Origin of the sequence: Streptomyces sp. HUAS CB01 (assembly GCF_030406905.1) — a bacterium.
GTDB lineage: Bacteria > Actinomycetota > Actinomycetes > Streptomycetales > Streptomycetaceae > Streptomyces > Streptomyces chengbuensis.
Map to the genome: position 1 here is coordinate 2072224 of NZ_CP129137.1, position 115343 is coordinate 2187566.

Annotated in this window: 91 protein-coding genes and 3 pseudogenes (2 of these 94 only partly in view); 50 read left to right on the top strand and 44 right to left on the bottom strand. The window is 72.3% G+C overall.

The genetic code is table 11. The features are described 5' to 3' along the window. A protein-coding gene (locus QRN89_RS09220) for a DUF4191 domain-containing protein (protein WP_290348863.1) crosses the window boundary here: on the top strand, positions 1–571 show its 3' portion. 128 nt of this gene lie to the left of the window's left edge; only the last 571 of its 699 coding nucleotides appear in the window; the start codon falls outside the window, past its left edge; the stop codon is at positions 569–571. A 571-nt stretch (positions 572–1142) separates the two neighbouring features. On the opposite strand, the gene QRN89_RS09225 is transcribed toward QRN89_RS09220, so the two are convergent. Then, positions 1143–1610, bottom strand: a complete 468-nt coding sequence (locus tag QRN89_RS09225) for an RDD family protein (protein ID WP_290348864.1) — start codon at positions 1608–1610, stop codon at positions 1143–1145. Positions 1611–1911: 301 nt separating this feature from the next. Between QRN89_RS09225 and glnA the strand changes: the two genes are divergently transcribed. After that, positions 1912–3321, top strand: coding sequence for a type I glutamate--ammonia ligase (glnA, locus tag QRN89_RS09230; protein WP_290348865.1), 1410 nt, complete (start codon positions 1912–1914; stop codon positions 3319–3321). Positions 3322–3883: 562 nt separating this feature from the next. Here glnA and QRN89_RS09235 read toward each other — a convergent pair. The 3 genes from QRN89_RS09235 to QRN89_RS09245 all read right to left on the bottom strand — a co-directional run bounded on the left by QRN89_RS09235 (position 3884) and on the right by QRN89_RS09245 (position 4909). Beyond that, on the bottom strand, positions 3884–4156 hold the full coding sequence (locus QRN89_RS09235; protein ID WP_290348866.1) for a hypothetical protein: 273 nt from the start codon (positions 4154–4156) through the stop codon (positions 3884–3886). A gap of 221 nt (positions 4157–4377) precedes the next feature. Further along, entirely contained in the window at positions 4378–4587 is a 210-nt protein-coding gene (locus QRN89_RS09240; protein ID WP_290348867.1) for a hypothetical protein, read from the bottom strand. Between the two features lie 4 nt (positions 4588–4591). Next, on the bottom strand, positions 4592–4909 hold the full coding sequence (locus QRN89_RS09245; protein WP_290348868.1) for a DUF5994 family protein: 318 nt from the start codon (positions 4907–4909) through the stop codon (positions 4592–4594). 290 nt (positions 4910–5199) lie between these two features. Between QRN89_RS09245 and QRN89_RS09250 the strand changes: the two genes are divergently transcribed. Beyond that, a complete protein-coding gene (locus tag QRN89_RS09250; protein ID WP_290348869.1) occupies positions 5200–5694 on the top strand; it encodes a DUF5994 family protein in 495 nt (164 codons plus the stop codon). A gap of 267 nt (positions 5695–5961) precedes the next feature. On the opposite strand, the gene QRN89_RS09255 is transcribed toward QRN89_RS09250, so the two are convergent. From QRN89_RS09255 to QRN89_RS09270, 4 genes are all read right to left on the bottom strand, one after another. Next, positions 5962–7821: a choline/carnitine O-acyltransferase gene (locus QRN89_RS09255; RefSeq protein ID WP_290348870.1), complete on the bottom strand. Its 1860-nt coding sequence runs from the start codon at positions 7819–7821 to the stop codon at positions 5962–5964. Next, positions 7821–8663, bottom strand: a complete 843-nt coding sequence (locus QRN89_RS09260; RefSeq protein WP_290348871.1) for a class I SAM-dependent methyltransferase — start codon at positions 8661–8663, stop codon at positions 7821–7823. Before QRN89_RS09260 ends, QRN89_RS09255 begins: the two co-directional genes overlap by 1 nt. 389 nt (positions 8664–9052) lie before the next feature. After that, on the bottom strand, positions 9053–9922 hold the full coding sequence (locus QRN89_RS09265; protein WP_356948615.1) for a HalD/BesD family halogenase: 870 nt from the start codon (positions 9920–9922) through the stop codon (positions 9053–9055). 347 nt (positions 9923–10269) lie between these two features. After that, positions 10270–10545: a hypothetical protein gene (locus QRN89_RS09270; RefSeq protein WP_290348873.1), complete on the bottom strand. Its 276-nt coding sequence runs from the start codon at positions 10543–10545 to the stop codon at positions 10270–10272. Positions 10546–10746: 201 nt separating this feature from the next. Between QRN89_RS09270 and QRN89_RS09275 the strand changes: the two genes are divergently transcribed. The 4 genes from QRN89_RS09275 to QRN89_RS09290 all read left to right on the top strand — a co-directional run bounded on the left by QRN89_RS09275 (position 10747) and on the right by QRN89_RS09290 (position 14132). Continuing rightward, positions 10747–11106: an arsenate reductase family protein gene (locus tag QRN89_RS09275; protein ID WP_290348874.1), complete on the top strand. Its 360-nt coding sequence runs from the start codon at positions 10747–10749 to the stop codon at positions 11104–11106. 247 nt (positions 11107–11353) lie between these two features. Next, positions 11354–12331, top strand: a complete 978-nt coding sequence (locus QRN89_RS35945) for an SCO2207 family protein (protein WP_356948616.1) — start codon at positions 11354–11356, stop codon at positions 12329–12331. A gap of 483 nt (positions 12332–12814) precedes the next feature. Then, the gene (locus tag QRN89_RS09285; protein ID WP_290348875.1) at positions 12815–13654 is read left to right on the top strand and encodes a hypothetical protein; all 840 of its coding nucleotides are present in this window, start codon (positions 12815–12817) and stop codon (positions 13652–13654) included. After that, positions 13641–14132, top strand: coding sequence for a hypothetical protein (locus tag QRN89_RS09290; RefSeq protein ID WP_290348876.1), 492 nt, complete (start codon positions 13641–13643; stop codon positions 14130–14132). The genes QRN89_RS09285 and QRN89_RS09290 overlap by 14 nt, the downstream gene beginning before the upstream one ends. 234 nt (positions 14133–14366) lie before the next feature. Here QRN89_RS09290 and QRN89_RS09295 read toward each other — a convergent pair whose 3' ends face one another. Beyond that, complete coding sequence (locus QRN89_RS09295) at positions 14367–15278, bottom strand: Gfo/Idh/MocA family protein (protein WP_290348877.1); 912 nt, start codon at positions 15276–15278, stop codon at positions 14367–14369. A gap of 503 nt (positions 15279–15781) precedes the next feature. Between QRN89_RS09295 and glnII the strand changes: the two genes are divergently transcribed. Then, a complete protein-coding gene (glnII, locus tag QRN89_RS09300) occupies positions 15782–16813 on the top strand; it encodes a glutamine synthetase (protein ID WP_290348878.1) in 1032 nt (343 codons plus the stop codon). Positions 16814–17346: 533 nt separating this feature from the next. After that, positions 17347–17970 carry a winged helix-turn-helix domain-containing protein gene (locus tag QRN89_RS09305; RefSeq protein ID WP_290348879.1) on the top strand — a complete coding sequence of 208 codons (624 nt, stop codon included), beginning with the start codon at positions 17347–17349 and terminating at the stop codon, positions 17968–17970. Between the two features lie 69 nt (positions 17971–18039). On the opposite strand, the gene QRN89_RS09310 is transcribed toward QRN89_RS09305, so the two are convergent. Both QRN89_RS09310 and QRN89_RS09315 read right to left on the bottom strand, forming a co-directional pair. Beyond that, positions 18040–19515, bottom strand: coding sequence for a PepSY-associated TM helix domain-containing protein (locus QRN89_RS09310; protein WP_290348880.1), 1476 nt, complete (start codon positions 19513–19515; stop codon positions 18040–18042). A 48-nt stretch (positions 19516–19563) separates the two neighbouring features. Next, the gene (locus QRN89_RS09315; RefSeq protein ID WP_290348881.1) at positions 19564–20208 is read right to left on the bottom strand and encodes a hypothetical protein; all 645 of its coding nucleotides are present in this window, start codon (positions 20206–20208) and stop codon (positions 19564–19566) included. Between the two features lie 189 nt (positions 20209–20397). On the opposite strand from QRN89_RS09315, the gene QRN89_RS09320 reads away from it, so the two are divergent. Both QRN89_RS09320 and QRN89_RS09325 read left to right on the top strand, forming a co-directional pair. Next, the gene (locus QRN89_RS09320; protein WP_290348882.1) at positions 20398–21390 is read left to right on the top strand and encodes an NAD-dependent epimerase/dehydratase family protein; all 993 of its coding nucleotides are present in this window, start codon (positions 20398–20400) and stop codon (positions 21388–21390) included. Positions 21391–21634: 244 nt separating this feature from the next. Then, entirely contained in the window at positions 21635–23167 is a 1533-nt protein-coding gene (locus QRN89_RS09325) for a DUF1996 domain-containing protein (protein ID WP_290348883.1), read from the top strand. A 106-nt stretch (positions 23168–23273) separates the two neighbouring features. Here the strand turns inward: QRN89_RS09325 and QRN89_RS09330 are convergent, their stop codons facing one another. Then, positions 23274–23744 (bottom strand): hypothetical protein, encoded by a 471-nt coding sequence (locus QRN89_RS09330; RefSeq protein WP_390702458.1) that lies wholly within the window; start codon positions 23742–23744, stop codon positions 23274–23276. 100 nt (positions 23745–23844) lie between these two features. Between QRN89_RS09330 and QRN89_RS09335 the strand changes: the two genes are divergently transcribed. The 4 genes from QRN89_RS09335 (at position 23845) to QRN89_RS09350 (ending at position 28752) form a co-directional block, all read left to right on the top strand. After that, positions 23845–24657, top strand: coding sequence for a tyrosine-protein phosphatase (locus QRN89_RS09335; protein ID WP_290348884.1), 813 nt, complete (start codon positions 23845–23847; stop codon positions 24655–24657). Positions 24658–24687: 30 nt separating this feature from the next. Next, positions 24688–26634 (top strand): hypothetical protein, encoded by a 1947-nt coding sequence (locus QRN89_RS09340; protein WP_435833244.1) that lies wholly within the window; start codon positions 24688–24690, stop codon positions 26632–26634. Between the two features lie 143 nt (positions 26635–26777). Continuing rightward, entirely contained in the window at positions 26778–27683 is a 906-nt protein-coding gene (locus QRN89_RS09345) for a metal-dependent hydrolase (RefSeq protein WP_290348885.1), read from the top strand. A gap of 1 nt (position 27684) precedes the next feature. Continuing rightward, positions 27685–28752, top strand: a complete 1068-nt coding sequence (locus QRN89_RS09350) for a PDR/VanB family oxidoreductase (protein ID WP_290348886.1) — start codon at positions 27685–27687, stop codon at positions 28750–28752. 18 nt (positions 28753–28770) lie between these two features. Here the strand turns inward: QRN89_RS09350 and QRN89_RS09355 are convergent, their stop codons facing one another. Next, positions 28771–29271 carry an RBBP9/YdeN family alpha/beta hydrolase gene (locus QRN89_RS09355; protein ID WP_290348887.1) on the bottom strand — a complete coding sequence of 167 codons (501 nt, stop codon included), beginning with the start codon at positions 29269–29271 and terminating at the stop codon, positions 28771–28773. 63 nt (positions 29272–29334) lie between these two features. Between QRN89_RS09355 and QRN89_RS09360 the strand changes: the two genes are divergently transcribed. After that, positions 29335–30072, top strand: a complete 738-nt coding sequence (locus tag QRN89_RS09360; protein WP_290348888.1) for a TetR/AcrR family transcriptional regulator — start codon at positions 29335–29337, stop codon at positions 30070–30072. Positions 30073–30102: 30 nt separating this feature from the next. On the opposite strand, the gene pulA is transcribed toward QRN89_RS09360, so the two are convergent. From pulA to QRN89_RS09395, 7 genes are all read right to left on the bottom strand, one after another. Next, positions 30103–35430 carry a pullulanase-type alpha-1,6-glucosidase gene (gene pulA / locus QRN89_RS09365; RefSeq protein WP_290348889.1) on the bottom strand — a complete coding sequence of 1776 codons (5328 nt, stop codon included), beginning with the start codon at positions 35428–35430 and terminating at the stop codon, positions 30103–30105. Between the two features lie 377 nt (positions 35431–35807). Next, positions 35808–37496, bottom strand: a complete 1689-nt coding sequence (locus tag QRN89_RS09370; protein WP_290348890.1) for a carbohydrate-binding module family 20 domain-containing protein — start codon at positions 37494–37496, stop codon at positions 35808–35810. 227 nt (positions 37497–37723) lie between these two features. Continuing rightward, on the bottom strand, positions 37724–38821 hold the full coding sequence (locus QRN89_RS09375) for a LacI family DNA-binding transcriptional regulator (protein WP_390702455.1): 1098 nt from the start codon (positions 38819–38821) through the stop codon (positions 37724–37726). Continuing rightward, on the bottom strand, positions 38806–40482 hold the full coding sequence (locus tag QRN89_RS09380; RefSeq protein ID WP_290348891.1) for a glycoside hydrolase family 13 protein: 1677 nt from the start codon (positions 40480–40482) through the stop codon (positions 38806–38808). Before QRN89_RS09380 ends, QRN89_RS09375 begins: the two co-directional genes overlap by 16 nt. A 49-nt stretch (positions 40483–40531) precedes the next feature. Continuing rightward, on the bottom strand, positions 40532–41380 hold the full coding sequence (locus QRN89_RS09385; protein WP_384071523.1) for a sugar ABC transporter permease: 849 nt from the start codon (positions 41378–41380) through the stop codon (positions 40532–40534). Further along, positions 41377–42390, bottom strand: coding sequence for a carbohydrate ABC transporter permease (locus QRN89_RS09390; RefSeq protein ID WP_290348892.1), 1014 nt, complete (start codon positions 42388–42390; stop codon positions 41377–41379). Before QRN89_RS09390 ends, QRN89_RS09385 begins: the two co-directional genes overlap by 4 nt. A 20-nt stretch (positions 42391–42410) precedes the next feature. After that, entirely contained in the window at positions 42411–43682 is a 1272-nt protein-coding gene (locus QRN89_RS09395; protein ID WP_290348893.1) for an extracellular solute-binding protein, read from the bottom strand. 320 nt (positions 43683–44002) lie between these two features. On the opposite strand from QRN89_RS09395, the gene QRN89_RS09400 reads away from it, so the two are divergent. The 3 genes from QRN89_RS09400 to QRN89_RS09410 all read left to right on the top strand — a co-directional run bounded on the left by QRN89_RS09400 (position 44003) and on the right by QRN89_RS09410 (position 47756). After that, positions 44003–45670: a glycoside hydrolase family 13 protein gene (locus tag QRN89_RS09400; protein WP_290348894.1), complete on the top strand. Its 1668-nt coding sequence runs from the start codon at positions 44003–44005 to the stop codon at positions 45668–45670. A 25-nt stretch (positions 45671–45695) separates the two neighbouring features. Continuing rightward, positions 45696–46727: a LacI family DNA-binding transcriptional regulator gene (locus QRN89_RS09405; protein ID WP_290348895.1), complete on the top strand. Its 1032-nt coding sequence runs from the start codon at positions 45696–45698 to the stop codon at positions 46725–46727. 165 nt (positions 46728–46892) lie between these two features. Next, entirely contained in the window at positions 46893–47756 is an 864-nt protein-coding gene (locus tag QRN89_RS09410) for a phosphatase PAP2 family protein (RefSeq protein ID WP_290348896.1), read from the top strand. A 183-nt stretch (positions 47757–47939) separates the two neighbouring features. Here QRN89_RS09410 and QRN89_RS09415 read toward each other — a convergent pair whose 3' ends face one another. Then, positions 47940–50933, bottom strand: a complete 2994-nt coding sequence (locus tag QRN89_RS09415; RefSeq protein ID WP_290348897.1) for a bifunctional [glutamine synthetase] adenylyltransferase/[glutamine synthetase]-adenylyl-L-tyrosine phosphorylase — start codon at positions 50931–50933, stop codon at positions 47940–47942. 373 nt (positions 50934–51306) lie between these two features. On the opposite strand from QRN89_RS09415, the gene QRN89_RS09420 reads away from it, so the two are divergent. The 5 genes and pseudogenes from QRN89_RS09420 (at position 51307) to QRN89_RS09440 (ending at position 56257) form a co-directional block, all read left to right on the top strand. After that, the gene (locus QRN89_RS09420) at positions 51307–53718 is read left to right on the top strand and encodes a PIG-L family deacetylase (protein WP_290348898.1); all 2412 of its coding nucleotides are present in this window, start codon (positions 51307–51309) and stop codon (positions 53716–53718) included. 141 nt (positions 53719–53859) lie between these two features. Then, a pseudogene (locus tag QRN89_RS35805) lies at positions 53860–54408 on the top strand (pyridoxamine 5'-phosphate oxidase family protein); the annotation flags it as partial. Positions 54409–54572: 164 nt separating this feature from the next. After that, positions 54573–55007 (top strand): VOC family protein, encoded by a 435-nt coding sequence (locus tag QRN89_RS09430; protein ID WP_290348899.1) that lies wholly within the window; start codon positions 54573–54575, stop codon positions 55005–55007. Positions 55008–55190: 183 nt separating this feature from the next. Then, complete coding sequence (locus QRN89_RS09435) at positions 55191–55652, top strand: VOC family protein (RefSeq protein WP_290348900.1); 462 nt, start codon at positions 55191–55193, stop codon at positions 55650–55652. 164 nt (positions 55653–55816) lie between these two features. Further along, complete coding sequence (locus QRN89_RS09440) at positions 55817–56257, top strand: VOC family protein (RefSeq protein WP_290348901.1); 441 nt, start codon at positions 55817–55819, stop codon at positions 56255–56257. 77 nt (positions 56258–56334) lie between these two features. On the opposite strand, the gene QRN89_RS09445 is transcribed toward QRN89_RS09440, so the two are convergent. Continuing rightward, complete coding sequence (locus QRN89_RS09445) at positions 56335–57696, bottom strand: glutamine synthetase family protein (protein ID WP_290348902.1); 1362 nt, start codon at positions 57694–57696, stop codon at positions 56335–56337. 140 nt (positions 57697–57836) lie between these two features. On the opposite strand from QRN89_RS09445, the gene QRN89_RS09450 reads away from it, so the two are divergent. The 3 genes from QRN89_RS09450 (at position 57837) to QRN89_RS09460 (ending at position 59810) form a co-directional block, all read left to right on the top strand. Further along, complete coding sequence (locus QRN89_RS09450) at positions 57837–58292, top strand: hypothetical protein (RefSeq protein ID WP_290348903.1); 456 nt, start codon at positions 57837–57839, stop codon at positions 58290–58292. A 91-nt stretch (positions 58293–58383) separates the two neighbouring features. Next, complete coding sequence (locus tag QRN89_RS09455; RefSeq protein WP_290348904.1) at positions 58384–59031, top strand: thioredoxin-like domain-containing protein; 648 nt, start codon at positions 58384–58386, stop codon at positions 59029–59031. Next, positions 59028–59810 (top strand): DUF305 domain-containing protein, encoded by a 783-nt coding sequence (locus QRN89_RS09460; protein ID WP_290348905.1) that lies wholly within the window; start codon positions 59028–59030, stop codon positions 59808–59810. The genes QRN89_RS09455 and QRN89_RS09460 overlap by 4 nt, the downstream gene beginning before the upstream one ends. A gap of 480 nt (positions 59811–60290) precedes the next feature. Here QRN89_RS09460 and QRN89_RS09465 read toward each other — a convergent pair. Then, positions 60291–60766, bottom strand: a pseudogene (locus QRN89_RS09465) (DUF5990 family protein); the annotation flags it as partial. Between QRN89_RS09465 and QRN89_RS09470 the strand changes: the two are divergent. Then, positions 60740–61159 carry a CBS domain-containing protein gene (locus QRN89_RS09470; RefSeq protein WP_290348907.1) on the top strand — a complete coding sequence of 140 codons (420 nt, stop codon included), beginning with the start codon at positions 60740–60742 and terminating at the stop codon, positions 61157–61159. The pseudogene QRN89_RS09465 and the gene QRN89_RS09470 sit on opposite strands and share 27 nt — an antisense overlap. Before the next feature lie 496 nt (positions 61160–61655). Here the strand turns inward: QRN89_RS09470 and QRN89_RS09475 are convergent, their stop codons facing one another. Then, positions 61656–62501 carry an alpha/beta fold hydrolase gene (locus QRN89_RS09475; protein WP_290348908.1) on the bottom strand — a complete coding sequence of 282 codons (846 nt, stop codon included), beginning with the start codon at positions 62499–62501 and terminating at the stop codon, positions 61656–61658. Then, positions 62498–63214, bottom strand: a complete 717-nt coding sequence (locus QRN89_RS09480; RefSeq protein ID WP_290348909.1) for a DUF998 domain-containing protein — start codon at positions 63212–63214, stop codon at positions 62498–62500. Before QRN89_RS09480 ends, QRN89_RS09475 begins: the two co-directional genes overlap by 4 nt. 92 nt (positions 63215–63306) lie before the next feature. Here QRN89_RS09480 and QRN89_RS09485 point away from each other — a divergent pair, with 92 nt between their 5' ends. Together QRN89_RS09485 and QRN89_RS09490 are read left to right on the top strand one after the other, a co-directional pair. Continuing rightward, positions 63307–65055, top strand: a complete 1749-nt coding sequence (locus QRN89_RS09485) for a multicopper oxidase family protein (RefSeq protein WP_290348910.1) — start codon at positions 63307–63309, stop codon at positions 65053–65055. 215 nt (positions 65056–65270) lie between these two features. Further along, positions 65271–67031: an NAD+ synthase gene (locus QRN89_RS09490; protein WP_290348911.1), complete on the top strand. Its 1761-nt coding sequence runs from the start codon at positions 65271–65273 to the stop codon at positions 67029–67031. On the opposite strand, the gene QRN89_RS09495 is transcribed toward QRN89_RS09490, so the two are convergent. The 4 genes from QRN89_RS09495 to QRN89_RS09510 all read right to left on the bottom strand — a co-directional run bounded on the left by QRN89_RS09495 (position 66997) and on the right by QRN89_RS09510 (position 72603). Next, a complete protein-coding gene (locus tag QRN89_RS09495) occupies positions 66997–68229 on the bottom strand; it encodes an MFS transporter (protein WP_290348912.1) in 1233 nt (410 codons plus the stop codon). The genes QRN89_RS09490 and QRN89_RS09495 overlap by 35 nt on opposite strands. A 627-nt stretch (positions 68230–68856) precedes the next feature. Continuing rightward, entirely contained in the window at positions 68857–69804 is a 948-nt protein-coding gene (locus tag QRN89_RS09500; RefSeq protein WP_399010234.1) for an endonuclease/exonuclease/phosphatase family protein, read from the bottom strand. Between the two features lie 361 nt (positions 69805–70165). Continuing rightward, positions 70166–70810, bottom strand: a complete 645-nt coding sequence (locus QRN89_RS09505; protein WP_290348914.1) for a TetR/AcrR family transcriptional regulator — start codon at positions 70808–70810, stop codon at positions 70166–70168. Between the two features lie 173 nt (positions 70811–70983). Continuing rightward, positions 70984–72603: an MFS transporter gene (locus QRN89_RS09510; protein WP_290348915.1), complete on the bottom strand. Its 1620-nt coding sequence runs from the start codon at positions 72601–72603 to the stop codon at positions 70984–70986. Positions 72604–72786: 183 nt separating this feature from the next. Between QRN89_RS09510 and panB the strand changes: the two genes are divergently transcribed. Together panB and QRN89_RS09520 are read left to right on the top strand one after the other, a co-directional pair. Further along, positions 72787–73653: a 3-methyl-2-oxobutanoate hydroxymethyltransferase gene (gene panB, locus QRN89_RS09515; protein WP_290348916.1), complete on the top strand. Its 867-nt coding sequence runs from the start codon at positions 72787–72789 to the stop codon at positions 73651–73653. A gap of 494 nt (positions 73654–74147) precedes the next feature. Next, positions 74148–74954, top strand: a complete 807-nt coding sequence (locus QRN89_RS09520; RefSeq protein WP_290348917.1) for a site-2 protease family protein — start codon at positions 74148–74150, stop codon at positions 74952–74954. Positions 74955–75033: 79 nt separating this feature from the next. Here QRN89_RS09520 and QRN89_RS09525 read toward each other — a convergent pair whose 3' ends face one another. Both QRN89_RS09525 and npdG read right to left on the bottom strand, forming a co-directional pair. Then, positions 75034–75213, bottom strand: coding sequence for a hypothetical protein (locus QRN89_RS09525; protein ID WP_290348918.1), 180 nt, complete (start codon positions 75211–75213; stop codon positions 75034–75036). A gap of 245 nt (positions 75214–75458) precedes the next feature. After that, complete coding sequence (gene npdG, locus QRN89_RS09530; RefSeq protein ID WP_290348919.1) at positions 75459–76169, bottom strand: NADPH-dependent F420 reductase; 711 nt, start codon at positions 76167–76169, stop codon at positions 75459–75461. 102 nt (positions 76170–76271) lie between these two features. On the opposite strand from npdG, the gene QRN89_RS09535 reads away from it, so the two are divergent. Together QRN89_RS09535 and QRN89_RS09540 are read left to right on the top strand one after the other, a co-directional pair. Beyond that, complete coding sequence (locus QRN89_RS09535) at positions 76272–76880, top strand: hypothetical protein (RefSeq protein ID WP_290348920.1); 609 nt, start codon at positions 76272–76274, stop codon at positions 76878–76880. A 44-nt stretch (positions 76881–76924) separates the two neighbouring features. Continuing rightward, positions 76925–78220, top strand: coding sequence for an MFS transporter (locus QRN89_RS09540; RefSeq protein ID WP_290348921.1), 1296 nt, complete (start codon positions 76925–76927; stop codon positions 78218–78220). 299 nt (positions 78221–78519) lie between these two features. Here the strand turns inward: QRN89_RS09540 and QRN89_RS09545 are convergent, their stop codons facing one another. Continuing rightward, the gene (locus QRN89_RS09545) at positions 78520–78750 is read right to left on the bottom strand and encodes a hypothetical protein (RefSeq protein ID WP_290348922.1); all 231 of its coding nucleotides are present in this window, start codon (positions 78748–78750) and stop codon (positions 78520–78522) included. A gap of 110 nt (positions 78751–78860) precedes the next feature. Here QRN89_RS09545 and map point away from each other — a divergent pair, with 110 nt between their 5' ends. After that, positions 78861–79718: a type I methionyl aminopeptidase gene (gene map / locus QRN89_RS09550; protein ID WP_290348923.1), complete on the top strand. Its 858-nt coding sequence runs from the start codon at positions 78861–78863 to the stop codon at positions 79716–79718. Positions 79719–79833: 115 nt separating this feature from the next. Then, positions 79834–80496, top strand: a complete 663-nt coding sequence (locus QRN89_RS09555; RefSeq protein WP_290348924.1) for a biliverdin-producing heme oxygenase — start codon at positions 79834–79836, stop codon at positions 80494–80496. Between the two features lie 226 nt (positions 80497–80722). On the opposite strand, the gene QRN89_RS09560 is transcribed toward QRN89_RS09555, so the two are convergent. Next, positions 80723–81385: a PhzF family phenazine biosynthesis protein gene (locus QRN89_RS09560; protein ID WP_290348925.1), complete on the bottom strand. Its 663-nt coding sequence runs from the start codon at positions 81383–81385 to the stop codon at positions 80723–80725. Positions 81386–81477: 92 nt separating this feature from the next. On the opposite strand from QRN89_RS09560, the pseudogene QRN89_RS09565 reads away from it, so the two are divergent. The 5 genes and pseudogenes from QRN89_RS09565 to QRN89_RS09585 form a co-directional block, all read left to right on the top strand. Continuing rightward, a pseudogene (locus QRN89_RS09565) lies at positions 81478–82077 on the top strand (ATP-binding cassette domain-containing protein); the annotation flags it as partial. A 62-nt stretch (positions 82078–82139) separates the two neighbouring features. Continuing rightward, positions 82140–83288, top strand: coding sequence for an iron uptake system protein EfeO (efeO, locus tag QRN89_RS09570; protein ID WP_290348926.1), 1149 nt, complete (start codon positions 82140–82142; stop codon positions 83286–83288). 34 nt (positions 83289–83322) lie between these two features. Continuing rightward, complete coding sequence (gene efeB / locus QRN89_RS09575; protein WP_290348927.1) at positions 83323–84744, top strand: iron uptake transporter deferrochelatase/peroxidase subunit; 1422 nt, start codon at positions 83323–83325, stop codon at positions 84742–84744. Positions 84745–84760: 16 nt separating this feature from the next. Further along, complete coding sequence (gene efeU / locus QRN89_RS09580; RefSeq protein WP_290348928.1) at positions 84761–85729, top strand: iron uptake transporter permease EfeU; 969 nt, start codon at positions 84761–84763, stop codon at positions 85727–85729. Further along, positions 85617–86597, top strand: a complete 981-nt coding sequence (locus tag QRN89_RS09585; protein ID WP_290353641.1) for an SCO2278 family lipoprotein — start codon at positions 85617–85619, stop codon at positions 86595–86597. The genes efeU and QRN89_RS09585 overlap by 113 nt, the downstream gene beginning before the upstream one ends. A 210-nt stretch (positions 86598–86807) precedes the next feature. Here the strand turns inward: QRN89_RS09585 and QRN89_RS09590 are convergent, their stop codons facing one another. Beyond that, positions 86808–87581 carry a bifunctional DNA primase/polymerase gene (locus QRN89_RS09590; protein WP_290348929.1) on the bottom strand — a complete coding sequence of 258 codons (774 nt, stop codon included), beginning with the start codon at positions 87579–87581 and terminating at the stop codon, positions 86808–86810. 243 nt (positions 87582–87824) lie between these two features. Next, a complete protein-coding gene (locus tag QRN89_RS09595) occupies positions 87825–88430 on the bottom strand; it encodes a TetR/AcrR family transcriptional regulator (RefSeq protein WP_290348930.1) in 606 nt (201 codons plus the stop codon). Between the two features lie 112 nt (positions 88431–88542). Here QRN89_RS09595 and ddaH point away from each other — a divergent pair, with 112 nt between their 5' ends. Further along, complete coding sequence (gene ddaH, locus QRN89_RS09600; RefSeq protein WP_356948617.1) at positions 88543–89409, top strand: dimethylargininase; 867 nt, start codon at positions 88543–88545, stop codon at positions 89407–89409. Positions 89410–89630: 221 nt separating this feature from the next. Here the strand turns inward: ddaH and QRN89_RS09605 are convergent, their stop codons facing one another. Continuing rightward, a complete protein-coding gene (locus QRN89_RS09605; RefSeq protein ID WP_290348931.1) occupies positions 89631–90620 on the bottom strand; it encodes a small ribosomal subunit Rsm22 family protein in 990 nt (329 codons plus the stop codon). A 139-nt stretch (positions 90621–90759) separates the two neighbouring features. On the opposite strand from QRN89_RS09605, the gene QRN89_RS09610 reads away from it, so the two are divergent. Continuing rightward, positions 90760–92097, top strand: coding sequence for a hypothetical protein (locus QRN89_RS09610; protein ID WP_290348932.1), 1338 nt, complete (start codon positions 90760–90762; stop codon positions 92095–92097). 137 nt (positions 92098–92234) lie between these two features. Here QRN89_RS09610 and QRN89_RS09615 read toward each other — a convergent pair whose 3' ends face one another. Further along, the gene (locus QRN89_RS09615; RefSeq protein ID WP_290348933.1) at positions 92235–93662 is read right to left on the bottom strand and encodes a multidrug effflux MFS transporter; all 1428 of its coding nucleotides are present in this window, start codon (positions 93660–93662) and stop codon (positions 92235–92237) included. A gap of 373 nt (positions 93663–94035) precedes the next feature. After that, positions 94036–95667 carry an alkaline phosphatase D family protein gene (locus tag QRN89_RS09625; RefSeq protein ID WP_290348934.1) on the bottom strand — a complete coding sequence of 544 codons (1632 nt, stop codon included), beginning with the start codon at positions 95665–95667 and terminating at the stop codon, positions 94036–94038. Positions 95668–95801: 134 nt separating this feature from the next. On the opposite strand from QRN89_RS09625, the gene QRN89_RS09630 reads away from it, so the two are divergent. Beyond that, on the top strand, positions 95802–96557 hold the full coding sequence (locus tag QRN89_RS09630) for an SDR family oxidoreductase (RefSeq protein WP_290348935.1): 756 nt from the start codon (positions 95802–95804) through the stop codon (positions 96555–96557). Between the two features lie 469 nt (positions 96558–97026). Next, complete coding sequence (locus tag QRN89_RS09635) at positions 97027–97881, top strand: PhzF family phenazine biosynthesis protein (protein ID WP_290348936.1); 855 nt, start codon at positions 97027–97029, stop codon at positions 97879–97881. Positions 97882–97993: 112 nt separating this feature from the next. On the opposite strand, the gene QRN89_RS09640 is transcribed toward QRN89_RS09635, so the two are convergent. Continuing rightward, entirely contained in the window at positions 97994–98317 is a 324-nt protein-coding gene (locus tag QRN89_RS09640; protein WP_290348937.1) for a nuclear transport factor 2 family protein, read from the bottom strand. A 390-nt stretch (positions 98318–98707) separates the two neighbouring features. On the opposite strand from QRN89_RS09640, the gene QRN89_RS09645 reads away from it, so the two are divergent. From QRN89_RS09645 to QRN89_RS09665, 5 genes are all read left to right on the top strand, one after another. Continuing rightward, positions 98708–99172, top strand: a complete 465-nt coding sequence (locus QRN89_RS09645) for a hypothetical protein (protein WP_290348938.1) — start codon at positions 98708–98710, stop codon at positions 99170–99172. Between the two features lie 330 nt (positions 99173–99502). Next, positions 99503–101362 (top strand): glycoside hydrolase family 15 protein, encoded by a 1860-nt coding sequence (locus QRN89_RS09650; protein ID WP_290348939.1) that lies wholly within the window; start codon positions 99503–99505, stop codon positions 101360–101362. 272 nt (positions 101363–101634) lie between these two features. Continuing rightward, complete coding sequence (locus tag QRN89_RS09655) at positions 101635–102084, top strand: hypothetical protein (RefSeq protein WP_290348940.1); 450 nt, start codon at positions 101635–101637, stop codon at positions 102082–102084. Then, positions 102081–103469 carry a hypothetical protein gene (locus QRN89_RS09660; RefSeq protein WP_290348941.1) on the top strand — a complete coding sequence of 463 codons (1389 nt, stop codon included), beginning with the start codon at positions 102081–102083 and terminating at the stop codon, positions 103467–103469. Before QRN89_RS09655 ends, QRN89_RS09660 begins: the two co-directional genes overlap by 4 nt. Beyond that, positions 103469–103780 (top strand): hypothetical protein, encoded by a 312-nt coding sequence (locus QRN89_RS09665; RefSeq protein ID WP_290348942.1) that lies wholly within the window; start codon positions 103469–103471, stop codon positions 103778–103780. The genes QRN89_RS09660 and QRN89_RS09665 overlap by 1 nt, the downstream gene beginning before the upstream one ends. Before the next feature lie 505 nt (positions 103781–104285). On the opposite strand, the gene QRN89_RS09670 is transcribed toward QRN89_RS09665, so the two are convergent. The 5 genes from QRN89_RS09670 to QRN89_RS09690 form a co-directional block, all read right to left on the bottom strand. After that, positions 104286–105539 (bottom strand): tyrosine-type recombinase/integrase, encoded by a 1254-nt coding sequence (locus tag QRN89_RS09670; protein WP_290348943.1) that lies wholly within the window; start codon positions 105537–105539, stop codon positions 104286–104288. Between the two features lie 124 nt (positions 105540–105663). Next, positions 105664–105942: a helix-turn-helix domain-containing protein gene (locus tag QRN89_RS09675; protein WP_290348944.1), complete on the bottom strand. Its 279-nt coding sequence runs from the start codon at positions 105940–105942 to the stop codon at positions 105664–105666. Between the two features lie 625 nt (positions 105943–106567). After that, positions 106568–108715: a UvrD-helicase domain-containing protein gene (locus QRN89_RS09680; RefSeq protein WP_290348945.1), complete on the bottom strand. Its 2148-nt coding sequence runs from the start codon at positions 108713–108715 to the stop codon at positions 106568–106570. Then, positions 108715–115320 (bottom strand): DEAD/DEAH box helicase, encoded by a 6606-nt coding sequence (locus QRN89_RS09685; protein WP_290348946.1) that lies wholly within the window; start codon positions 115318–115320, stop codon positions 108715–108717. The genes QRN89_RS09680 and QRN89_RS09685 overlap by 1 nt, the downstream gene beginning before the upstream one ends. Positions 115321–115329: 9 nt before the next feature. Next, positions 115330–115343, bottom strand: partial view of a type II restriction endonuclease subunit M gene (locus QRN89_RS09690; protein ID WP_290348947.1) — the 3' portion only. It continues 4885 nt past the right edge of the window; the window shows 14 of its 4899 coding nt (coding positions 4886–4899); the start codon falls outside the window, past its right edge — the gene reads right to left on this strand; its stop codon occupies positions 115330–115332.

The following is a 115343-nucleotide window of genomic DNA, read 5'->3' on the forward strand; positions in this document are numbered from 1 at the left end:
CACCTTCGGTGTCTTCCTCGCGATCGGTTTCCTGATCGACCACCCGATCTATCTGGGCATCCTGGGCTTCCTGCTGGCCTTCCTCGCGATGGCGATCGTCTTCGGACGCCGCGCCGAGCGTGCCGCCTTCGGGCAGATGGAAGGACAGCCGGGAGCGGCGGCAGCCGTGCTGCAGAACGTGGGCCGAGGCTGGACCACGACCCCTGCGGTCGCGATGAACCGCAACCAGGACGTCGTCCACCGGGCCGTCGGCCGCGCCGGCATCGTGCTGGTGGCCGAGGGGAACCCGAACCGGGTCAAGACCCTGCTGGCGGCCGAGAAGAAGCGGATGGCCCGGGTCGCCGTGGACGCCCCGGTGCACGACATCATCGTCGGCAACGACGAGGGCCAGGTGCCGCTGAAGAAGCTGCGCACCACGATGACGAAACTGCCCCGTGTACTGACCGGCCCGCAGGTGACGCAGACGAACGACCGTCTGCGCGCGATGGGCGACCTGATGAGCAACATGCCGCTGCCGAAGGGCCCGATGCCGAAGGGCATGCGGATGCCGCGAGGCGGAAAGATGCGCTGACGTCGTCCGTCCCGGCTGTCGCCGCGGACGCGTACGACTGCACGGACACGGACGAAGAGGGCGCCCCGGTCGGACCGGGGCGCCCTCTTCGCATGCGCGTGCGGCCTCCACGCGTGCGCGGGCTCGTCATCGGGTCGGCGAGCGGCTGCAGCAGCGGCACCGCGGCCTCCACGCGTGCGCGGGCTCGTCGGGCAGCACGACGTCCTCACCGGCATGTTGGGCGCGGCCTCCACGCGTGCGCGGGCTCGTCGCATGCGCGTGCGGGTCGCGGACGCGAGCGGTGCGCGACTGCGGCAGGGCCGGGGCGGTACGGCGCGAGGTGCGTACTCCGCCGCGGGACGCACAGGACCGGGCGACGGTACGGGGAGCGCCCGGAGGGCGGCGTACGGGGCACCCGCCCGTGGGCACGCCGCGGTACGGAAGAGCCCGGGCGGCGGGCCGCACGGCACCGGGTCCGTCGCCACGGGGACGTCCCCGCGGACCGCCGCACCGGGCGTCCGCCCTCCGTCCTCCGCCTGCCGTCCGCCGGTCGCGGGCTTTCGCGCGGGCGGCGCAACGCGCGGGAGACGCGTCAGATGCGTACCTGGACCGCGCGGGCGAGCCGGTCGTGGAGGCCGCGGCCGTCGCGGTCCCAGACGAGTGCCGGGACGGCCAGGCAGAGCAGCACGCTGCGGACGAGGACCCAGCCCACGCCGAGCCGTCCGCCGTTCTCGCTGACGACCCGCAGCCCGAGGAGCCGCTTGCCGGGAGTGCTGCCGACGGTACCGATCGTCAGCACGCCGAGCACGAAGAACACCAGCAGCGCCGGATTGCCCGTGGCGGACCAGTCGCGTCCGGTGATGAGGCCGTATGCGATGAGCACGCACAGGCCCCAGTCGATGAAGAGCGCGCCGAAGCGCCGCCCGAGCGGGGCGACGGATCCCGGCCCCTGTTCCGGCAGCCCGAGCCGTTCGCCCCGGTAGCCGAAGTCGGCGCCCATGTCCTCGGCCGCCGCGCGGGGCCCGGACAGCCACGATCCGATTGCTTGCCTGTTGTCCACCCGACCACGGTACTGGGCACGCTGTCGATCACCGCCTGCCGGGTGCCCCGAAGGCCGTGGCCGCGCGGGTTTCCCGGCCTCCGGCCACCCCCCGGAAGGGCCCGGAGGAGGGCGGCCGGGAGGCCCGGCGAGGCGTGTCGCCGCACGGCGCTCCGGCCGCCCGGTTAACTTCCGCGAAACAAATGAGTCATGCTGGAGAAATCCCGGCTGCCTAGGGTCGTGTCCTGCGTGTGCCACCGCACTGGCCGCACGACCGAGTCACAACCCCGCCCCTCCCCGGGTCGGGAGTAGGAGGAGTTGGATGTTCCAGAACGCCGACGACGCCAAGAAGTACATCGCGGACAACGACGTGAAGATGATCGACGTCCGGTTCTGCGACCTTCCCGGCGTGATGCAGCACTTCACGATTCCGGCCACGGCGTTCGACCCGTCCGAGGAGCTCGCCTTCGACGGCTCGTCGATCCGCGGCTTCCAGGCCATCCACGAGTCGGACATGGCGCTGCGCGCGGACCTCTCCACGGCGCGTCTGGACCCGTTCCGCCGTGACAAGACCCTCAACATCAACTTCTTCATCCACGACCCGATCACGGGCGAGCAGTACAGCCGCGACCCGCGGAACATCGCCAAGAAGGCCGAGGCCTACCTCGCCTCCACCGGCATCGCGGACACCGCGTACTTCGGCCCCGAGGCCGAGTTCTACGTCTTCGACTCGGTGCGCTTCGCCACCTCGGCGAACGAGGGCTTCTACCACATCGACTCCGAGGCGGGCGCCTGGAACACCGGCGCCATCGAGGACAACCGCGGCTACAAGGTCCGCTACAAGGGCGGCTACTTCCCGGCCCCGCCGGTCGACCACTTCGCCGACCTGCGCGCCGAGATCTCCCTCGAGCTGGAGAACGTCGGCCTGCAGGTCGAGCGCCAGCACCACGAGGTCGGCACCGCAGGTCAGGCCGAGATCAACTACAAGTTCAACACGCTGCTCGCCGCGGCCGACGACCTGATGCTCTTCAAGTACATCGTGAAGAACGTCGCCTGGCGCAACGGCAAGACCGCGACCTTCATGCCCAAGCCGATCTTCGGTGACAACGGCTCCGGCATGCACGTCCACCAGTCCCTGTGGCAGGGCGGCTCCCCGCTCTTCTACGACGAGCAGGGCTACGCGGGCCTCTCGGACACCGCCCGCTACTACATCGGCGGCATCCTGAAGCACGCCCCGTCGCTGCTGGCCTTCACCAACCCGACGGTGAACTCGTACCACCGCCTGGTGCCGGGCTTCGAGGCGCCGGTGAACCTGGTGTACTCGCAGCGCAACCGCTCGGCCGCGATGCGTATCCCGATCACGGGCTCGAACCCGAAGGCCAAGCGCGTCGAGTTCCGCGCCCCGGACCCGTCGTCCAACCCGTACCTGGCGTTCTCGGCGCTGCTGCTCGCGGGCCTCGACGGCGTCAAGAACAAGATCGAGCCGGCCGAGCCGATCGACAAGGACCTCTACGAGCTCGCCCCCGAGGAGCACGCGGGCGTCCCGCAGGTCCCGACCTCGCTCCCGGCGGTCCTCGACGCCCTCGAGGCGGACAACGAGTACCTCCAGGCCGGCGGTGTCTTCACTGCCGACCTGATCGAGACGTGGATCGACTACAAGCGGACGAACGAGATCGCCCCGATCCAGCTGCGCCCGCACCCGCACGAGTTCGAGCTCTACTTCGACATCTAGAGCGCAGGGCGGGCCCAGCTGGGCCTGAGGTCCGAGGACATGCTGTGACCTGCGGGAGCGCGGATCGACGGTTTCCGCCGTCGGGCTGCTTTCCAGGGTCCTGTGCACCGGGTGCGCACCACTCGCACAGGCCCCTGACGTACCGTCAGATGTGCAGCAAGGCCGCCGTCTCCGAAGAGGAGGCGGCGGCCTTCGTCGCGATGGCTCAGCAGGCGCCGCCCCGTGGGGCACCGTCGTTCGCAGGCGCGGGCATTGCGCGATCCGGCTCCGTCAACGACGGGGCGCCATCGGCCGGTGGCGGGCTGCGCGCCCCCGCCGCCTGCCCGATGCGGTGGCGCCCTCAGCAGTGGTGCGGGGTGTCCGCGCCGCGGTCCGTTCGTTGCCCTGCCGTCGCGCCGAAGGTGCGCAACGGCCCCGGTGTGGACACACCGGGGCCGCCCTTCCGGGTCGGTGGCACGTGAGAGTGCACCGGCCCACTGACCATGCTATGCCTGTGCCGCATTTCCGGCACAAGGGATTCCCGGGTGATGGATCCGCGGTCGGAGAGCACTTCAGCGCCCTGTCAGCCGCGTTCCTCCTCTTCTGTTTCCATGAGCCGGATTCCCTGATGCGTCAGGGTGACCATGGCAGGTGTGTTTCCCCGTGCCCAGTCGACCGTGACGAGTCCCTCGCCCGCCAGGTACGCACACGCCGCGGCCAGGTCCTGCTCAGGCATTCGGAGGTCGTCGCGCAGCTTCACCCCGGTGACGCCGAGAAGGCGATTGCCTTCCACGGCCTCGTACAGGGTCTTCATGATCGCTTCGCGGTAGTTCTTCCGCTCGTGGAGTGTTGCCATGGTGTGCCGCCCGCTCGTGCCGGGCCCGGACGAGGGTTGTCGCCCCAGGTCCCGTGTGCGGTCCTGCCCGGAGGACCGACTGGTTGCCGGCCAGGGCCGTGGCCGCCCTGCCGTGTGCGCGTGGTGTCCACGGTGACCTCGTTCATCGGGATGACGTGCAGGTGGGCGAGGCGGGCCTTGTCCCGCCACACCCACCACCCCCGTCAGGAGGAGGTCATGCGTCACCCACGGCCCGTCGCTCGCGGTGGCGGGCGCTCCCGCGTGCCCTGCCGGCGGTCGGCCTTCCGGCTGCGTCGGCCGAATCCCGGCAGGGTGTCGCTGTAGTGGAATGCCGCGATCCGCTCGTCGTGCCGGCCATTGAGCCGATGGATCAGCAGCGCTCCCACGATGATCATGGCGATGATCACGGACACCGTGATGGCGATCTCCATGACCTCACATCCCTCCGACGCAGCTCATGCAGCCGGGCGGCTCCGGGTCCCCGGCCGCCGCTGTGGCGTGCCCGCCCTCGGTCTCCCGCTCCCCTTCCCGGCCGAGCGGCTCCTGCGCTTCACGGGAGGTGTCCTCGTTCGCCATCCACCGTTCGTCCAGCACGTGGACGAGGGCGGGGAGTTCACGGAGAAGATCGCGGGAGCGGGGCCACCATGCGCCGTCCGGGAAACCCGGGGCGGATCCCGCCGGGGTCGTGGACAGGCGGGCCGGTGGCGAGGTCAAGCGCTCACTGGTCGGAATACGGTCGATGGTCGCGGTCATGGCGCGGACCTGTCCCCGGGGCTCGTCCACGACGTCCCGGTGTGGTGACTCGCCGAGAACGAAACCGGCATGGGAGCCGGTATGCGAAGTACTCCCGGTGCCTTCACTGTACTCCGGGCACGGTCGGTGAGGCCGAACGCGACCAGCCACTTCATCGGGCCTCCGGGTCCTGGCACGCGGCGCGCGGGTGAGCCTGGGCGAGCGCTCACGGAGTACCGTGAAATCGGACCCGACGCCTTCCGGTCGATCAGCGGAACGCTTGCCGAACCCTGCAGACGGGTGAGCACACCATGTCCGACGCCGACACCCCGCGTGAAGCGAAGCTTCTGCCGGACGCGATCCACAAGGTCGTGAAGCCTGGAACCGCCCTGCTGCGGCTGGAGACGACCCATGCCCGTCAGGGGATTCTCGACGGTGCGTGGTGGCCGCGTTCCCGCGACATCGGCGCCGAGCTGCCGAGCCTCGTCGTCGCGCTGACCGAGCACCTCGGACCCGTCGACCGCGTCGGCCTGGACTCCAGTGCCTGGGAAGACCTGCCGACACGGCTGGTCATCGACGACCGCGTCGTGCACATCGACTCCTTCCCGGTCGGTGACGACACCGTCCTGATCACCCGAGGTGATCGAGACCACTTTTCCCTGCTGGTGATCCCGCCGGACACGGCTCCCGACGCCGCGCGCGCAGCGATGGCTCGGGCCGTCAGCGCCGACAGCGCCACGGCCGAGCAGATCCTGATCGACACCGGCACCGGCCGGACACGCCCGATCGCCACGGAAGACCCGTAGACGGGCCGGGAGCCCCGCATGCACCTCGGCCGCTGCGCGGGGGAAACGCGGTGCGGTGACCGGAAACCGGCGTTCCACGACAGTGGCGCGACTTCACGCAAGGACCGTCCCCGGTGCCTCACGGTCCCGTATGCAGCACCCCGAGCGCTGCTCCGGGCCGGGAGGGGATCCGCGCCGGGCGCGCGCGCACGCCGGGCGTCGGTACGAGCCCGGGACGCGGAGGGGCCGTCCCGCACACGGCGGGCCGGCCCCTCCCCGGCGCGGGACTCAGCCGGATGCCTGCGACCCTCCGGACCGCAGCACAGCGCGGAGTTCCGCGACCGCCTCGCGCAGGCGGTCCGCGAAGGCGTGCATCCGGTCCGCGACCGGCAGGGGCGTGCTGAGGTAGAGGTTGAAGCGCTCGGGGAGCAGCACGTAGGCCACGCCGATGCAGCGGCTGCTGGTGGAGCCGAAGCCGAAGAACTGGATGTTCCGGGAGGGCGCGGAACTGGTGCTGAGGTAGTCGTCGCGCATCTTCAGCCAGCCGGGGGTCCGGTACAGCGCGGGCTGTTCGGTGACACCGAGTTCCGGGCCGCGGCGGCGCTGGATGAGTTCCAGTTCCCACAGGTGCTGTTCGGGCACCTGTCCGGCCTGCGAGGCCTTCGCTCGGGCCACATGGGCCTCGGCGGCGGCCCGGAAGGCGGCGAGGCGGGCGGCCGGGGACGCGGCGGGGTCCTCCATCGCCCTGACGAACTCCCCCATCTCCGGGGTGACGACGCGCATGGCCTCGGTGCGGCCGTTGCGGTACTGCCGGGTGGCGATCGACTCGTACGTGGCCCCCAGGAGCCCCTTGGCTCGCTGGTGGGCGAGCTGGTACGCGCACTGGACGAACGCGTCCGGCGACATGCCGAGGGACTTGGCCGTGGTGCTGCCGAAGTCCGGGAACGTCACGGTGGTGGTCGCGGTGGCGTCGCCGTACGCGGCGAAGGACTCGGCGGCGGCGCGCACCTTCTCCCTGAGCGGCGCGTCCAGCGCGAAGACGACCGGCTCCAGCGCGGGCAGGCCCTGTGAGCGGGCCCCCGAACGGCGGGAGTGCTCCTCGGCGGTGGCGCTCAGGAGGAAGTCGGTGAAGCCGAGGATGGTGGTCCCGTCGAGTTCGCAGTGCTCGACGTTGATGCCCGCGCGCCCGTCCGCGAAGACGACGAAGGACACGGCCTTGTCGAACCAGCGGTTCCCGCGGTCGCCGTGGAGCAGTTCGTCGCAGGCCTCCTGGACCCCGGCGGGCGCGAAGTCCTCCAGGCAGACGCAGAACAGCGCGGTCTCGACGACGTCCAGCGACTCTGCGTTGCGGGGGTCGGCGAGCAGCAGGTCCTCGCGGGCGGCCGCCCACTCCGCACGGGCCATGGTGGTGAGGTGGCCCACCGAGGTGTCCGGTGCGGCGGGTTCGGCACCGGCCTTCATGACCTCGCGCAGTCCGGCCTCCAGGTCCTCCAGGCCGTACGGGACGCCGTCCGCGCCGAGCACGTCCAGCCGGAACATGCCGCCGCGGAAGAACACCACGATGTGCCGCGCGCCGGACGGGCCGGGCCAGTCGTCGCTGTACGGGGCACGGACGGTGTCCTGCCGCGCGCCGGGGATCCGGGTGGTGGAGTAGAGGAACCTGTTCTGCACCATCGACTGGGGCACTCCGCGCTGCACGACGGGCGGGAGCTGCTCCCGGTCGAGCAGGCCCTTGTGGTGCAGCGCCCCCGCGATCAGCCCGGCGGCGCGCTCGCACTGCCCCTCGTCGCCGTCCCGGAACAGGAAGAAGAAGTTGGCGTTGAGCGCGATGCGGTCCCGCCGCCCCAGGTAGCGGTACGGCCAGAACGTGTCCAGCCAGCTGTGCACGCCCTCGGTGGCGTCGTACTCCTCCAGTGCCGCGTGCAGGGTGCGGCCGGGGCCGCCGGGCCGGAGGAAGGCGGCGGCCTCCGCCTCGGTCGCCGCGAGTTCGTCCGCGGTCAGCAGCGGTGCGCACCAGGCGAGGAACCTCTCGCAGCTCGCCTCGATCGTGGGCAGCGGTACGCGCGGCAGGCTCTCCTCGTGGGCGAAGGTGGAGGGTGCCGTGCCGGGCGCCGGGGCCTCCGGCGCGGACGTCTGACGGTTGTTCACTACTGGTCTCGTTTCGGGTCGTCGGTACCTGGGGTGTCGTACGGCCGGGAAATGTAGAGCTGTGCGTGGAGCCAGCCTTCCGCCTCGAAGCCCCGCGCATCCACGCCGGCGGCCGCCATGCCGTCGAGGACGAGCGCCTGCTCCTCGGGGGAGGCGAACCGCCGCTGCCGGAAGACCTCGTCGACGCGGACGGTGCGGTATCCCAGCCCGGCCAGGGCCTGTTCGACCGGGTCGAAGGGGAACATCCGCAGCACGAAGTGCGCCATCCAGGGCAGGCGCCCGCCCTGGGCCCGGACGACGCGCGTGAGGGTCCGCTCGGTGACGTAGCCGAGGCAGCCCGTCGAGATCACCAGGTCCGTGCCGGCGAGCTGGGCGCGCTGGCGGGGCGTGGGGTCGTGGTTCTCCAGGTCGGCGTGGACCGCGTCGTCGAGGAAGCCCGATTCGAGGGCGTAGGCGAGCGCGCTGCCCGCGGCGTCCAGGCCCACGAAGCGGAGGGGCTGCGTCGGGCGGCGGGAGCGGGCCAGTTCCCGGTCGCGGGCCAGCAGGGCCGCGCGGCTCGCGTCGCCGGCCCGGGCGACGCCGTAGCGCTCGTACAACTCGTCCATGGTGGCGTCGTACTTCACCAGGGCGGCGTTGATGCCGTAGGAGCAGCCGATGTCCAGCACCTGCGGCACGGTGACCTGGCGGGACTCGCGGTACTCCTGGATCAGCTTGGCGAACCAGGGTTTGGCCTGCTGGGGAACGCAGTAGCCGAGGGGCCGGAGCACGGTGAAGTACGTGCGCGGGTCCGGCTGGGTGTAGATGTGGTCCAGGGAGACTTTTCCGGTGGCGTCGAATCGCACGGGGTTCTGCTCCTCCGTGGGTCGCTGTGTGGGAAACGCCTGCGGGGCGGCGGCGGACACGCGGCCGGGCGCGGTGGCCCGGCGGTGGTGGGAGAGGGACGGGTGTGCCGGCGGGCCGTGGACGCGCGGGAGCGGTGCGCCGGTGGCCGGCGCGGTGGCCCCGGGGGCTCCGGGCCGTGGCCCGGTTCCGGCCGGTCGCTGGGGCGGTGGCCCAGGGACGTGTGGCGAAAGCAGCTCCGTCCGCCCGCAGGGCGGGGCCTGCGGCGTCCGGTGCGTGCGATCGCGCGGCGGAGCATCATCCTCGTACCGGACGTACCTGGATGACTCCGACGACGCAGCGAGCGGGCGTGCCGCGCGTCGCGGGCCGGGAGGGACTCTCGCCACCCGCCCTAGTCCAGCAGCCGGTCGCCGCGCACGGCCCTGCCCTCGGCCTCCAGGTGCTCGGGAAGTACCCGCCCGAACAGCTGCCGGGTGCGGGCGACGCTCCCGATGACGCCGGGGCGCTCGCTGTAGGCGAAGATGGCGGAGTGACGGGCGGTCGCACCCCGCACGGGGCTCACCCGGTGCAGTGAGTAGCGGCCCTTGAAGAGCTGCAGATCGCCGGGCCGCAGGGGCAGATGCCGGACCAGCCGGTCACCGCGGCCGTCGAGGACGTCCCGTACGGCGGTGAAGTTCTCGTCCTGTGCGGACCTGATGTTGGGGCAGTACTCGAAGACGCCGCCGTCCTCCGCCTCCCGGGTGAGCATGCTGACGGTGAACTCGTTGGTGTCGAAGTGCCAGGGGTGCTCCATGCCGGGCGAGACCACGTTGAGGACCAGTCCGGAGAGCGGGTCGGCCAGTTCGTACAGCCGGGGCAGTCCGAAGCAGCGGGCGACGAGGTCCCGGAACGCGGCGTCGGAGTAGAGCCTGCCGATCAGGGAGTCGTCGGGAATGCGGTCCCGGGCGACGAACGCGTTGCCGCGCTGGAAGGTCCTCCGCCCGGGGTGGTCCTCCGGCAGGTCCGCGTCGACGGCGATGTTGTAGACGTTCACCGTCTCGAGGTCGTGGTGGGCGCGGGGGGCGAGGGACGAGCCCTCCTCGCGCAGGACGTCCTGGAGGGTGGGGCGGATGAAGTCGGGCAGTACGGTGCAGCCGAGGTCGGCCAGCTCGCGCCGGGCCCGGGCGATCACCGCCTGCCCCTCGGCGCCGTCGAGTTCCGACAGCGGGTACCGGTTCGTGTCGACCACCTGGTCAAGCGGCATGGCTTCCAGCGTGCTCATTCGATCCTCTCGGCATGCGGGCCGACGGGCGGCCCCAACTCAACTGAGGAACAGCAGAGTTGAACTTCCCACAGCCCCGGCCGCTTGTCTGTGACACGCCACACGAGCGTGGCGGACGTGCGCCGTACCGGGCCGTGCGGCGGACGGGCCGAGCACCGCGCGGCCCCCGGGCAGGTGTGCCCGGGGGCCGCCGAAGGTGCGTCCGGCCGTCAGGCGTCGCCCTCCGCTTTCGCGGGTGTCGGTTACGAGCCACTGACGACGGGCGGCCTGTGCCGGTCACGCCCGTGCCGGTTTCGCCGGTCCGGTTTCGCCGGTGCCGGTTACGTCGGTGCCGGTGACGCGGGCCCTCAGTCCGCGTCGTGGATCAGTGAACGCACCATGCGGCACGTCGTGTCGGACGGCGGATGGATGCCGATCCGCTCGGCCGTGGTGCGTATCCGCCGGTTGCTCGCGTTCGCCGGGTGGTAGACGCCCGTGTCGAGCAGGGCGATGGCCAGGCGCATGGCCTTGAGCCTGCGGTTGTGCGACTCGTACCACTCACGCGGGAGTCCCGCGGGCAGTGGCCGCTTCGCCGGACCGGACAGCGCCGGCCGGCCCGCCGGACGCCTCACCCTCTTCGCCACCCCTGTACTCGCCCCCGTCCTCGTGCCCTGCTCCGTCCTCGTCCCCGTCGTCGTGATTGCGGCAACGCCCATCGGCGACCTCCTGGCGCGGTGGTTGGTCCCTCACGAACTAGTTCGATTTTATCGCCCCCCACTGACAATCGCCCCTGGCCAAAGGGTGTTCAGGGTGTTCGAGTGGCGCACGGGGAGTACGGTGTCGGAATGGAGATCTGGATCAACCCGGCGTGCTCGAAGTGCCGCAGCGCGCTGCATCTGCTCGACGAGGAGGGCGCGTCGTACACGGTGCGCCGCTACCTCGAGGACGTCCCGTCGGAGAAGGAGATCCGCGAGGTCCTGGAACGGCTCGGGCTGGAGCCGTGGGACATCACCCGGACCCAGGAGGCCGCCGCCAGGGAGCTCGGCCTGAAGGACTGGCCGCGGGACGCGGATTCCCGGACCCGGTGGATCGCGGCGCTGTCGGAGCACCCGAAGCTGATCCAGCGTCCGATCATCACGGCGGACGACGGCACGGCGGTGGTGGCGCGCACCGACGAGGCGGTACGGGACGCGCTCGGCCGCTGAGGACGCCGGAGCCCGGAACCCGACAGCGGGGAGGCGCGGAGGCACGGCGGGCGACCGCGCCCCCGAAGGCCAAGTAGGCGCGCACCGACCGACCTTGAAGGTGCAGGTCCCCGCCCACCTGCGAAAACTTAAGCCTCAGTTAAGGAAGTCACCGCTGGGACATTGAGCACGCCCCTCGGGCTACTCGTACGTAACGGCACACGGAACCCATCCGGCCGCCGTTCGGAGCCGGGGACAGGAGCCTTACGTGTCGCGCAAGAAGACCCTCAGCGGCAAGAAGAAGATCGCGCTCATGATCGGTGCCGCAGCACTGGTCGGCGGTACCGCGATTGTCATGACCGGGACAAGCAATGCCTCGGCAGCCTGTGACGGATTCGCCCAGGCGGTACGCAACAACGAGAACTTCATCGCCGGTCAACGGGCCAATCCCGATGCCCAGTCGGAAGCACGGATCGCCAACCGCGAGGCGGTGATCAGGCAGATCAACCTCCAGCAGGAAGCCGCGGGCTGTGCGCAGGGCTCCGGCGGAGGAGACCAGGCGGCGGCCCAGCCCCCGGCCGGTGAGGGCCAGGCGGCCGGCGGTGCGGGTGCGGGCGGGGACGCGGGCGCGACCGGCGAGGTCGTCTGCGCCGGACAGAACCTCACCTTCTCCAACGACGGCGGCGCACCGGCGGCCTCCAGCGGCCAGTTCCCGATCGGCACCCAGCTGAAGGTCACCAACCTGGCCAACGACAAGACCACCACCGTCGAGGTCACCTCGACCTCCGGCAGCTGCGCCCTGCTGAACGCCGCGGCCTTCGAGCAGGTACGCGAGGCGGGCAAGAACGTGATCCGCCAGGTCCGCATCGAGCGCCTCGGCGGGGGTGCGGGCGGCGGCGAGGCCGCCGAGCCCCCGGCCGCCGAGCAGCCGCCGGCGGACGACGCCGGAGACCAGGCCGGTGACGGTGGCGGCGGCGCGGATCAGGGCGGCGCCACCGGTGAGGTCGTCTGCGCCGGATCGACGGTGACACTCTCCGGCGAGGGCGGCGCCCCGGCGGCCTCCAGCGGCCAGTTCCCGGTCGGAACCCAGCTGAAGGTGACGAACCTCGACAACAACAAGTCGACGACCGTCGAGGTGACGTCGACGTCCGGCAGTTGCGCACTGCTCAACAACGCCGCGTTCGAGCAGGTCCGGGAGCCCGGCAAGTTCCTGATCCGCAACGCGCGCATCGAGCGCGTCGGCTGACGCGTCCCCCTGCTCCCCGGGCGCCTGCGAACACCCTGCGGGCACCCGGGGAGCGTCCCTGTGTCCTTGCCTGGGCCGGGCGAGACCCGGTACCGGTGCAACGACCGGAACGCGCACGGCACGTGGGCCGCACCGCTCCCCGGCCGGAGGGTGCGGCCCAACGCGGCACCGATCGCTGATCCGCCTTCCCCGGAAGGGGATCCGCATGTGATGACCGGCGCCCTCTCCAGCAGACCACCGTGCATGCAATTGGCATGCCCGCGTCGGTATCCGCGCACGTCTTTCGCCGTTTCCTCCTGGGCTGATCCCTTTTCTCGATCAGACAGGCATGAGACGTGCGAAGAGTACTGCCCGGACGGCGGCGCGCCGGACGCGCCGGTCCGGCGAAGACCATGGCGTCGGGCGTCGTCCTGGCGACCACGGTCGCGGTCCGCCGCGTGGGCGATCGCCGACGGGGCGAAGCTGCCGCGCGGCCGGGGCCCGATGTACGCGCAGCAGTCCGTCCAGGTGGCGAAAGCGTCGTACGCGGCCACTCAGGCCGCCGCCAGGGCGGCGCTGACGGCGTCCAACGCGGCCAAGGCGACCGTCGCCGACAGCAGCGCGCTCTACGCCCTGAGCAAGACCCAGGCGCACGCCCCCAACACCGAGTTCCGCAAGGCCGCCGCGCTGGAGGCCGCCGCTCAGGCGAAGGCCGCCGCCACGGCCGCCGACGCCCAGGCGAGGGAAGCCGCCGCCAACGCCACCAAGGCGAAGGGCGCCCAGACGACCGCCGAGGCGGCGGAACGGGCCGCCAAGGCCGGCGCCGCCGAGGCGAAGCGGCAGCGTGGCATCGCCGAGGCGGAGAAGGCCAACACCGCCCGTGAGCACGCTCGTGCCACCGCTCAGCTGCAGAAGGCCGCCACGGCGGCGCAGCGCGCCCGGACGGAGCGCGACGCGGCCGGGTGCGCCCGCGGTTCCGCCGAGGTGGCGGGCGCCACCGCCGCCGAGAAGCGCGAGGCCGCCGAGGCAGCCGAGGCCCGGGCCGCGCTCGCTCGATCCAACGCCGAGACCGCCGAGCGGAACAAGGACGCGAAGGCCTCCCGCGCCGCGGCCCTGGAAGCCGCCGCCGCAGCGGCCGAGGGCACCAGCAGCGCCGGGGAGGCACGGCGGGCGGCGACCGCCGCCCGCGCCGCCGCCAACGAGGCCACGGGCGCCGCGAGCCGAGCCCGGACGGCCGCCAACGAGGCATCCACCGCCACGGTGAACGCCCGTGGCAACCTCCGTACCATCAGGGAGAACATTCGAGTCGCCATGGAAAGGTTCAAGGCCAATGGCGGATGCTGAGCCGTCCCCCGAGCTGCGGGACGCCCTGCGGCGACTGGAGGAGCACCTCGGGAGGTCCCTGCCCAACGCCTCCGAAGGGCACGCCCGTTGGGCGCTGTACCGGGCCGCGCTCACCTCCGACGGGGCCCGGCCGGCCCTGCTGGCCGCCGTCACCGCCGAATCGGACGACGCGCTCGCCTCGGGCGTCGTGGGCGAGGTCCTGGAACGGCTGCCCCGCGCCGAGCGGGACACATGGGTCCGGGTGCTCGCACCCGCGGTCCGCGCGTTCAGCGAGCGCCGGGCGCAGGAACTGGGGACGCTGGAGGACCTCCGGACCGGGGTGATCGCCCCGGACCGCGTCCCCCGGCTGGTCGACGACTGGAGCGACTGGCTTCAGCTCCGGGCCGCGACCGAGGCCGACGCCACGGTCCGGCGCGCCCTGGCCGCCTCGGGCCGCACCAAGCGCATCCGCCGCACGGCCGCCCAGTCCCTCGGCTGACCCCGGCCGCCGGTGGGCCGCGCCTCCCCCGTGGGGGTGCGGCCCACCGGCATACGTGACCGTAAGAAGACCTGTTCCAGCGGGAACCCCCGTGGTGATCGCCGGTCGGGGAGTGCCCCGTCCTTCGTCAGGCGAGGCGTGGGGGTCCCTGCTCGTGGATCCGCGCCGCTGGAGGCGTCCCCTCCGGCGGTCCGCGCGTGCGGTGGGCGCGATGGCCGGGCGGACGGCCCGATGTCAGCCGCCGTCCCCCTCGGGCCGCGCCTCCCCCAGCCGTTGCTCCGCCTGCGCCAGGATCTCCGTGATCCGCAGGCCCAGACGTACGTCGCAGGCGTGCGGATCCCCCGTACGGGCCGACTCCAGCAGGGCGTCGACCGCCGCGCGGAACGAGCCGACCGCGTCGCTCCACGCGGGCATGGTGACGCGTCCCCGCGCCCCGTACAGGTCGATGCTCGCTCCCGCCGCCTCGGGAGGTGCGCTCAGGCCCACGGTGGCGGTGCTCGACGCCCCGGACGCGTGCCGGAACGCGAGATGGACCGTGTCGGCCGGACCGCGCAGCGCCGTCAGCTCCGTCACATCGCCGAGCACCGGCAGCAGCACGGACAGCACATGGGGGCCGACGTCCCACAGCCCGCCCTTGTCACGCCGCCAGGGCGAGACGGCGTACGCGCTCGCCGAGCCGTGGCCGAAGAGCGAGCCGAGCCAGTGCGCGCGGCCCGTCAACCAGCCGTCCGCTGTGGTCTGTTCGGCGATCCACGGGGCCGTGTCCGCCGCGAACCGCAGGGTGCAGAACACGACGGACGCGACACCCGACGCCTCCGCGGCCGCCACGACCTCACGGGCCCCGGGCACCGTCGTCGCCACCGGCTTGTCCAGGAGCAGATGCCGTCCGGCGGCCGCCGCGCGGGCCGCCAGCGGGGCCTGGACGTCGGGCGGCAGGGCGAACGCGACGGCGTCGCTCGCCTCGATGAGGGCGTCCACGTCGTCGTACGCCCTGACGCCGTGCGCCGACGCGATCGCGGCGGCGGCCTCGGGGCGCCGCCCCCACACGCCGCTGAGCACGGCCCCCGGGTGCGTGGCGAGAGCCGGTGCCTGGGTGCGCTCCGCCCAGGGGCCCGTTCCGATCAGTCCGATGCGCGGCTTCGTCATGCGGCCAGTCTGCACCGCGGGTGGCACCACCGGCGGTGCGGCCGCGGGGCAGCCGGGCTCGGACGACCCCGCCGCCGCGCCGCGCGGACGACCCGGGCGGCCCGGCTCGGACGAGCCCGGGGACGGACCTGCTCGGACGACGGATACGGTCCCGCTCCGCTGCGGACGACGCGCCCCCTTCCGCCCCGGCCGCCCGGCGCGTCGGACGTCCCGTGGGCCCACTGGGCGTATACGACGCGTGCGGCACCGCGGCGGGGTGGGCCGCGCAGCTCTTCTCGTGCGTCCCGCGCCGTGCCGTACCCACCCGGCGCCCCGCTCCCGTGCTCGCGGCTGCCCCCGCGTCGGGCCGTGCGGCAGCGGAGCGGCGGAATCGGGACACGCGGCGGCCCCGGGACCGCCTCGGTTCGCCGAGTAACACGGGGTTCACAATCGAGCAATGGACGGGAAATCCGGGGTTGCGAAGCTGCGCCCATACCCGCTGCACCCGCAAAGGATGAGGGCCCGTGACCATCAAGGCTGAGTACATCTGGATCGACGGCACCGAGCCGACCGCGAAGCTCCGCTCGAAGACGAAGATTCTGACGGGTTCCGCCGCAGACGTCTCCGAGCTCCCCATCTGGGGCTTCGACGGGTCCAGCACCAACCAGGCCGAGGGTCACGCGTCCGACTGCGTGCTGAAGCCGGTCTTCGTGTGTCCCGACCCGATCCGGGGCGGCGACAACGTGCTGGTGCTGTGCGAGGTCCTCAACACCGACATGACCCCGCACCCGTCCAACACGCGGGCCCAGCTGGTCGAGGTGGCGGAGAAGTTCGCCGCCCAGGAGCCGATCTTCGGCATCGAGCAGGAGTACACCTTCTTCGACGGCGAGCGGCCGCTCGGCTTCCCCGTCGGCGGCTTCCCGGCCCCGCAGGGCGGCTACTACTGCGGTGTCGGCTCCGACGAGATCCACGGCCGTGACGTCGTCGAGGCGCACCTGGAGAACTGTCTGCAGGCGGGGCTCGGCATCTCCGGCATCAACGCCGAGGTCATGCCCGGCCAGTGGGAGTTCCAGGTCGGCCCGCTCGCGCCGCTGGAGGTCGCGGACCAGCTGTGGATCGCCCGCTGGCTGCTGTACCGCACCGCCGAGGACTTCGACGTCTCCGCGACGCTCGACCCGAAGCCGGTGAAGGGCGACTGGAACGGCGCGGGCGCGCACACCAACTTCTCCACGAAGGCGATGCGCGAGGGCTACGACGCCATCATCACCGCGTGCGAGTCGCTGGGCGAGGGTTCCAAGCCGCTGGACCACGTCAAGAACTACGGCGCCGGCATCGACGACCGCCTGACCGGTCTGCACGAGACGGCCCCCTGGAACGAGTACAGCTACGGCGTCTCCGACCGCGGTGCCTCGGTGCGCATCCCGTGGCAGGTCGAGAAGGACGGCAAGGGCTACATCGAGGACCGCCGTCCGAACGCGAACGTCGACCCGTACGTGGTGACCCGCCTGCTGGTGGACACGTGCTGCTCCGCACTGGAGAAGGCCGGCCAGGTCTGATCCCGCAGCCGCTTCGGAAGGGGTGCCCGCCGGTCAACCGGCGGGCGCCCCTTCCGCGTTGCCGCGTCCCTTCCCCGTGCCGGTGGTCGCCCTTCCGCGACGCCGGCCGGACGGCCCTCCGCGGCACCGGCAGCACTCGGCGGCGTGGCGGCGGCACCGGCCGAAAGGCGGCGGGGGTGGTGTCCGTCTCGTGAGAGGGGTCTGCTGCCGTGCCCTGTCGTCTGCTTGAATAGGGGAATGGCCAGCCTTCGGAGCAATGTGACGGGTCGCAGCGACCTCGAGCCGTTCTGGCCTTCCCGCCAGCACCACGACTTCGACCGTGTGTGTTGCCGCGCGAGGAACGCGTCGGCCCTCTAAAGCCCTTCCGGAAGTCCGGGTCCCTGTCCGGAGCCCGGCCGGTCCCCGGTGATCCGCCGGGTGGACCGGACTCTTCCGGGGCCTTCGGCCGACGCGCACGACGTACGCACGTCCGTCCGTTCCGCCGCCGGGCCGTACCGGCTCGGCGACTCCTCGCGTGAAAGAGCTGACCTCTCATGGCGAACTCCCGTTCCCACTCCGCCGCGACCGTCCCCGGTCCCGCCGCCACCGTGCAGAACCGTCACCGGCTCCGGGCCGTCGACCCGGACGAGGTGGTGCACGTGGCGGACTTCCTCCCGCCGGGTGCCACCTGGCTGCCGGCACCCCAGCACACCGTCCCCGCGCTCCCGGGCCGGCCCCCGATGGTCGGCTACCTCGTGCTCGTGCCCGCCGACCAGCAGCCGCCGCTCCTGGCGTCCGCCGCGCCGGTCGCGGCCCCCGCGCCGGGGCCGGTTCCCGCCTCCTCCGTCACGGAGCAGTGGGCGGACCGGAACCGACCGGACGCGGACGACGGTCCGGCGGGCCCCGTCCGTGTCGACACCGCACGGCGCTCGGCGGCCGTCGGCGGACGGGAGCTGGACCTCACGTACCTGGAGTTCGAGTTGCTGGCGCATCTGGTCGCGCACCCGCACCGGGTGCACACCCGCGACCAGTTGGTGACCACGGTGTGGGGCTACGGCCACGTGGGCGACGGCCGCACCGTCGACGTCCATGTGGCGCGGCTGCGCCGCAAGCTGGGCGCCGAGCACCGCCACACGATCCGGACCGTGCGGCGGGTCGGCTACACGTACGCGCCCTGACGGGGGCGCGGGGCCCGGACCGGCCCGGGGACGCGGAAGCGCCGCGCTCCCCGGACCGGCGTCGCCTCGTCAGGCGGCCGTGGACCGGCTCCGGGCCCGGGCCACCAGGCCCAGGGCGATGTCGACGGCGAGGAAGACCAGCAGGCTGACGCCGAGCATCGGCACGAACCAGCCCACCAGGACGGTCACCGCCGCGAGCGGCGTCATCGCGGTCACCGGGACCCTGCGCCAGGCCCCCCGCGGCACGGGGCGCCCGAAACGGAGGGACCGGCCGGAGGACGCTCCGGCGTCGTCCCCGGCGGAGGACTGCCGGTCCCTGGTCGGGCGGCGCTGCCACCACATGCGGTAGCCCCAGACGATCAGCATGATCAGCGCGACCATGAGGGCCGCCAGGACGAGCTGGTTGGCCAGGCCGAACAGCACGCCCATGTGGGCGTCGATGCCGAACCGGGTCAGCTTGGCGAGCAACGGGTAGTCGGCGAACCGGAGCTCGTCCACGATCCGCGCGTCGGCGGGGTCGATCGCCACGGAGTCCAGATGGACCGGGAAGAGCGTGTCGGTCTCCTTGACGACGTAACCGCTGCCCTCGGCGGGGAGGATCACCGAGATCCGGCCCTCGACACCGACGCCCGCGGCGGCGGCGACCGCGTTGTCGATGCCGATGTCCGCGCCCTGGTGGGCACCGCCGTGGCCGCCGTCGCCGTGGCCCTCGTGCCCGCCGCCGCCCGCGGCCGCGCCGTCGAGGGTCGCGGAGACCACCGGGGTCGCGCCACCGAGCTGGTCCTGCACCGCGCCGATGTTCTCACCCGCGTACTTGGACCAGGTCAGACCCGTGGCGGAGAGCAGCACCAGACCGGCCACCGCCCACAGACCGACGGAGCCGTGCCAGGAAAGGGTGCGGCGGCGCCCCTTGGCTCCGCGTTCGGGCACGAGCAGGGCACGCTTCGACGCCCGCTTGCGGCCGATCCACAGCAGCAGCCCGCCGAGGGCGACCACCCACAGCCAGCTGGCCGCGAGTTCGCTGTAGTTGCGGCCGAGGTCGCCGAGGTGCAGATCACGGTGCAGCTCGTCGATCCAGGTGCGCAGCGGGAGGGCGCCCGAGCTGCCGTAGCTGGGCAGTTCACCGCGTATCTCGGCGGTGTACGGGTCGACGAAGACGGCGAGCGACGTGCCCTCCTCGACCTCGGGGCTGGTCATCAGTACGCGGGTGGTCGCCCCGTCCTCGGCGGAGGGCCAGACCGCGGTGACGGTGCCTTCCGGGTGTGCCTTGCGGGCGGCGGCGACCTGGGAGTCGAGGGGGACCTTCCGTTCGCCGACGTCGGTCGTCAGCTCGTGGCTGTAGACGAGCTTCTCGGCCGGGAAGGAGAGGGCGTAGAGCAGTCCGCTGCCGGCGGCGACCAGCAGCAGCGGGGCGATGAGGATGCCCGCGTAGAAGTGGAGGCGCAGGACGAGGGGACGCAGGGCGCTCCAGGTGGAGCGGGTCTCCGTCGTGGCGGGCGCCTCGGGCGTGTCGGTACTGCCCCGTACGGGGTCGTCAATGGCCATGGTGGTCCTAGGAGTCGGCGTCGACATGGGGATTGCGGCCCCCGGGTGTCAGACGAGTGCTCCAGGGACCGTGGCGCGGGTGGTCGGGCCGCCGGGCGGGCCGCGCCGGGAGAGGCTGTGCGTGAGGACGACGCCGTGGAGACGGCGGGTGCGGTGGCCGGGCCGCGCGGGCCTGGGCGGTTCGGGGACGCGTACGACGGCGAGAAGCAGCCGCAGCGGCGCGAACGGGGCGGCGCAGACCGTGCCGACGGTCCGCGCCAGCCGGAAGAAGGCCGCCTCGCCGCGGGCGAGCCACAGGGCGCACACGGCGGCGGCGAGGACGTGCGCGGCGAGCATGCCGACGGGTCCGGTGGTGAGCTGCGTCAGCTGGGCGGCGACGTCGGCGAGGGGGTCGGCGGGCGTCCCGGCGGGGTGCGCGGACGCCGCGCTGGCCCCGTCGGCGGAGACCGCCGCCGCGGTCGTCCCGCTGCCCGCGCCCATGTGGTGGTGCGTCGGGGGGCCGCCCGTGCGGTGGGGTTCGGAGCGGGCGAAGAGGAGATGGAGGGCGCCCTGCACACCGAGCAGGGCCGCCCCGATGGGGAGGGCGCGTCGGCGCCGGGTGCCCGCGAGCCAGCCGCCGGCCGCGGTGAGCGCGAGCGCGCCCAGCACGGCGGCGGGCGGAAGATCATGCCCGGACGTGAACGAATGCCCCACCGCGGCCAAAGTCACGCACACTGCCGCGAATAGTGCGGCTCGGAGGGCGCGCATCGGCGACCGGGCATCCGTCATGGCTCGCACATGGTGCCATCCCGTGGCGCCTCTCCGGCAGACGGGGGCGCGGCCGGATTCTCCCCGCAGCGGAATTCCGCACGTCGGAGCGGGTGGGCGGGCACGCTGGGCACCATGAGGCTTCTGGTGCTGGGTGGTACGGAGTTCGTGGGGCGGGCCGTGGTGGAGGCGGCGCTCGACCGCGCGTGGGAGGTGACGGTGTTCCACCGCGGCCGGCACCCGGCCCCGACGGGCGTGCGGGTGCTGCACGGCGACCGGCTCGCGCCGGACGGGCTCGGCGCGCTCGCGGAGGGCGAGTGGGACGTCGTCGTCGACACCTGGTCGGCGGCCCCGTCCGCGGTCCTCGCCCCGGCGCGACTGCTCGCGGACCGGGCCGGGCACTTCGTCTACGTGTCCAGCCGCTCGGTCTACGCGTGGCCGCCGGCCGCGGGGCTCGGCGAGGACGGGCCGCTGGTGGCGGGCGCCGCGGCGGACGCGGGGGCGACCGACTACGCCCGCGACAAACGGGGCGGCGAACTGGCCGCCACGGGGGCCTTCGGCGCGGACCGGTCGCTGCTGGTGCGCGCGGGCCTGATCCTCGGGCCGTGGGAGAACGTGGGCCGGCTGCCGTGGTGGCTGAACCGGGTGGCGCGCGGTGGTCCGGTGCCCGCGCCCGGACCGCGCGACCTGCCGGTGCAGTTCATCGACGTACGCGATCTCGCGCGGTGGACCCTCGACGCGGCGGAGAAGCGGCTCACCGGCCCCTTCGACGTGGTGTCGCCGACCGGCCACGCCACGATGGGCGGGCTGCTGGAGGCCTGCGTCCGGACGACCGGTTCCGGTGCGGAGCTGCGCTGGCTCGACGCGGGGACGATCGCCGCGGCCGGGGTTGAGCCCTGGACGGATCTGCCGGTGTGGCTGCCGCGAGGAGAGGCGTACGACGCGATGCACGGCGCCGACGTCTCCAGGGCCCTGGCGGCCGGGCTGCACTGCCGGCCGGCCGAGGAGACGGTCGCCGACACCTGGGCCTGGCTCCGTGAGCGGGGCGGAAGCGCCCCCCAGCGCCCGGACCGCGCACCGGTCGGCCTGTCCCCGGACCAGGAGTCGGCGCTGCTCGGCGGCTCCTGAGCAGCCGGGGCGGCGCGCCGCAGCCCCCGCGCGCCGAGGCGTCGCGCGGGGGCTGCGGGGCCTTCCGCGGACGACGGGCGTGCCCGCGAGGTTTCGGCAACCGCCTTCGTGGGCACGCCCGTTGGCACCCGGTGAGATCCGTTTTGCGAATGGAGTTTTCTACGAAATCCGGTCCCGCCTGAACGTGGCGCCGCGCGACTCCGTATGGAACGGCGCGCTGCTCCCACCCCGGGATTGGAGTTCCATGGCACGCACAACACGCAAACGCTCAACGCTGGCAAACCGGGCGATCGCCGCCTCGGCTGCCCTGATTCTGGGCGGGGGTGGGCTGATCGCGGTCAACGTCTACGCATCTGCGGGTGAGGGCAGCGGTCAGAGCCCCAACGGGACCCAGGCCGCCGGCCAGTCGGTGTCCACGATCGACTGCCCGGACGTCGGAAACGAACTGGGAGAGGTGCCGCAGCAGGAGCGCGGCAACGTCGACCGCGAACTCGCGACGCTGGACACCCAGATCACCACGGCGTACCAGCGGTTCGCCGACCTCAAGCAGCGGATCGAGAGCGACCGCCGGTACGGGCAGCAGCAGATCCTCACGCCGCTGAAGAACGAGCGGACGGTGATCCTCCAGCGGATCGCCGCGCTCATCGAGCGCGGCAACGCCCCCAGGCCGCAGAACCTCGAGTCCATGGCGCCGTGCACCCTGCGGGCCGACGACAACGACGGTCAGGACCAGGGCAACGACCAGGGTCAGAACGGCGGTCAGGAGCAGGACGGCGGCGACCAGGGCGACGGTCAGGACCAGGGCCAGGAGAACGGCGGCCAGGGCCAGGACGGCGGCGACCAGGACGACGGCAACGGCGGTCAGGCCGGCAACGGCCCGGAGCAGTCCGACTTCGTCGACATCCAGTCCGTCCAGCCGAACGTCAGCAAGCCCCGCAACCGGAGCGGCGCCTCCCGGGGCACGTTCACGACCAGCTGCGGTGTGAACGAGAACGGCAAGTTCAACCCGGACAACGTCATCGTCGCGCCCGGTGTCGCCAACGGCGCCCACCACATGCACGACTACGTGGGCAACCAGGCCAACGACGCCTTCGCCAGCGACGACGACCTCGCCAACGGCCAGACGACCTGTGCGAACCAGGGCGACAAGTCGACGTACTACTGGCCGGTGCTGCGGCTGCAGAACGGGCAGCAGGAGAACGACGCCAACGCGGACGGCGGCGGCAAGGACCAGAACGTCGGCGAGATCCAGACGCCGTCGCAGGTCACGCTGAACTTCGTCGGCAACCCGCGGTCCAAGGTGACGGCGATGCCGCGGTTCCTGCGGATCATCACCGGCGACGCCAAGGCGTTCGTCAACGGTGACGCCAACGCGAACGCGTCGTGGAGCTGCACCGGCTTCGAGGACCGTCAGCTGAAGGACAAGTACCCGATCTGCCCCGAGGGCAGCCAGGTCGTGCGGACGTTCAAGTTCCAGAGCTGCTGGGACGGCCAGAACACCGACAGCGCCAACCACCGCACCCACGTCGCCTTCGCGCAGGCCAACGGCGCCTGCCCCAACGGCTTCCGCGCCATCCCGCAGCTCGTGCAGCGCATCGTCTACGACGTGCCGCCGCCGGTCTTCGACGGGGCCAACCCGAGCGTCTTCGCGGTCGACTCCTTCCCGGAGCAGCTGCACAAGCCCGTCACCGACCACGGCGACTTCATCAACGTCTTCGACCAGAGGCTGATGAACAAGGTGGTCAACTGCATCAACACCGGACGCAAGTGCCGCTGACGCTCTCCGAGCCGGCGCCGATCCCCGGGCTCCCCGCCTGAGTCCCGGGGTTCGGCGCCACCTTCCGCCGAACCCCTCCCTCCCCCCCCGATCCTGCGCGGCCTGCTCAGTGATGGCCGGAGTGCTCGTCCTCGTTCCCCCCACTGCCGGCACTGCTCCCCGAGTGCCCGCCATGCGAGGCACCGCTCTCCACGGTCCCACCGAGCCGGCCGCGCAGTGCTGTCACGACCTTCTCGTCGCCCACGGCGACCCACTTCCTGCCGACGAGGTACGAGCCGCCGTAGTCGTTGGCCTCGTTGATCCACTCGCGCTGGCCGCGGTCGGTGGCGAAGGTGGCGAGGACGTACTTGCCGTCCTTCGTCGCGCAGTTCGCCTGCCGCAGCTCCTTCGCGTCCGTCTGGATGTTCGGCTTGCACTCGGCCTGCTTCGCCAGCTGCTCGAGGCTCCCCGTCGCCGTCTTCGGCACGTCGGCGGCCTCGTCCGCGTCCCCGCCGCAGGCGGTGAGGGCCATGGCGGCCGTCAGTGCCAGCGCGGCCAGGGCCTTCGGGGTGGTGCTTCGAGCTCGTTGCGTACTCATCGGGCCATCGTGCCCGGTCGGCGCCCCGGTGTGCAGAGGAACGGGGAGTAACGTGCCGCACGTCGCACCAGCCCCACGTGCACCATGGAGAGCCGCCGCCATGCCCGCGATCCCCGCCACCACCGTCGCCAATCTGCGCGACCTCGGCCCGACCCCGCTCGCGGACGGACGCGTCGTACGCCCCGGGCTGCTGCTGCGGTCCGGGCAGCTCGACCGGATGGACGCCACGGCGGACCCGGCGGTCGCGGCCCTGGGCATCACGACCGTGTTCGACTTCCGGACGGAAGGGGAGCGCCGCGCGCGGCCCGACCGTCTTCCGCCGGGCACCCGGGTGCTGGCGGCCGATGTGCTGGCGGACTTCCTGGCGTCCGGAACGGTGCCCGGGGCCGCACGGCTGAGGGAGGTGCTCGGCGATCCGGCGGCGGCCGAACGGGAGCTGGGTGGGGGCCGGGCGCACGCGCTGTTCGCCGACACCTACCGCGCGTTCGTCTCCACGGAGTCCGCCCGGCGCGGCTACGGGGCGTTCCTGCAGGCCCTGGCCGAGCCGGACGCCGGGACCGTGCTGTTCCACTGCACGGCGGGCAAGGACCGCACCGGCTGGGCCGCGGCCGTCGTGCTGGGCCTGCTCGGGGCGGACGAGGACACCGTCGAGGCGGAGTACCTGTCCGTGAACCCGGCGGTGCGCCAGGCTTTCGCACCGCTCGTGGAGGGTTTCACCGCCCAGGGCGGCGACCCGGAGATCGCGCTCACCCTCGTCGGGGTGACACCGGACTACCTGGCCGCGGCCCGGTCCGAGATGACCAGGCACTACGGCTCGCTGGAGCGGTACGTGAGGGACGGGCTCGGAGTGGGCGACGCGACGGTGGCACGCATCCGCGCCCGTCTCACCGGTCCGGCCGACAAAGACTGGTGACTATCGCAGTATTCGCTCGTTCTGCTGAAGGTGAGCACCCAGGAACTCGCCCCCGCCGCCGTCGACGTGGAGCAGGCCGAGGCCGCGCTCGTGGAGCACTATCCGCGTCTGGTGCGGATCGCCTACCTCGTCCTGCCGCCCTCCCTCGGCCGCAACCGCCGTGTGCTGACGGCCCACTGGATCGTGCAGCGCTCCCTGCCGCGCGGCCGCGCCGCCCGGCTTCCCGAGGCCGGTGAGGCACGGGTCCCGGCCCCGCGCGGAACGGCCGCGCCGGGGTACGCGTACGTTCGCGGTCGGGTGCTGCGGCAGGCGCTGGACGCGGGTCTTCCGCTGCGGCGGCGGGCCTGGCCGAAGCGTGTGCAGTTCCCTCCGCTGCTGCCCCAGGTGTGGGGGCTGCGGCTGTTCCCCCGCTCCGGCGGCGCGGACGAACTCGCCCTGGACCAGCGGCTGTCCGCGCTGTCCGGGGCAGCCCGTGCCGCGTACGTGCTGCGCGCCCTGGAGGGGATGCCGGACGCCGCGGTACGGCAGGTCCTGACCGGCGCCGGGGTCGCGGACCCGCACGCGGCGCTCGCGGCGGCGGACGGGCTCCGCACCCCGATGGGCAGGAGCGCGGTCGCGCTGCTCGGCTCCCCGGAGTTCGACCCCTGCTCCCTGCAGGCCCGGCCGACGGATCTGATGCGCCGCCGCCGGCACGCCAAGGCGGCGCTCGCGGCGGCCGCCGCCGTACTGGTGTCCGGCACTCTGCTGGGCCTGCCCGGGCAGGGCTGGGCGCCGGCGGAGGCGGCCGCCCCGCTCTACGCGCGCCACCCGGCGTCCGAGGCGGCTCTGGACCCGGCGCGGCTGCAGCGGATCGCCCCGCTGGCCTGGCGGAGTTCCAGCCGCACCGACTTCTCCGTGTGGCCCGCCCGCGGTGCGCTGACCGGGGACCACGCGCTGCTGCGCCGGGCGCTGGCCGTCTGGGCGCGGCCCGGTGCGACGGTGCAGGTGTCCGCCACGCCCGGCACCCCGCCGGGGCCGCCGATGGGCGCTCCGCAGCTGCTGTTCGCCGGCGAGGTGGGCCGGGCCCGTGTGGTGCTGTTCCACGACGGGCTGCGCGTCGTGCGGTACGCGGAGCCGGACGAGGGCACGACCGGCGGCCCGGCGCTGGACCTCGCGCGGACCGACTCGGCCGACGCGGCCACCGCGGGGGCGCTGCTCGTCGGCCGCGGTCGCGGGGAGGTCCGCTATCTGACGGCCCCCTGGGTGCACGCGGCCTCGGCGCGGGACCTGCTCGGCCCGGACGCGGGGGCGCGGGCGCTGCGGCGGGACGCGCACGGGGTGACGGAGGCGCTGCCGAGCCCGGCCGAGGCCTCCGAGTGCCGGTCGTGGCATGCGCTGGAGCTGGCCGGGGGTGGCGCACGACGACTGGTCACGGATCTCGGCGAGATCGTCCCGGCCCGGCTGACCTGGGGCCCGCCGCTGTCCGCCGGGGACGTCCCGGACGCACCGGAGGAGGCCCGTACCGCCTGGGCGCGCACCGCCTGTCTGCTGCCGACGATGCGCTCGAACGGGGTGCGGGAGGTCAACGCGTGGCGGTACACGCGCCAGTTGCTGCCCGAGGGCAACGGCAGGGCCGCGTGGCTGTGCACCCGCGCCGAGACCTGGCGCGGCACGGGCGGCCGGGTGCTCGCCCAGTTCCAGCCGCCGTCGTCGGGCCCGGCGGCCGGGTCGCCGGGCGTGGTGGTGGCCCGTTCCGAGGTGTCGCCCGCGTGCGGACCGCGGGATCCGCGGGTACTGGCGGGCGTGTTGTGGAAGTCCCGCACGGGGCAGTGGTACGTGCTGGCGGCGGGCAGTGAGGACGTCACCTCCGTGCGCGCCTCCGGCGGGGTCACGGGCGGCGCGGAAGGCAACCACCTCGTCGTGCCGGCGCGCCAGGGGGTGCGGGTGGAGCTCGACGGACGTCTCACGGACGGCACCCGGGTCCCCGCCCTGCGCTGAGCGGTGCCGGGGACGCACCCTGTCGCTCGCGCTTCCGCGGCCTCCGGGGTCTGTCCCGACCCGGCCCGGCGGGGGGTCCTTCCGGGCCGATTCCTTGCCGCACAACCCTGTTGCGGCGGCGTACCCGTCAGTACATTGACAACATGTCTAATACGCAGCCGGTCACGGTGGCGTCGGAACACACGGCGCTCAAAGCCCGCAAGGTCGCCTTCGCCTGGGAGGACACGCCCCTCCACTGGGTCCCTGGCGACCCCTTCACCACCCACACCATCAATGTGCTGCACCTGCTGCTCCCCGCCGGCGAACGCTGGTTCGTGCACGTCTACAAGCAGGTGCTGCCGCACATCCGCGACGACAGGCTGCGCGAGGACGTCATCGGCTTCATCGGCCAGGAGGCGGTGCACTCCCAGGCCCATGACGACGTACTGCCGCACCTCAGGGCGCTCGGACTCGACCCGACCCCGTACACCGCCCAGGTCGACTGGTTCTTCGAGAAGCTGCTCGGCGACCGGACGCTGCCGCCGGGGAAGGCGCGCAGCTGGTGGCTGAAGGAACGGGTCGCACTGATCGCCGCGATCGAGCACTACACGGCGTTCCTCGGCGACTGGGTGCTCGGGGCCGAGGAGCTCGACCGGCGCGGCGCCGACCCGGTGATGCTCGATCTGCTGCGCTGGCACGGCGCGGAGGAGGTCGAGCACCGCTCGGTGGCCTTCGACCTCTTCATGCACGTCGACGGCAGCTACCGCCGCCGGGTGCGGACCTGGGCCGCGGCCTTCTCCGCCCTCGTCTTCCTCTGGCAACGCGGCATCCGCTTCTTCATGGAGAACGACCCCGCACTGCTCGACCGCAGGGCGAGCTTCCGCGACTTCTACGACGGCGGCAGGCGGGGCGTCCTGCCCTCCACCCCCGCGATGCTGCGCTCGATCCCGCGCTACCTCAGCCGTACGTACCACCCGAGCCAGGAGGGCAGCACCGCGCAGGCGCTCGCCTACCTCGCCTCCTCCCCCGGCGCCAACGGCCTGCCCCACGGCCCGGACGGGGGCCGCTGACGTGCCCCGTCCGCTGACCGTGGCCCTCGTCGCCGGCGGCGCCCTGCTCGCCCGGCGGGCCCTGCGGCGCCGCATCGGGGCCTCCCCGCTGTGGCCGATGCCCGCGCTGGAGGAGCCGATCTCGGGCCGGCGCCGCGAGGCCCGCCGGTCCGCCTCGTACCGCGTGCTGGTCACCGAACGCACCGAGCCCGCCGAGGGCGTGGTCCGGCTCCGTCTGGAGGGAGCGGATCTGCCGCCCTGGGAGCCGGGGGCGCACATCGACGTCGTCCTGCCCTCCGGCGCCGTACGGCAGTACTCGCTGTGCGGGGACCCGGGCGACGGCGGCGCGTACACCATCGCCACCAGGGTGCTGGAGGACGGCCGCGGTGGTTCACGCGAGGTGCGTGAACAGCTGCACGAGGGAACGGAGATCGAGATCCGGGGCCCGCGCAACCGCTTCCCGCTGGTCGACGCGCCCTCGTACGTCTTCGTCGCAGGAGGCATCGGCATCACGCCCGTCCTGCCGATGGTGCGGGCCGCGGAGCGTGCGGGCGCCCACTGGCGGCTGCTGTACTGCGGGCGCAGCCGGGCCTCGATGCCGTTCCTCGACGAGCTGGAGAGGACGGCGGGCGGGGCCGGCGGACGGGTGACGGTCGTCGCCGAGGACGAGTCGGGGCGGCCCGGACTGGCGTTCCTCGACGGACTGCCGGCGGAGACGGCCGTGTACTGCTGTGGACCCGAGAGTCTGATGGACGCGGTCGCCGGTGCGCTGGGCGAGGGCCGCGAGCCGCATCTGGAGCGGTTCACCGCCCCGGCGGCGGTGCCCGGCGGGGCGTTCGCGCTGGAACTGCGCCGCTCCGGCCGGGTGCTGACCGTCCCGGCCGACCGCTCGGTGCTCGCCGTCGTACGGGACGAACTGCCGAACGTCTCCTACTCCTGTACGCAGGGGTTCTGCGGCACCTGCCGACAACGGGTCGTCGAGGGCGAGGTCGACCACCGCGACGAGCTGCTCACGGACGCCGAGCGCGAGGACTCGATGCTGATCTGCGTCTCGCGCTGCCGCGGCGACCGGCTCGTCCTTGACCTGTAGCGGGCCTCGCCGAACCGCTCAGGGCAGCAGCAGCCAGTCCGCCGCCAGGGCCGCCGCCAGGCCCGCGCCCAGCAGATACGTCCCCAGCCGGGTGCGGCCGTGGCGGCTCAGCTCGATGACGATCCCGCACAGGATCATGGCCAGTCCGTACACCCCGACCACGAGGACCGACGTGCGGCTGGCCAGCCGTACCGCCAGGACCGCGCCCAGCGCCACGAGCACGACGGACGCCGCGGCGATCCGGAGCGTCCGGGCCTGGCGAGGGGTCATGCCCTCCGGCTCCGGTGCGTCCGGGTCCGCGTCCGCGTCCCCGGGCGCACCCGCAGGTGCCGACGCGTCCACGGGCGCACCCGCGGGTGCCGACGCGTCCACGGGCGCAACCGCAGGTGCCGACACGTCCACGGGCGCAACCGCGGGCGCCGACACGTCCACGGGCGCAACCGCGGGCGCCGACGCGTCCACGGGCGCAACCGCAGGTGCCGGCGCGTCGGCAGGTGTCTCCTGGTCAGAAGCGGTCATGTTCCCGGAGCGTACCCGCCGAGCGGCGGCCGGCGTCCGACGCCCGGCCGTTAGGCTGTTCGCATGACGACCGGGGTTCGCCGCAGGATGGGCGTCGAAGAGCGCAGGCAGCAGCTGATCGGGGTGGCGCTGGAACTGTTCAGCCACCGCTCCCCCGACGAGGTGTCGATCGACGAGATCGCCGCCGCCGCGGGTATCTCGCGCCCGCTCGTCTACCACTACTTCCCCGGCAAGCAGAGTCTGTACGAGGCGGCGTTGCGGCGGGCGGCGGAAGACCTCGCGAACCGCTTCACGGAGCGGCACGAGGGCCCGCTCGGCGGACGGCTGCTGAGGGTGATGCGCCGGTTCTTCGACTTCGTCGACGAGCACGGGCCGGGCTTCTCGGCGCTGATGCGGGGCGGTCCCGCGGCCGGCATCGGCACCACCAGCGCGGTGATCGACGGGGTCCGTCAGGCGGCCTACGAGCAGATCATGGCCCACCTCGGCGTCACGGACCCGGCGCCGCGGCTGCGGCTGGTGGTCCGGTCCTGGGTGTCCCTGGCCGAGTCCACGGCGCTGATCTGGCTGGACGGGCGGGACGTGCCGCGCGCGGAGCTGGAGCTCCAACTGGTCCACGACTTCGCGGCGCTGGTGGCGGTGCCCGCGGCGTACGACCCGGACATGGCGGCCGTGCTGATGCGCATCATGCGGGACGAGCCGGCCGACGGCCCCTTCGGGGAGCTCGTCGGCCGGCTCGTGGACCTCGTGCCGCGGGCGCCGTCGCCGGCGCCCGCGACCCGGGTTCCGCAGCAGCGCGCCTGAGCCCGGAGGGCCCCGGCGCGCCGCCGTGCGTCAGCCGCGGGCGAAGACGGCGACCGTGCGTCCCGGTACCGCGAAGGTGCCGGTGGCGCCGTCGTACGACGCCGACTTGACCACCGCGTCGGCGCCTCCGGCCTGGACCGGGTGCAGCCCGTAGGACGTGCCCGCGAGGGCGCCGATCCGCTGGGTCTGCCGGTCCGGCGTGGCGTTGAAGACCACGACCAGGTCGCCGAGGCGCATGGTGATCACGCCCGGGGTCTCGTCCTTCCCCGACAGCGGGAAGGACAGGGCCGACTGCACCTCCTCGGCCGAGCCGAGTCCGAACGCGTCCTCCGTCGTGCGGATCCTCAGCAGATCGCGGTAGGCGGCGGAGGTGCCGGTGATCTCCGCGCAGCCGGGCTTCAGCGTGGGCGCGGTCAGCAGCGGCTTGGCGTACGGCCACTTGGCCTTGTTGTCGGCCGCCGGCGGCAGGCCGCGGCCGAAGCCGTTGCCGTCGCGGCAGTCCCAGTGGACGGGGTTGAACCAGTCGCCGCTGTCGTAGGAGTTGCGGTCCAGCGACTTCGACCGGAGGAGGTCGGTGCCGGCCTGGGACAGCGCGGGCCCCTGCGAGAGCGCGGCCGTCGCCATGGCGAGGACCTGCATCCGGGCGCGGCCGGACGCGGAGACGGACGGCGGCAGCTTGAAGGCCAGTGCGTCGTAGAGCGTCTCGTTGTCGTGTGCGTCCGCGTAGGCCAGGGCGTCACCGGGCACGGCCGAGTAGCCCGCCGGTGAGCCGTTGTAGTCGACCTCGGAGCCCTTGACCGTACGGCCCCGGGTGTCGGTGAAGGTGTACGACGCCAGGTTCCCGGACAGCCCGACCTTGATCAGGTCCTGGTAGTGCAGCAGCCGCGCCCTCTGCTCGGCCGGGGTGCCGTTGGCCCCGGAGGCGTTGGGCTCCGTGAACAGACCGGAGGCGAAGCCCTGGACGCCCGGGTCCTCGTCGAACGGGCCGCCGCCGCGGACGGCGTCCCGTGCCCGGTCGGAGAAGGTGGCGATCCCCGTGCCGGCCATGTTCTTCTGGGTGGCCTGGACGAAGCGGACGTCGTCCGCGATCTCGCCGAAGTTCCAGCCCTCCCCGTAAAGGATGATCTTCTTCCCGTCAACGCCGTCCTTCTCGACGGTGAGCGAGTCGAGGGCCTTGCGGACGGCGAGCATGTTCGCCTTCGGGTGGTGGCCCATCAGGTCGAACCGGAAGCCGTCGACCTTGTAGTCCTTCGCCCAGGTGACGACCGAGTCCACGACGAGCTTGCCCATCATGGTGTTCTCGGGCGCGGTGTTGGCGCAGCAGGTGGACGTGGCCACGGATCCGTCGTCGAGGAGCCGCTGGTAGTAGCCGGGGACGATCCGGTCCAGCACGGACTTCTCCGACTGGCCGCTCGCGACGGTGTGGTTGTAGACGACGTCCATGACGGTGCGCAGTCCGGCGCCGTTGAGCCCCTGCACCATCCGCCGGAACTCGACCGTGCGGCGCGTGCCCTCGGGGTCGGAGGCGTAGGAGCCCTCGGGGACGGTGTAGTGCAGCGGGTCGTAGCCCCAGTTGTAGGCGTCCTTCGCGGCCGCCTTCGCGACGCAGGCCTGCTGCTCCTCGGAGTCCGGCGCGTACACCTTCAGATCGCAGTCCGGCACCGCCTGGTCCGACTTCCTCTCCGGGATGGTCCCGATGTCGAAGGCGGGCAGCAGATGGACGTAGGAGGTGCCGCTCCTCGCGAGCGACGCCAGGTGCTTCATCCCGGCCGAGTCGCGCTCGGTGAAGGCCAGATAGCCGCCCTTGTGCTTGGCGGTGCGGTCGGCGACCGAGAAGTCGCGGACGTGCAGCTCCTGGATCTGGGCGTCCTTCAGCGGCGCGGCGGCGGGCTTGCGCAGTGTGGACCAGCCCTCGGGCGCGAGCTTCGGGTCGGCGAGGTCGACGACGAGGCTGCGGGCGGAGTCGGTGGTGAGGGCGGTGGAGTACGGGTCGGTGACCTTGTTGGTGACCAGCTTCCGCACGCTGGGCGCCCAGACGGTCACGGCGTACCGGTAGGGCTTGCCCCGCCAGCTCGCCGGGCCGGTGACCGACCAGACGCCGGAGGCGTCGTCGCGGCGCATCGGGACGGTCTTCCCGTCGAGTTCGAGGGCGACCTTGCGCGCGGTGGGCGCCCACACGGACAGCGTCGGGCTGCCCTTGCGGAACACCGGGCCGAGCGCGGCCTTCTGCGCCCTGCCCGCGTAGAGGTCGTCGAGCACGCCCGGGATCTGCACGCCGGTGGCGGCGAGCAGGGCGCCCGCCGCGTTGCGCTGGGTGGCGATCAGCTGGCCGCGCAGGGCCTCCTCGACGCGGTCGCGGTCGCGCGGGTCGACGGTGAAGGCGGGGAAGTCCTTCAGGTGCGGGAACTTCGCCTTCTGGGCGTCGGTCAGCGTCGACGGGGCGAGGCGCAGCCACTGCCCCTCGTCGGAGAGCGCACCGTCGACCACGTCGATGCCGCCGCCGGGTGCGTACACGAGCTGCTGGCTGGTGGCGTCGGTCGCCTTCACCTTCCAGACGACGGTGTCGCGGTCGATGAACTGCGCCTCGGCCTTCGACAGGTCCGGGGCGGGCACGCCGCCGCTCATGGGGAGCAGGTACTCCGGCTGCCCGGCGAGCATCCACACCTCGCGGCCGTGGCCGCCGAAGGACAGCGACTGGTCGGTCGGCAGGTCCTTCTGGTCGCCCTTGTGGACGATGTAGCTGAGCGAGTCGGCGCCGTCGGCGAGCGGGACCTCGAAGGTGACGCCGTACGCGTCCTTCCGCACCGGCATCAGCGGCTTCGACCAGTCGGTGGGCTCGGCGGCGCCGGTCCAGGTGTGCAGGCCCCAGCCGTCGTAGTCACCGTCGGGCCGGTGGTAGTGGAGCACGGCCTTCTTCGTGTCCTGCGGCGGGCGGGCGCCGTCGGGAGCGGTGTCGGACTGGCCGTCCTGGCCCTGCGTGATCCAGACCTCGCCGGTGCGGCCGAGGTCGATGCTGCGCTGCGGCCCGTCGGCCGTGCCGCCCTTCTCGACGGTGTACGAGAGGGTGGAGGCGCCCTCGGGGACCTTGACCCAGGCGAAGGCGCCCCAGGCGTCGCGGCCGGTGAACGCGGCCGTGGTCCCGGCGGCCTTCAGCTGCGCTCCGTCGTAGTCCCCGTCGGCGCGCCTGTAGTGGACGACCGCGTGGGTGCGTTCCACGGCCGTGGGCCTCTCCGGCGGCGGGACCTGGCCGGCCGTGGTGGCGGCGAGGGCGCTCGCGGTGCGGCCGAGGCTGTCGACGACGACCGCCTTGTAGCGCAGGGGCGTTCCGGCGGGTGCCGTGATGTGCTGGGTGACCTTGTACGGGGCGTGGTCGGCGGTGCCGAGGGTGCGCCAGGCGCCGTTGCCCACCTGCGCCGCGAACACGACCCGGTTGAGCCGGCCGCCCTCGGGGTCGGCGGAGATCTCCACGGTGCCGGTGGCCCCGGCGGCCGGCGCCTTCAGGGTGAGGGACGGCTTCGCTGCGGGAGGCGCGAGGGGCCCGGTCGCGCGCAGCACTAGGGACGACAGCGCGGGCACGGTGACGGTGACCCGGCCGCCCGTGGCGCGGACGGCGCCGGAACCGCCGTACAGGACACGGAAGTCCGCCGAGTCCACGGGCAGGGTCACGGTCTTCGCGGTCGTGGCGTTGTTGACGGCCACCAGGTACTCGACGGCTCCCGTGCGCTTCGTCGCGTCGGTGCGGGAGAAGGCGTACACGGAGTCCCTCGCGTACCGCTCCTGCTGGACACCGTCGCGCAGCGCCGGGTGCTCACGGGTGAGCTTCGACAGCGCGGCGATCGAGCGGTAGACGGGGTGGGTGGTGTCGTACGCGTCGTCGGCGTGGGTGCGGTCCGTGCCGAGCTGGTCGTCGTCGAGGTAGTCGGCGGTCTTCGAGGCGAAGAGGGTCTGGCGGGCGTCCTTGTCGCCGCCGGCGCCGGTGAAGCCCTGCTCGTCGCCGTAGTAGACGACGGGGTTGCCGCGGCTGAGGAACATCAGCTCGTTGGCGAGGCGGGCCCGCTTCAGCAGTTCGGCGTCCCCGGCTCCGGGGTTGTCCTGCTTCAGGAAGGTGCCGATGCGGCCCATGTCGTGGTTGCCGAGGAAGGTCACCTGCTCGTAGGCGTTGGCCTTGTCGGTGGTGTACCGGTGGTCGTCGGCGAAGACCTTGGCGAGCCGCCCGGCGTCGGCGCCCTGCGAGGCGTAGGCGCGGGCCGCGTCCTGGAGGGGGAAGTCGAGGGTGGAGTCCAGCCGGCCCCGGGTGACGTACGGCGAGGTCACGGCGGTGTCGGCGGAGAACACCTCGCCGAACATGAAGAAGTCCTCACGGCCCTGCCTCGCCGCGTACGCGTCCAGCGCGGTCGCCCACTGGGTCCAGAAGTCCAGGTCGACGTGCTTGACCGTGTCGATGCGGAAACCGTCGATGTCGAAGTCGCGGACCCACTTCTCGTAGATCCGCTTCATGCCGTCGACGACCTCGGGCCGTTCGGTCCACAGGTCGTCCAGCCCGACGAAGTCGCCGTACTCGGCGCTCTCCCCGGCCCAGGTGGAGTCGCCCCGGTTGTGGTACATCGTCGGGTCGTTGAGCCACGCCGGGACCTTGGTGACGGCGCCCTCCCCCTTGACCGGGGTGTACGGGAAGGAGTCGGCGTCGACCGCGCCGCGCGGGATCCCCTCGCGGTCGTCGAAGGGGCGGCCGTCCTTGTCGAGGTACGGGTGGGAGCCCTTGGGGCGGTAGCCGTACGCCTTCTCGGCGTAGTCGACGGTGTCGGCGGTGTGGTTCGTGATGACGTCGAAGAAGACCTTCATGCCCTTGGCATGGGCCTTGTCGATCAGCCTCTCCAGGTCCCGGTTGGTGCCGAAGTGCGGGTCGACCTGGGTGAAGTCGGTGATCCAGTAGCCGTGGTAACCGGCCGAGGCGTCCTTGCCGCTGCCCTGGACGGGGCGGTTCTTGAAGATCGGCGCGAGCCAGATGGCGGTCGTGCCGAGGCCCTTGATGTAGTCCAGCCGCTGGGTGAGGCCCTTGAGGTCGCCGCCCTGGTAGAAGCCCTTGTCGGTGGGGTCGTAACCGGTCCGCAGACGCGAACCGGTCAGCCCGCCGCGGTCGTTGGACCGGTCGCCGTTCGCGAACCGGTCCGGCAGCACGAAGTAGAACTGCTCGCGGGTCAGATCGTGGCGGGCGGGCTGTGCGGCGAGCCGCGCGTCGGAGGGTGGCGCGGGCGGCTTCGCCGCCGCGGCGGGCACGGCGGGCGCGAGCGCGGCGCAGACGGCGACGGCCAGGCCGGCCGCCACCGTTCTGCGCCGACCGCGCGAGGGGGGTATCACGAGGGTTCTCCTCACTGGTCTGGACTCGTCGGAACTCGTGTCGGATCGGAACGCGTCTGAGCCCGTGGACCCGGGCTCGGGCCCGTGGCTCGCGGGGGCTCGTCGCTATGGGCCCGTTGCTCGGGGCCTGTTGCTCGGGGCCTGTTGCTCGGGGGCTCTTCGGGGCTGGTCGGGACTCTTCGGACCGCTCGGGGACCGGTCGGGATCGGAGAGGCTGTGCGGCAGGCCGTGGAGCTCACCCGCGCCGCCCGGCGGGCCTGCCCGGCCGCCGGATCCGGGCGGCACGGCCGTGGTGGATGCTCACCCGGCCGCGCCGCCCGGGGCGGGACGGGCGGCGGTGCGGCGGCCGTCCACCGGCGCCGCGCCGCCCCCCTGGTTCAGGACCTCCAGGTGTCGTTGAGGCTCACCCTGCCGGTGGGCGGGACCGTCGCCGTGCGGTTCGCCCCGGTCTCCCAGGTGACGTTGCCCGCGCCGTCCTTGCGCAGGTACTTGTACTGGAAGGAGGTCCCGGCGGGGAGGCCGGCGTCGAGCTTCCACACGGGGTAGGCCGCCGGGTCGAGCTTGAGGGCGCCGCCGGGGTTCCAGTTGCCGAGGGCCGCCTGGTCGCCGGTGACGTAGATGTCCTGGCCGGGCACGGTCGTGGCGTTGACCGCGAACGAGGCGCCGGAGGCGGACGCCGAGCCGCCGCAGTTCCTGGCCCCGGAGTGCAGGGCGACCGCCGTGTTGGCGCCCAGCGTCCGGGTGAACTGGCCCGCGCTGTTCACCGTGACGCCCGTGCCCGACTGGACGTCGCAGTAGTCGCCGGCCGGGAGGGAGGTCTGGAAGGTCCGGGTCAGCGCCGAGGTCTCGTGGTTGATGGCGACGTACGCCTTGTCGCCCCGGCCGAACGCGATCGCGTCGGCGCCGTTGTCCCACCAGTTCGTGACGCCCTGACCGCGGGCCACGTTCCGGAAGGCGACCATGGAGGAGATCTCGCGCCAGGCGTGCTGGCACTTCCAGCCGTCGCTGTAGCAGGCGTTCACCGTGCCGCCGTTGGGCGGGCCGGCGTCCTTGTCGGACCACTCGTAGCCGGAGTGGACGTCCGGCGCGCCGTACGGCCAGGCCAGCATGAAGACGTTCGCCAGGGTGTAGTCGGCGCCGTCCTTGTAGTTGAGCGTGTCGCCGCCGCGCTCGGTGTCGTGGTTGTCGACGAAGACGGCGGACTTGCCGCTCGTCATGTAGCCCCAGCCCTCGCCGAAGTTCTTGAGGTACGCCAGGTTCTCGTTCTTGAGGACGCGCTTGAGGTCGCGGGCGTAGCGGAACTCCTGCACATCGCCGTTGCCGAGGTACTCGTCGGGCTGGACGGCCTCGCCGGCGCCGTGGATGGCCTCCTGCTTCCAGTACACGCCCGGGTTGCTGAGCCTGGCCTTGATCGCGGCCAGGTCGGCGGCCGGCATGTGCTTGGCGGCGTCGACGCGGAAGCCGTCGACTCCGAGCGACAGCAGGTCGTTCATATAGCCCGCGATCTTGTTGCGGACGTACTCCTCGCCGGTGTCGAGGTCGGCGAGCCCGACGAGCTCGCAGTTCTGGACGTTGGCGCGGTCCTGGTAGTTGGTGATCTGCGCGGTGCAGTCGTCCATGTCCGGCGCCGAGTACAGGCCGGGATAGCCGTACTTGGTGTACGACGAGCCGCCCGTGCCCGTGCCGTTCCCGGCCGCCATGTGGTTGATGACGGTGTCGACGACGACCTTGACGCCCGCCGAGTGGCAGGCGTTGACCATGTTCGTGAAGGCGGCGCGGTCGCCCAGCCGCCCCGCGATCCGGTAGCTGACGGGCTGGTACGACGTCCACCACTGCCCGCCCTGTATGTGCTCCTGGGGCGGGGAGACCTGGACGTATCCGTACCCGGCCGGTCCCAGGGTGCCGGTGCACGCCTGGGCGACCGAGTCGAAGCGCCATTCGAAGAGGACGGCGGTGACGTCCTTGGTTCCGGGCGGGGCCGCCTGTGCTGCCCCGGGTGGCGCGATCACCGCGGCGGCCGTGCCCGCCACGACGGCGAGCGCGGCAGCCAGAGATCTGCTGGCCATGTGCTTCCTCCTGCGGCTCAGGAAGGGAGGTGGGAGGTTGGTGACGAGGACTCCGGGTGGGGGTTGAATGTTCTTGCTGCAAAACTGAAAGAGCCCTCTGCGCAGGTGACCGTAGGCCCGAACGGTTGCCCGGTCAACCGTCAGGACACATCCGGGAAACACGAACGCCATCTGCCTGCAAGGTTTTTCACCCTGCGGACAGATGGCGTGACGGCCGTCCCGGCCGGTCAGCTCCGCGCGCGCGCCGTCGAGCCGCGCACCACCAGCTCCGGCTGGAAGACGTACTCGGTGCTGGGCACGGGGTTTCCGCGGATCTCCTCCAGCAGCGCGCCGACCGCCGCCGACGCCATGGCCTGGACCGGTTGCCGCACGGTCGTCAGCGGTGGGTCGGTGAAGGGGATCAGCGGCGAGTCGTCGTACCCGACCACCGACACGTCGCCCGGTACGCCCAGGCCTCGCTCGCGGGCCGCCCGGATCACCCCGAGCGCCATCATGTCGCTGCCGCAGACGATTCCGGTGCAGCCCGCGTCGATGAGTTCGGCGGCGGCCGCGTGACCGCCCTCCACACTGAACAGGGTGTGCCGGACGTACCGTTCGGCGTCCGGGCCGGCCGCCGCCAGGAACCCCTCGGTCTTCCGGCGCGACGGCACATAGCGCACCGGCCCGACCGCCAGCCCGATGCGCTCGTGGCCGAGCTCGGCGAGATGGCGCACGGCCATGCCCGCGGCCATGTGGTCGTCGGGCGAGACGAACGGCGCGGAGACCTGCTCGTTCCAGCCGTTGATGAGCACGAACGGGACGCGACGCGCGGCCAGTTCGGCGTAGCGGCCCTGGTCGGCGGCCGTGTCGGCGTGGAGTCCCGAGAGGAAGACGATTCCGTCGACGCCGCTCTCCTCCAGCTGTTCGACGAGTTCGTCCTCGCTGGCCCCGCCGGGCTGCTGGCAGCACAGCACGGGGGTGTAGCCGTGCCCGGCCAACACCTGCTCGATGACCTGGGCGAACGCCGGGAAGATCGGGTTGGTGAGTTCGGGAACCACCAGCCCGATCAGTCCCGCGCTGCGCCGCCGCAGCCGCACCGGACGCTCGTAGCCGAGGATGTCGAGCGCCGCGAGCACCCGGGTGCGGGTCGCCGCCGACACGCCGGGCTTGCCGTTGAGGACACGGCTGACCGTGGCCTCGCTGACGTCCGCCTGCACGGCGATGTCGGCGAGCCGGGGAGCGGCCGCCCCCGCGCTGCCCCGAGGGCCTCGCGTCCGGATCGTGCCGGGCTCGGCCTGATCCGGACGCGGGGCCCTCGGCCCGGGGAGCGTCACACCGTCCACCACGCCGTGGCGTCCGCGGGCAGGACGGCGAAGCCGTCGTTCACCGCGACCGGCGCACTGGCCAGCAGGAGCGCGCCGGGTGCGGGGAGGCGGACCGGCGCGCCCGTGGTGTTGGTGGTGCAGACGAACCCCTCGCGGGACAGGGCCAGGACGCCGTCAGGTGCGTCCAGCCATGTCACCGCCTCACCCGCGCCGAGGCCCGGGTGCTCCCGCCGGGCGGCGAGTGCCGCCCGGTAGAGCTCGAGGGTGGAGCCGGGCACCCCGGTCTGCGCCTCCACGCTCAGCTCGGCCCACTCGGCCGGCTGCGGGAGCCAGCTGCCGCCGCTGCCGAAGCCGTACGAGGAGCCCTCGCGGGTCCACGGGATCGGCACCCGGCAGCCGTCGCGGAACCCGTCCTGCCCCTCCGCCCGGAAGAACGACGGGTCCTGGCGCACCTCGTCCGGCAGGTCGGTGACGTCCGGCAGGCCCAGCTCCTCGCCCTGGTAGACGTACGCCGAGCCGGGCAGCGCCAGCATCAGCAGCGTGGCCGCGCGGGCGCGGCGCAGACCGAGCTCGCGGTCGCCCTGCTCGCGCAGCTGGGTGCCGAGGCCCGGCGGGTTGCCGAAGCGGGTGGCGTGCCGGGTGACGTCGTGGTTGGACAGCACCCAGGTGGTGGGCGCCCCGACCGGGCGCATCGCGGCGAGCGAGCCGTCGATGACCTCGCGCAGCTCCTTCTCGTCCCAGTTGGTCGTCAGGTACTGGAAGTTGAAGGCCTGGTGCATCTCGTCGGGGCGGACGTACAGCGCGGTGCGCTCCACGGTCGGGGTCCACGCCTCGGCGACGAGGACGCGCTCGCCCTCGTACTCGTCGAGGATCCGCCGCCAGGAGCGGTAGATCTCGTGGACGCCGTCCTGGTCGAAGAACGGCATGACATCGTTTCCGAGCAGCTTCAGCTGGTCCCCGGAGCCGATGTCGGGCAGACCGGGCGCCTTGACCAGGCCGTGGGCGACGTCGACGCGGAAGCCGTCGGCGCCCAGGTCCAGCCAGAAGCGGAGGATCGAGCGGAACTCGTCCTGGACGGCCGGGTGCTCCCAGTTGAAGTCCGGCTGCTCCGGGGCGAACAGGTGCAGGTACCACTCGCCGGGGGTGCCGTCCGGGTTCGCCGTCCGGGTCCAGGCCGGGCCGCCGAAGATCGACTCCCAGTCGTTGGGCGGCAGTTCGCCGTCCGCGCCCTTGCCGGGCCGGAAGTGGAACCGCTCGCGCAGGCGGGAGCCGGGGCCCTCGCGCAGCGCCTGCCGGAACCAGTCGTGCTGGTCCGAGCAGTGGTTGGGCACGAGGTCGACGATGATGCGCAGGTCCAGGGCGTGGGCACTGCGGATCAGGGCGTCGGCGTCGTGGAGCGTGCCGAACATCGGGTCGATGGCACGGTAGTCGGCGACGTCGTAGCCCGCGTCGGCCTGTGGGGAGGCGTAGAACGGGCTGAGCCAGACCGCGTCGACGCCGAGCTCCTTGAGGTACGGGAGCCGGCTGCGTATCCCGGCGAGATCGCCCATGCCGTCGCCGTTGCCGTCGGCGAAGCTGCGCGGATAGACCTGGTAGATCACCGCGTCCCGCCACCATGGCGCAGGCTCGGCACGGTGGCCGGACGTCGTCGCGGTGGCGGGGGCAGCGAGGTGCTGGGTCATTTCATCCCTGGGATGGTGGTGGTTGGGGGGAACGTACGGCACGTGCGGGTCAGCCCTTGACTGCGCCCGCCGACACGCCCGTGACCAGATGGCGCTGCGCGAAGAGGAAGACGATCGCGGCCGGGATGGCGATCAGCACGGAGGCCGCGGTCATCGGCCCCCACTGGGCGCCGTACTGGTTGACGAACTTCTGCAGTCCGCCGGCGAGGGTCAGGTTCTCGTCGCCGACCATGAAGGCCGAGGCGTACGCGACCTCGCCCCACGCGGTGATGAACGAGTAGAAGGCCGTGACCGCGATGCCGGGCTTGGCGAGGGGCAGGATGAGCCGCCAGAAGGTGCCGAACGGGGTGAGCCCGTCGACCTGCCCCGACTCGTCGATCTCGCGCGGGATGGTGTCGAAGAACCCCTTCATCATCCAGGCGCAGAAGGGCACCGCGATGGTGAGGTACGTGATGACGAGGCCGGCCGGCTCGTTGAGCAGGCCCAGGTTCGACATGATGTTGTAGATCGGCACGATGAGGACCGCGACCGGGAACATCTGGGTGATCAGCAGCGTCCACATCAGTCCCCGCTTGCCGGGGAAGCGGAAGCGGCTGACGGCGTAGCCGGTGGTGGCGGCCACGAAGACGCCGAGGACCGTGGTGAGGCCGGCGACGAGCAGCGAGTTGCCGAACCAGGTCAGGAACTCGGTGTCCTCCAGCAGCTTCGTGTAGTTCTCGAGCGTCGTCTCCTTCACGAAGTCCGTGGTGGTCGCGTAGCTCGCCGGCTTCAGCGAGGTCAGCAGCACCCACAGCACCGGGAAGACGGCGATCACGGAGGCGACGAGCAGCGTGAGGTGGAGCCCCGCCGAGGCGAGCGGCGAGCGGCGGCCGCGCGCCGGGACGTTGGTCGTGGTCACCAGGTTTCTCCCTGCTTGCGGAGGACGCGCTGGTAGACAGCGGCGAAGACCATCAGGAGGACGAGGATCAGCACGCCCCAGGTGGAGGACTGGGCGAAGTCGCGCGGACTGATCTCGAACGAGAACTTGTACGCCTGGGTGACCAGGATCTGGGTGGCCTCACCGGGACCGCCCCGGGTGAGCAGGAAGATCACCGGGAACATGTTGAAGGTCCAGATGGTGCTCAGCAGGACGACGGTGGTGGACACCGACCGCAGCCCGGGCATGGTGATGTTGCGGAACCGCTGCCAGGCGTTGGCGCCGTCCATCTCGGCGGCCTCGTAGAGCTCGCCGGGGATGGACTGCAGTCCGCCGAGCAGGGCGACCATCATGAACGGGACGCCGAGCCAGACGTTGACGGCGATCACCGAGAACTTGGCCCAGGTCGGGTCGTTGAGCCACGGCACCGCGTCGATGCCGCCGCCCGCGAGGAGCTTGTTGAGCAGGCCGTTGTCCTCGTTGTAGAGGAAGCGCCAGGCGAAGACGGAGACGAAGCCGGGCACGGCCCACGGCAGGATCAGCATCATCCGGTAGAACGACCGGCCGGCGATCCTGCGGTTGAGGATGTTGGCGAGGGCGAGGCCCAGACCGAACGTGACGGCCACGCAGGAGACCGTCCACACCAGCGTCCACCCGAGGGTGTCCAGGAACTGGCTGCCGGTGAGCGCGTCGGCGTAGTTGTCGAGCCCGACGAATTCGTACGTCGCGGGGAGGTGGTTCACCCCGATCGACCGCTCGACGTTCCGCTCGTTGGCGTTCGTCAGCGACAGGTAGACGCCGCGGACGAGCGGATAGCCGATGATCACGCCGATCACGATCACCACCGGGGCGACCATGGTCCAGGCGTACCAGTGCGTGGAGAGGGAGCGGCGGAGCTTGCCGGGCGCTCCTGCGGAGTCGCGGCGACGGCCGCGGGCCCTCCCGGGCTCCGCGGCCTTCGCCACCGACTGGCCGCTGGTGTGGACAGCCATCGGTCGGTCTTCCTCTTCCCTTACTTCCAGTCCTTGAGGAGCTTGCGGTAGGCGTCGCCCGCCGTCTTGGCTCCCTTCTCCGGGGTGGTCTGGCCGGTGAGGACCTTGGTGTACTCGGTCACGAGCGGGGCGAAGAGGCTGCCGCCCTCGGGGATCCAGGGGCGCTCGACGGCCTTGTCGACGACCGGCTTGAAGAAGGCGACCATCTCGTTGCCGGAGACGGTGGGCTTGTCGTAGACCGAGGTGCGGGTCGGCAGGAGGCTGAGCTCCTTGGCGACGGTGGTCTGGGACTCGACCGAGGTCATGTACTCGACGAAGGCGTAGGAGGCCTCGAGGTTCTTGGAGCCGGCGTAGACGGCGAGGTTGTGGCCGCCCTGCGGGGCGCCCTGGCCGTCGGAGCCCGCCGGGACCGGGACGATGCCCAGGTTGGACTTGTCCTTGAACTCCTTGCCGGCGTAGGTGTCGGTGACCGCCCACGGGCCGTTGATCATCATGGCGACCTTGCCTTCCTTGAAGGCGGTCTGCATGTTGTTCCAGCCGTCGGTGGCGTCCGTCTTGGCGGCGCCGGAGTCGACGAGGTCCTTGACGACCTTCATGGCCTTGACGCCGGCCGGGTTGTCGACGGTGATCTGCTTCTTCTCGGCGTCGACCAGGTTGCCGCCCTCGCCGTAGAGGAAGGACAGGAACCAGTAGGCGTCGTCGCCGCGCAGGTAGAGGCCGGTCTTGCCGGTCTTTTCCTTGATCTTCTTGGAGACGGTCTTCAGCTGGGCGATCGAGGCCGGCGGCTGGACACCGGCCGCCTCGAAGATCTTCTTGTTGTAGAAGATGCCCATGGAGTCGATGACCTGCGGGACGGCGTAGGTCTTGTCGTTGTACTTCGTCGAAGCAGCGGCCTGCGGGAGGAAGTCCTTGTCCTCCTTGAGGGCCGAGGTGCCGTCCAGCGGGGCGAGGTAGCCCAGGTCCGCGAACTCGGGGGTCCAGGCCACCTCGGAGCGGATCACGTCGGGGGCGCCGGAGCCGGACTGGGCGGCGTTCTTGAACTTGTTCTGCGCCTCACCGAAGGGCACGTTCACATAGTTGATCTTGACGTCGGGGTGCAGCTTGGTGAAGCCCTCGGCGAGCTTCTTGAAGACCTTGTCCTCGCTGCCGACGGTCGACGTGTCCCACCACGTGACCGTGCCCGACAGCTTGCCCGAGCTGCTCTTGCCGCCCTCGGCGTCGTCCCCGCCGCACGCGGTCGCCGTGAGCGCCAGGCTCGCGACCAGAGCGGTGGCCGCTATGCCACGTCGCATGTGAACTCCTTCAACCTGGGCCGCTCCATCACGGCGCCGATTCGGTCAGGAACGTAACAAGGTTGAAAGAAGACCGAAAGACCTTGCGAGAGATTTCCGCAAGCGGCCGCGATCGTTACATCCGCGTGTCCTCACGGTTGCCGTTGTGCGCCTTGTCAACTGCGACAGGCGCCGCACCAGCGCTTCCGTGCGCCCGCGCAACTGCTTCCGCAAGAGATTGCAGCGCTGTTACCTTCGACATAGGTCGGCGTTGAACCGGAAGGTCCGGAAGATCCACGGAACGTCCGGAAGATCCAGAAACAACATCCGAAGGGGCGCCCATGACGCAGGAGCTCGGCACGACCACCACGCCGCAGGTCAGCACGGTCGCCCCGGCGAGGCGTCCGGACCCGGCCGGGGACTGGTGGCGGGACGCCGTGATCTACCAGGTGTACGTCCGCTCCTTCGCCGACAGCGACGGCGACGGCATCGGCGACCTGCGCGGCATCCGGGCACGGCTCCCCCACCTCGCGGAGCTCGGCGCGGACGCGGTCTGGCTGACCCCCTTCTACGCGTCACCGCAGGCCGACGGCGGCTACGACGTCTCCGACTACCGCGCCGTCGATCCGCTCTTCGGCGCCCTCGACGACGCCGACGACCTGGTCCGGGAGGCCCACCGGCTGGGCCTGCGGGTGATCGTCGACATCGTCCCGAACCACACCTCCGACCAGCACGCCTGGTTCCGCTCCGCGCTCGCGGGCGGCCCGGAGCGGGCGTACTACCACTTCCGGCCCGGCAGGGGGGAGCACGGCGAACTGCCGCCCAACGACTGGGAGTCGGTCTTCGGCGGCCCGGCCTGGACCCGGACCGCCGGCCCGGAGGGCCGTGGCGGCAGCTCCCGGCCGGAGGCCGGGGGGGAGTGGTACCTGCACCTCTTCGCCCCCGAGCAGCCCGATCTGAACTGGGAGCACCCCGCGGTGCGCGAGGAGTTCGACGCGGTCCTGCGCTTCTGGCTGGACCTGGGCGTCGACGGCTTCCGGATCGACGTCGCCCACGGGATGGTCAAGGCCGCCGGGCTGCCCGACATCGGCGCCCGGGAACAGGCCAAGATGATCGGCGCGCAGGTGCTGCCGTTCTTCGACCAGGACGGCGTCCACGAGATCCACCGCTCCTGGCGCCGGCTGCTCGACGGCTACGGCGGCGAGCGCATCGGCGTCGCCGAGGCCTGGGCGCCCAGCCCGGAGCGGCTCGCCCTGTACGTGCGCCCCGACGAGCTGCACCAGGCGTTCAACTTCCAGTTCCTGCGCTGCCCCTGGGACCCGGAGCGGATGCGGGAGGTCGTCGAGGCCTCGCTGGCGGCGACCGCGTCCGTCGGCGCGCCCACGACCTGGGTGCTGTCCAACCACGACGTGCCCCGGCACACCACCCGCTACGGCGGCGGGGCGGTGGGCCTGCGCCGGGCCCGGGCCGCCGCACTGCTGATGCTGGCGCTGCCCGGGTCCGTGTACCTCTACCAGGGCGAGGAGCTGGGCCTTCCCGAGGTCCTCGACCTGCCGGACGAGGTGCGCCAGGACCCGTCGTTCTTCCGGGCGGAGGGGCAGGACGGGTTCCGCGACGGCTGCCGGGTGCCGATCCCGTGGACCCGCGACGGCTCCTCGTACGGCTTCGGCAGCGGCGGCAGCTGGCTCCCGCAGCCGGCCGAGTGGGCCGAGCTGAGCGTGGAGGCGCAGACCGGGGTGCCCGGCTCCACCCTCGAGCTCTACCGGGCCGCACTCGCGGTGCGGCGCGAACACCCGGGCCTCGGCGCCGGCGCGGGCGTGACCTGGCTCGAGGCCCCCGAGGGGGTGCTGGCCTTCGCCCGTGACGGGTTCGTCTGCACGACGAACACACGCGCCACGGACGTGGCGCTCCCCGCTCCCGGGAGTGCTCTGCTGTCCTCCACGCCGTCCGCGTTCGACGGCGGGACGGTCACGCTCCCCGCCGACTCGACCGTCTGGTGGGCAATCTGACATGCGACCGGTACAGTCCAATCCCATGACCGCACGGCTTGCCGACATCGCAGCCCAGGCGGGGGTCAGCGAGGCGACGGTCAGCCGGGTGCTGAACGGCAAGCCAGGCGTTGCCTCGACCACCCGCGAATCAGTGCTCGCCGCACTCGACGTCCTCGGCTACGAGCGCCCCGTGAAGCTGCGCCGCCGCAGCGCCGGACTCGTCGGGCTGATCACGCCCGAGCTGGAGAACCCCATATTCCCGGCCCTGGCCCAGGTCATCGGACAGGCACTGACCCGCCAGGGCTACACGCCGGTGCTGGCCACCCAGACCCCCGGTGGCTCCACCGAGGACGAACTCACCGAAATGCTGGTGGACCGGGGCGTATCGGGCATCATCTTCGTCTCCGGGCTGCACGCCGACACCACGGCCGACATGCAGCGCTACGAGAAGCTCCGCGCCCAGGGCGTCCCCTTCGTGCTCGTCGACGGGTTCTCCCCGCAGGTGCAGGCTCCCTTCATCTCGCCCGACGACCGGGCGGCGATGCAGCTGGCCGTGACCCACCTCGTCTCCCTCGGCCACACCCGTGTCGGACTGGCCCTCGGGCCGCGCCGCTTCGTGCCGGTGCTGCGGAAGATAGAGGGCTTCGTCAAGGCCGTGCGGGACCAGCTCGGCCTGGACGAACGGCAGATCGAGTCCGAGCTGATCCAGCACTCCCTCTACACCCTGGAGGGCGGCCAGGCCGCGGCGTCCGCGCTGATGGACCGGGGCTGCACGGCCGTGGTCTGCGCGAGCGACATGATGGCGCTCGGCGCGATCCGGGCCGCACGGCAGCGGGGGCTGGAGGTGCCCGACGACATCTCGGTGGTCGGGTTCGACGACTCCCCCCTCATCGCCTTCACCGACCCGCCGCTGACGACGGTCCGCAAGCCCGTCCCCGCCATGGGCCAGGCGGCGGTCCGCACGCTGCTGGAGGAGATCGGCGGAACGCCCGCGCCCCACAGCGAGTTCGTCTTCATGCCGGAGCTGGTGGTCCGCGGCTCGACCGCCGCGGGCCCTTTGCACGGTTCGCCCTGATCCGTCCCACCCGCTCGGCGGACCCCTCGACCGGACTCCCGAATTCCGGGAAACCCCAGGGAAATGCGGGGGCTCCGACTAGTCCTCAGGAGGGACCGGAGCCCCTCCCGAACCCGACCGAGGGATGATCGGAGCGGACGCACCCATCTGGCAGACTCTGCTCCTATGGGTGAAGCGACCGTGAAGACTTTGGAAGGCCGGACCGCGTCCCCGTCACCCATGGTGACCGAGGACGGCCCGGCCCCGGAGCGGACCAGACTGGGGAAGTTGCGGTCGGTCCGGCGGCCGCGCATCTGGTTCGAGATCCTGCTCATCGCGGTCAGCTACTGGACGTACTCCCTCATCCGGAACGCCGTTCCCGAGCAGAAGGCCCAGGCCCTGCGGAACGCCGACTGGATCTGGGAGGCCGAGAAGGCCCTCGGCATCGCCGTCGAGCAGACGGTCAACCACGCCGCCAACTCGGTGACATGGCTGATCGTGACGATGAACTACTACTACGCCACCCTGCACTTCGTCGTGACCATCGGCGTCCTGGTGTGGCTCTACCGCCGGCACCCCGGCCGCTACGCCCCCACCCGGCTCGTCCTCTTCGCCACCACCGGTGTCGCGCTCGTCGGCTACTACCTCTACCCGCTGGCGCCGCCGCGGCTGATGAACGGCCAGAACTTCATCGACACGGTGCTGGTGCACCACACCTGGGGCTCCATGGCCTCGGGCAATCTGAAGAACATGTCCAACCAGTACGCGGCCATGCCGTCGATGCACATCGGCTGGTCCCTGTGGTGCGGACTGACCGTCTTCGCACTGGCGACGGCGCCCTGGGCGAAGATCCTCGGCCTGCTGTACCCGACGCTCACCCTCATAGTGATCGTGGCAACCGCCAACCACTTCTGGCTGGACGCCGTCGGCGGACTGCTCTGCCTCGGCTTCGGCTACGGCCTGTCCTACGTCTGGTACGGGTCCCTGCCGCACCGGCTGCCGCGCCAGGTGCCGGACCCGGTGCGCGGCGGCTCCGTCCTCACGGCGTAGCTGAACACCCGGCGTCACCGGGCCGACGTCCGGGCTGCGGGCGGACCTCTGCCCTCACGGTCCGTGATGACGGCGGCCCGGCCCGCCCGGCCCCCGGCGGCCCGGCCGCACGCCCGTCGTGCACGGCGCCCACCGGGCCGCACGCGCCGGACCGAGCCGCTTCGGCCACGCCCGCGTCCCGTCCTACGCCCCGTAGAACAGCCGATCCACCACCGCGCGCGCCCGCCGCGTCGCCCGGCGGTACTCGTCGACCATCTCGCCCACATGCCCCTGGCCGTGGCCCAGATAGCGCCCCACCGCGGCCAGTTCCTTCGCGTCGGAGGGGAAGGTGTCACCCGCGCGGCCCCTGACCAGCATCACGCCGTTGCGGACCCGGGTCGCCAGCACCCATGCGTCGTCCAGGACCTCGGCGTCCTCCGGGGACAGCAGCCCCGCGTCCCGGGCGGCGGCGAGCGCCGTGCGGGTCCGCGTCGTCCGCAGGCCCGGCTCGGACCAGCCGTGGCGCATCTGCAGCAGCTGCACCGTCCACTCCACGTCGCTCAGACCGCCGCGCCCCAGCTTGGTGTGGAGGGTCGGGTCGGCGCCGCGCGGCAGCCGTTCCGTCTCCATCCGGGCCTTGAGCCGGCGGATCTCCCGGACCTCCTCCTCACCCAGGCCGTCCGCCGGATAGCGGAGCGGGTCGGCCAGTTCGATGAAGCGGGCGCCCAGCTCCTCGTCCCCCGCCATCGGCTCGGCCCGCAGCAGCGCCTGGCTCTCCCACACCAGTGACCAGCGGCGGTAGTAGGCCGCGTACGAGGCGAGGGTCCGCACCAGCGGTCCGTTGCGGCCCTCGGGGCGCAGATCGGCGTCGATCAGCAACGGCGGGTCGGAGCTGGGCAGTTGGAGCAGCCGCCGCATCTCCGCCACGACCGTCGCGGCGGCCTGGGCGGCCTCCTGCTCGTCGACTCCCTCGCGCGGCTCGTGGACGAACAGGACGTCGGCGTCGGAACCGTACGACAGCTCGTGTCCGCCGAAGCGGCCCATGCCGATGACCGCGAACCGGGTGGGGAGCTCGTCCCCCCACCGCTCGCGGACGACGGCGCGCAGCGCACCGGCGATCGTGGCCGCGTTCAGGTCGGTGACGGCGTTGCCCACCCGGTCGACGAGCGTGCCCGGGTCGTGCCCGGCCGGGTTCTCCTCGGTGCCGTACGAGCCGATCAGATCCGCCGCCGCGGTGCGGAACAGCTCCCGCCGCCGCACCGCGCGGGCCGAGGCGACCGCCGCCTCCGCACCGTCCGCACGCCCGACCGCGGCGAGCACCTCCTGCTCCAGGTGGTCGCGGCCCCGCGGCTTCAGCCCCTCCGGGTCCCCGAGCAGGGCGACCGCCTCCGGGGCGCGCAGCAGCAGATCGGGGGCGAGCCGGCCGGCGGACAGCACCCGGGCGAGGTTCTCCGCGGCCGCGCCCTCGTCCCGCAGCAGCCGGAGGTACCAGGGCGTCTTGCCCAGCGCGTCCGACACCTGGCGGAAGCCGAGCAGGCCCGCGTCCGGGTCGGCGGAGTCCGCGAACCAGCCGAGCAGCACCGGCAGCAGCGTCCGCTGGATCGCCGCCTTGCGCGAGACCCCGTACGACAGGGCCTCCAGATGCCGCAGGGCCGCCGCCGGGTCGGCGTAGCCGAGGGCCTCCAGACGCTGCCGCGCGGCCTGGGTGCTGAGCCGCGTCTCACCGGGCGCCAGCTGGGCGACCGCGTCCAGCAGGGGCCGGTAGAACAGCTTCTCGTGCAGCCTGCGCACGACGGAGCCGTGCCGCCGCCACTCCTTGTCGAGCTCGGCCACCGGGTCGGCGCGCAGCCCCAGGGACCGGCCGAGGCGCCGCAGGTCCTCCTCGCCCTCCGGGACGAGGTGCGTGCGGCGCAGCCGGTGCAACTGGATCCGGTGCTCCATGGAGCGCAGGAAGCGGTACGCCTCGTCGAGCTGGGCCGCGTCCACCCGGCCCACGTACCCGCCCGCCGCGAGCGCCCCCAGCGCCTCCAGGGTGGAGCCGCTGCGCAGCGTGGGGTCGGTGCGGCCGTGCACCAACTGCAGCAGCTGGACGGCGAACTCCACGTCCCGCAGCCCGCCGGGGCCCAGCTTCAGCTCGCGGTCTATGTGCGCCGCGGGGATGTTGTCGACGACGCGGCGCCGCATCTTCTGGACGTCGGGCACGAAGTTCTCGCGCTCGGCGGCCTGCCAGACCAGCGGTGAGACGGCGTCGACGTACTCGGAGCCGAGCTCCGGGTCCCCGGCCACCGGCCGCGCCTTGAGCAGCGCCTGGAACTCCCATGTCTTCGCCCAGCGCTGGTAGTAGGCGAGATGGCTGGAGAGGGTGCGCACCAGCGGGCCGTTGCGGCCCTCCGGCCGCAGATTGGCGTCGACGGGCCAGATCGCGCCCTCGACCGTGGTCTCCGAGCAGATCCGCATCAGGTGCGAGGCGATCCGGGTCGCGGCCTTCACCGCCGCGGACTCGTCCACGGCCTCGGAGGCCGGCTCCCCGACGAAGATCACGTCGACGTCGGAGACGTAGTTGAGCTCGTGGCCGCCGCACTTGCCCATGGCGATCACCGCGAGCCGGCAGGCGGCGGCGTCCTCCGGGGCGGCGGTACGGGCGATGGCGAGGGCCGCGCGCAGCGTCGCCGTCGCGAGGTCGGCGAGCTCGGCGGCGGTCTGCGCCACGTCGGTGGTGCCGCACACGTCGCGGGCGGCGATCGACAGCAGACACCGCCGGTAGGCGACGCGCAGCGACACCGGGTCGGTCGCCTCGGCGAGTCCCCGTTCGAAGTCCTCCACACCGGGGTGCAGATCGAACGCCTCGTACGTCACCAGCGCCTGCCAGTCGTGCGGGTGCCGGGCCAGGTGGTCGCCGAGCGCCTCGGACGCGCCGAGCACCCCGAGCAGCCGGTCGCGCAGCGGCTTCGCGGAGATCAGCGTGTCGAGCAGCACCTGCCGCTCGTCCTGCTGCTGCGCCTCGACGAGACGGACCAGGCCGCGCAGGGCGAGATCGGGGTCGGCGGTGGCGCCGAGGGCGTCGAGGAGGACGGAGTCGGTGCGCACGGGCGCCATCTCGGGCAGGTCCAGGAGCCGCTCGGCCGCGGCGGGGTGGGTGAAGCCGTGTCGCAGCAGTCGGGTGAAGGTGCTGCTTCTGCGCCCCGGCACCGATGTCATCCCGCCGCCTCCGATCAAGGTCCGGATCCGGGTCCGAGCGTAGTCGCAGGGGTACGGGGGTCGCCCCCCGGAGGGCGTCGCCGCCGGCCCGGTGCCGTGATGTTCGCCATGTTCTTCGTGGTTCGGGCGGGACAACCCGTATCCCTGGAATCTCCGTCTTCCGTCGTGTCCGGGCGCCGTGCCCGGACGGCACGGACCCGTCCCCCGAGGACTGCACGCGCCCGCCGGTCGCCGGTGTGCCGTCGGGCCCCGTCTCGCCCGCCGGCCCCGGTGTCCGGCGGGCGCGCGTACGCCTGCCGGACGCCGGTGTCCCGCGGGCGCGTACGCCCGGGCGGTCACCGGCCCCGCCCGACCACGAAAGCACCCGCCCGCCATGCCCAGCCGGCCCCGCCGCAGCCGCCGTTCGTCGGCCCCCCGCGCCTCCGTGCACGGTCGCGTCCCCGCGTTCTTCCGCGCCGCCGCGGCCCGCCGGGGCGGCGCGGCCCACCCCGGCTCCGCTGCCGCCTCCCGTCCGGCGGACGGCCCCGGGTCGGCGGACGGCCCCGGATTGCCGGACCGTCCCGGCCGCCTGACCCGCCCCGCCCGGCGGGGACTGGTGGCCGGGCTGGCCGCCGCCGTGCTGCTGGGCGCCACGGGCACGCTGCTGAACCTGCCGGACGCGGCGGACCGCCGGGAGGCGCGGACCGTTCCGGCCGGGCCGATCGTGCAGCCGGTCCGTACGACCGCCGGCGAGCGGGTGGTGCAGATCGTCGCCCACCCCGACGACGACCTCTTCTTCATGAACCCGGACACCGCCCAGTCCCTGGCCACCGGCCGCAGTCTGACGTCGGTGTACCTGACGGCGGGCGAATCCGACGGCGTCAACGCCCGGCGGGACGACCCGAGTCCCCCGGAGGCCGACAAGGCCGCCTACGCCGAGGCCCGCCAGAACGGCATACGCGCCGCCTACGCCGAGATGGCCACCGGCGACAGGACCAGCCCCTGGTCGCGCTCGGCCGTCCCCACCGCGGGCGGCGGCACGGCCGAGCTCGACACCCTCCGCGCCAAGCCGTGGATCAGCCTCGTCTGGGTCCAGCTCCGCGAGGCCGGCAGCATCCACGGCGACCGGCCCGACAGCCTCCACGGGCTGTGGGACGGCCGGGTGGACTCCCTCTCTTCCCAGCTCTCCTCCGGGACGCCGGTACGGGAGGACTTCGCGTACACGAAGGACCAGGTCGTCGAGACCGTCGCCGGGCTGCTGGAGCGGTTCCGGCCGACGTTCGTCCGCATCCAGGACCCGACACCGGGACGCACCGCGAAGGGCACCTACACCGACCACCAGGACCATCTGTACGGCGCGCGGTTCGCACAGGCCGCGCTCGCCCGGTACGCGGCCGTACCCGGGCACCCCGCCTTCGGCGTCCAGACCTACCTGGGCTACTCCACCGGACGGCTGCCCCGCACCCTCGGCCCGGCGGACGCCGCGGCGAAGCTGCGCACCCTGAAGACGTACGCGTGGACGGACGGCACCGACCACTGCGGCGACGCGGCAGGCTGCGGCGACCGCAAGGTCGCGGCGCGGCCGGCCGGCCACGGCTGGGCGCAGACGGTGCGCCACACGCGCGGCGAGTCGACGTCCTGGGCACAGCCCGGGCCGGGCGGCACCGCGTGGGCGTTCTCCGTGCTCGACCAGCGGCTCGCCGTCTGGCACCGCGCGGGGGCCGCGGCGGGGTGGACCGGTCCCCGGCTCGTGGGCGGGGGCGGCATCGACGCCGGCGTGACCTCGGTACGCCTGCCCGACGGCCGGATCGCCGTGCTCGCCACCCGTACGACGCTCGGCGGCCGCGCGGCGGACTACCACCGGGACGTCGTGCTCAGCGTGCAGCGCGCCCCGGGCGGGGAGTTCGGGCCGTGGGCCTCGCTGGGCACACCCGAACGCGACGACGCGAGTGGTACGTCGGCCATCAGCGCCCCGGCGGCGGTCGTGGACCCGACGGGCCTGCTCCGGGTGTTCGTCCGGGACTCCGCCCACCGGCTGACCGGCCGGAGCGGGCTGCCGGGCGGCGGCTGGGGCCCCTGGACCGCGCTGGGCGGCTCGGGTCTGCGGGGGGATCCGGTGGCGGCGACGGACGTGTCCGGCAGGCACACGGTCCTCGTCCCGACCCCGTCGACGGTGCTGGCCTGGGCGCAGCACGGACCCGGCGGTGCGCTGACCGGTCCGCTGCGGACCGGCCTCCCGGCGACGACGCTGGCGTTGAACGCCCGGGCCGACGCCCGCGGCGGCATCCGGCTCTGGTACCGGACGCCGGTCACGGGCGAGGTGCGCGGCGCCCACTTCGGCGCAGCCGCCGGGGTGCCTGGCACCGGCGACAGGGGAACCGCGGGCGGTAAGGGTGCGGCCGGCGCGCAGCGGCCCGGCGCGGCGACCGGAGCGGGGAAGGGAAAGGGGACGGGTACGGTCCCGGCCGCGGCGGGGATGCTCGTGCCGGCCGTCTCGACCGTGCCCTCGACCGGTGTGGCGGGCTTCGGCCCGGTCGGCGCGGGCGGCGACCTGCTGGCCGTACGGTCCCGCACCGGCGTGCTCGCGACGATGCGCGCGGACGGACGGACCCTCCCGGACAGCGGCACCGGCACCGCGGCCCGCGCCGCCTGGACCGAGGGCGGCTTCCTGCTCGCCGGGGCACCCGCCGGGCTCCCCGGCGGTATCGCCGCGATCGGCCTCGACGGCACGCTCCGCTGGACGCCGTCGGACGGCGGGCATACGGCCGTGCCGGCGTCGGAGGGGGCCGAACCGCTCCGGCGATGAGTTCCACCGGGGCGCGGGGTCAACAAGTCGTAGGGACGACGTCCACGACCGGACGGCGCGTCGAGGGGACGAGGTCCACGGACGGCCGGTCCGGCACCTCGAAGGGCGACGTCCACGGACCCCACGGAAGGGACCCGCACCATGCCGGCGGAAGCAACGGGACAGGAGTCCCGCCGGGAACCCCTCCCGGAGCCGCGGACCGATCCGGACCCGCGTTACAGCTCCCCCGGCGCCGGCCCGGCCCCCTGGACGGAGGCGCCGGCCCGGCTGACGGAGTCCGAGATCTTCCGGCTGCCGACCGTACGCCCCGAGGGCCGGCCCCATGTCACACCGCTGCTCGCGGTCCGGCTGGACGGCGCCCCGCGCTTCACCACGGGCGGCGAGGAGCGCAAGGCGCGCGATCTCGCCACACATCCGCAGGTCGTGCTCACCACCAGCGTCAACCGTGACAGGGAGGGGCGCGACCCGGTCGTCGAGGGTGAGGCCGTCCAGGTGACCGACGGGAGCCGGCTCGTCCGGCTGGCCCGGACCTGGCGGGACAAGTACGGTCCGGAGTGGCACTTCGAGGTCCGGGACAAGGCTTTCCGGCACGTGGGCGGAGGCCGCGCCCTGGTCCTCGAGGTGGCGCCTGGCACGGTGTTCGGCTTCGGCCGGGGCCGTGGGTCGTACAGCCAGACCCGGTGGCGGTTCCCCCCGCTGGTCCCCCGGGGCCCGGCCCGGGCGTACCCCGGCCGGAGGGCGGCGGGCGCACGGACGGATCGGGCCCCACCCGTCGCGCGGCGGGCCCCGTCGCCGCGCCGCACCCGCTCATCCCGCTGCACCGACACCTCACGGACGAGGAGAGAGACCACACCATGGAATGGACCCTCGAAGTGGTCGCCATCCCGGTCACCGACGTCGACCGGGCCAAGGACTTCTACGTGGACCGCTGCGGGTTCACCGCCGATCTCGACATGTCGCCGTTCGAGGGCGCACGGCTCGTCCAGATCACCCCGCCCGGCTCACGCTGCTCGATCGTCCTGGAGTCCGGCATGCCGGAGTCCCCGGGACAGCCCCGGATGGCCCCGGGCACGCTGCAGGGCCTGCAGATCTGCGTCACCGACATCGAGGCGGCCCGCAAGGAGCTCGTGGACCGCGGCGTCGTGGTCGGCCCGGTGCGGCACGTGGGACCGTCGGGCTGGGCGGACGGGAAGGGCGCCGAGCCGTGGAACTCGTTCATGTTCTTCCAGGACCCGGACGGCAACGGCTGGACCGTCCAGGAGGCCCCGGCCCCGCTGGCGGACCGCTGAAAGCCGCCCGCCTCGCGGCTCGCCGCCCTGCCACCGGCCGGACGCCGTCCGCCGACCGGCGACGTACCACCGAACGCACCGCTCAGCGCGTCCGTACCGCTGAGTTGCACCCGTGCCGCCGAGCACATCCGTACAGCGCCGGCCGCCGTCCCGTGGCCGCGCACACGTTCCAGGAGGTTGCCCGTGGAGTTCACGCTGGAAGTGGTCCTGGTACCGGTCACCGACGTGGACCGGGCCAAGGAGTTCTACCGCGACAAGGTGGGATTCCGCGTCGACCACGACACCCGCGTCGACGAGCGTTTCCGCATCGTCCAGCTGACCCCGCCGGGCTCCGGCTGCTCGGTCGTCATCGGCGAGGGCATTCCGCTCCCCGGCGGCAGGACCCTGGAACCCGGCTCCTACCAGGGGCTCCAGCTCGTCGTCGGGGACATCAGGGCGGCCCACGCCGAGCTGGTGGCCCGCGGTCTGGACGTCACCGGGCCCGAGCAGGTCGCCCCGGGCGACGGCGGCACGTTCCTGTACTTCTCCGACCCCGACGGCAACGGCTGGGCCGTCCAGGAGTGGACCCGACGCGCCTCCCAGCCGCTCCACGCCCTCCTGGCGGAGCAGGCCCGGGAGCGGGAGGACGGCAACGGGGCGGAGTAGGGCACCGGGCCCGCCCGGCCGGCGGGGCGCACCGGGAGGCCCGGCACCGCCTGCCGGAGCCGCCGCCGGGGCCCGCCGCGTCGCGGGGGCCCTCCTCCCGGGCGCACACTGATCGGGGGGAACGGCCCCCGCGCGGTCCGCACGAGCCACCCGGGGCGGTGCCCATGGAATGGACCCTGGAAGTGATCGTCGTCCCCGTCTCCGACGTGGAGCGGGCGAGGACCTTCTACGCCGACCAGTGCGGCTTCACCATCGACCACGACACCCACATCGCCGACGGCGTCCGCATCCTCCAGCTCACCCCGCCGGGCTCCACCTGCTCGATCGTCATCGGCGAGGGCATGCCGCCTGCGCCGGGCCAGACGACGATGCCGCCCGGTGCGATCCAGGGACTCCAACTCTGCGTCCCCGACATCGAGTCGGCCCACGACGAACTGCTCGCGCGGGGCGTCGATGTCAGCGCGGTCCAGCACGTCGCCCCCTCGGGCTGGGCCCCGGGCAAGGGCGAGCCGTGGAACTCCTTCATGTTCTTCCAGGACCCCGACGGCAACGGCTGGATCATCCAGGAGGCCCCGGCCCCGCTGTCGAAACGGCACGCCGCCTGACGCGCTGTCAGGAACGCCGAAGGGGCCGCCGGTCCATGACGACCGCCGGCCCCACGCGCGCCCGAGCGACGGCCCCGCTACAGCACCGGCAGGTTCTTCCGCAGCTCGAACGCCGTGACCTCCGAGCGGTACTCCTCCCACTCCTGCTTCTTGTTGCGGAGGAAGAAGTCGAAGACGTGCTCCCCGAGCGTCTCCGCGACCAGTTCGCTGCGCTCCATCAGCATGATCGCCTCGCCGAGGTTCTGCGGGAGGGGCTCGATGCCCATCGCGCGGCGCTCGGCGTCCGAGAGGGCCCAGACGTCGTCGTCGGCGCCGGCCGGGAGCTCGTAGCCCTCCTCGATGCCCTTGAGGCCCGCAGCGAGCAGGACCGCGTAGGCGAGGTACGGGTTGGCGCCGGAGTCGAGGGAGCGGACCTCGATGCGGGAGGAGCCGGTCTTGCCCGGCTTGTACATCGGGACGCGGATCAGGGCCGAGCGGTTGTTGTGACCCCAGCAGATGTACGAGGGGGCCTCGCCGCCGGAACCGGCGGTGCGGGCGGAGCCGCCCCAGATGCGCTTGTAGGAGTTGACCCACTGGTTGGTGACGGCCGAGATCTCCGCGGCGTGCCGGAGCAGGCCGGCGATGAAGGACCGCCCCACCTTGGAGAGCTGGTACTCCGCTCCCGACTCGTAGAACGCGTTCCGGTCGCCCTCGAAGAGGGACAGGTGCGTGTGCATGCCGGAGCCGGGGTGCTCGGAGAAGGGCTTCGGCATGAAGGTCGCCTGGACCCCCTGCTCCAGCGCCACCTGCTTCATGACCAGGCGGAACGTCATGATGTTGTCCGCGGTGGACAGCGCGTCCGCGTACCGCAGGTCGATCTCCTGCTGGCCCGGCGCGCCCTCGTGGTGGCTGAACTCCACCGAGATGCCCATGGACTCGAGCATCGTGATCGCCTGGCGGCGGAAGTCCATGCCGACGTTCTGCGGCGTGTGGTCGAAGTACCCGGAGTTGTCGGCGGGAGTCGGGCGCGAGCCGTCCAGCGGCCGGTCCTTCAGCAGGAAGAACTCGATCTCGGGGTGCGTGTAGAACGTGAAGCCCAGGTCCGAGGTCTTCGCCAGGATGCGCTTGAGGACGAAGCGCGGGTCGGCGAAGGACGGCGAGCCGTCGGGCATCAGGATGTCGCAGAACATCCGTGCCGTGCCGGGGGCCTCCGCGCGCCACGGCAGGATCTGGAACGTACCCGGGTCCGGCTTGGCGATCATGTCCGACTCGTAGACACGGGCGAAGCCCTCGATCGCGGAGCCGTCGAAGCCGATGCCCTCGTCGAAGGCCTGCTCGAGCTCGGCGGGGGCCACCGCGACCGACTTCAGGAAGCCGAGCACATCGGTGAACCACAGGCGTACGAACCGGATGTCGCGCTCCTCGAGCGTGCGGAGCACAAATTCCTGCTGCTTGTCCATAGCCACATCCTTGCAGTTCAGACGGCCTGTGCACCACCGCCAGGGCGTAGAGGGAGCTTCAGTATCACGACCCGGGGTTTCGCCCAGATTACGCACCCCGTATGACGTGGAGCACGCACCCGCCATTACCATCTGCGCCCATGGGGGGCATGCGGAGCACCCGCACCGCGCACACCGCGCGTCCCATGGCGCTGGGGAGTGCCGTGGCGACGCTCTTCGCCGCGCTCTTCCTCTGTCTGGGACAGGCTGACACGGACCCCGGGGCGGCGCGCAAGCACGGCGCCCACGGGGAGGCCGGGGAGTTCTCCGCCGCCGCCTCCGCGTCCCCTGCCGCCGGGCGGACCGGCGGGACCACCCGTGTCGTACCGGGTGCCCGGGCGGCCGACGCGTACACCTGCCCGTACGACCGCGGCGACTGCGGGCTCTTCCCGCACCTCACGCCCGGCGTCCTCACCGCCCCGCCCCAGGACGCGCCTCCGGCCCCGGCCGGGCTTCCGCCCGGCGCCGTGCCGGACCGCGTCGCGGGCGGCCCACGGCGCACCGGTGCGCTCCCCCGCGCCCCGGATCTCCACGTCCTTCAGGTGCTGCGGACCTAGGCCGTGTCGCCGCCATCCGTGCCGCCATGGCCCCGGTCATGTGAACAGGTGCACACCCCACACCCCCGACGCAGAAGAAGGACGAAGCAGAGTGTCGAGCAGGACGAACAAGACGAACGACCGCCGCGCCCGCATAGAGGAGATGCGCCGCGCCGAGCAGGCCCGCGAGCGCCGCAACCGCGTCATCACGATCTCGCTCAGCGCGGTCCTGGTGGCGGGCCTCGTCGGCTTCGGCGCATACGTGCTGAACAAGGAGTCCGAGAAGAAGGAGCAGGCCGAGGCCGCCGCCAAGGCGCCGATCAAGGACGAGAAGTCCTGGGACGCCAAGAAGCTCGGGCGCGACCACGTCACCGCGGCCGTGAAGTACCCGATGAAGCCCCCGGTCGGCGGTGACCACCACCAGGCCTGGATGAACTGCGACCGCAACGTCTACGACAAGCCGATCCCCGAGGTGAACGCCGTGCACTCGCTGGAGCACGGCGCCGTCTGGGTCACGTACAGCGACAAGGCCCCGGCCGCCGAGGTGCAGAAGCTCAAGGACAAGGTCGGCAAGACCTCGTACTCGATGATGAGCCCGGTGAAGGACCAGGCCGGGGCCATCATGCTCAGCGCCTGGGGCAAGCAGGTGACGGTCGACAGCGCGGACGACCCGCGGGTGGACCAGTTCTTCACCAAGTACGTGCAGGGTCCGCAGACGCCCGAGCCGGGTGCCGCGTGCACGGGCGGACTGAGCGCGTGACGCTCACGCTGACGCGGACGCACTGGGTCTCGATCGCGGCGGTGGCGCTGGCGCTGCTGTTCGCGGGCGCGGCCACGGTCGCGTCCGCGGGCGGCGACGACGGGCATCCCGGCGGGCACGGGGGCGGCGCGGCCGCCGCCGCCCCCGCGGCGGACTCGGCCGACGCGGGTTTCGCCCGTGACATGGCCGTCCACCACCAGCAGGCGGTGGAGATGTCCTTCATCGTCCGGGACCGTACGCAGGACGAAGAGGTGCGGCGGCTCGCCTACGACATCGCCAACACCCAGGCCAACCAGCGCGGCATGCTGCTGGGCTGGCTGGATCTGTGGGGGCTGCCGAAGGTGGACTCCGGAGCCGAGCCGATGGCCTGGATGGAACAGGCGCACGGGGAAGGCGGCCACGGGGACGGCGCGCACGGCGACGACGGCGGGCACGGTGGCACGTCCGGGAACGGCGCTCACGGGAGTGACCAGGGCGCCGGCGCCGGGGACGCGAGCCGCGGCGGGCAGCCCGATACCGGGGCGGTGATGCCCGGTATGGCCACCCGGGCCGAGCTGGACCGGCTGGCGAAGGCGAGCGGCAAGCAGGCCGAGGTGCTCTACCTGCAGCTGATGACCGACCACCACAAGGGCGGCGTCGCGATGGCGGAGGGCTGCGCAAGCCTGTGCACCGTGCCGCAGGAGAAGGCCCTGGCGCAGGGCATGGTCGACGCCCAGCAGTCCGAGATGGACCTGATGGCGGACCTCCTGAAGAAGCGGGGTGCGGCGCCCCGCCCCTGAGTACCGGCGCGACCACCGCGTGGGCCGGGCGGACCGCCCGCGCCACGCGGTGGTGCCCGGAGCCGGTACGGCGGTGCTCTCCGCCCGGCCCGAGAGGCCGGGGCAGGCCAGGTGGGCCCGTCCCGCGCGGATGCCCTCGCCGGGCCATGCTGTGCCCGTTTCCCGCGCGGAGTGCCCGCGCCGTGCCGCGCGGCGGGGGTGGCACCCGGGACGGAACCGTCGGCGTCGTCGGGACGGAACCGAGGACCCACCCGCGGCGGCCCCTCCACGACCTACGTGGTGGCGTGCCCGCCGCGGGGCCGCCCCTCGCGTCGCCGCACGTCGCTGCCGGCCGCGCGCCGGGGTGTGCCCCGGCCTCCCGGGCGGCCGCTCGGCCCTCCTCCGTGTGTACCCCGCCCTCCTCCGTGCGTCCCCGCGCCCCGCCCGCCACACCACCCGTGGCGGGCGGACGGCCGCGCACAGCAGGAGGCCGAGGCCGTCGGTCAGCCCGATCGTGGTGTCGGCACTCCCTCCGGCCACCGGTTCGGGCGGGATGTCGCCGAGGAAGAGCTTGGCCCGCCGGAACATCGCGAAGGTGCCGCCCGCGCCGGCGGTTCGCCTGACGTCAGATACACGAAGCGCGCCCCGCGCGGGCCCTGGACCCAGGGGCCCCGGAAGCCGGTCGTCCCGTCGGGCGCCGCCACGACGTCGGCGGTAAGGTCGAAGACGGCTTCCTCGGCGTCCGCCGGGACCAGTTGGTCCGGCTCCGTGCCGCGCTGGGTGCCGACGTGCACGTCGAAGAAGTCCCCGCAGTCCCGGCCGGGAAGATCCCGGCCCGTGATGCGCAGCGTCAGCAGGGCCATCGGCGGGTTCCTCCCACCCGCGCGGGACGAGCGGACGTGACATCGGGTGACAACGGGCGTGGGCCGCGCCCAGGAGGTACGAACCCCATGACCACCGCCAAGGACATCATGCATGCCGGGGCCCAGTGGATCCCGGCGCACGAAACTCTCGACCGTGCCGCGCAGTTGATGCGCGAGCTGAACGTGGGCGCGCTGCCCATCGCCGACGCCGACGAACGGCTGTGCGGCATCCTGACCGACCGCGACATCGTGGTCGGCTGCGTGGCCATGGGCCACGACCCGTCGAAGATCACGGCGGGCGAGATGGCCCGCGGCACCCCGCGCTGGATCGACTCGGGCGCGGACGTCGGCGACGTACTGCACGAGATGCAGGAGCACCAGATCCGCCGGCTCCCCGTCATCGAGAACAAGCGCCTCGTCGGCATGATCAGCGAGGCGGACCTGGCGCAGCATCTGTCGGAGGACCAGCTCGCGCAGTGGGTCGAGCAGGTGTACGCGCGCGCCTGACCCGGCGTCAGTACGCGTGCCGCGTGGCGACGTTCGCTCACCGCGGCGCCACGGCGGCCGCCCGGACGGCTCGGAGGCCGCTGCCCTCGGAAGCCCGGCTGCCCTCAGGGGTTTGACGGCCCTCAGAAGCCCGGTATCCCTCAGAAGCCCGGTTTCCCGGGGACCGGGCTGCCCTCGGAGACCGGTCCCGCGAGCCCCCGGTTTCGCCAGGGGCCGGTTTCCCCAAGGGCCCGAGTTCCCTCAGGGGCCCGGGCTTTCCCCGGGTTCCGGACGCTTCGGGGGCTTCCGAGCCCCGGGCTCCCCGGCACCTCGTGCGCACCTGGCAGGCACGGCGCTTCGGGGGATTCCGGGTCCCCCGGCACGCCGTGCGCGCCCGGCGCTGCCGGAATCCCGCCGCTTCCGGGCCGCCGCGCGCCCTGCGCTTCAGGCGCCTCAGGCACTCCGCGCCCGGCGCTCCCGGACGGTCCAGGTGACCGGTCGCCCGCGCTCCGCTCCGTCATCCGGGCTTCAGGACCGCCCGGGCCACGGCGTCCGGGCGGTCCAGCATGACCATGTGCCCCGACCGCTCGACGGCTTCGAAGTGCGCGCCGCCCAGTTCGCGGGCGAGCGAGCGCTGCCGTTCCAGCCAGCGGGCCGTGGAGCGCCGCCCCCGGCCGTCCGCCGCGGCCAGCACGGTCACGGGCACGCCCTCAGGCAGCGGGAACCGCGCGCGCAGCGCGAGGAGTTCGGCGGCGACGGCGCGGTAGTGGGTGTTCTCCAGCAGCGCCCCCTGGAGCACGCGTGAGGTGCCGTAGCAGCGGCGTACGAGGGCGGCGGGGGCCGGGTCGCCGCCGCCGTCGCGGGACAGCCGGACCAGGGCGCGCCGGAGGGCGGGGCCGACCGCGGCGGGCGCTCCCACGGCCGTCAGCGCCGCGCCGAGGCCGTGCGCCACGGCCGTGCGGACGGCGGGCGCGACGGGCGCCCTGGCGTCCTCCTCGACGCTCGCGTCGACCAGGACGAGGCCGGCCGTACGGGCCGGGTGGAGGCGGGCGAAGGCCTCCGCGTGGAAGCCTGCGATGGAGTGCCCCACGACGGTGACGGGAATTCCGCCGAGTCCGAGGGCGTCGAGGAGCCCGGCGATGCGGTGGGCCTCCCCCTCGGCCGACGGGGGCACCACGGCGGGGCCGCTCAGTCCGTGCCCGGGCCGGTCGAACCGGACGACGGTGCGGTACGGGGTCAGCAGGGGGACGACGGGGTCCCAGTCGAACCAGCTCATGGCGAGGCCCGCGCTGAGCACGCAGACGGGTCCGCCGCCCTCGACCACCACGTGGTGGGGCACTCCGCCGATCCGTACGAACGTCACGCAGTCCCCCTCGTTCCCGGCCGGTCCCCGTCCGGCCGGCCCGTATCCTCCCGCGCCACGGACAGCGCGAGTACCGCCAGCCAGCCTGCCACGATCAGCACCTGGAGTCGCTGCCCGGCGCCGAGCCACCAGATGCCGCGGCCGGCCTCGAAGGCGGCGACGGCGGTCAGCGTCCAGACGGTGGCGGCGAGTTCGAGGACGAGGAGGACCGGTCCCACCCGGCCCAGCAGGGGCAACCGGCGGTAGCGGCGCGCGGCGACGGTCAGCGCGACCATGCCGGTGAGGGCGCCGGCCATGGCGAGGCTGGAACTCACGGCGTGCGCGGTGTGCGTGGCCGGGACGAGGCCCGCCGTCTCCAGCGCCGCGCACTCCGGGTCGTCGGTGGGCGCGCAGCTGAGCGGCAGGCGCGAGTCGAGTGCGGTCGCCAGGCCGAAGACGGCGAGGGCAGCCCAGCCGGCGACGGACCAAGGCCGTCGTGGCCGCGACGGCAGGGCGACGGCCGCCCCGGCGAGGACGAGCAGTCCCGCGGCGAGGTCCGTGGCGCGGAACAGGCCGCCGAAGGGCTGGTCCGCGGCCGAGAGTTCGCTGACGTACGCCCGGACGGGGTCGAGGCCCGTGGCCAGGAGCAGTTCGAGCACCCATGCGGTGTACAGGAGGGCGCCGAGTGCGATAAGCAGCGCGACAGTTCTGGATGTACCGGATGTTTCGGGCATCGTGCTCCATGCTAGGTCGTGCCGCGTTCAGCCCCACCCGGGGCCCGTCCCCCGAGGGGGCGGTGCGCGCATGTTCGACCGACCGGAGGGCCATGTCCAGTCAGGAGCACACCCGTCAGACCTCTCCCACCCGGCGCGCCGTGCTCGGTGCCGGGATCGCCGCCGCCGGATCGGGGCTGCTCGCCGCCTGCTCCGGCGGCGGGGCGGCCGACGGCGGCCGTGGTGCGGCGGGTGCACCCGCCGAGGGGTCCGTCCCGGCCGACGGAAAGAAGGTCGGCGGTCCGGCGGCGGTGCGCAGCGTGGGCCCGCTCCGCACGCGTACGTTCACGGCCACGCCCAGCACGGTCGACATCGGCCGCGGACGCACCTTCAGGACCTGGACGTACAACGACCAGCTACCGGGCAAGGAGGTGCGGATCAACGCCGGCGACACGCTCGAACTCACCCTGTCCAACCATCTGCCGGTGCCCACCACCGTGCACTGGCACGGCATCGCCCTCGAGAACAAGATGGACGGCGTCCCCGGCGTGACCCAGCAGGCGGTCAAGCCGGGCGGGACCTTCGCGTACCGCTTCACCGTGCCGCACGCCGGCACGTACTGGTTCCACCCCCACTACGGCGTGCAGATCGACCGCGGCATGTACGCGCCGCTGATCGTGGAGGACCCGAAGGAACCGCTCTCCTACGACCACGAGTGGATCATCGTCCTGGACGACTGGATCGACGGCGTGGGCGGATCCACGCCCGACGACGTGCTGTCGCAGCTCCGCAAGGGCGAGCCGGCGATGGGCCACGGCAACGCGCACGACGGCGGTCACGGGGACGACGAGGACGACCGGCGCGAGCGGGACCGCGAGGACCGCGAGGGCGGGGACGACGAGGAGCGCGACGGCCGTCCGCGGTCCCGGCCGACCGGCGGCGTCGACGCCGGGTACGGACCGGCCAGGGCCCAGGAACCGGACAAGGGCCACGGGTCGCCCGGGCCGGCCGGCGGCAGGGGTCCGCGCCGGCTGCTGAGCAACGCCACGAGCAAGCTGCTCGGCGGCCACGCGGGCGATGTCGCGTACCCGTACTACCTGATCAACGGGCGCACGGCGGACGACCCGACCGAGTTCAAGGCGAAGCCGGGCGACCGGATCCGGCTGAGGATCATCAACGCCGGCGGCGAGACGGCCTTCCGGGTCGCGCTCGGCGGCCACGAGATGACCGTCGTCCACTCGGACGGCTTCCCCGTCCACCCGCACAAGACCGACGCGCTGCTGCTGGGCATGGCCGAGCGGTACGACGTGTTGGTCACCGCGAAGGACGGGGTGTTCCCGTTCACGGCGCTGGCGGAGGGCAAGAAGGGCTCGGCGATGGCCGTGCTGCGGACCGGCGGCGGGGCGACGCCCAAGCCGTCGACCCGTCCGTCGGAGCTGGACCGCAGGGTGCTGCAGTCGTCCGCGCACCTGCGGCCGGAGGATTCGGTGAAGCTGGACCGGCGCCGCCCGGACCGCCTCATCCGGTTCACGCTGACCGGCGGCATGAAGCGCTACGACTGGGCCTTCGACCGGCAGCCGTACGACCCGGAGGTGCTCCACAGGATCGAGTACGGCGAGCGGGTGCGGCTGGTGGTCATCAACGCCACGGACATGTGGCACCCCATGCACCTGCACGGCCACACCTTCGCCCTGGCCGGAATCGACTCCCTCGGCGCCCGCAAGGACACCGCGATCCTGCTGCCGCACCGCAAACTGGTGGCGGACTTCGACGCGGACAATCCAGGCCTGTGGATGTTCCACTGCCACAACATCTACCACTCGGAGTCCGGGATGATGACGACGCTGGCGTACGAGGACTGATTCCCGGGGGAGGGCCCCGCCCTCCCCGGGAACCCCGGCCCGGGGCGGAGCCCGAACGGGGCGGGGGACCCTGCGCGCCCAGGGCGGATCGGGGCCTGCGCGGGGGCGGGGTCCGACGAGGCGGGCCCGGATCTCCGGCCCCGTCCGCGGGCCCGCGAGGTGGCGCGGACCACAGTGCCGGGACATCGCGTCAGAGAGACGATTACACTGGGCGCGTGCCTCAACTTCGCCTCGCTCTGAATCAGATCGACTCGACGGTCGGCGATCTCGCCGGCAACGCCGGGTCGATCGTGCACTGGACCCGGCACGCCGCCGCGCAGGGCGCGCATCTCATCGCGTTCCCCGAGATGGCGCTGACCGGCTACCCCGTCGAGGACCTGGCCCTGCGGTCGTCCTTCGTCGAGGCGTCACGGGCCGCCCTCCGCGCGCTCGCGGCACGTCTCGCGGACGAGGGCTTCGGGGAGATCCCCGTGATCGTCGGCTATCTCGACCGCTCCGAGAAGGCGCAGCCCCGGTACGGCCAGCCCGCCGGGGCCCCGCAGAACGCCGCGGCCGTGCTGCACGGCGGCCGGGTGGCGCTGACGTTCGCCAAGCACCACCTGCCCAACTACGGCGTCTTCGACGAGTTCCGTTACTTCGTGCCCGGCGACACCATGCCCGTCGTGCGCGTCCACGGCGTCGACGTCGCGCTCGCCATCTGCGAGGACCTCTGGCAGGACGGCGGCCGGGTCCCCGCCGCGCGTTCCGCCGAGGCCGGGCTGCTGGTCTCGATCAACGCCTCGCCTTACGAGCGGAACAAGGACGACACCCGCCTGGAACTGGTCCGAAAGCGAGCCCAGGAGGCCGGCTGCACCACCGCGTACCTCGCGATGATCGGCGGCCAGGACGAACTCGTCTTCGACGGCGACTCGATCGTCGTCGACCGGGACGGCGAGGTGATCGCGCGCGCACCGCAGTTCGCCGAGGGCAGCGTGATCCTGGACCTGGACGTCCCGGCCGCGTCCGCCGACGCCCCGACCGGGCTGGTGGACGACGGGCTGACCATCGACCGGGTCGTCCTCTCCGCCGACCCGCTCCCGTCGTACGAGCGCGAGCTCACGGGCGGTTACGCCCAGCGGCTCGACGACGAGGAGGAGGTGTACTCGGCGCTGGTCGTCGGCCTGCGCGCCTACGTCGCCAAGAACGGTTTCCGCTCGGTCGTCGTCGGTCTGTCGGGAGGTATCGATTCCGCGCTGGTCGCGGCGATCGCCTGCGACGCACTGGGGGCGGAGAACGTGTACGGCATCTCCATGCCGTCCAGGTACTCCTCGGACCACTCCCGCGACGACGCCGCCGAACTCGCCCGCCGGACGGGGCTGAACTTCCGCACCGTGTCGATCGAGCCGATGTTCGACGCCTTCATGGGCTCGCTCTCGCTGACCGGCCTGGCGGAGGAGAACCTCCAGTCGCGGCTGCGCGGCACGACGCTGATGGCCGTGTCCAACCAGGAGGGCCACATCGTGCTCGCGCCGGGCAACAAGTCCGAGCTGGCGGTGGGGTATTCGACGTTGTACGGCGACTCCGTCGGCGCGTACGGCCCGATCAAGGACGTGTACAAGTCCTCGGTCTTCGGGCTGGCGAAGTGGCGCAACCGGGCGGCCGAGGAGCGCGGCCAGATCCCGCCGATCCCCGAGAACTCGATCGTCAAGCCGCCGAGTGCCGAACTGCGGCCGGGGCAGGTCGACACCGACTCGCTCCCCGACTACGACGTGCTCGACCGGATCCTGGAGCTGTACGTCGACCGCGACCGGGGCAAGGACGCGATCGTGGCGGCGGGCTACGACGAGGAACTGGTGGCGAGGGTGCTGCGTCTCGTCGACACCGCCGAGTACAAGCGGCGCCAGTACCCGCCGGGCACGAAGATCTCCGCGAAGGGCTTCGGCAAGGACCGCCGGCTGCCGATCACGAATCGCTGGCGCGAGACGACGACGCGCTGACGCACGGCCCGTCCGCGGTGAGGGGGCTTCCCGCGACGACGCGGGAGGTCCCCGTCTCCGTGCGGTCGAGCAGCCCGGCGGCCACCGCGATCGCCAGCCCGACGACGGCGAGGGCCGCGCCGACGAGCGTCGGGGAGGTCCAGCCCCAGCCGGACGCGATGGCCGCGCCGCCGAGCCACGCACCGCCCGCGTTGGCGAGGTTGAAGGCGGAGTGGTTGGAGGCGGAGGCCAGGGTGGGCGCGTCCTGGGCCTTGTTCATCACCAGCATCTGGAGCGGCGTCGTGGTCATGAAGCCGACCGCGCCGAGGACGACCACGGTGACGAGCGCCATCCACGGAATGTGCGCGGTGAAGCGGAAGGCGACGAGCACGAGCGCCAGCGCCGCGAGCGAGCCGTACAGGGTGGGCCGCAGCGCGCGGTCGGTGAGCGGCCCGGCCGCCAGGGCGCCGAGCGTCATGCCGATGCCGAACAGGGCGAGGACCAGGGTCACGGAGGTCTCGCCGAGGCGCATCACCTCGGTCGTGATGGACGCGAGGTAGGAGTAGACGGCGAAGACACCCGCGAAACCGAAGACGGCGGTGAGCAGTCCGAGGAACACCTGCCGGTCGCCGAGGGCGCGCAGTTCGCGGCCGAGGCCCTGGTGGGCGTCGACGGGCACATGCGGGACGAGCCGGGCGAGGGCGGCCATCGCGACCAGTCCGATCGCGGTGACGACGAGGAAGGTGGCGCGCCAGCCGAGGTGCTGGCCGAGGAGGGTCGCGGCGGGCACGCCGATGACGTTGGCGACCGTCAGCCCGAGGAACATCGTGGCCACGGCCCGCGCCTGCCGTCCCTCGGCGACGAGCCGGGCGGCCACGACCGCCCCGACGCCGAAGAACGCTCCGTGCGGCAGTCCGGCGAGGACGCGGCCGGCGAGGAGGGTGCCGAAGCCGGGGGCGAGCGCGGAGGCGAGATTGCCGACGGTGAACAACGCCATGAGCAGGAGCAGCATCCGCTTGCGCGGAACGCGGGAGCCCAGCGCGGTCAGCAGCGGCGCGCCGATGACGACGCCGATCGCGTACGCCGACACGAGCTGCCCGGCGGTGGGGACGGACGTACCGAGATCCTCGGCGACGTTGGGCAGCAGGCCCATCATGACGAATTCGGTGGTGCCGATGCCGAAGGCGGACACGGCGAGCGCGAGCAGCGCCAGGGGCATGAGAGAGCCTTTCCCAGTTAGTTCTCTAGCGGAACAAAGTCTCTCAGGCGGATTGTTCCCGCGGATGAACGGGTGGTTGCCGCGGCTTTGCGGTCGGGCTCCGGTGCCGGTCCGGTCCCCGGCCGCCGGAGGGCGCAAGAGGCTGGGGCCCGCCCTGCGGGAGGGGCACACGCGCCGGTCCCGTCCGCCACACGAGACCCAGCCCTGCCGAAGGGCACAACGCCCGGGCCCGCCCCAGGGGGCACAAGACCCAGCCGCCCGCGCGGCACCCGGAGCCGCCGGAGGGCACCAGGCCCTGGCGGCCCTGTGGGCGGGCGGGTCGGTCACGGCCCGGCGTCCGGGAGCCTAGGCACCGGATCGCCGGTCGCCGGTCGCCGGTCGCCCAAAGCTTCGCGATCGCCGGTGCTGCCGGAAAGGCTCCGGGCCGGTCGGAAGGGAACCTGGCCGGTCGGGCACGTCTGGGCCGGTGGAAAAGGCCCGGTCCGGCAGACCCGGACCGGTCGGGCGAGGCCGGGCCGGTCGGGCGAGGCCGGGCCGGTCGGGCGAGGCCGGGCCGGTCGGGCGAGGCCGGGCCGGTCGGGCGAGGCCGGGCCGGTCGGAAGGGCCCCGCGGCCGGCCTGTCCGCGGTCAGAACCGGACGCTGGCCGCTATGGGCAGATGGTCGCTGGCCGTGCGCGGCAGCGTCCAGGACGAGACCGGCTCGACGCCCTTCACCATGATCTGGTCGATCCGGGCCATCGGGAACGACGCCGGCCAGCTGAAGCCGAAGCCGTCGCCCGCGGCACCCTGCGTCGAGCGCATCTGGGAGGTGACCGCGTTCAGGGAGCGGTCGTTCATGGTGCCGTTGAGGTCGCCGAGGAGCACGACGCGGCCCACCCGGTCACGGGCGATCGCCTCGCCGAGCGCGTCGGCGCTGGTGTCGCGCTGGCTCGCGGTGAAGCCCGCGTTCATCTTGACCCGTACCGACGGCAGGTGCGCCACGTAGACCGCGACGTCGCCGGACGGGGTGGCGACGGTGGAGCGCATGGCGCGGACCCAGCCGAGCCGGATGTCGACGGGCCGGGTGTCGCTCATCGGGTACTTGCTCCACAGGCCGACCGTCCCCTGCACGGAGTGGTAGCGGTACTGGGGGGCCAGCGCCTTCTCGTACGCCGGGACCGCGTCACCCGTGAGCTCCTCCAGGGCGACGACGTCGGCACCGGAGGCGGCGACCTCGCGGGCCGTGCCCTCCGGGTCGGTGTTCTCGGCGTTGACGTTGTGGGTGGCGACGGTGAGGTTCCCGCCGTCGCCCGACTTGTCGGTGAGGAGTCCGCCGAAGAGGTTCAGCCACACGATCGCCGGGACGAGCAGCGCGATCAGTGCCGTGGCGGAGCGCCGCACGAGCGCGAGGGCCAGCAGTACCGGCACGAGCAGCCCCAGCCAGGGCAGGAACGTCTCGGTGAGGCTGCCGACGTTGCCGACCCTGTTGGGGATCTGCGCGTGCAGGATCATCAGCAGACCGGTGACGATCGCGATCACCGCGAGGACGATGCCGCGCCGCCAGATGCCGGGATCGCTCCGCCAGCGGTCGAGCAGGGCCCGGAGCCGGGAACCGGGGCGGGGGTCCTCCGCGCTGCCGTGTCCCGTTTCCGTCATGTATGCCTGCCGCATGTGCGTAGTCCTCACTGCCTTGCCGTGCACACCTTGCCCGCCACGACCCTAGGCGATGCCGGGTGTCTTTCTGCCGTACGGGTTCGAGGACGACCGGGCGCCGCGACGGGTTCCGATCAAGGTCCGTGACGGCGCGGCTGTGACAGAACGCGCACACTGGCCGACGCGGCGTGCGCCGAGGGCCGGGAGGAGGGCGGGGAGCGCGGCCAGGGGCACGACGACGGCGGAGGGAGCAGGGGCCGGCGGAGCAGGGCGGGGCGCGAGTCGGCGTGAGGACCGCAAGGGATCAGGACGGCCGCGGACCGAGGCCCTCCAGCACGGCCCTGACCATGCGTTCCGCGAGGTCGCCGGGCAACGGGGCGTCGGGCCGCATCACCGCACGCACGAGCATCGGGCCGACGATCAGGTCGTTGAGCAGGTCGATGTCCAGGTCGTCGCGGATCTCGCCCCGGGCGACGCCGCGGCGCAGGATCTCCAGCACGGTCGCCCGGCGCGGGTCGATGACCGTCGCGACGTACGCGTCCCACAGCTTGGGGTGGCTCTTCATCTGGGCGCGGACGTTGTGCAGCAGCGCGGACGAGCGCTGGGCGAGACCGCCGAGACGTACCGACTCCAGCATGACGACGAGGTCGTCACGGGCGGAGGTGCCGGGCAGATCGGGGTCCGGCGGCTCGATGTCGCGCACGACGTCGACGAACAGCTCCTCCTTGTCGGCCCAGCGCCGGTAGATGGTGGCCTTGCCGACCCCCGCGGTGCGGGCGATGCGCTCGATGGAGATGTCGCCCAGCGGCAGCCCCTCCTCCAGCAGGGTGACGACCGCCTCGCGGATGGACCGCTCGGCCGCCTCGCTCCGGGGCCTGCCGCGGCGCGGAGCACCCCCGGGCGCGACCACGGCACCCGGGCGCCCGCCCGTCCCCGTGTCCCCTGCCACTCCGGCCCCTGTCACTCCGGCCCCGCTCGCCACAGCCGCCTCCGCTCCGTCCCGTCCGTCCCGCGTTCCCCGTCGCGTCGTTCCGCGCGGCGCGGCGCGGCTGCCGGTCCGCCCCGCCGGACGCGTGCCCCGGCCCGCCGCTCGACGCGTCCCCGGATTCTCGCGTACTCCGGTCATCCCCGGCCCACCTCCGCCGCCGGGCGCTCGTCCGGCACAGGGGCGGGGTCCGCACCGGGCCTGCGACGGCCGGGCAGGTACACCGCCACGACCACCGCGCCGATGAGCGTCACCGTCGCCGCGCACAGCGCCGCCAGGTGCATGGCGACGAGGAAGGCCTCGTGCGCGGGCGCGACGAGGAGCTGTCCGGCGGGGCCGAGCCGTTCGGCCACGGCCAGTGTCGCCTCCAGGGACTCGCCCGCCGCGTGCTTGGCCGCGTCCGGGACACCGGGTGCCCGTTCCAGGGTGCTCTCGATCCCGCCCCGGTACGCGGCGGACAGCAGCGAGCCGAGCACGGCCACGCCCAGCGCGCCGCCGATCTGCCGGAAGGTGTTGTTGATCGCGGAGGCCACGCCCGCCTTCTCCCTCGGCAGAGCCTGCATGACCGTGACCGTGACGGGCGACATGACGTGCCCCATCCCGGCGCCCTGCACGAAGAAGGCGAGCTCCAGCGCCCACACCGGGGTCGAGGCGTCGAAGAAGGCGAAGCAGGCGAGCCCGGTCGCGATCATCATCATTCCGGCCGTGCAGGTCGCCTTGGCGCCGAAACGGGCGACGGCCAGCCGGGCCCGGGGCGCGAACAGCGACTGGGCGATCGCGAGCGGCAGCACGAGCAGGCCGGCCTGGAGCGGGCTGTAGCCGAGCACGCTCTGGAGGTAGAACACCGAGAAGAACGCGACGCCCATCATCGAGAGGAAGGCCAGCGCGGTCGCGGTGATCGCGGCGGAGAACGCGGGATTCCTGAAGTACGAGAAGTCCAGCGCCGGATGGTCGATGCGGTGCTCGTACACCACGAACACCGCCAGCACGGCCAGTCCGCCGACCAGGGGCAGCAGCACCGACCGGTCGGAGAGCGAGGCGAGTTCACCGCCGTGGATGATCCCGTAGACGAGGAGGACGAGCCCGACGACGGACAGCACCACGCCGACGGGGTCGATCCGGCCGGGGTCGGGATCCCGGGAGTCCGGGATCAGCAGCGCCATCGCGACGAAGCCGACGATCACCACCGGGACGTTGACCAGGAAGATCGAGCCCCACCAGAAGTGTTCGAGCAACAGCCCGCCCGTGAGCGGGCCGAGGGCGATGGCGATGCCCACCCCGCCCGCCCAGATGCCGATGGCCTTGGCCTGCTCGTCCCGTTCGAAGACGTTCATGAGGACGGCGAGGGTCGCCGGCATCACGAACGCGGCGCCGAAGCCCATCACCGCGCGGTACGCGATGAGCTCGCCGGACGAGCCGGAGAACGCGGCCAGCGCCGAGCCGATGCCGAACACGGCCATGCCGAACAGCAGCGTTCTCCTGCGGCCCGCGCGGTCGCCGATCAGACCGGCCGTGAAGAGCAGTGCGGCGAAGACGAGGGTGTAGGAGTTGATGGCCCATTCCAGCTCCCCCTGCGTGGCGCCGATGCCGACGGGCGCGGGGGAGGCGATGGTCTTGACCGCGACGTTCAGGACCGAGTGGTCCAGCACCATGATGAGCACGGTGAACATCAGGACGGCCAGAATGAGCCAGCGACGTCGGTGAACGGCTTCCGGAACCCGGGGTGGGGCGGGGGGTGCGCCCGGCGGTGTGGACATGACCGAAGCGTATTTCTATACGGCACCGTCTCGTATAGAAAAGTTGGGCCGTTGGTGTCGGGACCGGCCAACATTGCGGCATGTGAACGGGGCCACTTCACGCGACGGGCGCGGGGATGCCACCATGGACGCGGTCCGGGGACGCCGTAAGGGCGCCTCGAGATGACGAAGGAGCCGTTCACCATGACGCTTCAGGCTGCCCAGACGCAGCCCGCCGACAGCAGCGGCAAGGCGCTGTACGGCGGCAAGGGCACTCGCCGCATCTCCGTCCACGACATCGCCACCGCCAAGGAGCGCGGCGAGAAGTGGCCCATGCTCACCGCCTACGACGCCATGACGGCGTCCGTCTTCGACGAGGCCGGCATCCCGGTGATGCTGGTCGGCGACTCGATGGGCAACTGTCACCTCGGCTACGACACCACCGTGCCCGTCACGATGGACGAGATGACGCTGCTGTCCGCGGCCGTCGTACGGGGCACGAAGCGCGCCCTGATCGTCGGCGACCTCCCCTTCGGCTCGTACCAGGAGGGTCCCGTCCAGGCGCTGCGCTCGGCGACCCGGCTGGTGAAGGAGGCCGGGGTCGGCGCCGTCAAGCTGGAGGGCGGGGAGCGTTCCCTCCCGCAGACCGAGATGCTGGTGCAGGCGGGCATCCCCGTCATGTCCCACCTGGGTCTGACCCCGCAGTCGGTCAACACGATGGGCTACCGGGTGCAGGGGCGCGGCGACGAGGCCGCCCACCGGCTGCTGCGCGACGCCAAGGCGGCGCAGGACGCCGGCGCCTTCGCCGTGGTCCTCGAGCTCGTCCCGGCGGAGCTGGCGGCCGAGGTCACCCGTTCGCTGCACATCCCGACCATCGGTATCGGCGCCGGCCCGGACACGGACGCCCAGGTCCTCGTGTGGACGGACATGGCCGGCCTGACGGGCGGCAAGGTGCCGCGCTTCACCAAGCAGTACGCGAACCTGCGGCAGACGCTCGGCGACGCGGCGAAGGCGTTCGCCGAGGACGTCGTCGGCGGTGCGTTCCCGGCCGAGGAGCACACCTTCCACTGACCGCGTGCGGAAGCCGGTGCCCGGACGGCCGGGCACCGGCGCCGGTCACGGCATCACCGCCCCACGCCTCACGAGCCACTGCGGCACCACGGCAGCCCGCCGATCTTCCCCCGTCGGCGGGCTGCCGCCTTTCCGGTACGGCGGGATCCGGCGGCGACTCGCCGGAGGCTCGTGTCCCGGGATCGCCGTCGGCGAGCGCCCTGGCGCCCTCGGACGCCAGCCGCCCGAACCGGTGCAGGTCGATGTCCTCGGGTCCGGCGCCCAGCCGGTAGCCGCCGTCCGCCGAGAGCACCGCGCAGTAGCGCACCCGCCCATTCTCCGGTGACGCCGGAGCCGCACTCCGCCCGGTTCCGGCACCGCGGCGGAACTCCCGCCCCGTCCGGGTCGTTCTGGCCGTGCCGCCTGTACGGTCGGCGTGCGATCGGTGTCCCGGATCCGCGGATCGCCCGCCCGCCGGTCACGTACCCGCCGACCACGCCCCTGGAGCGCCCTCGATGACCTCGGCCACCACCCGCACCAGCGACCGGAGGATCTCGCCCGTCTTCCTCGGCATCGCCGCGATCATGGCGGTCACCGGCTGGGCGGTCTGGACGGACTTCGCCGGCAGCCCCGGCCTGGCGGTCTTCCTGTTCGTGACGGCCGCGTGGATCGTGTCGCTCTGCCTGCACGAGTACGCGCACGCCCGGACCGCCCTGCACGGCGGCGATCTCACGGTCGGCGCGAAGGGCTATCTGACGCTCGACCCGCTGAAGTACACGCACGCGGTGCTGAGCATCGTGCTGCCCGTCCTGTTCGTGATCATGGGCGGTATCGGACTGCCCGGCGGTGCGGTCTTCATCGAGCGGCACCGGATCAAGGGCCGCTGGAAGCACAGCCTGATCTCCGCGGCGGGCCCGCTGACGAACGTCCTGTTCGCGGTCGTCTGCACGGCGCCGTTCTGGCTCGGCGCACTCGAAGGGGTCCCGCTCGGGTTCCGCTTCGCTCTGGCCTTCCTGGCGCTGTTGCAGGTCACCGCCGCGATCCTGAACTTCCTGCCCGTTCCGGGCCTGGACGGTTACGGGGTGATCGAGCCGTGGCTGTCGTACCGCGTCCGCCGCCAGGTGGAGCCTTTCGCGCCGTTCGGCCTGCTGGCGGTCTTCGCCGTCCTGTTCATCCCCGAGGTGAACCACGCGTTCTTCGACGCGATCTTCGCCGTGATGGACGGGCTCGGGGTGTCACGGGCGGAGGTCGCCTGCGGCCAGGACCTGTACCGGTTCTGGACCGAGCAGTACCCCGAGTGCACGGCGCTGCTCGACCGGTAGCCGGCGGCCGGCAGCCGCTTGCTCGCTCGCCTTCCCCGCGGCGCGGGACGGGCGCCCGGACAGGTGCGCGGACGCCCGGTCAGGGGGTGGGCGGCGTGGGCGTCTTGCCGCGGCGGATGTAGTAGATCGCCATGTTCGACGTCACACCGGCCAGCAGCACCCAGACGATCCCCAGCCAGCTGCCCTCGAGGAACGAGACGACCGCCGCGGCGACGGCGAGTACGCAGATGATCAGGGCGTAGAGGGCGAGGCGGGGCATGGGGGTCGGCTCCTGTCCGGTCACGGGTGTTCCGGACCAGTGTCCCCCATGCCCGCACGGCACCCGGTACGCGGCACCCGGCCGGCCGGAGACCGGGCCCGGCCCCGGGCCCGGGGCCGCACGACGGGGAGGGGCCGCCCGCCGCTCGGGACCGGACGGACCGCCGCCCCGTTCCGCATCCCGCCCGGGCCGCCGGTGCGCATGTCGACCGGACCGCGGCCGCGTCCCACCCCCGGAGCGACGGTTCAGACGTCGGTCACGCGCAGGCCCGCGTGCGCCTTGTAGCGCCGGTTCACCGAGATCAGGTTGGCCACCAGCGACTCGACCTGGTGGGCGTTGCGCAGCCGGCCGGCGAAGACCCCGCGCATCCCGGGGATACGGCCCGCCAGGGCCTGCACCAGGTCCGTGTCGGCGCGGTCCTCCCCCAGCACCATCACGTCCGTGTCGATCTCCTCGATCGACTCGTCCTGGAGCAGCACCGCGGACAGGTGGTGGAACGCGGCGGTCACCCGGGACTCCGGCAGCAGGGCCGCGGCCTGCTCGGCGGCGCTCCCCTCGGCCGGCTTGAGCGCGTAAGCACCCTTCTTGTCGAAACCGAGGGGGTTCACACAGTCGACGACCAGCTTCCCGGCGAGCTCGGAGCGCAGCGCCTCCAGGGTCTTGGCGTGCCCGTCCCACGGCACGGCCACGATCACGACATCGCTGCGCCGCGCGCACTCGGCGTTCTCGGCACCCTCGATGCCGAGGCCCAGCTCGGCGGCCGCGGCCCCGGCGCGCTCGGCGGCCCGGGAACCGATGATCACCTTCTGCCCGGCGCGGGCGAGCCGGTAGGCGAGGCCGCGGCCCTGGTCCCCCGTACCGCCCAGGACGCCGACGACCAGACCGGAGACGTCGGGGAGGTCCCACGGGTCCTTGGCTGCGGGCTTCGGAGCGCTGGCGTTGTCTTGAGAAGTCATGATCCGACCTTACTCGCAGGTAGCAGGGCGGGCCGTCCCGTACGGGTGGACCGCGACGGAACCATGGGCGGCGGCCTCGCCCGTGGGGCAGGATGCCCGCCCATGGATGCCGTACGCGTCGCCCTCCTACGAGAAGTCCTCGCCGGGACCGAGTGGCCCGCGGCCGCCCGTCGGTTCGCGGGAGCGCTGCGCTCCTCGGTCGTCCCGCAGGGCGGCGGACTGCTGCTGGTGGGGACGGACGAGTACGAGCCCTGGCATCTCGCCGCACACCTCGTGGACGAGGCTGCCTGGTCCGGGCAGCCCGAGCTGGCGCCCACGCTCGTACGGCACCGGGTGCGCCCCGGCGACCCGGCGCACCTCGCCGTGGGTCTCGGCCGGGTGGCGGCGGCGGGGCGCGGGGAGACGCTGCTGGTGGTGGCGCCGCAACGGCCGGACGGAGGGCTGCTGGAGCGGGTCCACGACGCCCGGCGCTCCGGGGCGACGGTGCTCTCTCTGGACGCCGGGGACCCGGAGGTCCTCGGGCTCGCTCACGAGACGCTGACGGTGCCGGGGTCGGCGGAGGTCGACCTGGACACGGTGCAGCACCTGGTGAGCGCGGCGGCCGGCGAGAACGTCCTCCCGTCGCCCGGCCCGCGCGGCCGGCGACGCCTCCGCGACCGCCTCGCCCGGCTGGCCGACCAGCTGACCGCGCCGCCGCCCGCGCGCTGGTGAAATTCGGTTGCCGCGCCCGTCCCGCCCACCGAGCATGGCCGGACGTGGCATCACGACTGCGCGGCGCACTGCTCCCCGACCTCTCCCCCTGGCGCTCCTCACGCGACTTCCGTCTGCTGTGGGTGCAGGGGCTCATCACGTTCTTCAGCAGCTTCATGGCGATGGTGGCGCTGCCGCTGCAGATCAAGGATCTGACGGGCTCGCCGCTCGCGGTCGGGATCATGGGCGCCGTGGAGCTCGTGCCGCTGATCGTGTTCGGGCTGTACGGAGGCGCCCTGGCCGATGCGGTGGACCGGCGCAGGGTGCTGGTGCTCACCGAGGGCGGAATGGCCCTGATGGCCACGATTCTCCTGGTCAACGCGCTGCTGCCGACGCCGGCGCTGTGGCCGCTGTATGTCGTCGCGGCCGGTGTCTCCGCGCTCGCCGGGCTGCAGCGTCCCGCCCTGGACTCGCTGATGGCCCGGATCGTGCCGCACGACCAGCAGACCGCGGCGGCCGCGCTCAACGCGCTGCGCTGGCAGCTCGGCGCGATTGCCGGGCCCGCGCTGGCCGGGCTGGTCGTGGCGTACGCGGGACACGCGACCGCGTACACGACGACGGCCGTCGGTTTCGTGGCCTCCGTGCTGCTGTGCGCCCGGCTCGCCCCCGCCCCGCCCGCGCACGACGCGGAGAAGCCGTCGCTGCGGGGTATCGCGGAGGGCGCGCGGTACGCGTGGAGCCGGCCGGTGCTGCTCGGCACGTACGCGGTGGACCTGGCCGCGATGTTCTTCGCGTTCCCCCACACGATCTTCCCGTTCCTGGCCGACGACCTCGACGCGGAGTGGTCGCTGGGGCTGATGTACGCGGCGGGGTCGGTCGGCTCGTTGCTGCTCAGCCTGACCAGCGGCTGGACCTCGCGGGTGCGCCGGCACGGGGTGTTCGTGGTGGTCGGCGCGGCCGGTTGGGGGCTCGCGATCGCCGCGGCCGGCTGGTTCACGAACATCTGGCTGGTGCTGCTCTGTCTCGCCTTCGCGGGCGCGGGCGACATGCTCAGCGGACTCGGCCGGTCCACCATCTGGAACCAGACGATCCCGGAATCCCTCCGCGGCCGTCTCGCGGGCATCGAGGTGCTGTCGTACAGCGTGGGCCCGCAGTTGGGCCAGGTGCGCGCGGGCGCGGTGGCGGGCTGGACCGGCACGCGGGCGGCGTTCTGGAGCGGCGGGCTGCTCTGCGTGGCCTCGGTGGGCCTGCTGACCGCGGCGCTGCCGAAGCTCGTCACGTACGACGCGGCGACGGACGAGGACGCCCTGCGCCGCCGTGCCCAGAAGGAGGGGACGGCGGCGGCCGAGGCGGCGGTCTGACGAGGCCCGTCCCGCAGGACCCGCATGCGGCCCACGCCCGCCGTGCCCCACGGCACGGACCGTGACGGCGCACGAGCGGCGGGCCGGACGGCACGGGGGGCGCGCGGCCCGCGCCCCGCGAGTCCGAAGGGACGTCGTGAGGACACCCGGGCTGCGGTCCGGACGGCACGGGGGGCGCGCGGCCCGCGCCCCGCGGGTGGGACGGGAGGGCCGGCGTGCGGGTCCACGGCCGGGCCCTCGGCCGACGGTGGTCGGTCCCGCGGCCGGCCGGAGTCCCTCGCGTGGTCGGCCGACGGTGGTCAGTCGGTGGTGTCCCCGCCGCGCGGCGCGTCGTGCCACCGCGGATCGTTCTCCCACTCCAGGTTCCGTTCCCGCGCGAGCTCCATCGCGTGGGTGGCCTCCTCGCGGGTGGCGTACGGACCGAAGCGGTCCTTCGCCGGGCACTCGGGGCCCTCCTCGACCTTCTTGTGCTCCAGGCAGTAGTACCACTCGCCCGGCTTGCCCACCGTGCGCTTCTTGAACAGGGCCATCGTCGGCTCCTTCCTCTGACCATGCTGCCCCGACGTCTTCCCCTTCGCCCGGGGACGACGCCCTTCCCGGCGCCCCTGGGCGCCGCACACCCCCGGTTAGACTCGCTGGCATGTCTGGCCAGTCGCTGCTCGTACCAGGGAAGCTCTCTCCCACCCGTTCCGTCCCCGGAAACATCCGGCGCCCCGAGTACGTCGGGAAGCCCGCCCCGACGCCGTACACGGGTCCGGAGATCCAGGACTCCGAGACGATCGAGAGGATGCGCGTCGCGGGCCGTATCGCCGCTCAGGCGATGGAGGAGGCCGCGAAGCTCATCGCCCCCGGGGTGACCACGGACGAACTCGACCGCGTCGCGCACGAGTTCATGTGCGACCACGGGGCGTACCCGTCGACCCTCGGCTACCGGGCCTTCCCGAAGTCGCTCTGCTCCTCGGTCAACGAGGTGATCTGTCACGGCATCCCCGACTCCACGGTGCTGCGGGACGGCGACATCGTGAACCTGGACGTCACCGCGTACATCGGCGGTGTGCACGGCGACAACAACGCCACCTATCTGTGCGGCGACGTGGACGAGGAGTCGAGGCTGCTGGTCGAGCGGACGCGGGAGTCGCTCAACCGCGCGATCAAGGCGGTCAGGCCCGGCCGCCAGATCAACGTCATCGGGCGGGTCATCGAGTCGTACGCGAAGCGGTTCGGCTACGGCGTCGTGCGCGACTTCACCGGCCACGGCATCAACTCCTCGTTCCACTCCGGGCTGATCATCCCGCACTACGACAGCCCGCACGCGACCACCGTGATGCAGCCGGGTATGACGTTCACCATCGAGCCGATGCTGACGCTCGGGACGCACGAGTACGACATGTGGGACGACGGCTGGACCGTGGTGACGAAGGACCGGAAGCGGACCGCACAGTTCGAGCACACGCTCGTGGTGACGGAGACCGGTGCCGACATCCTCACGTTGCCCTGACGTGATTCCTGGGTAGCGTCTTTACCGACAGGCCGTCGGGAACCAGTTGACTTAGGTAAGCCTAAGTAAGAGGATCCTCCTGGTTCCCGTCCCCATCGGTCCCCGGAGGCCCGCCTTGGACACGTCGGACACGCCCTTCTCGACCCTGATCCGTGTCGCGTCGCACGAACAGCACACCGAGGCGGAGACGTCGACGTTCATGAGCGATCTGCTCGGCGGCCGACTGGCGGTCGAGGCGTACGCCCGCTACACGGAGCAGCTGTGGTTCGTGTACCGGGCGCTGGAGGGCTCGGCGGGCGCGCTCGAGGGCGATCCGGTAGCGGGGCCGTTCATCCGGCCGGAGCTGTTCCGCACGGCCGAGCTGGAGCGGGACCTGGCGCACCTGCGCGGCCCGGGCTGGCGCGACGGCCTGCTCCCGCTGGCCGCGACGGCGGCCTACGCGGCACGCGTCGAGGAGTGCGCCCGCACCTGGCCGGCGGGCTATGTGGCCCACCACTACACCCGCTACCTGGGGGACCTCTCCGGCGGCCAGATCATCCGCGACAAGGCCGAGCGCGCCTGGGGCTTCGCACGCAAGGGCGACGGCGTCCGCTTCTATGTCTTCGAGCAGATCACCAACCCGGCGGCGTTCAAGCGGGGTTACCGGGAACTGCTCGACGCGGTGAACGCGGACGACCTCGAGAAGCAGCGCATCATCGAGGAGTGCAAGCGCGCCTTCGACTTCAACGGCGCGGTGTTCCGCGAGCTGGGCCAGGAGTTCCCGCTCAGCGCGGCGTGAGGGCGAAGTGGGGGGCGGGGTGGCGGCGGGCCCCGCCTGACCCCCGGCGCCGGCGCCTTCGCCTCGATCGCTCCCCGGTCCGGACGTCGTCCCTGTGGCGCCGGCTTTCGAGGGCGCGTCGGCGCCCCGGCACGAACACATGGTCCGGCGCCTTCGCCCGGACCGCTCCGCGGTCCGGCGTCGTGCCGCGATCCACCCGGTGCCCCGGGGCCTCCGTCGCGATCCGTCAGTGCCGCGCGAGCCGCACCCGGCCGCCGAGTTCGATCACGCCGTCGGGGCCGGGAGCCGTCAGGAGCTGGGAGCCGCTGCCCTGGGTGATGTTCAGTGCGCGGCCGAGCTGTTCGGTGAGCAGCAGCGCCGCCGCTCCCGTCGCCTCGTCCTCGTCGATGCCGTCGCCCCGGCCGGGGAAGGCGCGGGCCCGGATCCGGCCCGCGGCCTCGTCCTCCCACGCCCACGCGTACGTCCATTCGCCGGGTGGCGGCACCTCCAGGGCCTCGACCTCGGCCGCCGAGCCGTACCGGCGCAGCGTGCGCGGCGGGGCCCACTCGGCGCGTGCGGTGATCCAGGTGAACTCCCCGTCGGAGCGCACCCAGACCTCTCCCGCCGGCGGGTTCACCGCTTCCAGGTCCAGCAGCCAGGCCACCCCGACGAGCGGGTGGCCGGCGAACGGCAGTCGTGCGGCCGGGGTGTAGATGTCGACGACGCCGCGCTCGGGGTCGTCGACGAACACGGTCTCGCTGAAGCCCAGTTCGGCCGCGAGCGCCTGGCGGGACTTCTCGTCCGGGTACGGCCTCCCGTCGCGCACGACGCCGAGAGCGTTGCCGTGGCGGCCGTCGCCGGAGCAGAAGACGCGCAGGACGTCGAGGCCGCGGGGTCGTTCGTGTGTCACCCGGGCATTCAAGCATCCCCGTACGACACGGACCTGCGGGGCGGCGTCCACCGGCTCGGCGGCGGACGCGACCCTGCCGGGGTCCGGGGGGGGGCGGTCAGCCCTGGGTCGGCACCGCCCGCGAGGACGAGGACGCAGACGCATCGGAGGTCCGGGCGGCCATGGCGGCGACCGAGACCGCCGGCTTCGCCGGCCGGCCCTTGTCCGCGCTGTCCGGCGGCGTGCGGGCCCGCGTCGCACTCGCCCGGGTCCTCGCCCAGCGCACACCCCGCTGCCTCTGCTCGACGGGCCGGCCGCGGCGCTCGACCTGCGCCATCAGGAACTGGTGCTGGGGGTCTGCCGCGCCCGGGCGGCCGCCGGCGCCGCGGTCGTCGTCGTCCTGCACGGCCTCGGCCTGGCCGCGGCCCGCGCGGACCGGGTCGCCGTACTGCGGGACGGTCGGATCGCGGCCGGGGGCACGCCCGGTGAGGAGTTCCGCGACGGCTGCCCAGCGAGGTCCACCGCAGCCGGTCGAGGCGCTGCCGCACCCGCGCACCGGCACCCCGCTCGTCGTACCGAACGGGAACTTTGACCCGCGCTTGACCCACCCGAGGCTCCGCCATGACGGTGCCGTGACCTCCCCTTTCCCCATGCCCGGCGATGAGATCCGAATCACTGGACGGGCCGGTGCCGAGGAGGTAAGGCTCGGTTAAGTTAGGCCCGCCTCACCGGCCGCCCTGTCCGCGTCCCGCCGCCCGTCCCCCGTGGAGCCCGTATGCGACCCGCCCGTCTCTCCGTCGTCACCGCAGTCGCGGCCGTTTCCGCGCTCGCCGCCGTCACGGGCTGCGCCGAGAAGAGCGACGCCGAGGGCGGCGGCGACGCGATCGCCGTCGTCGCCAAGGACGACGCGTGCGAGGTGTCCGCGAAGGAGTTCCCGGCCGGCCATGTCCGCCTGGACATCGAGAACAAGGGCTCCAAGGTCACCGAGGTCTACATCCTCTTCCCCGACGACCGCATCGTGACCGAGCGCGAGAACATCGGCCCCGGCACCAAGGCGAGTCTGACCGCCGAGGTGAAGGCCGGCGACTACGAGATCGCCTGCAAGCCGGGGATGCGGGGCGAGGGCATGCGCCGGCCGGTCAGGGCGACCGGCGGCACCGCCGCGAAGCGCTCCCCGGAGACGGACGCGGCGGTCGCCGCGTACCGCACCTACGCGCAGCAGCAGGCGGACGAGACGCTGCCGAAGGCCAAGGTGTTCACCGACGCCGTCCGCGCCGGCGACGTCGAGGCCGCGAAGAAGGCGTACGCGGACTCCCGGATCGGCTGGGAGCGCACCGAGCCGGTCGCCGAGTCGTTCGGCGACATCGACCCGAAGGTCGACCTCCGCGAGGACGGCGTGGCCGACCTGAAGCCGGGCGAGAAGTGGACCGGCTGGCACCGCCTGGAGAAGGCGCTGTGGCAGGACGGGAAGCTGGGCGCCGAGGAGAAGGCGCTCGCCGACACCCTCGACCAGGACCTCGCGGCCTGGGCGAAGAAGGTCGGCACCGCCGAGATCACCCCGACGTCCATGGCCAACGGCGCCAAGGAACTCCTCGACGAGGTCGCCACCGGCAAGGTCACCGGCGAGGAGGAGCGCTACTCCCACACCGACCTGGTCGACTTCAAGGCCAACGTCGAGGGCGCGCAGAAGTCGTACGAGCTGCTGAAGCCGGTCGCGTCCAGGAACGACGCGCAGCTCGTCGCGGAACTGGACAGGCAGTTCGCCGCGTTGAACACGCTGCTCGACAAATACCGCGCGGACAAGAGCTCCTACGTCTTCACCTCGTACGACAAGGTCTCCGGAGCCCAGCGCAAGGAACTGTCCGACGGTGTGAACGCGCTGGCCGAGCCGCTGTCGAAGCTGGCCGCGGCCGTGGTCGGTTAGGACGGGCAGGAGGGGCAGGAGGGGACCGGTAGACATGTCCGACGAGACCACACGCCCGGCCGGGACGCCGGGACCCGGCACGGAAGAACACGGGGACAGCGCCGCACCGCCCGGCACGCACGGGCGCACGGACACGGACGCACCGACCGCTGCGGGCAGGCGCACCGACGCGGACGCACCGGCCGCTCCGGGCAGTGGCACAGACGCCGCCGCGGGTGGCGCCGCGACGGCCGCCGCGCCCTCGCGGCGTGCGCTGCTCGGCTGGGGAGGTGCCGGGCTCGCGCTCGGCGCCGCCGCGGCCGGAGGTGCCGTGGCCGCCGCGACCACCGGCGGGGACAGGACCGCGCCGGCCGCCGCCGGCGGCGCGGCGGTGCCGTTCCACGGCGCGCACCAGGCCGGGATCGCCACCGCCGTGCAGGACCGGCTGCACTTCGCGTCCTTCGACGTGAGGACCGGGGACCGGGCCGAACTGGTGCGGCTGCTGCAGGACTGGACCCGCGCCGCCGAGAGCATGACGGCCGGGAACCCGGTCGGCGAGGGCGCGTACGGCGGGCTCCCCGAGGCCCCGCCGGACGACACCGGCGAGGCGCTGGGGCTGAAGCCGTCCCGGCTCACCCTCACCATCGGCTTCGGTCCGTCCCTCTTCGACGCCCGCTTCGGGCTGAAGGACCGCAGGCCCGCCACCCTCGTCGAGCTGCCGAAGTTCGCCGGGGACAACCTCGACCCGGCCCGCAGCGGCGGCGATCTGTGCGTCCAGGCCTGCGCCGACGACCCGCAGGTGGCGGTGCACGCCATCCGCCAGCTCGCCCGCATCGGCTTCGGCAAGGTCGCCGTCCGCTGGTCGCAGCTCGGGTTCGGCAAGACGTCGTCGACGACGCCCGAGGCGCAGACGCCGCGCAATCTGATGGGCTTCAAGGACGGCACCCGCAACATCGCCGGCACCGACACCGCCGCCCTCCGCAAGCACGTCTGGGTCTCGCGGAAGGACGGCCCGGCCTGGCTCGTCGGCGGCTCCTACCTCGTGGCGCGACGGATCCGGATGAACGTCGAGACCTGGGACCGGACGTCGCTCAAGGAGCAGGAGGACATCTTCGGCCGCGACAAGGGCGAGGGCGCGCCGGTCGGCAGGGCGAAGGAGCGCGACGAGCCGTTCCTGCCCGCGATGCTGCCCACGGCGCACGTACGCCTCGCGCACCCCGACTCCAACGGCGGGGCGAGGATGCTGCGCCGCGGCTACTCCTTCACCGACGGCACGGACGGGCTCGGCCGGCTCGACGCCGGGCTGTTCTTCCTCGCCTACCAGCGGGACGTCGCCCACGGCTTCGTTCCGGTGCAGCGGAGTCTCGCCGCCGACGACCTCAACGAGTACATCCAGCACGTGGGTTCCGCGCTGTACGCGATCCCACCGGGCGTCCGGGACAAGGACGACTGGTGGGGCCGGGCGCTGTTCTCGTGAACGGAAGGGACAGCCGGTGTTCGGCAACTATCTGATCGGCCTGCGCGAGGGGCTGGAGGCCGGACTGGTCGTCTGCATCCTCGTCGCCTATCTGGTCAAGACGGACCGCAGGGACGCGCTGAAGCCGGTGTGGGCCGGTATCGGCGTCGCCTGCGGGGTGTCCCTCGCCTTCGGCGCCGCCCTCGAATTCGGCTCCCAGGAGCTGACGTTCGAGGCCCAGGAGCTGCTGGGCGGCACCCTGTCGATCGTCGCGGTCGGCCTGGTCACCTGGATGGTCTTCTGGATGCGGAGGACCGCTCGGCATCTGAGGGCCGAGCTGCACGGGCGGCTGGACACCGCGCTGCGGATGGGTACGGGTGCGCTGGTCGCCACGGCGTTCCTCGCGGTGGGCCGGGAGGGCCTGGAGACGGCTCTGTTCGTCTGGGCGTCGGTCCGGGCGGCCGCGGACACCGCCGGGTCCTCCGCGCCGCTCGCCGGGGTCATGCTCGGCATCGCGACGGCTGTGCTGCTCAGCTGGCTGTTCTACCGGGGCGCCGTGCGGATCGACCTGGCGAGGTTCTTCACCTGGACGGGCGGGATGCTGGTGGTCGTGGCCGCCGGTGTGCTCGCGTACGGGGTGCACGATCTGCAGGAGGCACGCTTCCTGGGCGGCCTCGCCGACAAGGCGTTCGACATCAGCGCCACCGTCCCGCCGGACAGCTGGTACGGCACGCTGCTGAAGGGCGTGTTCAACTTCCAGCCGAACCCGACCGTGCTCCAGGTCACGGTGTGGGCGCTGTATCTGGTCCCGGCACTCGCGCTGTTCCTCGCCCCGGTAGGGTTCGGACGGTCAGTGCGGGGCGGCGAGGAACAGAAGGCAACCGATGAGCAGGCTGGGTCGGGCGGCGACGGGGCTCGCGGCGGTGACGGTGCTGTCGCTGACGGCGAGCGGGTGCGTGACGGTGCACGGCGAGCTGGAGGTCGTACCGTCGGCGACGAATGCTGAGGCCGAGCAGGCCCTCCAGGACTTCACCGACGCCTACAACGCGGCCGACAAGGCCTACGACCCGGCCCTCGACGCCGGCCGGGTCACGGGCGCGCTGGGCGCGATCAACCAGGCGGGCCTGAAGGCCCGCAGCATCACCACGCCCGGCGGCAATCCGCGGCACCGCCCGCTGGAGCTGAGCGACACGACCTACCACATCCCCAAGAAGGCGGGCTGGCCGCGCTTCTTCGTCGCGGACGCCGACAGCAATCGGGACACCGACTCGGGCGACCAGGACAGCCGCTGGCTGATCGTGTTCGTCAAGAACAGCAACAAGCAGCTGTGGGAGGCCGCGTATCTGGCGATCCTCTCGCCGGGCGAGGTGCCGAAGTTCCGCACGGACCAGGAGGGCTGGGCGGAGCCGGTGGCCCCCGACTCCGACGTGACGGCCGTCGCCCCGCGCGATCTCAGCGAGGAGTACGCCTCGTACCTGCGGACGGGCAAGCCGCAGCACTTCGCCGACGGCGCGCACACGAGCGGCTGGCGGCAGGTGCGCGAGCAGAACGGCCGACGGGCGGGGCTGAGCACGCAGTACGTCGACCAGGCGCTGGACACCGGGGACTTCGCACCCCTCGGGCTCGCCACGCAGGACGGCGGCGCGCTGGTGTTCTTCGCGCTGCGCTACTTCGACCGGCAGACGGCCGCGCAGGGCTACCGGCCCAAGGTGAGCCAGGACGTGAAGGCGCTGATGACCGGCGAGGTGAAGAGCACGCTCACGAAGGAGTGGGTGTCCAGCCAGGCGGTCACGGTCGCTCCGAAGGGCGCCGCAGGCCCGCCCGTGCGGATCATCAGCCGGCTGCAGGGTGTGACGGCGGCGCGCGGGTCGTAGCACCGCGCGGGCCCTGCCGGGCGGGCGCGACGACGCGGGGCGGCGGCCGGCAGAGGCGGGCCGCGTTCAGCAGCCTTGAACACCCCCAGGCTCAACGGCCCGGCGGCCCCGAGCTCAGCGGCCCGGCGGCTCGACCGCCTCGTGGGTGAACCGGCCGGCGGCTCGACGAGGCATCGACTCGACGACTGAACGGCTCAACGGCCAGGCGGCTCAACGGCTCAACGGCCAGGCCACCGAGTGGTGGTCCGGGTCGTGCTGCCCGGTCTCCTCGGCGTACCTGGTGCAGGCGTCCGCCAGTGCCTCCAGCAGCGTCAGCGGGTCCGGCAGCGGATGCTCGGGGCCGCGCACCCAGGCGACACCGAGATCGCCGGGGAGCCGTGACGGCGGTACGAGGACGTAACTGCCGCGGCTGTGCCAGCGCAGGCCGGGATGCTCGTCCATCGTCTCGGGGTGGCAGTCGAGTTCGCATGGCCACCACTCGTCCTCGTCCTCCGGCGTGCCGCGGGTGGCCGTGAAGAACAGCATCCGCCCCTCCCCGGACTCGGCGACCGGGCCGACGTCGGTGCCGTCCGCGAGCAGCCGCTCCAGGGCGACCCGGCCGGCCTCCAGCGGGACGTCGAGGACGTCGTGGACCATGCCGGTGGCGGTGATGAAGTTCGCCTCGGGCTGGTCGTCCGCCCAGCGCTCGACGGCGGCGGGGTCGTGCGTGGACTGGGTCTGCCAGGCGAACGAGACGGGGTGCCGGGCGGGCGTCGGACAGCCGATGCGCTCACAGGAACAGCTGTATCCCGACGGGTACGCGGCGGGCGCGAGCGGCAGTCCCGCGGCGGCGGTGGCCAGGAGCTGGTCGAGACGGTCCCGGGCCCGGCCGGACGCGGCGCCGTCCGCGTCCTCCCGGGAGCGGCGGCGCAGCCACTGCGGCAGCCGGTTCTCCCAGGAAAGCCTGCTCTCCGTGCCGCGGTAGCGGCCGTTACCGTCGCCCATCTATCCCCTCACATCTCCCTGCTCGCCCCGGCTCGCGCGGGTGCGGCCGCGCGTCGGCACTGGTGCCATCGTCCCACCATCGGACGCGCCGGGCGGCCGCACCCCCCGATCGAGTGGCCGAATCACCGGTCGGGGCGGGGAGCGAGGACCGTCACAGTCCCGGGACGAGACCGGGCGGAAGCCCTGGGCGAGACCGGGCGGAAGCCGTGGGCGAGGACCGTCGCAGGCCCGGGACGAGACCGGTCAGGGGCGGGGAGCGAGGCCGTGGAGTGCGTACTCGACGACCTTGTCGGCGTACGTGTGCGTGAGGGGCAGGGTGCGCAGCAGCCAGCGATGGGCCAGGGGGCCCACGAGCAGTTCCAGCGCGATGCGGGGGTCGATGCCGGGGCTCGCCTGCCCGGCGTCCTGGGCCGCGCGCAGCCTGCGCACATACAGCTGGAGCTGCGGTTCGAGGAGTTTCTCCACGAACTGGGCGGCCAGGGCCGGGTCCACGACGCTCTCGGCGGCGAGGGCGCGTGCGGGGGCGTCGTAGACGGGGGAGTTGAGCTCGTCGACGGTGGCGCGCAGCACGAGCTTCAGGTCCTTCTCGAGGTCCCCGGTGTCGGGGAGTTCGTGCTCGCCCTGGGCGGCCTGCTCGGCGACGTCGAGGAAGGCCTCCAGGAGGACGGCGGCCTTGGACGGCCACCAGCGGTAGATGGTCTGCTTGCCGACGCCCGCGCGGGCGGCGATACCCTCGATCGTCGTCCGGGTGTAGCCGGCCTCGCCGACGAGCGCGAGGGCGGCGTCGTAGATGGCGCGGCGGGAGCGCTCGCTGCGGCGGGAGGAGTCGGGCTTCCTGCTCTCTGGCATGGGCCCAATCTAGCAACCACCGCGACGAGACGTATCGTCTCGTTTCACATCAGGCGTACGTGTGATGAACCACCCGATCGGATCACTGCGCGAACGCGCGACAGGCCGCACCATGGCCTCATCACGCACAACCGTGCGCCCCGTCGTCCGTGAGGAGCCCGCATTGCCTCGTGACGCCAGATCCCGCCGCTACCTCATGTGCCCACCCACGCACTTCGAGGTGACGTACTCCATCAACCCCTGGATGGATCCCGGGAAGCCCGTCGACCTGTCGCTGGCGATGACCCAGTGGGAGGTCCTGCGCGACCGGTACCGCGCGCTCGGCCACACCGTCGAACTGCTGGAGCCTCGTGAGGACCTGCCGGACATGGTCTTCGCCGCGAACGGCGCCACCGTCGTCGACGGCCGGGTGCTCGGCGCCCGCTTCGCCTTCCCCGAGCGGACGGCGGAGGCGGACGCCCACCTCGAGTGGTTCCGCGCCCACGGCTTCACCGAGATCCACGAGCCTGCCCACATCAACGAGGGCGAGGGCGACTTCGCGGTGACCTCGTCGTTTCTGCTGGCGGGCAGGGGCTTCCGGTCGAGCCCGCTGTCGCACGACGAGGCGCAGGAGTTCTTCGGGCGGCCGGTGATCGGGCTCGAACTGGTGGACCCGCGCTACTACCACCTGGACACCGCGCTCTCGGTCCTCGACGACGAGGCGGACGAGATCATGTACTACCCCGGCGCCTTCTCCCCCGGCAGCCGGGCGGTCCTCGCCCGGCTCTTCCCCGACGCCCTGATCGCCCGCGAGGCGGACGCGGCGGCCTTCGGCCTCAACGCGGTCAGCGACGGCCGCCACGTCCTGCTGCCGCAGGCAGCCCTGGGCCTCTTCGAGCCCCTGCGGGCCCGGGGCTTCGAGCCGATCGGGATGGACACGGGTGAACTCCTGAAGGGCGGCGGCAGTGTGAAGTGCTGCACCCAGGAGCTGCGCGCCTGACCCGAGGGCGGGGGCGGTCCGCCGCCCCCACCTGCCCCGGCGGCGCCTGCCCCGGCGGAACGTCCGTGGCGGGTGTCCGAGGGGGCCTCCGGCGCGGGTGTTCCGCGGCGGGGCCTCCTGGGCGGTATCCGGCCGGCGCCCTCGGCGTCCGCACCAGGCGCGACGCCACGCGTGAAATGTCACGCGTCACGCGTCACGCGTCACACGGCACACGGCACGCGTCACGCGTCGTCGGCCTCCGGCGGTGGCCAGGCCGCACCCCAGGGCGTGTCACGGGCCGCGCGGTAGAGGGAGCCGTGGCGTTTGGTGACCGTGTCGCGGTGGAGGCTGCCGTCGGCCGCGCACAGGTCCAGCAGGACCTGCCCCTTGCGGATCTGGGGCTTGCGCGTCACACGGGACGGCGCCGGGGTCGCGGGAACCCGGGTGGCGGCGACGTAGCCGAACTTCTCGTCCTCGTAGGGCAGTGACCCGCCCTTCACGCGGCGGTGGAGCGACGACCGGCTCACCCGCGCCGCGAAATGGCACCAGTCCGTGCCCGGCACGATCGGGCACTGCCCGCTGTGCGGACACGGCGCCGCCACCCGCATCCCCGCCTCCACCAGGAGGTCGCGGGCCGCGATGATCCGCTCGTAACCGTCCGGGGTGCCCGGCTCCACGACCAGGACCGTCTGCCCCGCCGTCGCTGCCTGGCGCACGACCGCCTCCCGGGTGGCCCCGTCGAGCTCCTTCAGCACGTACGAGACCGTGATCAGGTCGGCCGGTTCCAGCCCCATCGACGCGCCGATCCGCGCCCGCCGCCAGCGGGCGCCCCGCAGCGCCGGCGAATCGGCCGACTCCGCCAACTCGCGGCCGAGCTCCAGCGCGGGCTCCGCCCAGTCCAGGACCGTGGTCCGGTGCTCCCCCTCCGGCCAGGCCTCCGCGACCGCCCAGCTCGCGGCGCCCGTGCCGCCGCCGATGTCGGTGTGCGTCGCGGGCGTCCACCCGGGGGCGGCCGCCCGGAACGCGTCGAGCGCGGACCGTACCGCCTCGAACGTCGCGGGCATCCGGTACGCGGCGTACGCGGCCACGTCCGCGCGGTCGCGCAGCACCGGTGCGTCGGTCGGCGTGTCCCCCCGGTAGCTGGCGATCAGGCGCTCCACCGCCTGCGCGGCGCGGCCCTGCGGCAGGCCGTCGAGCAGGCCGGCGAGGGCGTCGGGGAGGGTCGTGTTCACCGGGGAATTCTAGGCATGCCTCCGCTCCCCGGCCCGTGCGGAACCGGGACGGAACGAGGACACGACCGAACTACTTTGCGTACACGCCCAGTTGCTAATCTGACGGCCGTTGTACGACGCAACGCTCATCGGGGGGACCATGGGACAGAGGATCGTGCGCATGGCCCTGGTGGCCGGCGTCGCCGTACTGGCCATGATCCTTCTGCTCGCCACCTGCGGTGGCGGGGGCGGGCACGACGACGACCGCGGCGACAGGCCGAAGCAGCCGGCGAAGCGCGCCTCCGGCCCGGCCACCAGGCTCACCGTCCCCGCCGCCTACGACACCGCCAGGGGCTGGGAGATCCCCGACGCCTCGCCCGACCACGCCCTCGCGACCCGGTCCGGGCTCGTCGCCTATCTGGAACGGGTGGGGGACGACCGTTTCCGGCTGCGCACGCTCTACACCGGCATCGGACGCCCCGGCTGGTCGGGTGAGCCCTTCTCCCCGCTCGCCGGCGCGGAGAACTTCCCGCGGCTGCTCTCCGTCACCAAGGACGACCGGCAGTTCTTCGTGGTCTGGTCGTACGGGAAGACCGGCCGCGGCTCCCTCGCCCCGTCCGGCCCCTTCGTCTCCCTCGACGTCTACGACGCGGTCGACGGCTCGCGGCAGCGGGTCGAGGTGCCGTGGACCGGAGCGCCCACGGTCTCCGGGACCGGGCCCGGCATCGTCATCGGCGACGGCGGCGCCCACAGCGCGGTCGTCGACCCCGACAGCGGCAAGGTGTCCGTGGTCCCGCCCAAGGACCTGCGCCCTCCCCGGGGCTGTGCCACCTGCCGGCAGCTCACCGCGGTCCAGGGGCTGACGACGAAGGGCCTGCTGGTGCGCGGAGCCCGGGAGTTCTGGGTGCGCGACGGCTGGTTCAGCCGCAACGTGGCGCCGCGCGGCGCGGACCGGGCGAACGGGGTGCCGGTGTCCCTGGCCTCCGGGCGGCTGCTCGTGCGCTGGCAGAAGGCGAAGGGCACCAAGGCGGCCACCACCCGTGACCTGTGGGCGGTGCACGACGCCGCGTCCGGCAAGCCGCTCGTCACGGTCGAGTGCCACAAGCCGGCGATCGAGCCGGGGGCGTACCCGCAGGCCGTGCTCTCCCCCGGTCTGCGCTATCTCGTCGCCGGGAACCTCGCCTTCGACCTGGAGCAGCGCACCGGCCGCTGCTTCGAGGAGCCGGACGGCACCCGTCCGCTGACACTGGCGACGGTCACGGACGCCGGCCTCGCCTACGGGGCGACCGACGCCCGCGGCCCGGCCGAGGCACTGGCCGGCGGAGGGGCGCCGCACGTCGTGGACCTGGCGACGGGCGTGCCCGAGCCGCTTCCCCCCAGCGTCCGGCTGCCCGCCGCCGAGGCCTCGGGCGTCGGCGTCTTCCGCTGGACGGACACCCGGGACCGGCTGCATCTGATCGGCTACGTCCGCGAGGACCGCCCAGCCCCGGCCCCCTGACTCCGCGGAGCGCCACCGGGGTACGGACGGCCGGGGCCGGGCAGGCGCCGGCAGGGCCGGGGGCGTACGGGCCGGGCGCGTCCACGGTCCCGCGCCCACGTGCCCGTTCCTGCGACCCCGCTGCTCCGAGCCCGCTGCTACGAGGGACAGCCGGTCTCGTCCGGGCCGTCGGCCGACGCCCGTACGACCGTGTCCTGGGCCGGCCGTGCACGCCACGGCCGGCACAGCCCCAGGAAGCAGCCCAGCGCACCCATCGCGCACACCAGCTGGACGACGGCCATCGGCACCGCGGTCGCCTCGCCGGCGATCCCGACGAGCGGGGAGGCGATCGACCCGACGAGGAAGGAGGACGTGCCGAGCAGCGCCGACGCGGACCCGGCGGCGTGCGGGGCACGCATCAGGGCCTGGGCGTTCGTGTTCGGCAGGGTGACGCCCATCGCCGACATGAGGACGAAGAGCCCGGCGGCCACGGGAAGCAGTCCGGTCCCGCCGAAGACACCGGCCGTGACGAGCAGCAGCGCGAGCGCCGCCAGCGCGATCACGGCGAGACCGAACCCCAGGGTCTTGTCCGGGCTGACCCGGCCCGCCAGCAGCTTGCCGTTGATCTGACCCACCGCGACCAGGCCGATGGAGTTGAGGGCGAAGAGCAGGCCGAACGTCTGCGGCGAGGCGCCGTACAGGGACTGCACCACGAACGGCGAGGCGGAGATGTAGGCGAAGAGCGCGGCGAAGGCGAGACCGCCCGCCAGCGTGTAGCCGGTGAAGACCCGGTCGGCGAGCAGGGCGCGCATGGTGCGCAGGGCATGGCCGACACCGCCGCTGTGGCGTCGCTCCGGCGGCAGCGTCTCGTGCAGCCACTTCGCCACCACGAGGGTGAGCAGCACTCCGATGACGGTGAGGACGTGGAAGACACCGCGCCAGTCGGTGATCCGGAGGATCTGCGCGCCGATGAGGGGCGCCACGATCGGGGCCACTCCGGAGATCAGCATCAGGGTGGAGAAGAAGCGGGCCATCTCCACGCCGTCGTAGAGGTCGCGCACCACGGCCCGGGCGATGACGATGCCCGCGGCACCCGCCAGGCCCTGGAGCAGCCGGAAGGCGATCAGCATCTCGGCGCCGGTCGCGAAGGCGCAGGCCGCGGTGGCCGCCACGTACACCGCCATGCCCGCCAGCAGCGGACGGCGGCGGCCCCACCGGTCGCTCATCGGGCCGACGACGAGCTGTCCCAGGGCCATTCCGGCCAGACAGGCGGTGAGGGTGAGCTGGACGGTCGCGGCGGGCGCGTGGAGATCGCCGGTGACCTCCGGGAGGGCCGGGAGGTACATGTCCATGGAGAGCGGCGGGAGCGCGGTGAGGCCGCCGAGCACCAGGGTGACGAGCAGACCCGCCCGGCGCGCGGCCGTGACGGCGGCGGGTGGCACGACCCGGGCCGAGGACGTGGCCGGGGGCGGGGGCGGAAACGGGGCAGAGGCCGGGGCGGAGGGCGGAGACGGGGCCGGGGCCGGAACCTGCCCGGAAGCGGAGGGGGATATGTGCTCTGGGATGGTCGGGCCGCTCTCCGGCATCAACAGCTCCTGTTCTGTTCGTCGCCCCTATGCTCTCAGCTCGTCCTGGCAACGACCGGTACTCGTTCCGTCCCGAGGCCGCCGAGGTGATGCGGTGCCTGCGGGCCGGGGAGACCGAGTCCCCGCTCGTGCCGCTGGACGGCACGCTCGCGGTGATGCGGACGCTCGACGCGGTGCGCGACCGGATCGGCGTCCCTACCCGCAGGAAGCCGGGTACCCGGAGGGAGTCGGGTACCCGGAGGGAGTCGGGCCCCTCCCGGATCAGGGGCGCGGCCCCCTGCCCGATCAGGGGCGCGGCCCCGTCCCGGCCGGCGGCCCCGTCCCGGCCGGGGGACGCGGGCCCGTCCCCCCGCAGGACGAGGCCGCCACCCGGTCACACCTGCTCGAGGCCCGGGTTGCCCGCCTCGGTGGCGAAGGACGCGGCGGTGGTGACCGGCGCGCCCGGGGTCGTGACCGCGGAGACCGTACGGAAGTCGGCGCGGGCCCGCTCGGTGGTGAGCGTGACCGTCACATAGCCGCGGCGGCCGTTGTAGAACTTCATGTGCGGATTGGCCTGTGTGAGGTTGTCCCAGTTGGCGGGCCTCTCCGCGCCGTCCTTGCCGCTGCTGACGGACGTGGCGACGATCTCCGTGCCTACGGTCCGCGAGGACGGGTCGTCGAAGTCCTTCTTCAGGTCGAACGCGTAACCGACGTGGACGTCGCCGGTGAGGACGACGAGGTTGTCGATGCCGGCGGCCTCGGCGCCGTCGAGGACCCGCTTGCGGGAGGCCGGGTAGCCGTCCCAGGAGTCCATCGAGAGCTTGAAGTCGGGTGTGGGGACGTTGCGCCGCCGGGCGAACGTGACCTGCTGCGGCACGACGTTCCACAGGGCGTCCGAGGCCCGCCAGCCGTCGAGCAGCCAGCGCTCCTGGGTCTCGCCCGTCATGGTGCGCGCCGGGTCCTCGGACTCGGGCCCCGGGGTCTGCCAGCCGTCGCCGTACGCCTGGTCGGAGCGGTACTGACGGGTGTCGAGGACGTCGAACTGGGCGAGCCGGCCGAACCGCAGCCGGCGGTAGAGCCGCATGTCCGGGCCGGCCGGCCGCTGCGGCATGCGCAGCGGCTGGTTCTCCCAGTAGGCGCGGTACGCGGCGGCGCGGCGCAGCAGGAACTCCTCCGGCGGGACGTCGTTCTCGGGCGTCTCCCCCGCGTAGTTGTTCTCGGTCTCGTGGTCGTCCCAGGTGACGACGAAGGGATGCGCGGCGTGCGCGGCGGCGAGGTCCGGGTCGCTGCGGTAGAGCGCGTAACGGAGCCGGTAGTCCTCCAGGGTGACGGTCTCGCGGTTGAAGTGGGCGGGCAGGCGCCGGTCGGTGTAGTTGCGGGCGCCGCCGACGGCGTTGACTGCGTACTCGTAGAGGTAGTCGCCGAGGTGGAACACGGCGTCGAGGTCCTCGTCGGCGAGGTGCCGGTACGCGGTGAAGTACCCGTCGTGGTAGGCCTGGCAGGAGACGGCGGCGAGCTTCAGCTCGGAGATCCGGGCACCGGCGCGGGGCGCGGTGCGGGTGCGTCCGACGGGGCTGATCCAGCGGCCCGCGCGGAAGCGGTAGTGGTACACGCGGTCGGGGTCGAGCCCGGTGACGTCGACGTGGACGCTGTGGTCGAACTCGGGGTGGGCGGTGACCTGTCCGCGTCTCGCCACGCGGGTGAAGCGGGCGTCGTGCGCGATCTCCCAGCCGACCCGGACGCGGGCGCCGGGCAGTCCGCCGCCGGGCTCGTACGGGCGCGGCGCGAGCCGGGTCCACAGCAGTACGGAGCCGGGCAGCGGGTCCCCGGACGCCACGCCGAGGGTGAACGGGTCCTCGGCGAGTTTCCCGGCGTCGAGTTCGGCGGCGGCCGCCGTGCCGGCCGCGGGCAGGTTCGCGGCGAAAGCGAGCGCGGCGGCCGCTCCGGTGGCGGTCAGGAAGCGGCGTCTGCCCATGTGCCGTGCGATGGCCCGGAGTTCGTCCGAGTGGCGTTGTGCGGTCGTCATCTGGCCCTCCCCTTGCGGACGTTGTCACTCCGCATTTGAGCCGGGCCCGGCGTCGCCGGATTGTCCGGTACACAACATCCGCGTGTCGGACGGATGAGAACCGTGGAGGCGGGTCTGCCGTACGCTGCGGCGCCATGAGCGCAGAACGGAGAAGTGCGGTGGTCACGGGCGCCGGCTCGGGCATCGGACGCAGCGTCGCGCTGGCGTTCGCGGGCGCCGGCTGGTCGCTGGCGCTGGCGGGCCGGCGGGCGGACGCGCTGGAGGAGACGGCTTCACTGGCGGGCGGGGCGGACGTCCTCTGCGTCCCGACGGACATCACGTCCCCGGACGCCGTCACGGCGCTGTTCGCGGCGGCGCGCGAGCGGTTCGGGCGGGTGGACCTGCTGTTCAACAACGCGGGCACCTTCGGTCCCGGCGGGGTGCACCTCGAGGATCTCCCCCACGAAGCGTGGCGCCATGTCGTGGACGTCAATCTGACGGGGTCGTTCCTGTGCGCCCAGGCCGCGTTCCGGGTGATGAAGGACCAGGATCCCCAGGGCGGCCGCATCATCAACAACGGCTCCATCTCCGCACACGCGCCGCGTCCGCACTCGGTGGCGTACACGGCGACGAAGCACGCCGTGACCGGCCTCACCAAGTCCCTGTCCCTGGACGGCCGCCCCTACCGCATCGCCTGCGGCCAGATCGACATCGGCAACGCGGCCACGGAGATGACGGCCCGTATGGAGACGGGCGCCCTGCAGGCCGACGGCCGCACCGCCCCCGAACCGGTCATGAACGTGGACGACGTGGCCAGGACGGTGCTCCACATGGCGGAGCTGCCCCTGGAGGCCAACGTGCAGTTCGCGACGGTGATGTCCACGACGATGCCGTACATCGGCCGGGGCTGACGGGGGTCCGCACCGGGCCCACCCGTTGCGAAGGCCCCGCCGGCGCGGCTGCATCCGACACGTCGGCACGTCGCCGGGGCCGCGGCACCCGAGCCACCCGACGGCCTGCGGCCCGCGTGGCGGGCCCTCCCCGGGGCCCGGGCGGGCCCCCTGGGCGATCCGTCATCCTCAGGAGCCACTCCCCCGGCCGGGCCGTCCCCCCGGGCGGGCCGGGCAGGGCGCACCGACCCCAGGCGACACGCGAGACGCCGACCCGGGCACCAACCCTCGGAGCCGGACTCCCGCACACCGACCCGCGGGAGCACACGAGGAGCTTCACACTGCGGGAAGGGCCCGCACGGGCCGGCCAAGGCACGAGCCCTCGGCGGCGGACGCCCCCGCACCGCCCGCGGAAGCGCGAGAAGCGCGAGAAGCGCGAGAAGCCTCACACGGCGGGAACAGCGCGCACGGGCGCGGTGTTGGGTGCGGCATGAGCACCGACGCGCGCCCCGACGTCCTCCGGTACACGGCGTTCTCCACCGACCCCGCCGGCGGCAACCCCGCGGGCATCGTCCTCGACGCCTCCGCCCTCACCGACGCCGACATGCTCGCCGTCGCCGCCGAGCTGGGGTACTCCGAGTCCGCGTTCCTCCTCCCACGGGGCGAGCGGGCCTTCGCCGTCCGCTACTTCAGCCCCAAGGCCGAGGTCCCGTTCTGCGGGCACGCGACCGTCGCCGCCGCCATCGCGCTCGCGGAGCGCATCGGGCCCGGAGAGCTGGAGTTCGCGACGCGCGCCGGGACCGTCCCGGTGGAGGTCGCCGAGCGGGACGGCACGCTCCGGGCCACGCTCACCAGCGTCGAGCCGAGCGTCGCGGGGATCGCGGACGACGACCTCGCCGAGGCGCTCGCCGCGCTCGACTGGACCGGCGCCGGGGACCTGGATCCGGCCTTCCCTCCCCGTGTCGCCTTCGCCGGCGCCCGGCACCTCGTCCTCGCCGCCGCGACCCGCGAGCGTCTGGCGGACCTCGCGTACGACGTCGACCGCCTCGAGGCCCTGATGCTCCGGCTGGACCTCACCACGGTCCAGCTGGTGTGGCGGGAGTCGGCGACCGTGTTCCACGTGCGCGACCCGTTCCCGGTCGGCGGAGTCGTGGAGGACCCGGCCACGGGCGCGGCGGCCGCCGCCTTCGGTGCGTACGCCCGCGAGCTGGGTCTGGTGCCCGAGGACGCGGTGCTCACCCTGCACCAGGGCGAGGACCTCGGGCGGCCGGGCGAGCTGACCGTGACGCTGCACCCGGGCGACCCCAGGGTGCGGGTGAGCGGCGCGGGCACCCGCATCGGCTGAACCGCCACGACGCCGAGCCAAACGGGACCGGCCGCACCCCCTCCTCCTACTGCCGAGGCCCGCCCGGCCTCGCTCCTCCCCGCCGGCCGGTGTCGGTGCGAGCCTCCCGGCCTCACGCCTGGCCGGTGTCGAAGCGCGCGATCCTCCCGTCCTCGACGCTGAACCGCCACGCCGTCCGCATCTCGCCCCACGCGTCGTTGCGGTAGCGGACCACGAGCGATCGCCCACCGTCGGCCTCCGACTCGACGTCCATGTGGCCGCGCGTCGCGAAGATCTCCCGGTCGGACCAGTCGGCGAGGTCCCGGTCCGAGCCGTCGTCGGACATGGTGGCGCCCGGGGCCAGTGCGGCGTCGAAGGCGGTGCGGTCACCCGCGTTGACCGCCTCGACGAAGGCGCGCACGGCGGGGTCGCTCAGCTGATCGGGGCGGACGGTCATGGGGGACTCCTCCAGGCGTACGGCGAGGGACGGTCGGGACGGGCCGCGCGGAGCCGACCGGTCTCGGCCGGGACCACCGTGCCCGCCCCACCCGTACACCTCGGGGTGTCCCGCGCCCCGGACCTTGCGCCACTCGCGGCGCGTCTCCCCCACCGTCACCTCGCTGAGGGCGTCCCGACCGCTGCCGCCGCGCCCGTCCCGGGACGGCCGGAATTGAGCGACACATGTCAACAATCTCCGTCGGCGTCCTTGCTTTCTCCGCAGGTTCCTGCCCCAATGACAACCGTCTCTGACTGCCCATCAGCCCCTGCCCCGGGGCCGGTCCCCACGCAGGCAGCGGCGGTCGGCGACGCCATCCCGTGACCCCCACACACGAAGGCGGGACCCCCGATGAAGCACCGCACCCTCGGCACAGGCATGGCCTTGCTCACCGCGACGGCCGTCGGCGCGCTCGCCCTGGCGCCCGCGGCCATGGCGGTCGAACCCACGACGGCGACCCTGTCGTTCGACTGCGGTTCGTTCGGCTCCGGCGAGGCGTCCCTCACGGCCACCCAGGACGGCACCGCGGCCACGATCACCCTGTCCACCTCGGCCATCACCTCACCCTTCCCCCTCTCCGCCAACTCCGTCCGCTCGACCCTCACGCTGACGAAGAACGGCTCCGGCACGACGACGTTCACCGGCAACGCCAACCCGGCGATCCCGGCCGGCGGCGCGGTCTCCACCGGACCGCTGACCGGCACGGTCGCCTCGGGCGACAGCCTCGAGGCGACATCCCTCACGGTCGTGGTCTTCGGCATCACGGCGACCTGCCACGCCACGTCCCCGCAGAACCCCGGCCCGTTCGTCTTCTGAAGCACGGGCCGGGGCCCGTTCGCCTTCTGACGCACGCACCTCGTCTCTTCTGACGCACGCACCGACAGGCCGCGCCCGCGGCCGACCCGAAGCGCGGTGTCACCGCCACTCCACCGACGGTGACACCGTCCGGGACGGGGCTCACCGGAGAGCCCCCTCCCGCCCCGCCGAGCCCGGCCCACCTCGCCCTCCCCGCCCGGCTCCGCCCTGCCCTCCACCCCCGTGATCTCCCGCTCCCGCAGCTCTCCCGGCGCCCGCCCCCGCCGCTCGACCTAGTATGAAATGCGAGGTGCGGGGGCATTTGCCGGAAGGCAGAGGGAGGACCGACCCGTGGCTGCTGAGGTTCCGACGTACGAGGTCACTGGTGGAGCGGGCGCTCCCGGCGGCGCCGGCACCCCCCGCTATCTGCCCATCTCCGAACACGGGCTGATCGGCGACCTGCGCAGCGCCGCCCTCGTCGGGACGAACGGCACCATCGACTGGTACTGCTGCGGCCGCTTCGACGCGCCCAGCGTCTTCGCGTCGATCCTCGACGCCGAGAAGGGCGGCTCCTTCGAGCTGGCGCCGGACGTGCCGGCCCGGACGAAGCAGTTCTACTTCCCCGACACCAACGTGCTCATCACGCGCTTCTTCGCGGAGGACGGCGTCGGCGAGATCCAGGACTTCATGCCCATCGCCGACGACTCCCGCGAGGCCGACCGGCACCGGCTGATCCGGCGGGTGTTGTGCGTCCGCGGCTCCCTCCCCTTCCGGGCCCTCGTCGCACCGCGCTTCGACTACGGATCCCAGCCGCACAGCGTCCGCATGGAGGGCGACTACCCGGTCTTCGCGTCACCCGCGCTGAGCCTCTCGCTGACCTCCAGCGTGCCGGTCGAGACCGACGGCCGCGACGTGTGGTCGCTGTTCAAGCTGCACGAGGGGGAGACCGCCGTCTTCGCGCTCGACCGGCTGGGCAGCGGCGCGTTCCCTCAGGCGTGCCCCACCACCACGGCCGAGGAGGCGTTCCAGGCGACGGTGCGCTACTGGCGGCGGTGGCTCTCCAAGTCGCGCTACCGCGGGCGCTGGCGCGAGATGGTGCACCGCTCCGCCCTGACGCTCAAGCTGCTCACCTACGCCCCCACCGGCGCGATCGTGGCAGCACCCACGACGAGCCTGCCCGAGCAGATCGGCGGGGAGCGCAACTGGGACTACCGCTACGTCTGGATCCGCGACGCCGCCTTCTGCGTCTACGCCATGCTCCGGCTGGGCTTCACGGACGAGGCCCAGGCATTCATGCGGTTCCTGACGGAGAACGTCTGCATCTCGTACGGCGACGAAGGCCCCTTGCAGATCATGTACGGAGTCGACGGCCGCCGTGAGCTGCCGGAACGCGAACTGCCGCATCTGGAGGGCTATCTGGGCTCTTCCCCCGTCCGTGTCGGCAACGACGCGGTGGACCAGTTGCAACTCGACATCTACGGCGCGCTCATCGACTCGATCTACCTCTACGACAAGTGGGGCGAGCCGATCTCCAGCGAGCAGTGGGACCACGTCTGCCGCATCGTCGAGTGGGTCTGCGAGAACTGGGACCAGCCCGACGAGGGGATATGGGAGACCCGTGGCGGACGCAAGAACTTCCTGTACTCCCGGCTGATGTGCTGGGTGGCGATCGAGCGCGCCATGCGCATCGCGCGGCGCCGCGGACTGCCCGCCGACATGGTGCGCTGGGGCGGCGTGCGCGACGCGATCTACCGGCGGATCATGAGTCGCGGCTGGTCGGCCGAGCGCAACGCCTTCGTGCAGCACGAGGACGACAGCGTCCTCGACGCCGCCCTGCTGATGATGCCGCTGGCCAAGTTCATCTCCCCGACCGACCCGAAGTGGCTCCTGACCCTCGACGCGCTCGGCGACGAACTGGTCTCGGACTCCCTGGTCTACCGCTACGACCCGCAGGCCAGCCCGGACGGGATGCGCGGCGAGGAGGGCACGTTCTCGATCTGCTCGTTCTGGTACGTCGAGGCCCTGGCCCGCGCCGGCCGCCCGGACGAGGCGAGGCTGGCGTTCGAGAAGATGCTCACGTACGCCAACCATCTCGGCCTGTACGCGGAGGAGATCGGGCACACGGGCGAGCAGAACGGCAACTTCCCGCAGGCGTTCACCCATCTGTCCCTGATCAGCGCGGCCTTCATCCTGGACCGCGCGCTGGGCTGACCACCCGAGTGGGGCACCGCCGGGGAGGCCGGTGCCCGTCGCTGCTCAGGGGCACACATCGAGTCCACATGGTCGGAGGCGGGGCTGACCAGATCACGGTCACTCTTCGCGAACGCGGTCTCCGGCGCCCCACTCCCCTTGCCGACGCCGGCTCTGGAACCGTGCGCCTCCTCGGCCTCCGCGACGAGGATCGCGGCGAGTTTTCGGTAATCATCCCCCGACTGGCATGATCGATTGAATGTTCGAGGTGAACGGACCGGAGGGGGAACGGGTTGTCTTTCGAAGAGGAGTGGGCCCGGTTGAAGGCCGACGCGCTGGCGCGTCAGCAGACCGGCATGCAGATCAATCAGCTGCCGGTAGACGGAGGCGGCGGGGCCGTCGCCCCGGCCACCGGGTCCCTGGTCGCCAAGGCCGAGTCGATCAATGGCAACGCGAATCTGCTGATCGAGATCGCGGGCTTTCTCCACGAGGGACGGCCCGATGCCGAACTGACCACGATGGCCCGGGAACCCCGGACGCCTGAGGACGTGGCCAAGCAGGTGGCACGGTTCGCCGGATTCGCCGATGACCAGTACCAGGACGCGGTCGCCCTGTTCGCGGCACTGTCCACTCGCCTCAGGACGACCGGCGGCGACTTCGTGAAGATCGACGACGACACGGCTCTACGCTTCCTGGACAACGTTCTGGAGTACGGTCAGTACGTCGCCCCGGAGTCGCGATGAGGAGCGGCATCAGTCACCGCAAGGACGTCGAGTTCCTGGAGGACTGCAACCCGCCCCTCGTCGAACGGAACGCGGACGAGTTCAAGCGCCTGCACGACATGCTCGTGACGGTTGACCCTTCCGCCGAGCGCGCCGAGAAGCACACACAGTGGAAGAGCGAGGGCAGTCAGCACTACGAGGCCAGGCTCTCCGAGGGGCGCAAGCTGATCGCGCAACTCGCGGAAGGCTACGACAAGGCGTCCAGCGCTCTGCGCAGCTACGCGTTCGCTCTGGAGGTCGCCAAGGCGCACTACTCCAACGGCAGGGCGAACGAGCAGTTGCTCGCGGACCTGATCCACACCAAAGGCACGGCGATCACCCGTGACGCCCAGGAGGCGGAGCCGATGCGCCAGTGGGAGGACATGCGTGCGACCACCGGGGTCATGGACTTCTTCGCCGAGTTGACCATGGATGTCGACGACATCCGCGAGGACGCGAACCGGCTGCACGACGCCGCCGGCGGGGACTTCTACCTGGCTGAGACCACGGAGCGCGAGGCGCGGGAGATCTGCGTGCACGAGCTCAAGCAGGCGTACGACCTGCTGCCTGATTTCCGCATGGGTTTCATCCAGCGGGTCGACATCGTCCCGGCGATCGCGGAGCTGCGGCAAGAGGCAGCCGAGGCGAGCACGAATCCGCTGACGCGGCTGCCCGGCAGCGGCCCCAAGCAGGACTACCACCCCCTCGCCGGCGACGACATCGTCTCGCCGGCCCTGCGGGACATCCGCCTGCAGGTCGCCAACCTTCCCGGTGCGACGGACATTTACTGGAGTCCGCCGTCCAACGCCCAGGAACGGGCCGACTGGATCGCTGCGAACAAGGAGATCATCAAAGCCGCGGCACGGAATGCGGGGCTGCCGCCGGACATGGTCGCCGGTATCGCGTGGCAGGAGGTCGGCGGACAGCCCGGCATCCTGGACGACATGACCGACACCATCCGCGAACAGGCGGACTCTCCCCTGAGCCCGGTCGCTCCTGAGAGCCTGCCGTGGCGACTCGGTGGTGACCCGGACAACACGTCCATGGGCCCCATCGCCATCCAGGTGCGACGTGGCGCCGAGGTCCTCGGTTACGACCCCGAGCGCCTCACCGATCAGCAGCGCGGCACGGTGGAGACAGCCTTGCAGGATCCCGCGCAGAACATTTTCATCGCCTCGGAGTACCTGGCCCAGCTCAAGGCGGAGAGCGAGTTCGCCGATGTGCCGGCCGAGGAGATGACACCGGCCCAGTACCGGGAACTCGCCGCGCGTTACAACGGCGGGCCGTACTGGGAGACCGACGACGCCCAGGACTACGGGCGTGGATTCGCGAACAATCTGGACGAGGCAAGGAACGCACTGCGCTGATGACCAGCCCTTCCCACGTGGACGACGACCGCGGCTGCCTCCGTCTGGTCCTCGCCGTACCGCTCACCCTGCTCACGCTCATCGCCGCGTACTTCTGCTGGACGGCACTGACCATCAGTCCGTCCGGCAGCTGGGACGACGACGCGTACGCCGGGATCGTTCTGTCGTGCCTCCTCACCCTCGCGTCCGCCGGGGCCGCGGCTGTGCTGTGGCTGGTGCCCTCCGTGCGGAGGACCATGCCGTGGTGGTGGCTACTTCCGGCTCTGCTGCTGGGCGTGGTCGCTGGAGCGCGGTGGGTCGTGGGCGGTTAGGCCGTGTTGCGAAGTCCCTCCTGGCCCGCGGGCGGACGGAGCTACTTTCGCAACACGGCCGAGGCCCGGCTCGGCTCGTCTCTGAGCCAATGCCAGGCGCTGCCGGTAGTCGATCAGCTACTGACGGACATGTTGGATTTCATGGGCGGCAGGTACGTATATGCGGAGGACCCATCTTGGTCGGCAGCACTCCGTGCCGGAGCCGGAACAGTCGTCCCCGCACTTGAGAAGCTCGGAGCGATGCCCACTCCGGCCTGCGTCAAAGATTTCAGCGCTGCCCGAGGGACCTGCGAGGGACGTCCGTCATCTGACCCGGCAAGCCCCGAAAGGCCGGAAAGGGCCTCCGACGCAGTTCGGAGGCCCTTTGCGAGGAAAAGCCACGTGGCGGCAGACGAGTCGGGCTGTACGCCGGGTTCTGTTCCGCTCAGGGAGCGATCACGCTCTGACCTGCATGTTCACGGGAATCCGGCGGCCGTTCCGGCCCTCTGGGACTTCTCAGGGACTTTCAGCCGAGATCCGTGAGCCACGCCTCGATCGCGGACAGTCCCCGCGCGCCAGCCTGCGGCATGAAGTGAGTGTACGTCCGGAGCGTGAACGCCGGATCGGAGTGCCCCAGCCACTTCGCGAGCGAGACGATCGACTCACCGGCTTCGAGCATCACCGAGGCGTACGTGTGACGCAGGACGTGGAAGCCGTGCTCGCGGCTCGGCTCCCATACGCGCGACGGCTTCTCGCCCGGCTGCTGCTCAGGCAGCGGCGGGATGACTCCCACGTCGGCAAGCGCCGGCTTCCACGCCTTGGTGTTCCAGGTGGTGCGGTTGATCGCACCACGCCGCCCGGTGTACACGAGCAACGGGACGGTGACCTTGCGCCGATCCTCGCGTGCGAGGTCGGGCTCCTCGGGGTCCAGCCACGGCAGGGTGACGTCGATCGGCTCGAAGCGTTCCTGGTGGCTGAGGAGCCGCTTCGCGAGCACCTTAGGCAGAGGCACGTCGCGCTCCTTGCCGCCCTTTGGCGGGCCGAAGTACAGCCGCGACTTGTACATGAGGATCTGACGCTCTACGTGCACGAAGTCGCCGCGGACGTCGCTGGGGCTGAAGCCGAACACCTCGCCCTGCCGGAGTCCGCATCCGACGCCGAGGTCGAGCGCGATCTGGTAGCGGTCGGCCAGCGCCTCCCGTACGGCGTCCACACGATCCTGCTCCCAGGCGCGAGCCTTGCGTTCCGGCTTCTTCGGCGGCTTGATCGAGCTGTTGCCCTTGCACGGGTTGCGGTAGAGCCGCTTGTCCTCGACCGCGGCCTGCATGATCGCCTTGAGGTACACCCACGCGACATAGGCCGTACTCGACGCCACCGCCCTCTGAACGTCGGCCGACCACCTGCGCAGCTCCGCGACGCCGATGTCCCTGAGCGCCAGGTCTCCGAGCTGTGGCAGCACCTGCCCCCAGATCCGGTGCCTCATGCTTTCCAGCGTCTGGGCGGGATGCACCTGGGACGGCCACCAGTGCTTCTCGACGTACTCACGAAGGCTGATCGCACCGTCTCGCGCGTCGACGAAATCCCCTCGCCGTGCGTCGGTCTGCGCCTCGGCCAGCCACGCCTTGGCGTCCGCGACCGTGTCGAAAGACCTGTCGCGGACCCCTGGTATCCCCTTGACCCGATAGCGCGTGCACTTGCCCCACAGAGCGGTGCGTTCGCGCTTGCCCGTCTCCTTGTTCGGTCGCTTCTTGAGCCACCGGTCTTCGATGTAACCCGCCATACTCGTCTTACCCTGGCCTCGCCTTGTCTCTCGGCGCGATCTGAGTCGCGATCAGACACACAGACGATCTCCGTGCGCATGAAATTCCGAGTGCTGCTGAACTCTTCAGACCTGTCTTCCCAGGTCAGGCAGCCCGGCGACGCTCACGCTGCTGCGGGGCCTTGTTCAGCGGGTTGAGGGCCGGGTTCGACCGCGAGTCCACCTGCTGCTGCTCACTGAGCCAGGCGTCAAGCAGATCCCGGCGGTACATGACCCTTCCGCCGGGACCCATCCGAAAGCTGGGCGGCCCTTGCCGGCGGTGGCGCCACACGTAGAGCGTGTTCACCGAGATGCCCATGTACTTCGCGGCGTTCTGGACGTTCAGGAAGGCGGCCTCAACGGCAGGCTTTGGCTCGTTGCTCATCGCATCTCTCTGGGTATGCGCCGCCGAAGCAGCAGACGTTCCGTGCTCACGCCCACCCGCGGGCGAAGTTGAACGAATCACCGCTGACGAGCAGCATCAGAATCCGGAGAACCAGCGGTTTGGTGCGGCTGTCCCAATCGTGATAGCGCAAAGCCCTGCGATGTTGTCAGCTTCGGACAACACCAGCAACGGCGTGGCATCAATGTGAACGACAGCGATATTCCCCAGACTGCGGCACCAGAAAATTCCCCATGGGGATCCCGGCGCTGCGCCTGCGCGGCCAGGGGGACGCCGCTCGTCCCTGGCCCGCCTGACAGCTGCCGGATCTTGCGGGTCGTGGTGAGCTGTCAAGGATGAGCGCAGCTCACCGCGGCAGCAGCGCCGAAGGCGTCCTCGAACGAGCGCCAGGACCCGAGACACCACCCGACCAGGAACTTCCACCCTGCTGACCAGGGCATTGCCATTCGATCAGGGGTGGATGGCGGATCAGGGATTCACCCGCTCGGGCGACTTCTGACCTACGGGACGCCCTCGCCGCTTCAGAGATGGGCGCAGGCCAAGGGGCGAGCAGCGAGATCGCCCTGGGCGGCGCGAGCCAGGTGATGCCGCTGCTCACCGTCATCTGCTACGCACCGGCTGACTCCAAGAACCGACTGGGGCGGCCCGACCACGTAATCGACAGCTGTTCCCGGGCACGAGTCGCGGAGACGAACAGCAGCGACTGCTCGCGGCGCAGGTCGGCGGCGTGCTGCAGCTTGTCTTCGGTCTCCGGGGTGAGGGCGGTGGGCAGCGGCATGTTCTGCGCACCGGCCCCGACAACCGCGACGGCTCGGTACTCGAGGCCCTTGATGCGGTGCATGGTCATGACTTGGACGCCCTGGTCAGGTTCGGGGACGCGAGAGTCCTCGACCTTCACGGCCGCGAGCCCGGCGTCGCGCAGGGCTTGAAGGGCAGCATCGGCGATCGCGTGGGTTCGGGCCACGACCGCGATCTCATGCGGCTTGATTCCCTCCCTCTGCCATCCGTCGACGCGATGCGCCAGCGCCTTCATCTCTGCGCCGGGGGTCCGGTACTTCTGCGTCTCAGGGATGGCGCCCGAGAGGACGGAGCGGTATCCGCGCAGCTGCTCGGGGTTCCCGTCGAGGTCGTCGAAGTCCGTGTTTCCGAGCAGGTTCAGAGACGCGGCGAGGATCTGCCGGGTGGTCCGGTAGTTGAGGGTGAGCCGCCGGGATCGGCCACGGATGTTGATCCCGTGAGCGCTGAGAGATGTCCGGTTGTCGTAGATCCTCTGGTGTGCGTCTCCCACGATGAAGAGGTCATCGTCCCCTTCGGGGACCAGGGCACGCAGCAGCTTCCAGTGCGCCGCGTGCAGGTCCTGCGCCTCATCCACGACGATGTGCCGGTACGGCCGCTCCTCGTCGGACCAGCCGGAGGCGATCCGGGCCGCCTGGGCGGCGAGCTGGATGACGCCGGCAGCCTTCTCGCGGTCGAGCCTGCGCTCGAATTCCTCAATGAGGGACCAGACTTGAGCGCGCTCGGGGCGGTTCAGCCGTCGGCCGCGGCCGGCCCGTCGAGCAGCGAAGTACTCGTCTCGGCTGCGGATGTCCTGGGCGAGGACGACCTGCTTCCATTCGGCGTCGAGGAAGCGGCCGTCGAAGTGCGGTTCGGCCTGTTCCTGAGCGAGTTCGATCCAGCGGTTGAGGACGTCGCTGTCCTTGAGCCGGCTGGGAGCCTCCGGGCCAAAGGTCTCCTTCACCGTGCCGTAGGCGACCTTGTCGATGTTCCGGACATCGACCTTGGCCAGCAGCTGGGCTCCGCCAAGGTCCTTGAGCTGGGACTTGAGGAGGTTGGCGAGGTTGGTGGTGAAGGTGGTCAGAAGGATGGCCTGGCCAGGCGGCAGGCGCTCGGCGAGGGCCTTGACCCTGTGCAGTGCCACCACGGTCTTGCCGGTGCCGGGGCCTCCGGTGACGCGCGCAGGGCCCTTGTACGGGGTCTTCCGTTCGGCCAGGTTCCGCTGTGCAGGGTGGAGGAAGATCCGCCAGGCGGAGAGCGGCTCGGTCAGGATGCGCCCGAACTCGGCGATGTCGCCGGTGATGACAAATGCTTCCTTGGTGGCTGGACGCTCGATGGCGGCCTCGTAGTCCTGGGGATCGACCTCGTCTTCGGTTGCGGCAAGGGAGCTGACCTGTTCCCAGACTTCCTCGACGGACATGCCGTCCGCGAGGCACAGGATCACGTCGCGGGCCAGTTTCGGCAGGGTCTCAACGATGCCGAGGACGGCGTCCTCGCTGTGGATCTCACGGAGTGCCGGGACGATGGAGGAGTGGACGCCAAGGCGCTCGAAGTCGGCGTCGGAGACGCCCTCGAAGAGCGCCGGCTTTGTGTCCACCGTGCTGTCCGCACTCTTCGTCTGGCCGCTGAGGGTGCCGTACAGGCTGCCCAGGTTGATCAGCTCGATACCACCCGTGACCTTGTTGATATCGAAGAGGATGTTCGCGGCGAAGTCGTACGCGTCGTCGTGCGGCAGGACAGCGACCAAGTAGTAGATGCGGTCGGCGTAGTGCATGAGCACGGCGCGGTAGTTGTCGGTGACGCGCGCGGTGCGGACTCTCTTGTCCTTGGCGCCCTTCGGGGGCTTGAGGTTGAGGCCGTTGGAGTCGGGGTCGCGCTGCATCTTCATGATGAACTGCAGGACAAGCGGCTGGACGGAGCCGTCCAGCGCGTCGTAGGACTTCCCGAAGACGTCCGCCATGATCACCTTGGCGCCGGACATCAGTTCCCCTCCAACTTCTTGATGAGCTCGGGCACGTCCACAGCGCCGGCCTGGGCCACGTACCACCCGGCACCCTCAAACGCGGCGTCCCTTGCCTCGTCTACGTCGATGAAGATCGCGACCTTCTCATCCTCCCAGGCCAGCTCGGCCAGCAGCGCCTGGTCTCCGTACTCGAAGCCGACCTCGGGCACATCGATGCGTCCCTCGCGGGCTTCCTCGACCAGAGCGAGCAGGACGTGTTCGACCTTGCTCGATGCCCATTCGAGCGCCTCGGCCCACCGGGGCGGCAGTGTCGGAGGAGCCCCGCCTTCCGTGGGCAACGCGCTGGTCAGCAGCGCCACGGTGTGCGGGTCCACCTGGTCGCTGGTGGAGACTGCGACCTGGTGGAAGGAGCGCGGCAGTTCGTCGCTGGCTGCAGGCTGGAGGAACTGCAGGAGGTTCGACCAGCGCAGCCAGTCCGTCCAACGGTTCTTGTGGTCGTCGTCGGCAACGGCCTCCGACCGGTCGTCGAGCACCGTCAGTGCGGACCATGCGCGCATGTCCGGCCGCCCGGTCCGCGGTTCCGGCCGGCGGTCCAGCAGGCCCATGATCCGTACCTGGCCGGTGGTGCGGGCCTCGATCCCGAACGCCTCCGCAGTGCCAGGTGCGGCAGGCAGATCCGCGCCGCGCAGGATGTCATGAAGCGCTCGCCCGATCTCCTCGCGGTCCACAGGCTGCGGCTGTGCCACCGCTCCGAAGCCGCCCAGCAGGCCGGCTGCTCGCCTCGCCCACTTGGCCCGATCGGGATCCGTGAGGAACTCCAAAAGCGTCTCCACCGGATTGCGCAGCACCGGGTCGAGGGTGTCGTCAGGTCGGGCCTCGCCGACCAGGCTCTGGTGGATCTGGCGGGCTCGCCCCAGCGCCTGTTCCACGTGCAGGGGCGAAGCCGGGGTGCGCACCTGCTGTCCCTGAACCGCGCCACCGACCGCCGTCGCCCACGCCATCACGTCGCCCCAGGTCAGTTGCCAGACCAGGATTCCCTCGGCTCGGAGAGCCGCCCGCTTGGCCGCGTCGTCGGCGATGCTGTTGACGCGCTCGCTGGCGTGGAAGGCAAATCCGTCAAGGAAGACAGCGACACGTTCGCTAGGGCCATCAGTGCGTTCCAGGAGGAAGTCGGGTTCGCAGCGCACGGCCGTGTCCATCCGCACGTGATCCCGCATGCGCCAGCGCGTGGCTGTACCCCCTCTCGTGAAACGCAGCTCGTGCTCGATGCCGCGCTGGCCGGCCTTGGCGGTGACCGAGCCGTCCTCCTCCTCGCGGCGTCCCCAGGAGATGAGCGTGCGGACGAACCGGTCCTCCAGCTCGCTGTCGACCAGTTGGTCGATGCGGACGCCGGAGAGCGTGTCCACGCGCTCGACGTCCCAGTCCTTGAGGATCTCGTCCAGGAGTTCCTTCGCGATGCGAAGGGAGACGTGCGGGTGCTCACTGCTGGAGACATAGGGCAGCAGGCAGCGGTGGCAGGGAGTTCGCTGTCCTTCCTTGTGGCAGGGGCAGTCCCGGAGAGCTGTCTGGGCAAGGCTCAGGACGCGGTGGAGCACCTTCGGGTCCGCGAGGTGTTCAAGGTAGCCGGTGCCGCCGGGCATGGAGTCGTGCAGGACGAGGAAGCGCCTACGTAGCTCCCGGCTGTCCCCAGGCATGCTGTCGGTAGCTACGCGAATGTGGTCGGGGGCTCCGCCGAAGTGCTTCGTGATGCCCAGTAGCAGCGCCGCCTTAAAGGAGACCAAGCGCTCCGTGAGATCCATCGTGGAGACGGGCAGCAGGATACGCAGAGCCTGTGTGGTCAGCTCATGGGCCAGGAGCAGTTTCTCGGTCGGCTCGTGGTTCACGCCGTCATCGCGGTGGGAGCACCAGTACGCGTGCCGGGTGCCGACGCGCTGAGCGGAGGGGTCCCAAGCCTGCGGGTGCACGCCTCTCACCGCCCCGCACTCCAAACAGGTCTCGAATCCAGGAGCCTGAAGCTCGTCGCCGCGGATCACGTGGGTCGAGCCCGGTGCAGCGGACGGTCCCAGATTGATGGTGCGGATGGTCGCCACCCGGGCGAACTCAACGCCGAAGGGCGGGGCCTTCTCCCCTGTCTTGCTGATGCGACGCCACGCCCTGAGCCCCTGGGCCTGGTCCTTATCGATGTCGACCAAGGTGATCACGTCGAACTGTCGGCGTTCGCGCTCGTCGCGCTCGTCGGTGAGGCGCGCGTCCTCGCGACGTTCACGCGCGAGGACCCGCTCGGGCACCAGTACCTTGTGCACGGCGCCGGGGTCGGCGATCTGTGGGGCCTTGCAGCGCGGGCAGGCGGTGACGTCGAGTCCGGTTTCCTCAGTTGCGACGAATCCGCACTCAGGGCAGAACCGCCACAGTGCGTAGGCGTCCTCGCCGCCGCCGGTTCCGGTGCCGAGGTCCACGCCGTTGACGATGAACTTGAAACCGTCGGTGTGGAAGACGTTGCCAGGGGCGAGTTCGGTGAGCGCGAGGCGTGAGCCTCGCCCGTAGTCGGTGGAGCTCTCGTCGAACTCGCCGTCGCTGTCGCGCCACCACAAGGTGGCGTCGAGAACGGTCGCGTCATCGTGGAGGGTGTAGTTGGGCAGGAGGCCCAGCCGCACGAGGGCGCTGATCGAGTTCTCCGCGACGAGGTCATCTCGGCGTTTACGTACGGTCCGCTGCTCGGCGAACAGCTGGCGCCGCTGCTTGTCACGTTCCGGATCCCCCGACGCTGATGCGAGGGCGTCGAAGGCCCGGCCGATCTGCCGCATCCTCGCGCGTAGGGCGGCCACCCGCTTGTTCCACGCGCTCGCGGCGGCCCCGACGGCCACCTCCAACTCCTGTGCCGCAAAGGACTCCACGCCCTGGCGTGCGGCCGGGCTCATCGCCGGGAAGAGCTTGATGAATGCCTGGGACAGCTCGGCGTGGCGGGCGCTGGCGACGTCGAGGAAGCGGCGGAACCATCCATCTTCGGCCAGCCCCTGCCCGAACAGCTCACCGATACGCGGGGGCATGGGACGCTCGGGGATCACCGTGCCTTCCCACAGGCTCCGGTCGGCGGCGCGGTCGAAGAGGAAGGCCAGGTACTGGCGTCGAAGGATCTCGGAGGCGTCCAGGTAGCAGTCCGGCGGAATGATCCTGCCCGCCAGCATCTGCTCCGGGGTGTGCAGGTAGTAGTGGCTGCGGGCGCCCCGCGGGACGAACGTGACCGCTAGGGAGTTGCCAGTGCTGCGTCCCGCCCGGCCGATCCGCTGTGCATAGTTGGCCGGCCCGGGCGGCATCGAGGCGAGTAGCACTGCCGAGAGGTCGCCGATGTCGATGCCGAGTTCGAGTGTGGGTGTGCAGGTGAGCACGTTCGGGTCGAAGGCCGATGCCCGATTCTTGAACGCGGCCTCGACTCGCTCGCGCCGCTCCCGGCTCAGTGCCCCCGTGTGCTCGGCAGTCAGCACGTCGCCGGGCCGGTCGAAGGTGTAGAGCCGTCGGTAGTAGTCGGATGTGTAGTCGCGGTCGTCCTCGACGAAGTGCCCCGAGCAGCGGAACCGCAGGCACGCGGTGCCCAGCCACTGCGCGCGCCGCCTCGGCGGTACGGTCTGCCGCCAGGTGCAGGTGTCGCAGCGTACGCCGCACGCGTTGACACCGTCCTCGTCGGAGGAGGCGCTGTCGTCGATGCGGTACACGATCACATTGCGCGGCTTGAGTGCGTAGACGAGCGCCCCACCTTCGGCGTGGTAGGTGGCCAGGATCTCTCGCTGTGCGAGCAACTTCATAGCCAGCTCGGTGACCGCGCGGGCCTCGCGCCGGTCACAGCCAAGTGTGCGGTGCCCCCAGTCCGCGAACCACGTGTTGTCCCGGGTCAGCGAGTCGAAGCCGGTGGTGCGTACGCCGCCGGCTACCGGGAAGGCGGGTGCAGCGAGCCCACGTGGGAAGGCCGGCATGCCGGTGGGCCTTCCGCCCCAGATCGGCCAGCGCCTCGCACCGGCCTGGCGGATGTACTCCTGCAGCCAGGGGTGAAACAGCGCGCCGCGCAGCCGCAGCCGCTCCACCAGACCACGCAGGAAGACCTCGTACGCCGCGTCATCCGTTGGCAGGGAGATCTGCCCGGGAAGACGCTGATGCCGCTCCCGCAACTCCGCGCACAGCTCCGGGAGGCCCTTGAGGTCGACCTCGGCGGCGGCCGTGCGAGTCAGTTCCAGGGTGCGGCCCAGACGCGAGCGCAGGCCGAACTCCAGGAGGGTCTGGAAGACCAGGCGGCTGTGGAGCATCTCCGCGCCGGCGTCGCTGAAGTCGTCCGACTCGTCGAGGAGGGTCCGGATGTCCGGGTTCTCGCGCAGGTCAGGTGGGACGATCGAGGCGAGTTCCTCACGCTCCCCCCCACCAGCGGCCATGACAACGGCCTCAGCGGCATCGGCCGCGAGATCGTGCACGGCGATCGGCTGTCCCGGGACAAGGTGCTTGGTCAGCAGTCCGCGGAGGGTGAACCCGAAGCTGCGGTTCGCGATGAACGCAGCCCGGTGTGTGGCGTCCTGCACCGCGTCGGTGAACACCAGCAGCTTCCGCTCGCTCTTGGCGAGCCCCCGCTCCGAGAACAGCTGCGTCGTGGTGACCGACGCGAGAGTGGCCGTGCCCGCGCCGAGGAACCGCATGCCGTCGTCGAGACCGCACGAGGGGCACTCCTCATCGGCGCCGACGGCCAACGGCCCCTGGGGGGTGATCACCGCGACAGTGTCCTCAGCCGGGTTGGTCAACAGCCGTTCGTTTTCCGCGTGCAGGTGCAGCACCGGGTATTCGTCCGGGCGAGCACGCAGCATCCAGCGCACCGGCCGCTTCTTCTGCGCGGAAGCCTTGTAGATGTCCAGCGTGTTCGTCTTGAGCTGCTGCCACTCCAGTTCGGTGGACAAGGCAGCCCAGCCCGACCGGCCGCAGTGACGGCAGTAGACCGCCGGAAGGTGACGCCTGTACGGCGGGCCCACAGGACGGCGCGACACGTCCTCCCGGTCGCCGATCTCACCCGCGCTGTCGACCTCCGTCGGCTGGTAGATGGCCAGATTGGCCGGGTTCGGCCGAGAGTCGCCCGTCGGGCCGTCGTCGTCGTACCAGCGGAAGTGCGGCTCAGCGGTCGCCGCCCGGATGACGCGCCGGACCTCGCGCACCCAAAGCTGCGCCTCAACACGCAGGAAAGGGACGGGCTTTCCCGTTTCGGGATGCGGAGTGCGAGCGTGAGAGATCAGCGCGAGGATCCGCGCGAACGCGAGTTCCACAAGGCGTGAGTCGCTTCGCGCGGCCTCGTCCCAGGCAGGGCCGCCGCCGCGCTGCGCGAACTCACGCGCGATGTCCGGGACCGTCACCGGGATGCTACCGGCAACGTCAAGGATGGCCTTGACCAGAATGTGCTGCTTCAACTTGGCGCCGATCCGCAGCGGGTCGGTGATCGGCTCGCCGAGCATGACCCGCGCCAGTTCCACGAGAGCCGCCTCGTCGTCGAGCGGGTCGGGAAGCGCCGCCAGATCAACGGGCGTCGGTGTGGGAAGGAGGAAGTCCGGTACGTCCACCACCTCACCAGGCAGCAGCCGGTCCTCGCCGATGAGCGCGGTGTCCGGGAAGGGCGTGCCGAAGACCTTCTCCGCGAACTCCAGCAGGAGTTCGCGGTCCGACCGCTCGGGCCCGGCCGCGACGGGGCCGTCGGGCACTCCACCGCCCAGCGTCGCCGACGTCGCCACCGGCGTGATGTCGCCGAGCGGAAGGCCCTCACGCGCCGCTCCGGTCGCCGCGCCGAGGCGGCGCAGCAGCATCGCCACATCGGTGCCCTGGGCACCGTCGTAAGTATGGAACTCGTCGAGGACGACATACGCCAAGGTGCCGGACTGCCACAGCGGAACATCCGGGATCCGCTGCAGCAGGAGATCCAGCATCTTGTAGTTCGTGAGCAGGATGTCCGGCGGATCCGCTCGGATCGCATCCCGATCGGTGATCAGCTTCGTGACGGTCGGGTCTCCCGCGAGGGAGGTCGATCCGGTGTCGCGGCCGTACGAGCCAGGCTCGTTGTCATCCTCGTCAGAGCCCGACCGGGGCCCAGAGGCCCCACCGATGTAGATACCTGCTGTGACGTCCTTCAGCGCCTCCTCGGAGGCGAGGTACTCGTCGATACGACGGGCCTGGTCATCGGCCAGAGCATTCATCGGATACAGCAGCAGAGCCTTCACGCCCCGCTGGCCGGCCGCCCGGGCCCGTGCGCAGTGGTCCAGGATCGGCACGAGGAACGACTCGGTCTTACCCGATCCGGTGCCCGTGGTGACGATGGTGGGCTCGGGCTGACGCCCTGCCTTCGAGGACAGCCGCTGCCAGGCAGCAGCCTGGTGGGTGTACGGCGTGAGGCCCGTCGGGCTCCAGTCGAGCGCCTTCTCCCACCCCTTCGTAGCCTCCCGGAAGGGCGTACGAACCCGCAGATACGGCCCGCGGAACAGCCGACTCTCCGGCCTCTCCAGGAACGCGTCCAGCTCCTCGCGCACGTCGTCATCGGCGAGCGCGAAGCTCGTCGTCAGGTAGGTGGCCAGGGCTCGACGCAGGTCCTCGGCGACCAGAGAGGGAAGCATGACGGCGACTTACCTGCTTTCTA

Coding starts and splice junctions, on each gene's coding strand:
- QRN89_RS09320 (WP_290348882.1), top strand. CDS start 20,398: ATGAGGCTTCTGGTGCTGGGTGGTACGGAGTTCGTGGGGCGGGCCGTG.
- QRN89_RS09685 (WP_290348946.1), bottom strand. CDS start 115,320: ATGCTTCCCTCTCTGGTCGCCGAGGACCTGCGTCGAGCCCTGGCCACC.
- QRN89_RS09480 (WP_290348909.1), bottom strand. CDS start 63,214: ATGCCCGAAACATCCGGTACATCCAGAACTGTCGCGCTGCTTATCGCA.
- QRN89_RS09680 (WP_290348945.1), bottom strand. CDS start 108,715: ATGTCCGGCGCCAAGGTGATCATGGCGGACGTCTTCGGGAAGTCCTAC.
- QRN89_RS09640 (WP_290348937.1), bottom strand. CDS start 98,317: ATGACCGTCCGCCCCGATCAGCTGAGCGACCCCGCCGTGCGCGCCTTC.
- QRN89_RS09495 (WP_290348912.1), bottom strand. CDS start 68,229: ATGCCCCTGGCGCTGCTCGCGCTCGCCGTGTCCGCCTTCGGCATCGGC.
- QRN89_RS09635 (WP_290348936.1), top strand. CDS start 97,027: ATGAGCACCGACGCGCGCCCCGACGTCCTCCGGTACACGGCGTTCTCC.
- QRN89_RS09405 (WP_290348895.1), top strand. CDS start 45,696: ATGACCGCACGGCTTGCCGACATCGCAGCCCAGGCGGGGGTCAGCGAG.
- QRN89_RS09525 (WP_290348918.1), bottom strand. CDS start 75,213: ATGCCCCGCCTCGCCCTCTACGCCCTGATCATCTGCGTACTCGCCGTC.
- QRN89_RS09415 (WP_290348897.1), bottom strand. CDS start 50,933: ATGACATCGGTGCCGGGGCGCAGAAGCAGCACCTTCACCCGACTGCTG.
- QRN89_RS09400 (WP_290348894.1), top strand. CDS start 44,003: ATGACGCAGGAGCTCGGCACGACCACCACGCCGCAGGTCAGCACGGTC.
- QRN89_RS09395 (WP_290348893.1), bottom strand. CDS start 43,682: ATGCGACGTGGCATAGCGGCCACCGCTCTGGTCGCGAGCCTGGCGCTC.
- QRN89_RS09595 (WP_290348930.1), bottom strand. CDS start 88,430: ATGCCAGAGAGCAGGAAGCCCGACTCCTCCCGCCGCAGCGAGCGCTCC.
- npdG (WP_290348919.1), bottom strand. CDS start 76,169: ATGACTTCTCAAGACAACGCCAGCGCTCCGAAGCCCGCAGCCAAGGAC.
- QRN89_RS09430 (WP_290348899.1), top strand. CDS start 54,573: ATGGAATGGACCCTCGAAGTGGTCGCCATCCCGGTCACCGACGTCGAC.
- panB (WP_290348916.1), top strand. CDS start 72,787: ATGACGCTTCAGGCTGCCCAGACGCAGCCCGCCGACAGCAGCGGCAAG.
- QRN89_RS09440 (WP_290348901.1), top strand. CDS start 55,817: ATGGAATGGACCCTGGAAGTGATCGTCGTCCCCGTCTCCGACGTGGAG.
- QRN89_RS09390 (WP_290348892.1), bottom strand. CDS start 42,390: ATGGCTGTCCACACCAGCGGCCAGTCGGTGGCGAAGGCCGCGGAGCCC.
- QRN89_RS09630 (WP_290348935.1), top strand. CDS start 95,802: ATGAGCGCAGAACGGAGAAGTGCGGTGGTCACGGGCGCCGGCTCGGGC.
- QRN89_RS09665 (WP_290348942.1), top strand. CDS start 103,469: ATGACCAGCCCTTCCCACGTGGACGACGACCGCGGCTGCCTCCGTCTG.
- QRN89_RS09360 (WP_290348888.1), top strand. CDS start 29,335: ATGACGACCGGGGTTCGCCGCAGGATGGGCGTCGAAGAGCGCAGGCAG.
- efeO (WP_290348926.1), top strand. CDS start 82,140: ATGCGACCCGCCCGTCTCTCCGTCGTCACCGCAGTCGCGGCCGTTTCC.
- ddaH (WP_356948617.1), top strand. CDS start 88,543: ATGGCCTCATCACGCACAACCGTGCGCCCCGTCGTCCGTGAGGAGCCC.
- QRN89_RS09410 (WP_290348896.1), top strand. CDS start 46,893: ATGGGTGAAGCGACCGTGAAGACTTTGGAAGGCCGGACCGCGTCCCCG.
- QRN89_RS09355 (WP_290348887.1), bottom strand. CDS start 29,271: ATGACCGCTTCTGACCAGGAGACACCTGCCGACGCGCCGGCACCTGCG.
- QRN89_RS09590 (WP_290348929.1), bottom strand. CDS start 87,581: ATGGGCGACGGTAACGGCCGCTACCGCGGCACGGAGAGCAGGCTTTCC.
- QRN89_RS09545 (WP_290348922.1), bottom strand. CDS start 78,750: ATGGCCCTGTTCAAGAAGCGCACGGTGGGCAAGCCGGGCGAGTGGTAC.
- QRN89_RS09275 (WP_290348874.1), top strand. CDS start 10,747: ATGGAGATCTGGATCAACCCGGCGTGCTCGAAGTGCCGCAGCGCGCTG.
- QRN89_RS09645 (WP_290348938.1), top strand. CDS start 98,708: ATGAAGCACCGCACCCTCGGCACAGGCATGGCCTTGCTCACCGCGACG.
- QRN89_RS09660 (WP_290348941.1), top strand. CDS start 102,081: ATGAGGAGCGGCATCAGTCACCGCAAGGACGTCGAGTTCCTGGAGGAC.
- QRN89_RS09510 (WP_290348915.1), bottom strand. CDS start 72,603: ATGTCCACACCGCCGGGCGCACCCCCCGCCCCACCCCGGGTTCCGGAA.
- QRN89_RS09675 (WP_290348944.1), bottom strand. CDS start 105,942: ATGAGCAACGAGCCAAAGCCTGCCGTTGAGGCCGCCTTCCTGAACGTC.
- QRN89_RS09535 (WP_290348920.1), top strand. CDS start 76,272: ATGGATGCCGTACGCGTCGCCCTCCTACGAGAAGTCCTCGCCGGGACC.
- QRN89_RS09245 (WP_290348868.1), bottom strand. CDS start 4,909: ATGACCGCGACCATCGACCGTATTCCGACCAGTGAGCGCTTGACCTCG.
- QRN89_RS09470 (WP_290348907.1), top strand. CDS start 60,740: ATGACCACCGCCAAGGACATCATGCATGCCGGGGCCCAGTGGATCCCG.
- glnA (WP_290348865.1), top strand. CDS start 1,912: ATGTTCCAGAACGCCGACGACGCCAAGAAGTACATCGCGGACAACGAC.
- QRN89_RS09290 (WP_290348876.1), top strand. CDS start 13,641: ATGGCGGATGCTGAGCCGTCCCCCGAGCTGCGGGACGCCCTGCGGCGA.
- QRN89_RS09250 (WP_290348869.1), top strand. CDS start 5,200: ATGTCCGACGCCGACACCCCGCGTGAAGCGAAGCTTCTGCCGGACGCG.
- QRN89_RS09295 (WP_290348877.1), bottom strand. CDS start 15,278: ATGACGAAGCCGCGCATCGGACTGATCGGAACGGGCCCCTGGGCGGAG.
- QRN89_RS09285 (WP_290348875.1), top strand. CDS start 12,815: ATGTACGCGCAGCAGTCCGTCCAGGTGGCGAAAGCGTCGTACGCGGCC.
- QRN89_RS09305 (WP_290348879.1), top strand. CDS start 17,347: ATGGCGAACTCCCGTTCCCACTCCGCCGCGACCGTCCCCGGTCCCGCC.
- QRN89_RS09380 (WP_290348891.1), bottom strand. CDS start 40,482: ATGACCCAGCACCTCGCTGCCCCCGCCACCGCGACGACGTCCGGCCAC.
- QRN89_RS09370 (WP_290348890.1), bottom strand. CDS start 37,496: ATGGCCAGCAGATCTCTGGCTGCCGCGCTCGCCGTCGTGGCGGGCACG.
- QRN89_RS09445 (WP_290348902.1), bottom strand. CDS start 57,696: ATGGACAAGCAGCAGGAATTTGTGCTCCGCACGCTCGAGGAGCGCGAC.
- QRN89_RS09610 (WP_290348932.1), top strand. CDS start 90,760: ATGGGACAGAGGATCGTGCGCATGGCCCTGGTGGCCGGCGTCGCCGTA.
- QRN89_RS09485 (WP_290348910.1), top strand. CDS start 63,307: ATGTCCAGTCAGGAGCACACCCGTCAGACCTCTCCCACCCGGCGCGCC.
- QRN89_RS09615 (WP_290348933.1), bottom strand. CDS start 93,662: ATGCCGGAGAGCGGCCCGACCATCCCAGAGCACATATCCCCCTCCGCT.
- QRN89_RS09265 (WP_356948615.1), bottom strand. CDS start 9,922: ATGAGCACGCTGGAAGCCATGCCGCTTGACCAGGTGGTCGACACGAAC.
- QRN89_RS09520 (WP_290348917.1), top strand. CDS start 74,148: ATGACCTCGGCCACCACCCGCACCAGCGACCGGAGGATCTCGCCCGTC.
- QRN89_RS09325 (WP_290348883.1), top strand. CDS start 21,635: ATGGCACGCACAACACGCAAACGCTCAACGCTGGCAAACCGGGCGATC.
- QRN89_RS09235 (WP_290348866.1), bottom strand. CDS start 4,156: ATGGCAACACTCCACGAGCGGAAGAACTACCGCGAAGCGATCATGAAG.
- QRN89_RS09335 (WP_290348884.1), top strand. CDS start 23,845: ATGCCCGCGATCCCCGCCACCACCGTCGCCAATCTGCGCGACCTCGGC.
- efeB (WP_290348927.1), top strand. CDS start 83,323: ATGTCCGACGAGACCACACGCCCGGCCGGGACGCCGGGACCCGGCACG.
- QRN89_RS09240 (WP_290348867.1), bottom strand. CDS start 4,587: ATGGAGATCGCCATCACGGTGTCCGTGATCATCGCCATGATCATCGTG.
- QRN89_RS09345 (WP_290348885.1), top strand. CDS start 26,778: ATGTCTAATACGCAGCCGGTCACGGTGGCGTCGGAACACACGGCGCTC.
- QRN89_RS09330 (WP_390702458.1), bottom strand. CDS start 23,744: ATGAGTACGCAACGAGCTCGAAGCACCACCCCGAAGGCCCTGGCCGCG.
- QRN89_RS09625 (WP_290348934.1), bottom strand. CDS start 95,667: ATGACGACCGCACAACGCCACTCGGACGAACTCCGGGCCATCGCACGG.
- QRN89_RS09450 (WP_290348903.1), top strand. CDS start 57,837: ATGGGGGGCATGCGGAGCACCCGCACCGCGCACACCGCGCGTCCCATG.
- QRN89_RS09310 (WP_290348880.1), bottom strand. CDS start 19,515: ATGGCCATTGACGACCCCGTACGGGGCAGTACCGACACGCCCGAGGCG.
- map (WP_290348923.1), top strand. CDS start 78,861: ATGTCTGGCCAGTCGCTGCTCGTACCAGGGAAGCTCTCTCCCACCCGT.
- QRN89_RS09670 (WP_290348943.1), bottom strand. CDS start 105,539: ATGGCGGGTTACATCGAAGACCGGTGGCTCAAGAAGCGACCGAACAAG.
- QRN89_RS09420 (WP_290348898.1), top strand. CDS start 51,307: ATGCCCAGCCGGCCCCGCCGCAGCCGCCGTTCGTCGGCCCCCCGCGCC.